The sequence below is a fragment of the Devosia naphthalenivorans genome (assembly GCF_003056355.1).
In the GTDB taxonomy this organism is placed as follows: domain Bacteria; phylum Pseudomonadota; class Alphaproteobacteria; order Rhizobiales; family Devosiaceae; genus Devosia; species Devosia naphthalenivorans.
On record NZ_PYVW01000005.1, the window covers coordinates 115,344 to 199,899 of the forward strand.

80 protein-coding genes, 1 tRNA gene and 1 pseudogene (1 of these 82 running past the window's edge) are annotated in these 84,556 nt (G+C 62.9%); 50 read left to right on the forward strand and 32 right to left on the reverse strand.

Features of this window, described 5'->3' with window-relative positions; all coding sequences use genetic code 11:
* Positions 1-683, forward strand: partial view of a carbohydrate kinase family protein gene (locus tag C8264_RS09365; protein ID WP_108460723.1) — the 3' portion only. The gene continues 202 nt to the left of window position 1, outside the view; the window shows 683 of its 885 coding nt (coding positions 203-885); its start codon lies beyond the left edge, outside the window; the stop codon is at positions 681-683.
* A 530-nt stretch (positions 684-1,213) separates the two neighbouring features.
* Here C8264_RS09365 and C8264_RS09370 read toward each other — a convergent pair.
* A complete protein-coding gene (locus C8264_RS09370) occupies positions 1,214-2,611 on the reverse strand; it encodes a M20/M25/M40 family metallo-hydrolase (protein WP_108460724.1) in 1,398 nt (465 codons plus the stop codon).
* A 123-nt stretch (positions 2,612-2,734) separates the two neighbouring features.
* Here C8264_RS09370 and C8264_RS09375 point away from each other — a divergent pair, with 123 nt between their 5' ends.
* Entirely contained in the window at positions 2,735-3,511 is a 777-nt protein-coding gene (locus C8264_RS09375) for a FadR/GntR family transcriptional regulator (RefSeq protein WP_108460725.1), read from the forward strand.
* A gap of 14 nt (positions 3,512-3,525) precedes the next feature.
* Here the strand turns inward: C8264_RS09375 and C8264_RS09380 are convergent, their stop codons facing one another.
* Positions 3,526-4,296: an SDR family NAD(P)-dependent oxidoreductase gene (locus C8264_RS09380; RefSeq protein WP_108460726.1), complete on the reverse strand. Its 771-nt coding sequence runs from the start codon at positions 4,294-4,296 to the stop codon at positions 3,526-3,528.
* 166 nt (positions 4,297-4,462) lie between these two features.
* Between C8264_RS09380 and rhaM the strand changes: the two genes are divergently transcribed.
* Together rhaM and C8264_RS09390 are read left to right on the forward strand one after the other, a co-directional pair.
* A complete protein-coding gene (gene rhaM / locus C8264_RS09385) occupies positions 4,463-4,780 on the forward strand; it encodes an L-rhamnose mutarotase (RefSeq protein WP_108460727.1) in 318 nt (105 codons plus the stop codon).
* Between the two features lie 12 nt (positions 4,781-4,792).
* On the forward strand, positions 4,793-5,539 hold the full coding sequence (locus tag C8264_RS09390; RefSeq protein ID WP_108460728.1) for an SDR family NAD(P)-dependent oxidoreductase: 747 nt from the start codon (positions 4,793-4,795) through the stop codon (positions 5,537-5,539).
* 9 nt (positions 5,540-5,548) lie between these two features.
* On the opposite strand, the gene C8264_RS09395 is transcribed toward C8264_RS09390, so the two are convergent.
* Positions 5,549-6,322: a DeoR/GlpR family DNA-binding transcription regulator gene (locus tag C8264_RS09395; protein ID WP_108460729.1), complete on the reverse strand. Its 774-nt coding sequence runs from the start codon at positions 6,320-6,322 to the stop codon at positions 5,549-5,551.
* A gap of 173 nt (positions 6,323-6,495) precedes the next feature.
* Complete coding sequence (locus C8264_RS09400; protein ID WP_108460730.1) at positions 6,496-8,004, reverse strand: catalase; 1,509 nt, start codon at positions 8,002-8,004, stop codon at positions 6,496-6,498.
* 143 nt (positions 8,005-8,147) lie between these two features.
* Between C8264_RS09400 and C8264_RS09405 the strand changes: the two genes are divergently transcribed.
* A complete protein-coding gene (locus C8264_RS09405) occupies positions 8,148-9,275 on the forward strand; it encodes a LacI family DNA-binding transcriptional regulator (RefSeq protein ID WP_162783541.1) in 1,128 nt (375 codons plus the stop codon).
* Between the two features lie 192 nt (positions 9,276-9,467).
* Positions 9,468-11,744 (forward strand): NADP-dependent malic enzyme, encoded by a 2,277-nt coding sequence (locus tag C8264_RS09410; RefSeq protein WP_108460732.1) that lies wholly within the window; start codon positions 9,468-9,470, stop codon positions 11,742-11,744.
* A 37-nt stretch (positions 11,745-11,781) separates the two neighbouring features.
* Here C8264_RS09410 and C8264_RS09415 read toward each other — a convergent pair whose 3' ends face one another.
* Entirely contained in the window at positions 11,782-12,468 is a 687-nt protein-coding gene (locus C8264_RS09415; RefSeq protein ID WP_108460733.1) for a GntR family transcriptional regulator, read from the reverse strand.
* A gap of 82 nt (positions 12,469-12,550) precedes the next feature.
* On the opposite strand from C8264_RS09415, the gene C8264_RS09420 reads away from it, so the two are divergent.
* The 8 genes and pseudogenes from C8264_RS09420 to hisD all read left to right on the forward strand — a co-directional run bounded on the left by C8264_RS09420 (position 12,551) and on the right by hisD (position 21,436).
* Positions 12,551-13,552, forward strand: a complete 1,002-nt coding sequence (locus C8264_RS09420; protein WP_108460734.1) for an Ldh family oxidoreductase — start codon at positions 12,551-12,553, stop codon at positions 13,550-13,552.
* Positions 13,552-14,790, forward strand: a complete 1,239-nt coding sequence (locus C8264_RS09425; protein WP_108460735.1) for an iron-containing alcohol dehydrogenase — start codon at positions 13,552-13,554, stop codon at positions 14,788-14,790. The genes C8264_RS09420 and C8264_RS09425 overlap by 1 nt, the downstream gene beginning before the upstream one ends.
* 13 nt (positions 14,791-14,803) lie before the next feature.
* A complete protein-coding gene (locus tag C8264_RS09430; RefSeq protein ID WP_108460736.1) occupies positions 14,804-16,270 on the forward strand; it encodes an NAD-dependent succinate-semialdehyde dehydrogenase in 1,467 nt (488 codons plus the stop codon).
* Between the two features lie 205 nt (positions 16,271-16,475).
* Positions 16,476-17,789, forward strand: coding sequence for a CaiB/BaiF CoA transferase family protein (locus C8264_RS09435; protein WP_162783542.1), 1,314 nt, complete (start codon positions 16,476-16,478; stop codon positions 17,787-17,789).
* Positions 17,773-18,084, forward strand: a pseudogene (locus tag C8264_RS09440) (oligopeptide/dipeptide ABC transporter ATP-binding protein); the annotation flags it as partial. The gene C8264_RS09435 and the pseudogene C8264_RS09440, both read left to right, overlap by 17 nt.
* A gap of 34 nt (positions 18,085-18,118) precedes the next feature.
* Positions 18,119-19,108 carry an acrylyl-CoA reductase family protein gene (locus tag C8264_RS09445; RefSeq protein WP_108460739.1) on the forward strand — a complete coding sequence of 330 codons (990 nt, stop codon included), beginning with the start codon at positions 18,119-18,121 and terminating at the stop codon, positions 19,106-19,108.
* Between the two features lie 5 nt (positions 19,109-19,113).
* Positions 19,114-20,070 carry an NAD(P)-dependent oxidoreductase gene (locus C8264_RS09450; RefSeq protein ID WP_108460740.1) on the forward strand — a complete coding sequence of 319 codons (957 nt, stop codon included), beginning with the start codon at positions 19,114-19,116 and terminating at the stop codon, positions 20,068-20,070.
* A 43-nt stretch (positions 20,071-20,113) separates the two neighbouring features.
* Complete coding sequence (gene hisD / locus C8264_RS09455) at positions 20,114-21,436, forward strand: histidinol dehydrogenase (protein ID WP_108460741.1); 1,323 nt, start codon at positions 20,114-20,116, stop codon at positions 21,434-21,436.
* 116 nt (positions 21,437-21,552) lie between these two features.
* Here the strand turns inward: hisD and C8264_RS09460 are convergent.
* The 3 genes from C8264_RS09460 to C8264_RS09470 all read right to left on the reverse strand — a co-directional run bounded on the left by C8264_RS09460 (position 21,553) and on the right by C8264_RS09470 (position 23,898).
* Positions 21,553-21,628 (reverse strand) — tRNA-Ala (locus tag C8264_RS09460).
* Between the two features lie 70 nt (positions 21,629-21,698).
* On the reverse strand, positions 21,699-22,502 hold the full coding sequence (locus C8264_RS09465; protein ID WP_108460742.1) for a siderophore-interacting protein: 804 nt from the start codon (positions 22,500-22,502) through the stop codon (positions 21,699-21,701).
* A gap of 79 nt (positions 22,503-22,581) precedes the next feature.
* Complete coding sequence (locus C8264_RS09470) at positions 22,582-23,898, reverse strand: NAD(P)H-dependent oxidoreductase (RefSeq protein ID WP_108460743.1); 1,317 nt, start codon at positions 23,896-23,898, stop codon at positions 22,582-22,584.
* A gap of 231 nt (positions 23,899-24,129) precedes the next feature.
* On the opposite strand from C8264_RS09470, the gene C8264_RS09475 reads away from it, so the two are divergent.
* The 4 genes from C8264_RS09475 to C8264_RS09490 all read left to right on the forward strand — a co-directional run bounded on the left by C8264_RS09475 (position 24,130) and on the right by C8264_RS09490 (position 27,707).
* The gene (locus C8264_RS09475; protein ID WP_162783543.1) at positions 24,130-24,420 is read left to right on the forward strand and encodes an STAS domain-containing protein; all 291 of its coding nucleotides are present in this window, start codon (positions 24,130-24,132) and stop codon (positions 24,418-24,420) included.
* On the forward strand, positions 24,417-24,785 hold the full coding sequence (locus C8264_RS09480) for a response regulator (protein ID WP_162783544.1): 369 nt from the start codon (positions 24,417-24,419) through the stop codon (positions 24,783-24,785). The genes C8264_RS09475 and C8264_RS09480 overlap by 4 nt, the downstream gene beginning before the upstream one ends.
* A gap of 34 nt (positions 24,786-24,819) precedes the next feature.
* The gene (locus tag C8264_RS09485; RefSeq protein ID WP_108460745.1) at positions 24,820-27,129 is read left to right on the forward strand and encodes a chemotaxis protein CheA; all 2,310 of its coding nucleotides are present in this window, start codon (positions 24,820-24,822) and stop codon (positions 27,127-27,129) included.
* 89 nt (positions 27,130-27,218) lie between these two features.
* Positions 27,219-27,707, forward strand: coding sequence for a chemotaxis protein CheW (locus C8264_RS09490; protein ID WP_108460746.1), 489 nt, complete (start codon positions 27,219-27,221; stop codon positions 27,705-27,707).
* A gap of 95 nt (positions 27,708-27,802) precedes the next feature.
* On the opposite strand, the gene C8264_RS09495 is transcribed toward C8264_RS09490, so the two are convergent.
* Complete coding sequence (locus C8264_RS09495; RefSeq protein ID WP_108460747.1) at positions 27,803-28,156, reverse strand: hypothetical protein; 354 nt, start codon at positions 28,154-28,156, stop codon at positions 27,803-27,805.
* A 161-nt stretch (positions 28,157-28,317) separates the two neighbouring features.
* On the opposite strand from C8264_RS09495, the gene C8264_RS09500 reads away from it, so the two are divergent.
* The 13 genes from C8264_RS09500 (at position 28,318) to C8264_RS09560 (ending at position 44,455) form a co-directional block, all read left to right on the forward strand.
* Positions 28,318-28,908 carry a chemotaxis protein CheD gene (locus C8264_RS09500; RefSeq protein ID WP_108460748.1) on the forward strand — a complete coding sequence of 197 codons (591 nt, stop codon included), beginning with the start codon at positions 28,318-28,320 and terminating at the stop codon, positions 28,906-28,908.
* Between the two features lie 190 nt (positions 28,909-29,098).
* Entirely contained in the window at positions 29,099-30,616 is a 1,518-nt protein-coding gene (locus tag C8264_RS09505) for a methyl-accepting chemotaxis protein (protein ID WP_162783545.1), read from the forward strand.
* Between the two features lie 45 nt (positions 30,617-30,661).
* On the forward strand, positions 30,662-31,507 hold the full coding sequence (locus C8264_RS09510; RefSeq protein WP_108460750.1) for a CheR family methyltransferase: 846 nt from the start codon (positions 30,662-30,664) through the stop codon (positions 31,505-31,507).
* On the forward strand, positions 31,504-32,553 hold the full coding sequence (locus C8264_RS09515) for a protein-glutamate methylesterase/protein-glutamine glutaminase (RefSeq protein ID WP_108460751.1): 1,050 nt from the start codon (positions 31,504-31,506) through the stop codon (positions 32,551-32,553). Before C8264_RS09510 ends, C8264_RS09515 begins: the two co-directional genes overlap by 4 nt.
* 117 nt (positions 32,554-32,670) lie before the next feature.
* Positions 32,671-33,060: a response regulator gene (locus tag C8264_RS09520; protein WP_056233086.1), complete on the forward strand. Its 390-nt coding sequence runs from the start codon at positions 32,671-32,673 to the stop codon at positions 33,058-33,060.
* 228 nt (positions 33,061-33,288) lie between these two features.
* Positions 33,289-35,808 carry a methyl-accepting chemotaxis protein gene (locus C8264_RS22510; RefSeq protein ID WP_108460752.1) on the forward strand — a complete coding sequence of 840 codons (2,520 nt, stop codon included), beginning with the start codon at positions 33,289-33,291 and terminating at the stop codon, positions 35,806-35,808.
* A 169-nt stretch (positions 35,809-35,977) separates the two neighbouring features.
* Positions 35,978-38,047, forward strand: coding sequence for a methyl-accepting chemotaxis protein (locus C8264_RS09530; RefSeq protein WP_245893015.1), 2,070 nt, complete (start codon positions 35,978-35,980; stop codon positions 38,045-38,047).
* An 11-nt stretch (positions 38,048-38,058) separates the two neighbouring features.
* Positions 38,059-40,104: a methyl-accepting chemotaxis protein gene (locus C8264_RS09535; protein ID WP_205245652.1), complete on the forward strand. Its 2,046-nt coding sequence runs from the start codon at positions 38,059-38,061 to the stop codon at positions 40,102-40,104.
* Positions 40,105-40,174: 70 nt separating this feature from the next.
* Positions 40,175-40,537 (forward strand): methylglyoxal synthase, encoded by a 363-nt coding sequence (locus C8264_RS09540; RefSeq protein WP_108460753.1) that lies wholly within the window; start codon positions 40,175-40,177, stop codon positions 40,535-40,537.
* Positions 40,538-40,641: 104 nt separating this feature from the next.
* Positions 40,642-41,424 carry an ABC transporter ATP-binding protein gene (locus tag C8264_RS09545; RefSeq protein ID WP_108460754.1) on the forward strand — a complete coding sequence of 261 codons (783 nt, stop codon included), beginning with the start codon at positions 40,642-40,644 and terminating at the stop codon, positions 41,422-41,424.
* The gene (locus C8264_RS09550; protein WP_108460755.1) at positions 41,424-42,128 is read left to right on the forward strand and encodes an ABC transporter ATP-binding protein; all 705 of its coding nucleotides are present in this window, start codon (positions 41,424-41,426) and stop codon (positions 42,126-42,128) included. Before C8264_RS09545 ends, C8264_RS09550 begins: the two co-directional genes overlap by 1 nt.
* 3 nt (positions 42,129-42,131) lie before the next feature.
* A complete protein-coding gene (locus tag C8264_RS09555; protein WP_108460756.1) occupies positions 42,132-43,136 on the forward strand; it encodes a branched-chain amino acid ABC transporter permease in 1,005 nt (334 codons plus the stop codon).
* Positions 43,133-44,455: a branched-chain amino acid ABC transporter permease gene (locus C8264_RS09560; protein WP_108460757.1), complete on the forward strand. Its 1,323-nt coding sequence runs from the start codon at positions 43,133-43,135 to the stop codon at positions 44,453-44,455. Before C8264_RS09555 ends, C8264_RS09560 begins: the two co-directional genes overlap by 4 nt.
* A gap of 563 nt (positions 44,456-45,018) precedes the next feature.
* On the opposite strand, the gene C8264_RS09565 is transcribed toward C8264_RS09560, so the two are convergent.
* Both C8264_RS09565 and C8264_RS09570 read right to left on the reverse strand, forming a co-directional pair.
* Positions 45,019-45,936, reverse strand: coding sequence for an oxidoreductase (locus C8264_RS09565; RefSeq protein WP_108460758.1), 918 nt, complete (start codon positions 45,934-45,936; stop codon positions 45,019-45,021).
* Between the two features lie 104 nt (positions 45,937-46,040).
* The gene (locus tag C8264_RS09570; protein WP_108460801.1) at positions 46,041-47,249 is read right to left on the reverse strand and encodes an ABC transporter substrate-binding protein; all 1,209 of its coding nucleotides are present in this window, start codon (positions 47,247-47,249) and stop codon (positions 46,041-46,043) included.
* A gap of 232 nt (positions 47,250-47,481) precedes the next feature.
* Here C8264_RS09570 and C8264_RS09575 point away from each other — a divergent pair, with 232 nt between their 5' ends.
* From C8264_RS09575 to pyc, 4 genes are all read left to right on the forward strand, one after another.
* Positions 47,482-48,516 carry a glycine betaine ABC transporter substrate-binding protein gene (locus tag C8264_RS09575; protein WP_108460759.1) on the forward strand — a complete coding sequence of 345 codons (1,035 nt, stop codon included), beginning with the start codon at positions 47,482-47,484 and terminating at the stop codon, positions 48,514-48,516.
* A 187-nt stretch (positions 48,517-48,703) separates the two neighbouring features.
* Positions 48,704-50,215, forward strand: a complete 1,512-nt coding sequence (locus tag C8264_RS09580) for a putative bifunctional diguanylate cyclase/phosphodiesterase (RefSeq protein WP_108460760.1) — start codon at positions 48,704-48,706, stop codon at positions 50,213-50,215.
* Positions 50,216-50,316: 101 nt separating this feature from the next.
* Positions 50,317-50,733 (forward strand): protein tyrosine phosphatase family protein, encoded by a 417-nt coding sequence (locus tag C8264_RS09585; protein WP_108460761.1) that lies wholly within the window; start codon positions 50,317-50,319, stop codon positions 50,731-50,733.
* Between the two features lie 102 nt (positions 50,734-50,835).
* Positions 50,836-54,276, forward strand: coding sequence for a pyruvate carboxylase (gene pyc / locus C8264_RS09590; RefSeq protein ID WP_108460762.1), 3,441 nt, complete (start codon positions 50,836-50,838; stop codon positions 54,274-54,276).
* Positions 54,277-54,408: 132 nt separating this feature from the next.
* Here pyc and C8264_RS09595 read toward each other — a convergent pair whose 3' ends face one another.
* Positions 54,409-54,660, reverse strand: coding sequence for a hypothetical protein (locus C8264_RS09595; RefSeq protein ID WP_162783546.1), 252 nt, complete (start codon positions 54,658-54,660; stop codon positions 54,409-54,411).
* Positions 54,661-54,825: 165 nt separating this feature from the next.
* Positions 54,826-55,593, reverse strand: a complete 768-nt coding sequence (gene gloB / locus C8264_RS09600; protein WP_108460764.1) for a hydroxyacylglutathione hydrolase — start codon at positions 55,591-55,593, stop codon at positions 54,826-54,828.
* A 104-nt stretch (positions 55,594-55,697) separates the two neighbouring features.
* Between gloB and C8264_RS09605 the strand changes: the two genes are divergently transcribed.
* Positions 55,698-56,429: a class I SAM-dependent methyltransferase gene (locus C8264_RS09605; protein ID WP_108460765.1), complete on the forward strand. Its 732-nt coding sequence runs from the start codon at positions 55,698-55,700 to the stop codon at positions 56,427-56,429.
* On the opposite strand, the gene C8264_RS09610 is transcribed toward C8264_RS09605, so the two are convergent.
* On the reverse strand, positions 56,426-57,142 hold the full coding sequence (locus tag C8264_RS09610) for a transglycosylase domain-containing protein (protein ID WP_108460802.1): 717 nt from the start codon (positions 57,140-57,142) through the stop codon (positions 56,426-56,428). The genes C8264_RS09605 and C8264_RS09610 overlap by 4 nt on opposite strands.
* Before the next feature lie 79 nt (positions 57,143-57,221).
* On the opposite strand from C8264_RS09610, the gene C8264_RS09615 reads away from it, so the two are divergent.
* Genes C8264_RS09615 through C8264_RS09625 form a run of 3 tightly spaced genes read left to right on the forward strand, consistent with a single transcriptional unit; the run spans position 57,222 to position 59,256 of the window.
* On the forward strand, positions 57,222-58,124 hold the full coding sequence (locus tag C8264_RS09615; protein WP_108460766.1) for a polyprenyl synthetase family protein: 903 nt from the start codon (positions 57,222-57,224) through the stop codon (positions 58,122-58,124).
* A gap of 1 nt (position 58,125) precedes the next feature.
* Positions 58,126-58,761: an MOSC domain-containing protein gene (locus C8264_RS09620; RefSeq protein WP_108460767.1), complete on the forward strand. Its 636-nt coding sequence runs from the start codon at positions 58,126-58,128 to the stop codon at positions 58,759-58,761.
* 9 nt (positions 58,762-58,770) lie between these two features.
* Positions 58,771-59,256, forward strand: coding sequence for a YbaK/EbsC family protein (locus C8264_RS09625; protein WP_108460768.1), 486 nt, complete (start codon positions 58,771-58,773; stop codon positions 59,254-59,256).
* Positions 59,257-59,388: 132 nt separating this feature from the next.
* Here the strand turns inward: C8264_RS09625 and C8264_RS22125 are convergent, their stop codons facing one another.
* A complete protein-coding gene (locus tag C8264_RS22125; protein WP_162783547.1) occupies positions 59,389-59,559 on the reverse strand; it encodes a hypothetical protein in 171 nt (56 codons plus the stop codon).
* A gap of 112 nt (positions 59,560-59,671) precedes the next feature.
* Positions 59,672-60,913 carry a flavodoxin-dependent (E)-4-hydroxy-3-methylbut-2-enyl-diphosphate synthase gene (gene ispG, locus C8264_RS09630; protein ID WP_108460769.1) on the reverse strand — a complete coding sequence of 414 codons (1,242 nt, stop codon included), beginning with the start codon at positions 60,911-60,913 and terminating at the stop codon, positions 59,672-59,674.
* A 233-nt stretch (positions 60,914-61,146) separates the two neighbouring features.
* On the opposite strand from ispG, the gene C8264_RS09635 reads away from it, so the two are divergent.
* Positions 61,147-61,500: a YkvA family protein gene (locus tag C8264_RS09635; protein WP_205245653.1), complete on the forward strand. Its 354-nt coding sequence runs from the start codon at positions 61,147-61,149 to the stop codon at positions 61,498-61,500.
* A 57-nt stretch (positions 61,501-61,557) separates the two neighbouring features.
* Here C8264_RS09635 and C8264_RS09640 read toward each other — a convergent pair whose 3' ends face one another.
* The 5 genes from C8264_RS09640 to C8264_RS09660 all read right to left on the reverse strand — a co-directional run bounded on the left by C8264_RS09640 (position 61,558) and on the right by C8264_RS09660 (position 65,992).
* Positions 61,558-62,013, reverse strand: a complete 456-nt coding sequence (locus tag C8264_RS09640) for a hypothetical protein (RefSeq protein ID WP_245893032.1) — start codon at positions 62,011-62,013, stop codon at positions 61,558-61,560.
* A 704-nt stretch (positions 62,014-62,717) separates the two neighbouring features.
* Complete coding sequence (fumC, locus tag C8264_RS09645; protein ID WP_108460770.1) at positions 62,718-64,118, reverse strand: class II fumarate hydratase; 1,401 nt, start codon at positions 64,116-64,118, stop codon at positions 62,718-62,720.
* A gap of 114 nt (positions 64,119-64,232) precedes the next feature.
* Complete coding sequence (gene rpmF, locus C8264_RS09650) at positions 64,233-64,412, reverse strand: 50S ribosomal protein L32 (RefSeq protein ID WP_108460771.1); 180 nt, start codon at positions 64,410-64,412, stop codon at positions 64,233-64,235.
* A 288-nt stretch (positions 64,413-64,700) separates the two neighbouring features.
* The gene (locus C8264_RS09655) at positions 64,701-65,111 is read right to left on the reverse strand and encodes a response regulator (protein ID WP_108460772.1); all 411 of its coding nucleotides are present in this window, start codon (positions 65,109-65,111) and stop codon (positions 64,701-64,703) included.
* On the reverse strand, positions 65,111-65,992 hold the full coding sequence (locus tag C8264_RS09660; protein ID WP_108460773.1) for a zinc-ribbon domain-containing protein: 882 nt from the start codon (positions 65,990-65,992) through the stop codon (positions 65,111-65,113). Before C8264_RS09660 ends, C8264_RS09655 begins: the two co-directional genes overlap by 1 nt.
* 226 nt (positions 65,993-66,218) lie before the next feature.
* On the opposite strand from C8264_RS09660, the gene ftsE reads away from it, so the two are divergent.
* The 4 genes from ftsE (at position 66,219) to C8264_RS09680 (ending at position 69,158) form a co-directional block, all read left to right on the forward strand.
* Positions 66,219-66,881 carry a cell division ATP-binding protein FtsE gene (gene ftsE, locus C8264_RS09665; RefSeq protein WP_108460774.1) on the forward strand — a complete coding sequence of 221 codons (663 nt, stop codon included), beginning with the start codon at positions 66,219-66,221 and terminating at the stop codon, positions 66,879-66,881.
* Complete coding sequence (locus tag C8264_RS09670) at positions 66,874-67,803, forward strand: cell division protein FtsX (RefSeq protein ID WP_108460775.1); 930 nt, start codon at positions 66,874-66,876, stop codon at positions 67,801-67,803. Before ftsE ends, C8264_RS09670 begins: the two co-directional genes overlap by 8 nt.
* 76 nt (positions 67,804-67,879) lie before the next feature.
* Positions 67,880-68,689 (forward strand): lysophospholipid acyltransferase family protein, encoded by an 810-nt coding sequence (locus tag C8264_RS09675; protein WP_108460776.1) that lies wholly within the window; start codon positions 67,880-67,882, stop codon positions 68,687-68,689.
* Between the two features lie 127 nt (positions 68,690-68,816).
* Positions 68,817-69,158, forward strand: a complete 342-nt coding sequence (locus C8264_RS09680) for a hypothetical protein (protein ID WP_108460777.1) — start codon at positions 68,817-68,819, stop codon at positions 69,156-69,158.
* A gap of 12 nt (positions 69,159-69,170) precedes the next feature.
* Here C8264_RS09680 and C8264_RS09685 read toward each other — a convergent pair whose 3' ends face one another.
* Positions 69,171-69,707: a gamma-glutamylcyclotransferase gene (locus tag C8264_RS09685; RefSeq protein WP_108460805.1), complete on the reverse strand. Its 537-nt coding sequence runs from the start codon at positions 69,705-69,707 to the stop codon at positions 69,171-69,173.
* A 138-nt stretch (positions 69,708-69,845) separates the two neighbouring features.
* Between C8264_RS09685 and C8264_RS09690 the strand changes: the two genes are divergently transcribed.
* The gene (locus C8264_RS09690) at positions 69,846-70,817 is read left to right on the forward strand and encodes a DUF2125 domain-containing protein (protein WP_162783549.1); all 972 of its coding nucleotides are present in this window, start codon (positions 69,846-69,848) and stop codon (positions 70,815-70,817) included.
* Positions 70,818-70,945: 128 nt separating this feature from the next.
* On the opposite strand, the gene C8264_RS09695 is transcribed toward C8264_RS09690, so the two are convergent.
* The 5 genes from C8264_RS09695 to argH form a co-directional block, all read right to left on the reverse strand.
* The gene (locus tag C8264_RS09695) at positions 70,946-71,917 is read right to left on the reverse strand and encodes a prephenate/arogenate dehydrogenase family protein (RefSeq protein ID WP_108460779.1); all 972 of its coding nucleotides are present in this window, start codon (positions 71,915-71,917) and stop codon (positions 70,946-70,948) included.
* A complete protein-coding gene (gene hisC / locus C8264_RS09700) occupies positions 71,914-73,002 on the reverse strand; it encodes a histidinol-phosphate transaminase (protein ID WP_108460780.1) in 1,089 nt (362 codons plus the stop codon). The genes C8264_RS09695 and hisC overlap by 4 nt, the downstream gene beginning before the upstream one ends.
* Positions 73,003-73,065: 63 nt before the next feature.
* Entirely contained in the window at positions 73,066-74,325 is a 1,260-nt protein-coding gene (gene lysA / locus C8264_RS09705; RefSeq protein ID WP_108460781.1) for a diaminopimelate decarboxylase, read from the reverse strand.
* 182 nt (positions 74,326-74,507) lie between these two features.
* Positions 74,508-75,227 carry a gamma-glutamylcyclotransferase gene (locus C8264_RS09710; protein WP_162783550.1) on the reverse strand — a complete coding sequence of 240 codons (720 nt, stop codon included), beginning with the start codon at positions 75,225-75,227 and terminating at the stop codon, positions 74,508-74,510.
* Positions 75,228-75,275: 48 nt separating this feature from the next.
* Positions 75,276-76,724 (reverse strand): argininosuccinate lyase, encoded by a 1,449-nt coding sequence (gene argH / locus C8264_RS09715; RefSeq protein ID WP_205245654.1) that lies wholly within the window; start codon positions 76,722-76,724, stop codon positions 75,276-75,278.
* Between the two features lie 22 nt (positions 76,725-76,746).
* On the opposite strand from argH, the gene C8264_RS09720 reads away from it, so the two are divergent.
* Entirely contained in the window at positions 76,747-77,409 is a 663-nt protein-coding gene (locus tag C8264_RS09720) for a TlpA family protein disulfide reductase (protein WP_245893034.1), read from the forward strand.
* 34 nt (positions 77,410-77,443) lie between these two features.
* Here the strand turns inward: C8264_RS09720 and C8264_RS09725 are convergent, their stop codons facing one another.
* The 5 genes from C8264_RS09725 to uxaC form a co-directional block, all read right to left on the reverse strand.
* Positions 77,444-77,665, reverse strand: coding sequence for a hypothetical protein (locus C8264_RS09725; protein WP_108460783.1), 222 nt, complete (start codon positions 77,663-77,665; stop codon positions 77,444-77,446).
* Positions 77,666-77,682: 17 nt separating this feature from the next.
* Positions 77,683-77,865 (reverse strand): putative motility protein, encoded by a 183-nt coding sequence (locus tag C8264_RS09730; protein WP_108460784.1) that lies wholly within the window; start codon positions 77,863-77,865, stop codon positions 77,683-77,685.
* A gap of 96 nt (positions 77,866-77,961) precedes the next feature.
* A complete protein-coding gene (locus C8264_RS09735; protein WP_108460785.1) occupies positions 77,962-78,552 on the reverse strand; it encodes a cob(I)yrinic acid a,c-diamide adenosyltransferase in 591 nt (196 codons plus the stop codon).
* A gap of 2 nt (positions 78,553-78,554) precedes the next feature.
* Positions 78,555-78,752 carry a twin transmembrane helix small protein gene (locus tag C8264_RS09740; RefSeq protein WP_108460786.1) on the reverse strand — a complete coding sequence of 66 codons (198 nt, stop codon included), beginning with the start codon at positions 78,750-78,752 and terminating at the stop codon, positions 78,555-78,557.
* Between the two features lie 145 nt (positions 78,753-78,897).
* Positions 78,898-80,304 (reverse strand): glucuronate isomerase, encoded by a 1,407-nt coding sequence (uxaC, locus tag C8264_RS09745; protein WP_108460787.1) that lies wholly within the window; start codon positions 80,302-80,304, stop codon positions 78,898-78,900.
* A 197-nt stretch (positions 80,305-80,501) separates the two neighbouring features.
* Between uxaC and C8264_RS09750 the strand changes: the two genes are divergently transcribed.
* The 4 genes from C8264_RS09750 (at position 80,502) to C8264_RS22130 (ending at position 84,216) form a co-directional block, all read left to right on the forward strand.
* Positions 80,502-80,666 carry a hypothetical protein gene (locus tag C8264_RS09750; RefSeq protein ID WP_162783551.1) on the forward strand — a complete coding sequence of 55 codons (165 nt, stop codon included), beginning with the start codon at positions 80,502-80,504 and terminating at the stop codon, positions 80,664-80,666.
* 50 nt (positions 80,667-80,716) lie between these two features.
* Positions 80,717-81,391: a response regulator transcription factor gene (locus C8264_RS09755; RefSeq protein ID WP_108460789.1), complete on the forward strand. Its 675-nt coding sequence runs from the start codon at positions 80,717-80,719 to the stop codon at positions 81,389-81,391.
* Entirely contained in the window at positions 81,381-83,846 is a 2,466-nt protein-coding gene (locus C8264_RS09760; RefSeq protein ID WP_108460808.1) for a sensor histidine kinase, read from the forward strand. Before C8264_RS09755 ends, C8264_RS09760 begins: the two co-directional genes overlap by 11 nt.
* Before the next feature lie 196 nt (positions 83,847-84,042).
* Positions 84,043-84,216, forward strand: coding sequence for a hypothetical protein (locus C8264_RS22130; RefSeq protein ID WP_162783532.1), 174 nt, complete (start codon positions 84,043-84,045; stop codon positions 84,214-84,216).
* Positions 84,217-84,556: the final 340 nt, after the last annotated feature.

Consider the following 84,556-nt stretch of genomic DNA (forward strand, 5'->3'; position numbering starts at 1 on the left):
GCTACGAGAATTATTTCCGCGGTCTGGGCGTCGTGCCGGTGCTGGCCGGTGACAAGGCTCAACCATCGGGCGTGCTGGTCACCATTGTCGATCCGGACGGGGAGCGCAGTTTCCTCACCGACCGTGGCGCCAATTTGCATCTATGCGCCGAGGACCTGCCGGAAAACCTGCTGGACGAGGTCAGCATGGTGATGGTTTCAGGCTACAGCTTTTTTGCACCCGGACCGCGGGAGGCGGTGCAGGGATTGTTCGCGCGGGCCCGGACGCGCGGCATCGCCATTGCCGTCGATCCGGCGTCGGTGGGTTTTCTCCATGAAGTGGGCCCGGCAGAGTTTCTGAAATGGACGGCGGGAGCGGACTGGATCTTTGCCAACCAGAGCGAAGCCGAAGCCCTGACGGGAGCCGCCGGCCATGAAAAGCAGATCGCAGCGCTGAGCGCGCAGTTCGGCAATGTGGTGATCAAGCGCGGTGCCGAGGGCGCCGCCCTGGGCGGTCGCGACGGCGTGCGGGTTAGCCTGCCGGCCCAGCGGGTCGAGGTGGTGGACAGCACCGGCGCCGGTGATGCGTTTGCTGCGGGGTTCATCGCCGCGCATCTGGCGGGCGAGGATGAGCGGACGGCGTTGGCAAAGGGGATCGAGGCGGGGGCAAGGGCGGTGCAGAGCCTGGGTGGGCAGCCGGGGTAAGCGAAGTGGTTCGCTGCTGGCCCCCAGGCATGACGATCGGGAGTGTGGGACCTCCTCGCCGGTCACAATCCGTGTGTGGCACCATCTCACCCACCCATCGCGCTTCCCTCGGGTCAAGCCCGAGGGCAGAATGGCGTTTTTGATTATATCTCCTCCACCCACAATCCCGTCCCTCCCCCTCCCAGGGGGAGGTCAGGTGGGGGTCCTTCGTCCGATAAATAATCTATCCATCTTCTCCCCCCTCCATCCCACACACACTATCCTTCCCATACCAACCTCACGCCCAGCGGGTCGCGCGAACCGGCTAGTGTTGTTGTCAGATGGGGCGGGGATGTCGTGATCCCTGCAGGCAAGCGGAAGTGTCGCCGGGGCTATTGACGCTCCGAGGCCAGAGTCGCGCGCGCCGCAAATCCCATCGCATGTGGCGGGGCTCTGTCTCACACACTAAACTATACCGAGGCAGGGCCTCGCCACGTGCACGCTGACCCAAACCGCCCTGCCATTGGCCGGACGGCGCTTCGGGGTGCCGTTTAGACCTGCGCCGCGAACGCTGCCAGCACGCGCACCCAGGAGCGGATGCCGCGATGGTAGCTGTCGAGATCGTATTTCTCGTTGGGAGAATGGATCTGGTCGTCGACATGGGCAAAGCCGATCAGGAGGGTATCGAGATCGAGGATGCGCTTGAAATCGCCCGCCACGGGGATGGAGCCGCCCGAGCCGGTGATCACAGCCTGCTTGCCCCATTCGCCGGAAAGCCCTTCGAGCGCCTGGCGCAGATGGGTGCCATCGCTGGGCACGGTGATGGCCGGCGAGCCGCCATGTTCGGTAAATTTTACCGAGCAATCGGCCGGAATGCGATCCTGCACATGCTTGCGGAAGGCGGCGCGGATCTTGACCGGGTCCATGCGCGAGACGAGGCGGAAGCTGATCTTGGCGCTGGCCTTGGCGGGAATGACCGTCTTGAAGCCATCGCCGGTATAGCCCCCGATGATGCCGTTGATCTCGCAGGTGGGCCGTGCCCAGATCATTTCGAGCACCGAGCGGTCCTGTTCGCCCGCCGGCACGGAAAGGCCGGCTTCGCCCAGGAATTTCGCTTCGTCGAACCCCAGGCCCTGCCATTGTGCCTTCAGTTCGGGGCTGATTTCGGCGACGTCGTCGTAAAACCCGGGCAGGGTGACGCTGCCATCGGGTGTGCGCAGGCTGGCGATGATATCGGCCAGCACCTGGTTGGGATTGCGCGCGGCATTGCCGAACATGCCCGAATGGAGGTCCTTGTTGGCGCAGGAGATTTCGATTTCCTCGCCGACCAGGCCGCGCAGCATGGTGGTGACGGATGGGGTCTGGCGGTCCCACATATCGGTGTCGCAGACCAGCGCAATGTCGGCGGCGCCCAGCTCGTCGCGATTGGCCTGCATGAACGGGGGCAGGTTCTTGCCGCCCGATTCTTCCTCGCCTTCGAGCATCAGCGAGATGCGTACCGGAAGGGAACCCGTCGCCGCCTTCCAGGCGCGGCAGGCTTCGATGAAGGTCATCATCTGGCCCTTGTCGTCCGAGGCGCCGCGCGCCACGATGATCTTGCGGCCATTGCTGTCGGTCTTGAGTTCGGGCTCGAACGGGTCGGTGTGCCACAGATTGAGCGGATCGACCGGCTGCACGTCATAGTGGGCATAAAACAGCACATGGGTGCCGTCCTGCTCCGGGCCATGCGCCACAACCACGGGATGGCCGGGCGTCGGGCGCGCCGAGGCATCAAAGCCGATGCCGTTCAACTCGGTTACGATCCAGTCCGCGGCGCGCTGGCACTCGGCGGCAAAGGCCGGGTCGGTCGAGATCGATTTGATGCGCAGCAAGTGATAGAGCCGCTCCAGGCTCGCATCGAGATTGCTGTCGACATGGGCGAGAACGGCGTCGAGTTGGGCAGCGGACATGGGCGATTCCTTTTTGCGCTACCCTTGCGCAGCGACGCCTGCGCTGTCCAGCACAAGGCTAATTCATATTGTAACACTTATTGTCGCGTGCTTAGGTCCGGCCATGGCAAGCGGGGGCAAATAATGGTGGAGCGGGACGCACAAGGCGGCACATCCGGCGATCTGATCGCCTCGATTGCGGGCCGCGTACCGCTGCGCAATCTGCATTCGCAGGTGCTCTGGCAATTGGGCGTGGCCATTGTGGGCGGGGTTTACCGCGAGGGCGAGATTTTGCCGTCCGACACCGAGTTGCTGCAGCGTTTTTCCGTATCGCGCACCGTGCTGCGCGAGGCGCTCAAGACGCTCGCCGCCAAGGGCATGATCGAGGCGCGGGCCCGGGTGGGCACCCGCGTGCTGCCGCGCAAGCGCTGGAACCTGTTCGACGCCGATGTGCTGGCCTGGCACTTCGAAACCGGGCCGGACGTGGCATTCCTGCGCAGCCTCTCGGAAATCCGCATCGGGGTCGAAGTCGAATCAGCGGCTCTTGCCGCCGAGCGGCGTACCGCTGAACAGGCGGCGGCGCTGATCGCCTGTGCCGATCGCCTAGGCGAAGCCCGCACGCCCGAAGAGTTCGCCCGCACCGATCTTGAATTTCACCGCGCCGTGGCCGAGGCTTCGGGCAATCCGTTCATGGCCTCGATCAGCGCGCTGGTGGAACTGGCGCTGACGGCGGTTTTCACCATCAGTTCGCCCATGCAGGACCAGGAGGCCATGACGGCGACGGTCCGCGCCCATGGCCGGATCGCCCAGGCCATCAAGGCGCAGGATGCCGAGGAAGCGCGCGAGGCGATGAAGGCGGTGATCGCCGAAGGGTTCGGCCGTGCCTCGGGGCGGATGGACAAAACCTCCAGCGCGTCCTGAACGGCGTGAAACCGCTAGGTGTGGGCCCAGCCGCCATCGACCACGAATTGCTGCGCGGAAATCATGGCGCTGTCCTCGGACGCCAGGAACAGCGCCATGCGCGCCACATCCTGGGGATAAAGGCGGCCGGCCAAAGCCTGGTTGGAATCGATCTGGCGTTCGCTTTCCTCATCGACCCAATGGGTCAGCTGCCGCTCGGTCATGATCCAGCCGGGCACCAGCGTATTGACCCTTATGCCCGATTTGCCCAGTTCCCGCGCCATGGAGCGGGTCAGCCCGTGCGCTGCGGCCTTGGCCGTCTCGTAGACCGGAATACGCGGGCTCATGATCATCCAGCTGATCGAGCCGGTATTGATGATCGAGCCACGCTTGGCCTTGACCATGCCGGGGGCCACCGCCTGGATGGCAAAGAAGGCATGCTTGAGATTGACCGCCATGCGGTCGTCCCAATAGGTCGGGGTGACCTCGGCCCAGTCGTGGCGGTCGTCATGGGCGGCATTGTTGACCAGCACCAGCGCGTCGCCATGGGCCTGGGCAAAGCCGGCAATGGCCGCCTGGTAAGCCTGCATGTCGGTAACGTCGCAACGGGCAAACCGCGCGGTCATGCCCTGCGCCACAAGGTCCGCCGCCAGGGCGTTGCCCGCGTCATCCGCTATATCGACAAAGCCGACCTTGGCGCCCTGGGCTGCGAATTCGCGCACCAGGAACTCGCCAATGCCGCTGGCGCCGCCGGAAATGACGACGGGTACGCCGGCAAGCGACGGATAGCGTGCATATTCAACCATGGGCAAGCGGGCTCCTCTGCGGTGCGATTCTTCTTAGCGCCTGTGAACTTAAGCAAAGCTTGCACGAAACACTATGGCGCTTCAAAGATGGAACGCTATCCCCATGAAGTGCGCTGGCGCACCGCGTCCGACTCGTTCATTTTTGCACCGCAAGCAGGAGAAGCTGATGGCTGAACGCGTGGCCTTTCGCATGCGGGTACATCCCGACAAGATCGCCGAATACAAGAAGCGGCATGACGAAATCTGGCCCGAGCTGGTCAAGGCGCTCAAGGACGCAGGCGTTTCGGATTATTCCATCTGGCACGATCCCGAAACCAACTATCTGTTCGCCACCCTGATCCGCGCGGACGATCACACCATGCCCGACCTGCCCAAGACGGATGCCAACCGTCGCTGGTGGGACTTCATGGCCGATGTGATGGACTATAATGACGATGGCACCCCAACCACGGTCGACCTCGCCGAAGTCTTCCACCTTCCCTGAGCCGGAGAGAACATGAACCAGATCGATCTTGAAGGCCGCGTTGCCGTCGTTACCGGTGGTGCACAGGGGCTCGGTTTCGCCATTGCGCAGCGCCTTGTGCGCTCGGGCGCCAAAGTCAGCCTGTGGGACATGAATGCGGAACTGCTCGCCAGTGCGCGGGCCGAGCTGGGCGACGCCGCCTCCACCATCCTTGTCGACATCACCGATTATGAATCGGTGGCAGCGGCGACGGCGCAGGTGGAGCAGGAACTGGGGAGCCTCGATATTATGGTCAACTCGGCTGGCGTCGCCGGTCGCAATGCTCCGCTCGATGAATATGATCTCGAGGAATGGCACCGGGTCATCAATATCGACCTCAACGGCGCCTTCTACGTCAATCGCGCCGTGCTGCCGGGAATGAAAGCCCGCAATTACGGGCGCATCGTCAACATTGCGTCCATTGCCGCCAAGGAGGGCAATCCCAACGCGTCTGCCTATGCCGCAGCCAAGGCGGGTGTCGTGGGCATGACCAAGGCCGTGGGCAAGGAGTGCGCCCAGTACAATATCGCCATCAATGCGATCACGCCCGCCACGGCCAAGACGCGCATCCTCGATGAACTCAAGCCCGAGTTCATCGACTATATGCTCAGCCGCATTCCACGCGGTCGGTTCCTCGAAGTCGAGGAAGCGGCCAATATGGTGGCCTGGCTGGTGTCAGCTGAAAACAGTTTCACCACTGCCTCGGTGTTCGACCTCTCAGGCGGCCGGGCAACCTACTAAGGCTTGCCGCTAGGCTGCGTCTGGCGAGGTTTCGATCAGGCGCACATCGGCATCGCGGCAGATTGTGCGGATCGATTCCAGCGAGCAACGGTCCGTCACAAAGGTATCGACCTGCGACAGATGGGCGATGCGGACCGGCGCGGTGCGCTCGAACTTGGTGGAGTCCGAGACCACGATAACATGCCGCGCATTGGCGATGATGGCCTGGGCGACCCGGACTTCGCGATAGTCGAAATCGAGCAGCGCGCCATCCTCGTCGATCGCCGAAGCCCCGATCACGGCGTAGTCGACCTTGAACTGGTTGATGAAATCAACCGTCGCATCGCCGACCACCCCACCATCGGACCCGCGCACCACGCCGCCCGCGATCACCACTTCGATGCCGGGATAGATCCGCAGCCGGTTGGCGACATTGATGTTGTTGGTGATGACCATCAGGCCGGAATGATCCACCAGCGCCTGGCTCACCGCTTCGGTCGTGGTGCCGATATTGATGAACAGCGAAGCATTGGACGGAACAATGGACGCAGTGGCCTTGCCGATAGCGGTCTTTTCCGCGGCCGCTATGCGCCGGCGAGCCTCATATTCGAGGTTCTCGACACCCGAAGGGAATATTGCGCCGCCGTGCGTGCGTTTGAGCACCCCGGCATTGCACAGATCATTGAGATCCTTGCGGACGGTCTGGGCCGTTACATCGAACAAGCTTGCCAGCGCTTCGACCAGAACATGGCCTTGCTGCTTGGCAAGCTCAACGATCTCGGCGTGACGTTCCCTTGAATTCACAGCAGCACTGGCCCGGTCGGTGCGTATAGGCTGCTATACGCCATGACAGCGCGAGTTCACAACAGCGGCTTTCGTTCAGCCAGCATGTCCCGCCAAACGAAAGCGGGTGCTACACTACCGTATGCGCTCCGCCAGCCGAAGCTGACGGAGCGGCGTTCACGGTCGGGGCAGAGTTATCCTTCACCCATGCCTTCGGCCGGCCTGGGGGCGGTGCCCGCGCGGACCTTTTCCTCGATGCGGCCGCCGACCTGGGGATCGACGCTCTTCCAGTAGTCGATGGCGCGGCTCAGCACGGGCTCACGCACACCGCCAAGCAGGCTGCCGGCGACCTGTTCCACCAACTTGGTGCGTTGATCGTCGTTGAACACCTCGCGCACGAGCTTGCCCGGCTGGCTGAAATCATCATCGTCACTGCGCAACGTATAGGCGCTGCGCACCATGGCGCCGTCTGTCTCCCAACCATCCGCAGCGGGACCGGTTTGGTCGGCCCACATGCGATCGCCGCTATTGGGGGCGTAGATCGGTGCATCGCCGCTATGGTGATAGGCCATCTGTCCGTCGAACATATAGGTGTTGACGGGTACCTTGGGCTGGTTGACCGGCAGTTGATGGAAATTGGTGCCGATGCGGTTGCGCTGGGCGTCATTGTAGGCAAAGGCGCGGCCGAGCAGCATCTTGTCGGGCGAGAGGCCGATGCCGGGCACGGTGTTGCCAGGCGAGAAGGCCGCCTGCTCGATCTGGGCAAAGAAATTGACCGGGTTGCGGTTGAGCGTCATCTTGCCGACCTTGATCAGCGGATAGTCGGCATGCGGCCACGTCTTGGTCAGATCGAACGGGTTTATCCTGTAGGTGCTGGCTTCGGCATAAGGCATGACCTGGACCCACAGGATCCAGCTCGGATGCTCACCGCGCGCGATGGCATCGAACAGGTCGCGGCGGTGGAAGTCGGCATCGGCGCCGGCCATGGCAGCCGCTTCCGCATTGGAGAAGAATTCCATGCCCTGCTCGGTATGGAAATGATACTTCACCCAGAATTTCTGGCCGTCGGCATTGATCCACATATAGGTGTGGGAGCCGTAGCCATTCATATTGCGCCATGTGCGCGGCAGGCCACGCTCACCCATCAAATAGGTTACCTGATGGGCGCTTTCGGGATTGTTGGTCCAGAAATCCCACTGCATGTGGTTGTCGCGCAGGCCGGAATCGGGAAGGCGTTTCTGGCTGCGGATGAAGTGGGGGAACTTCATCGGGTCGCGCACGAAGAAAATCGGCGTGTTGTTGCCGACGAGGTCGTAATTGCCCTCGCTGGTATAGAACTTCAGCGAGAAGCCGCGCACGTCGCGCCAGGTATCGGGACTGCCCATTTCACCGGCCACGGTCGAGAAGCGCGCCAGCATCTCGGTTGCAGTGCCCTTCTGGAACAGCGCTGCCCTGGTGTAGGCGGATACATCCTCGGTGGTCTCGAACACGCCGAATGCGCCGGCGCCCTTGGCATGCGGCTGGCGCTCGGGAACCTTCTCGCGGTTGAAATGCGCCATTTGCTCGAGGAAGTGCACATCGTGCAGCACGATAGGGCCATCGGCTCCGATGGACAGGGAATTGCGGTCGCTCGGTGCCGGTGCACCGGCGCCAGTGGTGGAAGCGGCAGAGCGGGTATCCCCGGCATTGCGATTTTCGGACATAAGCACCTCCTGACAGGATGAAAACGAAACTTTTGCTGCCAAGTTTGTACCAACTCGGAATGACTTAGGCCATCTGCGGCCGATGCGCGCACGGGAATTGTCGGCGGGGTCAGCGCCGGTTGCTTTGCTGGCAAGGAAGGCCCGTGCTACAGGCCATTGTCGGTGGCTCCTGCGGGGCAGGACGGCCAAGCGAGAATATCGGCGAGAGGCCGGAGGTGATTTTGGACCAGGGCAATCCTGCGCGAACGGGCAAGCGGCGCTCGATAACGGGGCGGCAATTGGCGCGGCTTGTCGGGGTCAGCCAATCGGCCGTTTCGCGTGCCTTTACCCCTGGGTCCAGCATCTCGGCGGAAATGCGCGAGCTGATTCTGAAGACCGCGCGCGAGCTCAACTACCACCCCAATGCCATTGCCTCGATGCTGTCGCGCAGCCGCACCAATATCGTGGGCATCGTCGTCTCGGAGATGCAGAACCCGTTCTATCCGCTGATCATCGAAAGGCTGTCGCGGGCGCTGCAACAGGTAGGATTGCAGAGCCTGATGTTCAATGTGACGCGCAGTTCCAGCTTCGAGCAGCAGCTGGCGGCGCTGCGGCAATACAATGTCGACGCGGTAATCGTGCTGTCGGCCACTGCGCTTTCGGGGCCGGCCTTGCACTGGGCGACGGAAAACCGGGCCGCCATCCTGGTCAATCGCAACCTGCCCGACAACAGCATCACCTCGGTCTGCTGCGATAATGCCAGCGGCGCCCGCGAGATCGCCGACCATCTCTATGCCATTGGGCGGCGGCGTGTAGCCTATGTTGCCGGGCTCGCGCATACATCGACCAATCTGGAACGCCAGAGCTCTTTCATCACGCGGGTGGCCGAACTGGGCATGACGCTGACCATGCAGCTGTCGGGCGGCGAATACAGCTACGAGGCCGGCTATCGTGCCGCGCGCCAAATTGCGGCCAAGGGCGACACCGACGGTATTTTCTTTGCCAATGACATCCTGGCCATTGGCGGCATGGACGCGCTGCGCGACGAAGCCGGATTGTCGGTGCCCGACGACATAGCCGTCGTCGGTTTCGACGATATCGCCATGGGCAGTTGGCCGCGCTATTCGCTGACCACCTACCGCCAGCCGGTTGACGATCTCGTCGACAGGACCGTGCGGCTGATTGCCGATGGCGACGTCGAACCCGGCAAGCCGCCCATTGCGGTCCGGCTGCCAGGAAGCCTGATCAAGCGCGCTTCCAGCATGGGCGGAGCGAGTGTGGCATTTGCCTGACCGGCGCCAGGGACCCCCTCCTATTGTCCAATGCCCCTGGTTTGGACAACAATATAGCTTTCGCGACCGCGTCTCCCCGGATCGTTGATCGGCTTGAGCAGCCAAACGGCCAATACCGAACTGCTGTTGCACAAGGGCGGGCGGCGCAAAAAAGGCCGAACTGGCTGCAAACTGACGGAGGGAGAGTGCCACATGGCCGATGACAACACGCCGAGCCTGCATGATGCGGCTTTGCATTTCCATGAATACCCGCGTCCGGGCAAGCTCGAGATCGTGGCGACCAAGCCCCTGGCCAATACGCGCGATCTGTCGCTGGCCTATTCGCCCGGCGTGGCCATTCCTTGCGAAGAGATCGCGGCCGATCCGCAGGCTGCCTACAAATACACCTCCAAGGGAAACCTGGTTGCGGTGATTTCCAATGGCACGGCCGTGCTGGGCCTGGGCAATATCGGGGCGCTGGCCTCCAAGCCGGTGATGGAAGGCAAGGCCGTCCTGTTCAAGAAGTTCGCCGGGATCGATTCCATCGATATCGAGGTCAACGAGCAGGACCCGCAGCGCTTCATCGAGATCGTGGCGCCGCTGGAGCCCAGCTTTGGCGGCATAAACCTCGAAGACATCAAGGCGCCGGAATGCTTCGAGATCGAGGAAACGCTACGCGAACGCATGAACATTCCGGTGTTTCATGACGACCAGCACGGCACGGCCATCATCGTGGCGGCCGCCGTGCTCAACGCCATGCAATTGGTCGGCAAGGATATTGCCAAGGCCAAGATCGTAACCTCGGGGGCAGGAGCGGCGGCCATCGCCTGCATGAACATGCTGATCGCGGTGGGTGCGGCGCGCGAGAATATCTGGATCGCTGATTCCAAGGGGCTGGTGACCAAGGCGCGGCACAACAATGTCGATCGCTGGCGCGGCGCCTTTGCGCAGGACACCGACAAGACGGAGCTCAGCGAGGTCATGGCCGGGGCCGACATCTATGTCGGGCTATCCAAGGCCGGTGCGCTCAAGCCCGAAATGATGAAGGACATGGCGGAAAATCCGCTGATCCTGGCGCTCTCCAATCCCACCCCGGAGATCATGCCTGAACTGGCGCGGGAAGCGCGGCCCGACGCAATGATCTGCACCGGGCGGTCGGACTATCCCAATCAGGTCAATAACGTCCTCTGCTTTCCCTTCCTGTTCCGCGGAGCGCTGGACTGCGGCGCAACCGTAATCAACGAGGAGATGAAGGCCGCGGCAGCCCACGCGATCGCCAGGCTCGCGCATGAACCGGGTCTGGAATCCTCCGCTCATGGCGTGCCAGCCATTTTCGGGCGGGATTACCTCATCCCCAATCCCTTCGACCAGCGGCTGATCCTGCGCATCGCACCGGCAGTGGCCAAGGCCGCCATGGAAAGCGGCGTGGCCGCGCGGCCCATCGCCGATTTCAACGCCTATCGTGACCAGCTCAACCGCTTCGTCTTCCGTTCGGGCTTCATCATGAAGCCGATGTTCGAGCGGGCCCAGGGCGAGGGCAAGCGCATCGCCTTTGCCGATGGCGAGGACGAGCGCGTGCTTCGCGCAACCCAGGTGATGCTGGAGGATGGCATCGGCCGCTCGATCCTGATTGGCCGGCCGTCAGTCATCGAGCAGCGTATCGAACGCTTCGGGCTGACGCTCAAGGCGGGGCGCGACTTCGACGTGGTCAACCCCGAAGACGATCCGCGCTATCGCGACTATGTCGCCGACTTTCATGATCTGGTGGGGCGCAAGGGCGTGACGCCGGACACCGCGCGCACCATCGTGCGCACCAATACGACGGTGATCGGCGCGCTCGCGGTGCGGCGCGGCGAGGCCGATGCGCTGATCTGCGGCCTGCAGGGGCGGTTCATCAAGCACGCGCGTGATATCCAGTCGGTAATCGGGCTCGCGCCCGAAGCCAGCCAGCTCTCGACCCTTTCCATGCTGGTGATGAACCGGGGCGTGTTCTCCCTCGCCGATACCTACGTCAACATCGATCCAACGGCGCCGGAGATCGTCGAAATCACGCTGCAGGCGCGCGATCACCTGCGGCGCTTCAATATCGACGCCAAGGCGGCGCTCCTCAGCTATTCCAATTTCGGTTCGCGCGATGGCCTGACGAGCGAGAAGATGCGCGTGGTCTACGAGACCCTGAAGGAGGTCGCGCCGGATCTGGTGGTGGACGGCGAAATGCAGGGCGACCTGGCAATCAACGAAAGCCTGCGCGAGCGCTATGTGCCCAATTCAGTGCTCAAGGGAGAGGCGAACCTGCTGATCTTCCCCAATCTGGAGGCGGCCAATCTGTCGATGACCCTGCTCAAGGAGCTCAACAATGCGCTGCCGGTCGGGCCCCTCCTGATGGGCACCCGCCAGCCGGCGCATATTCTCGCCCCTTCGGTCACCAGCCGCGGCATTGTCAACATGGCCGCCATCGCGGCCAGCGAGGCGATCGCCGCCAGCCAGTAAAATCGCGCAGAGGCGCTCCCCGCGAGCGCCTCTCCGCTTATGGCTCGCTGAAGCGAATCCTGGACTGCTCGATGTGATGGCGCATGGCGGCCGCGGCCGCCGCTCCGTCGCGATTCCGGATCGCGGCGATGATGTCCTCATGCTCGGCAATGGCGTCACCGGTTGCGCTCGCATGATAGAAGAGACGGAACAGGTGCACATGTGTGTGCAGGCGCGACAGGGCCTCCTGCACCAGATCGTTGCCACTTTGCGCAGCGATCAGGTCATGGAACTGTCCGTCCCGCTGGGCGAATTCGCCATAATTGTTGCGGCTGCCGGCCAGTTGGATTTCGCGCATGGTCGCGTCGGCCGCTTCGAGTTGGGCGACGGATTCATCGGTGGCGTTGAGCGCGGCCTGCTCGGCGGCGAAGGGCTCCAGCAGGAGGCGCAATTGATAGAGTTGCCGCAACCGCTCGGAGTCCATCTGGCTGGCGACGCTGTAGCCGATGAGATGGGTCTTTACGACGAGGCCTTGCGCTTCCAGCCGCGACAGCGCTTCACGAATAGGGGTCTGTGAGACACCCATTTCGCGCACCAGCTTGTCGATGGAAATGCGACTCCCCGGGGCAATCTTCAGCGACATCAATTGGGCATAGATCGCGTTGTAGACCTCGTCGCCCAAGCGGATCGGCCGGGGCAGGAACCCGCTGCCATTAGCCTGTTCAGACCCCGATTTGGCTTGCATTCACTTCTCCACTTGACGCGTCAGGAGGCTAGCATCATAGTCGGCCTCGCACAATGAGATATCGTATCGGATTTTATGTCACGTGCTGGTTCCTGTAGCTGATATACGGCGCGTCGCCCTGGATGCGCTATCGCAGATTTCGCCTCCCGACCATGCAGCGATCCAGGTCGATGTATTGGTCGAGGCCGAACTGCGCGGTGTTGCCTCGCATGGTCTGCTGCGCCTCCCCCGAATTATCCGGCGCATCCGCAACGGCGTGACCGATCCCGGCGCCGCGGGCAGCCATGAGTGGCGCAAGGCGGGCTTTCTTGCCGTCGATGGTCAGCGCGGGCTAGGTCCGGTTGTGGCTGACCGGGCCATTGCGGCACTGCGCGAGCGGGTTGCCGAAACCGGTATTGCCGTCGCTGCCATCCGCAACTCCAATCATATCGGCATGCTGGGCTATTATGCCGAGAATGCCGCCCGCCAAGGCTTCACCATGATTGCGCTCTCGACCAGCGAGGCCCTGGTCCATCCCTGGGGCGGCCGCAAGGCGATGATCGGGACCAATCCGATCGCCATTGGCGTGCCCACCGGCGGCGAGCCTTTCATGATGGATACGGCCACCAGCGTTATTTCCATGGGCGAGATTCACGATCACGCAAATCGCGGTGCGCCGATCCCCGAACACTGGGCGCTGGACGCCAATGGCAATCCCACCACCGACGCTTCCGCCGCCAAGTTTGGTGCCATCGCCCCGTTCGGGGAGGCCAAGGGCTATGCGCTGGGGCTCGGCTTCGAGCTTCTGGTCAGCAGCCTTGCCGGGGCCGCCATCGGCTCCGACGTCAAGGGTACGCTGGACGACACCAATGTCTGCAACAAGGGTGATCTGTTCATCCTTATCGATGGACCGCAGGCCAGCCTGCTCGATTATCTTGAGGACATCCGGGCGGCACAGCCCGCGGCTGGCTTCGAGCGCGTGCTGATCCCCGGGGAGCGGGGGCGGCAGGCAAAGGAGCGGCGAATGCACGAAGGCATCACGCTGCCGGATGATATCTGGAATGAAATCCGGGCTTTTGCCGGATCGACTGAGGGGAACCACTGATGGCAAATCCGGCTGAACTGTTCGGGGCTGTCCGAAGCCCCCGCAATCTGGTCTTCGGGCCGGGCCAGCGCCGGTCACTGCCCGATTTCGTATCGAGCCTGGGACGCCGCGCCCTGATCGTCACCGATGCGCGCCTATCCGGTGATACCGAATTCGACAAGCTGACGACCCAATTGCGGGAAGCGGGCATCTCAGTTCGCGTCTTCGACGGCACCATTGCCGAACTCCCGCTCGACTGCATCCAGGAGGGCGTCGATGCCGGCAAGGAGTTCAATGCCGATGTCCTGGTCGGCATTGGCGGCGGCAGCTGCATCGATGCGGCCAAGATCATTTCCCTGCTGCTCACCCATGGCGGCAAGGCGTCCGACTATTATGGCGAGTTCAAGGTTCCCGGGCCCATATTGCCGGTCATTGCCATGCCCACCACGTCGGGCACCGGTTCTGAAGTAACGCCGGTTGCGGTCCTCGGCGATGCCGAGCGAGTGGTGAAAGTGGGCATTGCTAGCCCTCATCTCATCCCCCACACCGCCATTTGCGATCCAGAACTGACCTATTCCTGTCCCCCCGCATTGACGGCGTCCTCGGGCGCCGATGCGCTGACCCACGCGATCGAGGCTTACACGACCCTGCGCCGGCCGCTGCAGGACAGCCTGGTGCATGACCATGTGTTTGTCGGCAAGAACGCGCTGAGTGACCACCACGGCCTCACGGCGATCCGGCTCATCTCAGCCAGTCTGAAACGATCCTTCGACAATGGCGGTGACCACGAGGCGCGCCAGAAACTGATGCTTGGCGCAACCACTGCCGGCCTCGCTTTCGGCACGGCGGGTACTGCCGCGGCCCATGCCGTGCAATATCCCGTCGGCGCCATGACGCATACGCCCCACGGCGTGGGCGTTGCGGTGATGCTGCCCTATGTCATGGCGTTCAACCGCCGCTTCTGCGAGGCCGAGTTCGGCCAGATCGGTGAAGCCATGGGGTTGCCGGTCGCGGGCTCGATGTCGGAGCGTGCCTTGCAGGCCATCGATGGCGTGGCAACTCTCTTTGCCGCGGTGGATATTCCCAGGACGATTGCCGATCTGGGCGTGCAGCGCGCGCAATTGCCACTGGTGGCAGAACAGGCGATGGGCAGTGCCCGACTGATCAAGAACAATCCGCGTCCGCTCGACAACCAGACCATGCTGATGCTGGTCGAGGCGGCCTTCGATGGCGATCTCGATCGCCTCCATAATTCCTAGAAAGAGACGCGTCATGACCGCGAACCAGAGTTTGGGTTTCGATCCCGCAACCATTCCGAGCGACCTCTATATCGGCGGGCAATGGCGGGCCGGCTCCACCGGCGCCAGGATCGATGTGGTCGATCCCTCCACCGGCGCCGCTATCAGTTCGGTGGCCGATGCCGGTGTCGACGATGCAATGGCCGCGGTCACAGCCGCCCATGAGGCAGGACCGGCCTGGGCCGCGCAACCGCCGCGTGTGCGCGCGGAAATCCTGCGTCGCTGCTACGAGTTGATGACCGAGCGAAAGGAAATGCTGGCGCAACTCATCAGCCTCGAAAATGGCAAGGCGCTGCCTGACGCCCGCGGCGAAGTTGCCTATGCGGCAGAGTTCTTCCGGTGGTTCTCCGAAGAGGCCGTGCGGCTCAATGGCGACATCTATACGGCGCCCAGCGGCGCCAACAAGATCATCGTTCAGCATCAGCCCATCGGTGTCGCCGTCCTGGTGACGCCGTGGAATTTCCCCGCTGCCATGGCAACCCGCAAGATCGCGCCGGCCCTGGCGGCGGGCTGCACCTGCGTGCTCAAGCCTGCCACCGAAACACCACTGACCGCCTTTGCCCTGGCCGCCATCTATGCTGAAGCGGGCGTTCCGGCCGGCGTGGTCAATGTCATCACCACCAGCAAGGCGGGGGCCACAGTCAGCGCCATGCTGCATGATCCGCGCGTGCGCAAACTCTCCTTCACCGGATCGACCGAAGTCGGACGCCGCCTGCTGCACGAAGCAGCAGACCAGGTGATTTCCTGCTCGATGGAGCTGGGCGGCAATGCCCCCTTCATCGTTTTTGACGACGCCGATCTCGATGTGGCGATCGATGGCGCCATGGTCGCCAAGATGCGCAATGGGGGAGAAGCCTGCACGGCGGCCAATCGCTTCTATGTCCAACGCGGCATCATGGATCGGTTCGCGGCAAGGCTGGCCGAGCGCATGGGCAGCCTGTCGGTCGGTATCGGCTATGAGGAGGCCACCCAGTGTGGTCCGGTCATCAACAAGGATGCCGTGGAGCGCATTGCCGGCCTTGTGAGCGACGCAGAAGCCCGTGGCGCCAAGGTGTTGGTGGGCGGCAAGGCGCTGGATCGTCCAGGCTATTACTACCCGCCCACGGTCCTGCGCGATGTCACGGCCGATGCTACGATCACCAGGGAAGAAATCTTCGGGCCGATCGCGGCCCTCACGGTATTCGACACCGAAGACGAAGTGATCGCCGCGGCCAATTCCAGCGAATATGGTCTCATCTCCTATGTCTTCACGAGCGACCTGTCCCGCGGGCTGCGCGTCTGCGAGAAGATGGAGTGCGGCATGGTGGGGCTTAATCGCGGCGTGGTTTCCGATCCCGCAGCGCCCTTTGGCGGCACCAAGCAGAGCGGCCTCGGCCGCGAGGGCGCGCATCACGGCATCCTCGAATTCTGCGAGACCAAATATATAGCCGCGAGCTGGTAGGCGAAGGCGCGCCCTGTGGATCGATAGACCACAAGGAGTTCGGGCGGTTATCGGATTGAGACGAGAATTAGCGAGAAAAAGGGTTGCGTCTGATGTTGAATACGGATGCAAAGTAAACTAGCGTCCTGATTACCAGCCGGAAAATTGACGGCGAATGACGACGGAAGACTCCCGAAGCGGAGGTGTCGACTCTAGGAGGGATTTCATGCAGACCAATTCCCGGTCGGCCCAGGCCGGCGATGCGCCGCGGGCGCTTGGCCATTTGCGCGTCGTTGATTTTTCCGACACCCTTGGCGGACAATATTGCGCGCGGCTCTTTGCCGATTTCGGCGCCGAAGTGGTGCTGGTCGAAGGGTCGGATGGCTCGTCCATCCGGCAGCTGGCACCGCGCTCCATTCAGGGCGACTCGCTGCAATTCTTCCATCTCAATACCGGCAAGCGTTCGGTCAGTGCCGACCTCAAAAGCGCCGATGGCCAGACCCGGTTCGAGGCGTTGGTCCGCGGCGCCGATGTCGTGGTCATGCCGCCCGGTTTCGATGCGGCAACCCTCGGTGCGCTTAATTCGGCCGCCATTTTGGTGGTTGTTTCCAACTTTGGCGACGACGGCCCGCTGGCCGATTGGCAGGGCCCCGAAATCGTGCTGCAGGCACTGTCCGGCATGATGTTCAGCAATGGAGGAGGCAAGGGCGAGCCGCTCTACGGCGTGGCCAACCGGGCTTCCATGGCAGCCGGCATCGCCGCCTATATCGGGGCGACCACCGCACTGTTCGCGCGGCAAGAACTGGGGCGCGGCCAGATCGTGCGGGTGGATAGCGCTGAAGCCGCCGCTGCCATGTGCTTCCCCTATGTGATGCAGCATATCTATAATGGCCACCAGCGTGCCCGGACCGACCAGGCCGTCTCGTCCGGCCAGGTGCTGTGCCGCGACGGCTGGGTCTGCATCTGGATCTACGATTTCCGCTGGAACGCGGTGCTGACGGCGCTGGGGCTAGCCGAGATCGAGCACGATCCGCGCTTCGCCAAGCCGGCGGAACGCCGCAAGAACTGGGGCGAACTCTTTGCCATCATCCAGGCCAAAATTGCCGATCGGGCTGCCGAGGATGTGGTCGAGGCCCTGCAGCAGGCCCAAGTCATTGCGGCCAAGGCCTATCGGCCATCCGAACTGCGCGAAAACGGCCATCTCAAGGCGCGTGATTATTGGGAAGAGGTAGACGGCCGCACCATTCTCGGACCGGCCCTCCGCCTCTACCAGACGCCTCGCCGCATCTCCCGTGGCGCACCAGCCATGGGCGAGGCAAACGGGCAGATTTCATGGCCAGCAAAGACCGCAGCAATGGCGAATGGCGGTGAAGTGCATGCGCCACTGTCCGGCATCCGCGTGGTCGAGCTGACCACTGCCTGGGCAGGGCCGATGTCCGGCCGGGTGCTGGCCTTCATGGGTGCAGAATCCATCCATGTTGAATCACCCAACCGGGTGAACTCCTGGCGCCTCAACCATGAAACTCTTCATTTCCCATGACATGGCCGTGGTGGAACGCATCAGCCACCAGGTGGCGGTCATGTATCTCGGCGAAATCGTGGAGCAGGGGCCTGTTGGGGCGGTCTTCAAGAATCCGCAGCATCCCTACACCAAGCGCCTGATCGCTGCGGTTCCCGTACCCGATCCGGCACGGCGCAAGCAGCTGCGCCCGGTGGATGGCGGGGAGATCAGGAGCCCGGTCCGACCGGCGGATTATGTGCCGCCGCAACGCGAATATCGCACTGTGTCCGAGGGACACGTCGTGCAAGTCTGGGGCGACGACTGGACGCTCTAGCGTCCTATTCCGCACCAAAACCCGAGGATGACAGATGAGCTTTCGCGCCCTTGTAACTGAACGCGACGATGCCGGTGCGGTATCGTCAACCGTACGGCAAATCGAAGAGTCCGCCTTGCCGCCGGGCGACGTCGTGGTCGACATTGCCTGGGCCGGCTTCAACTACAAGGATGGCCTGTGCCTGACCGGTGGTGGCGGCCTGGTCCGGAACTACCCCCACGTCGCCGGCGTCGATTTCTCGGGCACGGTACGTTCGAGCAGCGATCCGCGCTACCAGGAAGGGCAGGAGGTCCTGCTCACCGGTTGGCGCGTCGGCGAGGTGCATTGGGGCGGCTTCAGCCAGCGGGCCAGGGTCAAGGGCGACTGGCTCGTGCCGCTGCCCAAGGGCCTCTCGCTGCGCGACGCCATGGTGCTCGGCACGGCCGGCCTCACGGCAATGCTGGCGATCGACCGGCTGGAAGCGGCGGGGGCAAAGCCAGGTGACGGCGATGTATTGGTTACCGGGGGGGCGGGGGGCGTCGGCTCGCACGCCATCTTCCTGCTTGGCAAGCTGGGCTATTCGGTCACGGCCTTGTCCGGGCGTCCTGAGCTCGAAGCAGGCTTGCGCGAACTTGGCGCTTCGGCTTTCCTCGCGCGGGACGCGTTTCTCGCCGAGCCCGACAAGCCGCTCGAAAGCAGCCGCTGGGCTGCGGCTATCGACAATGTCGGCGGTGCCATCCTGGGCAAGCTGCTCAAACAGATGCGCTATGGCGGCGCTGTGGCCAGTGTCGGCAATGCCGGGGGTATTGCGCTCGAAACCAATGTGCTGCCGTTCATCCTGCGAGCCGTGACCCTGATGGGCATCGATAGCGTCATGCAGAGCGCCGAAGCGCGTATTGCCGCCTGGCAGCGGCTTGCCGGCCTCTTCGAGGCGGAACGCTACGCGCCGCAGGTCGAGGAAGTGGGGTTGGAGGCGCTGTCGGATGCGGCCAAGCGCATTCTTGCCGGCCAGGTTAGTGGACGCCTGCTGGTCCGGCCCGCCTGATACCCATGACCACCACCGTGATCGCCCATCATGCCTCCCTGTTGGCGGCTTTGCAGCCGCTCGACCAGAGGGCCCTCAATCTCGCGCTGATTGCTGTGCCGCACGAGACGCCCTGGCAGTTGCCCGTGGGCGTGCGGGCCATGCTGGTCGATCAAACCATCGCCGCCACCGCCGGACGGGACAGCGCCAGGCCCCCGGGTTGGCCAGGGAATCTGGAATGGCTGCATCTGCGGTCCACCGGCATTGACAAGGTGCCGCGTTGGTTCTTCGATGTGCCGCTGGTCACCGTATCGCGCGGTGCATCGGCAAAAAGCATCGCCGAATATGTACTGGGCACCATGTTCGATGCCGAATGGTCACTCTCAGAGCGGGTCGTGACCGATCGTGCTGGCTGGACCGGCTCCAACGCCGGAACGCTGTTCGGCAAAACGCTGGGTCTGGTGGGCTTCGGTCACATCGGCAAGGAGATCGCGCAGCGCGCCCTGGGCTTTGAAATGCAGGTCGTGGCGGCCCGGCGATCGGCAGGGACCGGCTTCGAGGACGGCGTCGAAATCGCCACGCTCGACGAGGTATTGCGCCGCAGCGACCATCTCGTTCTGGCTGCGCCCCTGACCGAAGAGACGCGCGGCCTGATCGACGCAGAGGCCTTTTCCCTCATGCGCCCGGGCGTGCATCTGGTCAATGTGGGGCGCGGGGCATTGCTGAATGAGAGCGCGTTCAAGACGGCGCTCGATAGCGGCATTGTCGGGCGAGCCAGTCTCGATGTGTTCGATCCAGAGCCGCCACCGGCGGGGCACTGGGCCTATGGCCATCCGCGCATTCGGCTGACGCCGCATATTTCGTCCAGCACGGATCTGACGGAGCAGAGCGCCGATGCCCTGCTACGCGAGAACGTCGTGCGCTTTGCGCAAGGACAGGCGCAGGCGCTGCACGCCCCGGTTTCCCTCCAGGATGGCTATTAGCCGCTGGCGGATCGCAGTTTTACTTTGAATTTGGAGGTGGCCGATGCCCATCTGGCTGAAGCGTAGCAAGGATATCGGGGAACGTGCAGAGGCGGATCGCCAGGTGCGAGCGACCGTGGAGGGCATTCTCGGCGATATCGAGAAACGCGGCGATGCGGCAGTGCGGGAGCTCAGCGCGAAGTTCGACAAATGGGACAGGCCCGATTTTCGGCTCAGCCAGCGCGAGATCGACGACTGCCTGGCCAAACTGACTGACCAGGATCTCGCCGATATCGAGTTCGCCCAAACACAGGTGCGCAATTTCGCCCAGGCGCAGCGCAATACCATGACCGACCTTGCGGTGGAGACTTTGCCCGGCGTGACGCTCGGGCACAAGCACGTACCGATCAATGCGGTGGGCTGCTACGTGCCCGGCGGCAAATACCCGTTGCTGGCCTCGGCGCACATGTCGGTGATCACCGCCAAGGTGGCCGGCTGCGCGCGTGTGATCACCTGCGCTCCCCCTTTTGGCGCCAAACCCGCGCCTGCCGTCGTAGCCGCGCAGGCGATGGCCGGCGCCGATGAGATCTATGTCCTGGGCGGCATCCAGGCCATCGCTGCCATGGCGATCGGTACCGAGAGCATCGACCCCGTAGACATGCTGGTTGGTCCGGGCAATGCCTTTGTCGCCGAAGCCAAGCGCCAGCTGTATGGCCGCGTGGGAATCGATCTTTTCGCCGGCCCCACCGAGACACTGATCATTGCCGACGAGACCGTCGACGGGGAGATGTGCGCCACCGATCTTCTGGGTCAGGCCGAGCATGGCCCGACCTCGCCGGCAATCCTGCTGACCAATTCGGAAAAGCTGGCCCGCGAGACCATGGCCGAGATCGAGCGCATTCTCGATATCCTGCCGACTAGCCAGATCGCCCGCAAAGCCTGGGACGACTTTGGCGAAGTCATCGTCTGCGACAGCTACGACGAGATGCTGGCCCAGGCCGACCGCATTGCCTCGGAACACGTGCAGGTCATGACCGATCGCGACCTTTGGTTCCGCGACAACATCACGAACTACGGCGCGCTTTTCCTGGGTCCGCGCACCAATGTGGCCTATGGCGACAAGGTGATCGGCACCAACCATACTCTCCCCACTATGAAGGCGGCGCGCTATACCGGTGGCTTGTGGGTGGGCAAATTCATGAAGACCTGTACCTGGCAGACCATCACCACTGACGCCGCCTCAGCCATGATCGGCGAATATGGCTCGCGCCTCGCCATGCTGGAAGGCTTCGTCGGCCACGCCGAGCAAGCCAACATCCGCGTGCGCCGCTACGGCGGCCGCAACGTCCCCTACGGCACCGGCGCAACGCCACCAGTCGGAGGCTGAAGCAGGCGGGCAGGGCAGGCCGAATACTGTCCTGCTCTGATTTGACGCCAACGAGTAGCGCGCCAACCCGATCGCGTTGCTTCAGCGTGACCTCAAACGGAGATGATAGATCGGAATGGTGGAGCTGAGCGGGATCGAACCGCTGACCTCGTCATTGCGAACGACGCGCTCTCCCAACTGAGCTACAGCCCCGTTCCGACACTCTTGATATGCCCAATATCGGGCGGATCGGCAAGGGGCAGATCGCTCAGGTGAAGTGGCGTCAGTGGGGTTCCTGGGCGTCGGCGACGCCGAGTAGCCAATAGCCGGCGGCTTTGACGTATTCGGGGTTGAAGCCGCGCTGTTCCGTCAGGTGCGCCCGGACGGCCTTGCTCATGGTGCTCTCGCCCGCCACGTAAGCGTAGGCCACGCCTTGGGGGAAGCTTGCGGACTTGATTGCGTCGAGGATGAGGCTGGTGGTGCCGGCCGGTTGGCCGTTGCGGTGCACGTAAGTCAGGGCAAGATCAGCCTTGGTCACGAAGCGCTGTTCCTCGGCTGCGTTTTCGACCTCGATGATCGCCAGAACCTTGCTGCCGGCGGGCAGCTCTTCGATGCGACGGCCCAGGGCGGGCAGGGCGGTTTCATCGCCTGCGAGCAGGTACCAGTCGAAAGTCGCCGGCACCATCAGCGAGCCGCGTGGGCCGCCGATCACCAGCGTGCTGCCCACCGTGGCGCCTGCGGCCCAGGAGGAGGCAGGGCCGTCACCGTGCAGGACGAAGTCGAGCTCGATCCAGCCGGCGTCGACATCCCAGTAGCGGGGCGTGTAGTCGCGCATCTGTGGGCGTTCGCCGGGCCATTGTGCACCGTTGGGGCCGATGGGCGCGAGGAATGGTTCGACCCCGTCGGCGAAAAAGAACGCCTTGATGTGGTCGGCATGGCCAGCCGAGGCAAAGCCCGTCATATCGCCCTTGAGGCGAAACCGGCGCATCATGGGTGTTACGTCGGTGACGCGCACGACCTCGAGCAGGCGCATGCGGGTTTCGTGACGGACGCGGATTGGCGCGCGGGGATCCAGAGTCTCGGACATGGCTTTATTCCTGATAGATAGGATCAGGAATTAGTGCGCAAGCTTGCCGTTTGCAAGTTAAGCCTTCGTAAGGGCGACGCTAGAGCAGGCCCAGCATCTTGTTCTGGGCCTGGCGCAGGGCGAAGAGGCGGGTCGAAACGTCCGGTTGGCTATTGGCTGCGGTCAGCAATTCGCCCTTCTTCACCGGCGCCGTGACCTTGCCGCCTTCCAGCAGGCCGACTGGAACGGCGTTCGCGGCGCGGCTATCGGTGATCGTCATGGTATAGGAGCGGTAGCAGGTCTCACCAATGGCGTCATAGGTTTCGCCGACCTTGAGGTCGCGCTTGGCGACGGCGCAGACTTCGGCCACCGGCTGGGGCAAGGGCACCATGTCCGGCTTGCCATAAAGCATGATGCGGGCGCAGGTGAGCGGTACTTCCAGGCTCGTCAGGTGATAGGGGCGGAAGAAGCTGTAATAGGGTCCATGGCCGATATGGAGGTCGTCCATCCGCTCGATGATGCGCGGGTGCTCTGCCTTGACGATAACGAAAACGCCCGGCGCCACGCCCTTGCCGATGGTGTAATCGACCACGCCCATCTTGTTGAGGATGCCGCCATCTGCCTTTGGGATCAGCACCTTGGCCATCTCGTCGCGGTCGGCCTTGGGGCCGTGCATGCCCGGCACGTCGGGGACCAGACCCGTGGCATTGGCGATGGCGCACATTTCGACGGCCGTCTTGGAACCATCGACGAACTCCACCAGCATGCGCGGGTTCATGTTGCGGCGGCTGGCTTCTTCCCGGTATTCGTCGGGAATGGCATCGTGACGCAGCGGATTGTTCTTGCCCTTGCCCGCAGCGACGATGGGCAGGCCGAGCGCCGTCACGAACTCGATGAGCTCCATGCAGGAGCTGGGTTCGTCGCCCGCGCCAACCGAGTAAACCACGCCAAGCCGGTCAGCCTGCGCCTTGAGATAGGGCCCGATGGTCACGTCGGCTTCGACGTTCATCATCACCAGGTGCTTGCCGTGTTCCATGGCGAGAAGATCGTAGTCGGCGGCCACGCCCGGCTTGCCGGTGGCGTCGATTACCACGTCGATATTGGGGGTAGTGACCAGCGTTTCCGCCGAGGTGATGGCGATCTTGCCCGCTTCAATTGCGGCGAGCGCCTGCGCCGGGCTGTCGGCAGTCCTGCCCTTGCTGTCGTCGCCATAGGCGATGGTCATGGCTTCAAGCGCGGTATGGGGGCGACGGGTAGCGATGGCGGCCATTTCGAGGCCCGGCATCAGCGACATCTGCGTCACCAGATCCGTTCCCATCTCGCCCGATCCGATGACGCCAACCCGGATCGGCTTGCCGGTCGCAGCGCGTTCGGCGAGGTCGCGGGCAAGCCCGGTCAGGGCGATCCTTGTGGTCATAGACAACTTCCAGCTCGAGTGAAGCCTTGGGTACCCCCGGCAGCTTGCCGTGCGCAAGCGAAACCATGTCCGCTGATGCCGCACCAAGGCCGATGCCGTTTAGTTCCAAGCTGATTTTCCATTGTTTATAGCTGGAGATAAGCAGCTGTGGGAGCGCGGTAACTTAGCAATTCTTAAACCGTTATCATGGAAACTGCAGGGCGGAGAGAACTCCCGGGGCAAACATTCGTCATGGTCAGCAAAGCCAAGCAAGCTATCGCTTTGCCGGCAGTCATGGATCTCGATTCCCTTGATGGAATCCGGGACGGACTGATCGATGCAATCGATGAAGGACCAGTGCTGGTCGATGCAAGCGCAGTCGAGCGCGTATCGACCAACGCGTTGATCATGTTGATCAGCGCTGGCGAGACCGCCCGAAAGAACCAGTTCGATTTTGCCATCGAACGGCCGAGCGCGACAATGCTGACCGCGATCGAGCGGCTGGGCCTTGGCGCCAGGTTCTCGGGGATGATGAGAGGATGACGATTTTGCGGGTTCTGACGGTAGACGATTCGAGGACGATCCTGGCCATGCTGCACCACACGCTCAGCAATGCCGGGTTCGAGGTGCTGCAGGCCGAGGACGGCCAGCAGGGACTCGACGTGCTGAAAAGCCAGGATGTGGATGTGGTGATCACCGACATCAACATGCCGGTGATGGACGGTATCGAGTTCATCAGGAACGTACGTGCCAGCGGCCAATATCAGAGCCTGCCCATCCTGATCCTGACCACCGAAACTTCGCAGGACAAACGCGATCAGGGCAAGGCCGCCGGCGGCACGGGCTGGATCGTCAAGCCGTTCGATCCGGAAAAGCTGATTTCAGTGATTCATCGCGTCGTCCACTGAACTAACAAAACCAGACCCAGAAGGGTTGGATCCGATGAGCGACCTGGACGATTTCAAAGCCACTTATTTCGACGAATGCTCGGAGCTTCTGACCGAGCTCGAGGAGCAGTTTGCGGCCATCGAGGCGGGCGAGCGCGATGCCGATCGGCTCAATGCCGTGTTCCGCGCCATTCACTCGATCAAGGGTGGGGCCGGGGCCTTCGGGTTCTCGGCACTGGTCGGTTTTGCCCATGCCTATGAAACCCTGCTCGATTATGTCCGGGACGGCCGCGTCGAACTCAGCGACGATGTCGTCGTGCTGTGCATCCGCGCCAACGACATCGTGGCGGATCACGTCAAGGCGGCCCAGACGGGCGACGCCCTGCCGGCCGAATATGGCCTCGACGAGAAGGCGCGCTTCGACGCCCTGGCGCGCGGGGAATCCCTTGCCGGTGAGGATGCAGGCGGCGAGACGCTGGACGAGTTCGACATCGAATTCACGCCCGTCATGGTCAATCTCGATGCGTTGAGCGAGGCGGCAGATCTCGCCAGCGATACCTTCGAAATTGCGCCGATGCAGCCCGAAGCGGGGCATTGGGAAATCAGGTTCACCCCCTACCGGGCCCTTTATGCCCGGGCGAACGACCCGCTGCTGTTGTTCCGGGAACTGGCGGCGCTCGGCGAGATGCAGGTGCGAGCCGTGATGGCCGATCTCCCGCCGCTTTCGGATTTCGAGCCGTTCGCCGTCTATTGCAGCTGGGAGATCACGCTTTTTAGCCCGACCCTCACCGAGGCCGCCATTCGCGAAGTCTTCGAGTTCGTCGACGGGGATTGCGACATCTCTGTGGTGCAGCTGGGCGCAGAGGGTGACGCCATTCCCACTCCCATGCCCGCTCCCATCGTCATCGTGGACGCCGAGACCGCCCGGCTGCGGACGCAGGAACAGGATCTGATGGCATTGGCCGATGATGAGGTCAGCGAGCTGCTCGACTTTTCTCCCGCGCCGGTGGCCGAACCCGTCACCAGGCAGGACAGCTTCGAAGAAGCCCCGGGACCAAGCTTTGCCGAACTGGCCGCGGCGATAGAGCCAAGGCCCGTGCCGGAGCGCGTTGCTCCAGTAAGCCTGAACAAGCCGGTCACCGCCGTTCCCGCTGCCGACAGCGAAGAAAACGGCGCCCGCAGCGTTGGCGTGCAGTCGATCCGGGTTGATCTCGACAAGGTGGACCGCGTCGTCAACATGGTGGGCGAACTGGTCATCACCCAATCCATGCTGACCCAGCAGATGGATGAGACCCTGCGCGCCCGCTATACCGAACTGGTGCGCGGTCTTGAAGTGCTGGCGCAGACCACGCGGGGCCTGCAGGATTCGGTCATGGCCATTCGCGCCCAGCCGGTCAAATCCGTGTTCTCCCGCATGCCGCGTCTGGTGCGCGAACTGGCCAGCAAGACGGGCAAGAAGATCAAGCTCGAAACGGTGGGCGAAAACACCGAGATCGACAAGACCGTGATCGAGCAGTTGAGCGATCCGCTCACGCATATGATCCGCAATTCTGCCGACCATGGGATCGAGACGCCCGAGAAGCGCCTGGCCCGCGGCAAGCCGGAGACCGGCACGGTGCGGCTTTCGGCCGAGCAGGCGGGCGGCAATATTCTGATTGTCGTCGAGGACGATGGCGCCGGCATCAACCGCGAACGCGTGCTGCAGCTGGCGCGCGACAAGGGGATCGTTGCGCCCGACGTCAATCCGTCGGACGAGCAGATCGACCAGTTGATCTTTGCTCCCGGTTTTTCCACCGCAGAGGCGCTGAGCGATATTTCCGGACGTGGCGTGGGCATGGACGTGGTGCTGTCCAACATCAAGAAGATCGGCGGCTCGGTGCATGTCCGCAGCTGGACCGGCAAGGGCACGCGCATGACCCTGCGCCTGCCGCTGACGCTGGCGGTGCTGGACGTGATGCTGGTGAAAGTCGGCGAGTCTCCCTACGTCGTGCCGCTGTCATCGATCGTGGAAACCATCCAGTGCTCACGCGCGAGCTTTGAGCGGGTGCCGAGCGGAGAACGCGTGCTGCAGGTGCGGGGCGAATACGTGCAGGTGATCGATCTGGCACAACGCTTCAACATGGCCGGTGAATCTCAGCACGAAGACCGGTTTGTCGTGCTTTGCGAAGCCGAGGGCAGCCACAAGGTGGCGCTGGTGGTCGATGACATCATCGGCCAGCAGCAGGTCGTCATCAAATCGCTGGAAGAGAATTTCGAACGGGTCGAAGGCATTGCCGGCGGCACGATCCTGGGTGACGGCAATGTTGCCCTGATCGTGGACGTGCAGGGGCTCAAGGCCACTATTGTCCACAAGAACGCGGCTTGAAGCGAGCCGTGAAGAGCATGGGCCGCCGCGTATTCTGGCGGCCCGGTAGTTGCGTAGTCGCCTAGAAGGGCGGCAGAAAGGCCAGACAAATGGAAGCGCTCGGTTTGCGCGACGACATGGGCGACAAGTCGGCGATTGCCGCCCAGAATTCCCTGCAGTTGATCGCGTTTTCGATCGGCGATCAGACCTATGGAGTGGAGATCACCACGGTGCGCGAAATCCGCGCCTGGAATGGTGCGACGCCCCTGCCCAACACGCGCGAATTCGTGCGCGGCGTCATCAATCTGCGCGGCACGATCGTGCCGATTTTCGATCTGCGGGCCCGCTTTGGCGATGGCCAGACCTCGCCCACCAAGAACCATGTCGTGGTGGTGATGAGCGTGGGCGACAAATGGGTCGGTATCCTGGTCGATGCGGTGTCGGATATCCTCACGGTGAGCCGCGATGACATCCACAACGTGCCTGAAGGCAATTCCATCGACACCGAACTGCTCAACGGCATCGTCACCCATGAAAGCCGCATGGTCGGACTGATCGACCTGCACGCCGTGGTCAGCGGCGCAAAAGTCGACGCCTGACAGCGGTCATTTCGAGAATCACGAAGGGCGCCCTCGAGGCGCCCTTTTTCATTTCAAGTGGAGCCTGCGATCACCCGCAGTGCCAACTCCACCGGTTAGAACAACTCGGCGTCGCCGTGGCTCTGATGGGCTGCAATGCCCGACAGGGAGGGCACCCGCAGTTCGTCGAGCGTGAGGCTCGCCCAGATTTCTTCATAGACGCTGTCGGGGGCGGTGGCGGGCAGTAGCGCAAACTGGCGCACGGCAAGCGCCATGTTGTGGCAACGCTGTTCGATGCGGTCCTGCCCCTGCAGGGCGGTGACGATCAGATGAACGGCGTGGCTAACTGACGGGTCCTTGTTCAAGCGGCCATCGGCGAGAACACCAAGAGCCTCGGTGATGCCTTCCAGCATTGAGGCGGTCTGGCGGGCCGTCTCATCGAGCTCTCTCGCGAGTTTCTGCAGTGACATTCGAAAACTTTCCTAACCCCTGACGCGACCTTAGCGCGAAAACCCTAAAACAGTTCTTGCAAACACCAGGGATGGAGGGAGCCATGGCAGAGTGGTTAGCGTTTGGTCAATGCTTGCTCTCTAGGATCAGGACAAAGCCTTACTAGGACTATGCGACTTCAATGGCATTGCCGAATTCCCTGCCGCCCGAATTCGACCGCGGCGTTGTTACCACTGTCCACCAAGGCGACTGCCATGTTTCGGACGCAAGTGACCTCACCTATTCAACGGTGCTGGGCTCCTGCGTTTCGGCCTGTGTGCGGGACCGGATGGCCAACGTGGGCGGCATGAACCACTTCCTGCTGGCCGAACAATCCGGCTCGGCTCGGGACCGCTATGGTGCTTCGGCGCGCTATGGCGCATTCGCCATGGAACAATTGATCAACAAGGTCCTGACCCGCGGCACCGGCCGCAAGGCTAATCTCGAGATCAAGATCTTTGGCGGCGGCAAGATCAACTCGGCTCTTGACGACGTGGGCGCCAAGAATATCGACTTCGTCCGGCAGTTCCTGGCCGATGAAGGCTACATTGCAGCCAGTGAAGATCTGGGCGGCAACTATGCACGTCGCGTGCTGTTCAAGCCCTATTCCGGGCGAGCCTTCGTCAAGCGCCTCGACAGCGATCTGGGCGCCAGCGTTGCGCGCGAGGAAATTGCTTTGGCCAAGCGGCGCGTCGTCGTACCAGTGCCGATGGTTGATATCGAACTGTTCTGATCGGCGCCATCATTCACTGTAGTTTTCCTGATGGGAGCGAGGCGTACCAAGATGAGACGGCTGTTTAGACGGCGGAGTTCTTGGTGATCAAAGTCTTACCTGCGGCCACCCACCTATAGATTTGATTAACCATTCTTGAGCTAGAGTGACGCCTGTCTAACTCTGCTTGATCGATTGGTTTAGCGACCTCATGCCGAATCTGCGCCTAGCGTTGATCATCTCAGCCCTATGGCTTTCGGCTTGCCTGTTGGCAGGGGGTATCGCGACGCTAGTGGGCCCCGGATCGATCTGGCTCGGCGTTGCAGTCTTGCTGCCGGTGCTGACCGTATTGCTGACCCTGGTCGGCGCTGTTTTGGCCGACCGACGCGAGAGCCAGACCCTGGCTGCAATTGCCATGGCGGCAGGTCTCAGCGACCGGTCCGATGAAGTTCTCAGCATGGGCAGCATTGTCGCCCGGCTCGGCAAACGCCTCGATCGGGCACATCATTTCAAGAGCGCCTTTGTCGCCATGCAGCAACCCGCCATCGTGGTGGACCAGAACGGGATGATCCTCGCGGCAAGCGCCGGCATCGAGCCATTGGCCAAGCGCAGCTTGGAAGGCGCAACGCTGGATGCAGTTTTTGGCGAGGGGTATCTTGCAGCCGGGGGCGGGCCGCCCGAACAGGGCATGGTCATGCTGGGCGACCAGCGCTTCGAAGTGAAGCGTCACACGATTTCGACCTATTGTGTTCTGCTCGAGTTCGTGCCGGCCGGCACCTATATCGAGGATGACGACCTGGACGCCTTTGTCGGCGCGCTGGGGAGCGGGCAAACCAGTTTCCGCTTCGCAACCGAGGCGGCTCGGCGCAATGGCGCACTACGCGCCCTGAATGGCGCCATGGCAGCCATCGACGCCGGATTGCTGCAATTGGAGCGGGTTGCTGCCGGTAATGATGAGTTGCCCGATGCGCTCGATGGACCTCTGGGGGGCGTGGCGCGCCGGCTCAATGATTTCGCGGGTGCGGTGCTCGACCAGGTCAATGAAGAGCAGGCATTGCGCCAGACGCTTGAAGCCCGCCTCAAGGCCGTTGGCGGGCTTGTGGCCGGTTTCGAGACGCGGCTTGCTGAAGTCAATGCGCTCAGCGCCGCCAACAAGGACGATGCCGATCATACCGGCCGGGCGCTCGCCCAGGGCAATGCACATCTCAAGCAGGCGCTCGCCTGGGGCCGAAACGCCCAGACCCTGGCTGGTGCCGCCGAGCTTGCGGTGCGCCGCACGCATGAGGTGGTGGGCGAAGTCGATCAGATGACCCGCGAGATCGACCAGATGGTGCAAGCCATCGAGGACGTGTCGTTCCGCACCAATCTCCTGGCACTCAATGCTGCCGTCGAGGCGGCACGCGCCGGCGAAAAGGGCGCCGGCTTTGCCGTGGTGGCCGACGAAGTGCGCCAGCTTGCGCAACTGACCAATAATTCGGCACGGGAAATCCGCGCCGTGGTCAGCCGCGGGCGGGCACAGGCGGAGGCCGGCGTAACAGAAGCCCAGCACCTGCAAAAAGTGATCGCCGATCTCGAGGGTTATTTACGCAATCTAAGCAATGAAACCGGCACTGTCGCGACGACGCTGGAAGAGGGCGAGTTGGCCATGCGGCGGCTCACCGGAAGGATGGCGTTATTTGGCGAGGCAGCGCCGCCGGCAGCAATACCGGCGCGGCGCGCCAGCGTCTAAACGGACTTCCGCTCGGCGGTTCGGGGCAATCGGGGTACGCCAGCGATGGACCAGGCAGAAATTCTACTCAGCGACCGCGAGTTCACGCGGATCAAGCGGCGCGTCTATGAGGTGGCCGGCATTTCCCTCAGCGATGCCAAGCGCACGCTGGTGGTGTCGCGGCTCAGCAAGATTGTCCGCGCCATGGAGCTGGGTAGCTTCGACGCGTATATGGACCATCTGGAACGCGGCGGATCGAGCCGCGACGGTCAGAACTTCATCAACGCGCTGACGACGAACCTGACGCGGTTCTACCGTGAAGATCACCATTTCGCGCACCTGCGAAGCTATGTCGGCGAGTTGATAGCGGCAAAGCCGCGCGGCAGCCGCTTGCGCATCTGGTCCGCCGGCTGCTCCACGGGCCAGGAGCCCTATACGATCGGCATGGATCTGCTGGCGGCGTTTCCCGAACTCAGGCGCTGGGACCTCAAAATTCTGGCGACCGACATCGACACCGCCGTCATCGCCAGGGCCGCACAGGGGATCTACCCCGAAAGCGAAGCGCAGGGACTTTCAACCGAACGCCTGCGCGCCTTCGAGCGCGGTAGCGACGGCACCCTGCGCATCCCCGACGCCGTGCGCGAACTCATATCGTTCAAGCCGCTCAACCTGATCGGGCCGTGGCCGATGAAGGGTCCGTTCGACGCCATTTTCTGCCGCAATGTGGCGATCTATTTCGACAAGCCAACGCAGGGCGAAATGTTCGGTCGCTTCAACAAGCTGCTGGCGCCCAATGGCTTTTTGTATATCGGGCACTCGGAAAATCTGGGCGCAGGCGGGGACGGGTACCGGCTGGTCGGCAAAACAATTTATCAGTCCAAAGCAATCGCCAGCAAACGAGAAGCGGCATGAGTATCAAGGTCCTGGTGGTCGACGATTCGGCGCTGATCCGCGAAGTGCTGGCCCGCACGCTGGTGCGGGATGGTGACATTGAGGTGGTGGGAACGGCCACCGATCCGATCGAAGCGCGCGAAAAGATCAAAACGCTCAATCCGGACGTGGTGACACTGGATATCGAAATGCCCAACATGAACGGGCTGCAATTCCTCGACAGATTGATGCGCCTGCGCCCGACCCCGGTGATCATGGTTTCGACGCTGACCAAGAAGGGCGCCAGCGAAACGCTGTTGGCGCTTGAACTGGGTGCGGTGGATTTCGTCGCCAAGCCGGGGGCGAACCTCGAAGGGGGGATCGAGGCTTTCGGCGCAGGGCTGCGCGACAAGATTCGCGCTGCCGCAAAATCCGACGTGCGCGGCCGGTCGGCCAGCCGGGCCGATGCGCCCAAGCAGGTGCTCAAGACGGCGGCTGGTCCAAGTGGCGCCCTGATCGCCATCGGCGCGTCGACCGGCGGGGTGGAGGCGATCCGGACTGTATTGACCCAGATGCCGCTCGACTGCCCGCCAATTGTCATCGCCCAGCACATGCCCGCCGGTTTTACTGCCCGGTTTGCGGCACGGCTGGATGAGTTGTGCCAACTTAGCGTCGTGGAAGCGGAAGACCGTATGGTGCTGCAGCCCGGTCACGCCTATGTGGCGCGCGGCGACCACCATTTGCGGATTGAGCGCTCCTCGGGTCAGCTCAAGTGCAGGCTGTCCCAGGATGAACTGGCTTCCGGGCATCGCCCCAGCGTCGATGTCTTGTTTGAATCGGTGGCGCGGGTGGCCGGTCCCCTTGCGGTGGGGGCGATCCTCACCGGCATGGGCCGCGATGGCGCGCGAGGCCTCAAGCTGATGCGCGATGCCGGTGCTTATACGGTCGGACAAAGCCAGGCTTCGGCGCTGGTTTACGGCATGCCGCGGGTCGCGTTCGAGGAAGGTGCGGTGGTCGAACAGGCGCCGATCGAGGCCATTGCGGGGCGGCTTGCCAATGCGCTGGTGCGGATCAAGTCGGCCGCCTGATGTCCGCCGCTACAGGGGAATGCAACAAGCGCGATTGAGAGATTATAAACGCTTGTCGCCTACAGTTTTTCGCAGATGGCGGTATGCCCGCCCTGACGCCAATAAGGTAATAAGACCGTGCCAAAAGCCAGTGCTGTCAGCGTTCTGATCGTTGATGACCAGCAATCAATGCGTGGTATTTGTAAGTATATCCTCACTCAACTGGGCTTCAAGGACATCATCGAGGCCAAGAGCGGCCGCGATGCTTTGGGCAAGCTTGAGAAAAGTAATGTCGATCTCATCATTTCCGATTGGAACATGGAAGACATCGACGGGCTGACCTTGCTCAAGGTGATCCGCAAGCACCCACGGACCCAGGCCATGCCCTTCATCATGGCCACCGGGCGCTCCGACAAGGAACAGGTCAAGGAAGCCATTTCCTTTGGCGTGAACAACTACATCATCAAGCCGTTCGATGCCTCGACGATGAAGAAGCGCATCGAGGCCGTAATCGGCGCGCTGAGCTAAAAGCTTCTCCAACCAGTCCCATTCGAGAGAGCCACCCGCCTGGGTGGCTCTTTTGTTTGTGCCACATTTTTGGGCACCGGGGATCACTGCGTAAGATGCAGTTAAGGCTCCTTGTGTAACGTTACCATAAGGTCCGCACGGACTTTTGGGGATGATCGCCTGTGGCTGCGCCAAGCAGCCCGCCGTCTGCAATGACGCCCAGGCGAAATAACAGGGTTGGAGTATCTGATGGGCTTTCTGCCTCAACTGAAAATTGCGGAAAAATTGCCGCTGGCCCTGGTGGGCTCGGCGCTGGTGGTGAGCGCAGGCGTGGGGATCGCCAGCTATTTCATCGGCTTGCAGACCGTGCAGAACCAGCGCGACTCCGCCATGCAGGCAGCCCTGCAGACCTCCGCCTCGGCCGTCGAAAACTACTACCGTACCGTGGAAGTCGATCTGCGCCTGTTTGCGCAGCGTTCCGACACCGCCAGCGCGGTCAAGAACATGATGCGCACCTTCGATCAGATGCGCATGGGCGTCGGGGATGGCACCAAGGCGCTGTTCCAGGCAGCCTATGTGGATGCAAATCCGAACCCCGATGCCGGCTGGGAGCTTGATGAATCCGGCGGCAAGGCCGGCGGCTACGATGCCCAGCACAAGCGCTTTCATCCGGGCCTGCGCTCCCTTCTCGTGGAGCGCGGCTATGCGGACCTGTTCCTGGTCAGTCCGCAGGGCGAGATCATCTATTCGGCGGCCAAGCGGAGCGATTTCGCCGGCAATGTGCTGACCGATCCGGCGCTCTCGGGCACCGGCCTCGCCACCGTCTTCAACGCCGTCAAGGATGCCGAGGCGGGCACCACGAGCTTTGCCGATTTCAGCGCCTACGCACCCAGGGGCAATCTGCCGACCAGCTTCATGGCCATTCCGGTGTTTGACGAAGAAACGCCCATGGGCGTGCTGGCCGTCGCTGTTGCATCGAACTCGGTCGGAATGCAGCTCTCGAACGTTTCTGGATTGGGCGAGGGCGGGGAAGCGCTCCTTGTCGGCAGCGATGGCCTGCTGCGTGTGGACTCCGATTACACCGAGGGCGACGACACGCTGGTGACGGCGCTCCATTCCTCGGTGGTCACCGACGCGGCTGCCGGAACGCCGGGCCAGGGCGTGATCACAGAATATCGTGGCACGCCCATGGTTATCGCTGCGCGCGGCGTATCCGTGCAGGGCACCGATTGGGCCATCGTTGCCGCGCAGCCCGAAAGCACCGCAATGGCGCCCATCGTGGACATGCGCAATACCATGCTGATGGTGGGCGCGGTCCTGCTGGCGCTGGCCGCACTGGGCGGCTATCTGGTATCGCGTTCCATCAGCAGGCCGCTGTCGCGCCTGACCAACACCATGCAAGATTTGGCCGATGGCGAGTTGAACCTTGAGGTCGCGGGACAAGCGCGGACCGACGAAATCGGCGCCATGGCGCGGGCGGTGGAAGTGTTCCGCGAGAACGCCGTGCGCATCGCCGAGATGACCGAGGCCGAAGCTGCGCAGATCATCCGCAACCAGGCCGAGCGCGCCGCCATGATGCAGGATCTGCAGCGGGCCTTTGGCGCCGTCGTCGATGCGGCCATCGCCGGGGATTTCAGCAAGCGCGTCGATGCCGAGTTCCCCGACGAAGAACTCAACACGCTGGCCCATTCGGTCAATTCGCTGGTCGAAACCGTGGATCGGGGCCTCGGGGAAACCGGCTCGGTCCTGGCGGCGCTTGCCGATACCGACCTGACCCGGCGCATGGAGGGCCACTATCTCGGCGCCTTCGCCAAGCTCAAGGCCGACACCAATGCGGTTGCCGACAAGCTGACCGATATCGTGGGCCAACTCAAGGATACCTCCGCCCAGCTCAAGACGGCCACCAGCGAGATCCTGGCCGGCGCCAATGATTTGAGCGAACGCACCACCAAGCAGGCCGCAACCATCGAGGAAACGTCGGCCGCAATGGAACAACTGGCCTCGACGGTGATGCAGAACGCCCAGCGCGCCCAGGATGCCAGCAAGGCGGCTGCAGGCGTCAGCCAGACTGCCGAACAGGGCGGGCAGATCATGCACCAGGCCACCGAAGCCATGGAGCGGATCACCCAGTCCTCGGGCAAGATCTCCAATATCATCGGGCTAATCGACGATATCGCCTTCCAGACCAATCTGCTGGCCCTCAACGCATCGGTCGAAGCGGCACGGGCAGGGGATGCGGGCAAGGGCTTTGCCGTCGTCGCCGTGGAGGTGCGCCGCCTCGCCCAATCGGCCGCCAGTGCCTCGGCTGACGTCAAGCTCCTGATCGAGCAGTCTGCGGGCGAGGTGAAGAACGGCTCCAAGCTGGTGCTCGATGCAGCCTCCAAGCTGGGCACCATGGTCGCTGCGGCTCGCTCGTCCAACGACGCCATGACTGGCATTGCGCGGGACAGCCGCGAGCAGGCAGGCGCCATCGAAGAGGTCAATACCGCCGTTCGCACCATGGACGAGATGACCCAGCACAATGCGGCGCTGGTCGAAGAAATCAACGCCGCCATCGAGCAGACCGAGGCCCAGGCCATCGAGCTTGACCGGATCGTCGATATCTTCGCTATCGAGCCTGGCGCCTCGACAATGGAACGGCCATTGGTCCACGCGGGGCCGCCGCCCGCCAGCGGTGCCCGCGGTCTGCAGAACAAGCTCAAGACCGCTGCGCGCACCTATCTCAGCCATGGCAATGCTGCAATCGAGCAGGACTGGAACGAATTCTAGGCACAACAGCGTGCACAAGGAGAGGGCGCCGCTGGCGCCCTTTTCTTTTGGATTGAGTAGTCGCCACGTTTGAAATCGTGGAGAACGAAGGATTAACAGCTATACGGTAAATTCTTCCCACGAATGTTGAAGAACCAGCGCCTGCCGCTGCAGTTCTGGGGGGATCTACATGCACAAACTTGGCCGCATGCTCGGCAATATCCGGATGACCACGATGATCGCCGCCTTGGTGCTGGTCTCGATCATCGGCTCGATCGCTGTTGTTTCCGGCGTCATCTACATGAATTTGCGGGACCGCTCGGTAGCCGATAGTCATGTGCAGCAGGCGACAAACCTGGGCGTCGCAGCGACCATTCTGGAGCGGCGGATTTCAGGCTCGGTGTTGCAGTGGACGCCGGAAGGCACCATGGACGCCTTCCAGAGCTGGGCCGTGCCGCCCTTCTACGATACCGAAATCATCGATTCCGTGACGCGGGTTACCCAGCAAGATGCCACCATCTATGTGCTTGATCCTGCCAGCGGCAATCTGGTGAGCAAGACCACCAGCCTTGCCGCACCCGATGGCACCCGCATTGCCGATATGGTGCTCGATGCAGGCAACCCTGCCTATGCTACGGTGATGGCGGGCGAGCAGTTCCTCGGCGTCCTGCCGGTCAATGGCATCAGCTTCTTCGGCGCCTTGCAGCCCATCGAGAAGATGAGCGGCGAAGTCATGGGCGCCATTTTCGTGGGTACGCCCATGGAGGCGGTCAATGCTCATGCCAATGAGACACTGAACCTGATCCTGCTGGTGGGCGGCGCCGTCACGGTGGTGTTCGGGCTGGTTGGTCTGCTGCTGTCGCGGTTGATGACCAAACCCATTCCCAGATTGGCCGGCGCCATGGATGCCATTGCCGAGGGCGATTACCACGCGGACGTGCCGTTCACGGAATGGGGCAACGAGGTGGGCCGCATGGCGCGCTCGGTGGAAGTGTTCCGCCAGAACGGGCTGCGTGTCAGCCAGATGACCGAAGCGGAAGCGGCCCGCATCATTGCGGACCAGGAAAACCGCAAGACGATGATGAGCGAGCTGCAAGCGGCGTTCGGCGAAGTGGTGGATGCCGCCGTAGCCGGCGATTTCACGCGGCAGGTGACGAGCGAGTTCCCCGATCCCGAACTCAATGGCCTTGCCGCAAGCGTCAATAACCTCGTGGCCAATTTCAACCGCGGCGTCACCGAAATCGCCCATGTGCTGGCGGCCCTCGCCAATACCGACCTCACCGAGCGCATGGAAGGCGATTATGAGGGCGCGTTCGCCAACCTCAAGGCCGACGTCAACGCCGTGGCCGACAAGCTGACCGATGTGGTCGGACAGTTGCGCACCACGTCCGGCGCGCTCCGCACCGCGACTGGCGAAATTCTCAGCGGCGCCAATGATCTGAGCGAACGCACCACCAAGCAGGCCGCGACCATCGAGGAAACTTCGGCCGCCATGGAACAGCTTGCCGCAACCGTGACCAGGAACGCCCAGCGCGCCAAGGATGCGAGCGCGAACGCTGTCCAGGTGACGCGCACGGCCGAGGAAGGGGGGCAGGTGATGGACGCTGCGACCCAGGCCATGGAACGTATCATCCAGTCGTCGGCCAAGATCTCCAACATCATCGGCATGATCGACGACATTGCCTTCCAGACCAATTTGCTGGCGCTGAACGCCTCCGTGGAAGCAGCGCGCGCCGGCGATGCGGGCAAGGGCTTTGCCGTCGTGGCCGTGGAAGTGCGGCGCCTGGCGCAATCGGCCGCACAGGCGTCCAGTGAAGTGAAGGTGCTGATCGAGCAGTCGGCGGGCGAGGTCAACACCGGCTCGAAACTGGTCGGCGACGCCGCAGGCAAGCTCAAGACCATGCTGGAAGAAGCCCGCGGCAATAGCGGGCTGCTGGATTCCATTGCCCAGGACAGCCACGAGCAGGCTGCCGCGATCGACGAAGTTACCGTTGCCGTGCGCACGATGGATGAGATGACCCAGCACAATGCGGCGCTGGTCGAGCAGACCAATGCCGCTATCGAGCAAACTGAAGGGCAGGCGCGGGAGCTCGACCGGATCGTCGATATCTTCCAGATCCAGCACAGTGACCACGCCGCTGAACCCAGGCGCGAGCAGCACGCCGACGCGCGCGGCCTGCAGGAAAAGCTCGCCAGGGCATCGGCCCGGCTGGGCACGCATGGCAATGCTGCGCTCGCCGCAGACTGGAACGAGTTCTAGGAGTGAGCGGCATGTTGAAGCGTACTGGAAACCGGCTGGGCAATATCAAGCTCACCACCATGATCGCCGGGCTGGTCATTTCCGCCGTCATCGTTTCGGTGGGCGTAGTGACCGTCGCGATCTATCTCAATCTCAGCGCCGCGACCCGCGAGACGGCGCTGAACCAGCAGGTCACCAACCTCAAGACCGCAGCGACCATCGTGCAGTCCAGCCTGCCCGGCGCCGAAGTGCAATGGACGGATACCGGCGATATCGCCAGCATCCGGACCTGGGCCATGCCGCGGCAGTTCATCAACCATGACATGATGGATTCTGTTGCCCGGGTCACCGGCCAGTCGGCCACCATTTTCGGCCTCGATGAAGCGAGCCAGGACTTCGTGCGCATGACCACCACGATCCTGGGTGAGGATGGCCAGCGCCTCGTGGGTACGCCGCTGGACCGTGACGGCCCTGCCTATAGCGCGGTCATCGAAGGCCAGGCCTATTGGGGTGAGGCAGATATCGCCGGCAAGGCTTACTACGCCGCTTATCAGCCGATCTTCGATCAAACCGACCAGCCTGTCGGGGTACTCTATGTGGGCATCGACAAGGCCCAGATCGAAGGCGTCGTGAATGAAGCGCTCACGCTCCTGGCCGTCGTCGGCCTCGTGACCTTGGGCGTGCTTGGTGTTGCCGGCTACATTCTGTCACGCGTGATGATGTCATCCGTGCCGCGCCTCGCACGAACCATGAAAGTGGTGGCCGAAGGAGATTACGAAGCCGACGTGCCGTTCACCGGCCGTGGCAATGAAGTCGGCGAGATGGCGCGTGCGGTGGAAGTGTTCCGCGAAAATGGCCTCAAGGTCAGCCAGATGACTGAAGACGAACGCGCGGCTTCCCAGCGCCGGCGCGTTGAGCGCAGCGACATGATGGGGACGCTCCGCGCTGCATTCGGCGAAGTGGTGGATGCCGCAGTCGCGGGGGATTTTTCGCGGCGCGTGCATGCCGAATTCCCCGATCCGGAGCTCAACGCACTCGCCCAGAGCGTCAACAATTTGATGGAAACCGTCGATCGCGGCATCGGTGAAACCGGCATGGTACTCGGTGCCCTGGCCGACACGGACCTCACAAAGCGCATGCACGGCGACTACCAGGGTGCATTCGCCCGGCTCCAGGCAGATACCAATGCGGTCAGCGAAAAGCTCACTTCGGTGGTGGTGAGCGCGCAGCAGATTTCCGGCTCGCTGAAGCAGGCGACCGGCGAAATCCTCAGCGGCATGAACGATCTCAGCGAGCGCACGACCAAGCAGGCCGCAACGATCGAGGAGACTTCGGCGGCAATGGAGCAATTGGCGGCGACCGTCTCCGACAATGCCCGTATGGCCGAAGATGCCGACGGCAAAGCCCAGAGCGTTGCGCAGAGCGCGGCGCAAAGCGGGACGACCATGACCCATGCCAACGAGGCGATGGAGCGCATCACCTCAAGCTCGGCCAAGATCTCCAACATCATCGGCATGATCGACGATATCGCCTTCCAGACCAATCTGCTGGCTCTCAATGCTTCGGTGGAAGCAGCGCGTGCCGGCGACGCCGGCAAGGGCTTCGCGGTGGTGGCCGTGGAAGTGCGGCGCCTCGCTCAATCAGCCGCGAGCGCCTCGTCCGACGTCAAGGCGCTGGTCGAGCAGAGCGCCACAGAAGTAAGGGGTGGTTCGCGCCTTGTGTCCGATGCAGCCGATCAACTCGCTGCCATGCTGGGCGCCGTCAACGAGAACGCCAGCCTGATGCAGGCCATTGCCCGCGCCAGCCGCGAGCAGGCCTCAGCCATCGACGAGGTCTTCGTCGCCGTGCGGACGCTGGACGAGATGACCCAGCACAATGCGGCGCTGGTCGAGCAAACCAATGCCGCCATTGAGCAGACCGAGGCGCAGGCCAGCCAGCTGGACCAGGTCGTGGCGGTGTTCACCACCTCCGAGGAACCGGCCCGGCCGACTTCTCAAACCGCAAGGGCCAGGCCCGCCGCCCGGACCTATCGGTCGGAAGGCAATGCGGCCATTGCGGCGGATTGGAACGAATTCTAGCCCGCAGCGCCATTGCTCCAATCCTTCAAGACGTGCTTGAAGGCGGCACGTAATCCCTAAGGAGACAGCAATGGCGCGGATCGGTCTGGTTGCCCATGACGACAAGAAGGACGACCTCTGCGCCTGGGCGGTGCAGCACAGGGCCAAGCTTTCCGAACACGAACTCTGGGGCACCGGAACCACTGGCGGGCGTATCATTGCGGCTACGGGATTGCCGGTGACGCTGCTGAAAAGCGGGCCTTTGGGCGGGGATCAGCAGCTGGGCGCGATGATCGCCGAGGGGCGGCTGGACGTGCTGATCTTCTTTATCGATCCGCTTTCAGCCCAGCCCCATGACGTGGACATCAAGGCCCTGACGCGGCTGGCGACGCTTTACGATGTCCCTTGCGCCAACAACAAATCTACGGCAGATGCCGTGCTCGCCTATATTTGACCGGCTGGTCAAGGTTGACCGTGTGCCTGCCTTGTGAGCAGATGCCGCAAAATAGCCCTGATTATGAACGGGGCATGAACGCATTAGGAAACGGGACGGGTTGATTGCCCTCTGATCTGGTTATCGACGTTCGCAACGTCAGTAAACGCTTTGGCGGATTGACCGCCGTGAACAATTGCTCGCTCTCGGTCCGGCGCGGCTCGGTGACCGGGTTGATCGGTCCGAACGGGGCCGGCAAGTCGACGCTGTTCAACATGGTCGCCGGCAATATCGTGCCCGATACCGGCTCGGTGATCTTCGACGGCGAGGATGTGACCGGCCTCAAGCCGCACCAGCTGTTCCGCACCGGCATGCTGCGCACCTTCCAGATCGCGCATGAATTCTCCAATATGACGGCACTGGAAAACCTGATGATGGTTCCGGGCGACCAGCCCGGCGAGCATCTGGTCAATGCCTGGTTCCGCCCCGGCCTTGCCCGCTCGCGCGAAACCGAAGTGCGCAAGAAGGCCCTCGACGTCATCGATTTCCTCAAGCTTGGCCATGTCCGCAACGAGCTGGCCGGCAATCTCAGCGGTGGCCAGAAGAAGCTGCTCGAGCTTGGCCGCACCATGATGGTGGATGCCAAGGTGGTGCTGCTCGACGAAGTGGCGGCGGGCGTCAACAAGACCCTGCTCAATGACCTCGCCAGCAATATCGAGCGGATGAACACCGAGCTTGGCTATACCTTCTTCGTGATCGAACACGACATGGATTTGATCGCGCGCCTCTGCGATCCGGTGATCGTTATGGCGCAGGGCGAAAAGATCGCCGAGGGCCCCATGGCCGAAATCCGCGCCAACCCCGCCATCGTCGAAGCCTATTTCGGCACGCCAGTCGAGGTAGCGTAATGCCATTGATCGAACTGAAGCACGTGGTGGGCGGCTATGGCGGCGCACCGATCCTGAATGGCGTCGACATGGCTATCGAAGCCAGCGACATCGGCGTCATCGTCGGCCCCAATGGCGCCGGCAAGTCGACCACGCTGAAAGCCATTTTCGGGCTGCTCCGGGTCACCGGCGGCACCATTGAATTCGGCGGCGAGAACATCGCCAATTCCCTGCCCGACAAGCTCGTGCCCAAGGGCCTCTCTTTCGTGCCGCAGGAAAAGAACGTCTTTACCTCGATGACCGTCGAGGAAAACCTCGAAATGGGTGCCTTTACCCGCACCGACGATTTCCGCCCAACCATGGACTGGGTCTATTCCATGTTTCCGGTGCTGGCCGAAAAGCGTCGCCAGCCGGCCGGCGAGCTTTCGGGCGGCCAGCGCCAGATGGTGGCCATGGGCCGGGCGCTGATGAGCAAGCCGAAACTGCTGATGTTGGACGAGCCCTCGGCGGGCCTGTCGCCGCGCTATGTGATCGAGATTTTCGAGACCATCGTGCGCGTCAACAAGGAAGGCGTCGGCATCCTGATGGTGGAACAGAACGCCCGCCAGGCGCTGGCCTTTGCATCCAAGGGTTTTGTGCTGGCGCAGGGCCAGAACCGCTTCACCGGCACCGGTCCAGAACTGATCGCCGATCCCGAAGTCGCTAAAAGTTTCCTCGGGGGCTAGGAAATGGACGAACTCATATTCTTCATCAATCGCGTGCTGATCTCAGGCACCGTGCTGGGCTCGATCTACGCCCTGGGTGCGGTCGGCGTCACGCTGATCTTCGGCATCCTGCGCTTTGCCCATTTCGCGCATGGCGACATGATGACCATGGGCGCTTTCGTCGCCTTCGTGCTGGCCGCGGCGATGACCGCCATGGGCATCGTCACGCCCCTGCCGGCTGGGTTCGTGGTGCTGCCGCTGGCGATGATCATCACCGCCGTTCTGGCGCTGGGGCTGGACAAGGGCTTTTATGCGCCTCTGCGCCAGCGCGGGGCCAAACCCGTGACCCTGCTGATCGCCTCCATCGGCGTCACGCTGATGATCCAGGGCCTGACGCGGCTGATCTTCGGTTCGGGAACGCGCACGTTCTTCGATACCGAATCCAAGGACATTTTCCGCATCGACATGAGCTGGGCAGGCGGTTCCCGCCCGATCTCCATTACCGAGCCTCAGGTCATCATGTTCATCGTGACCGCCCTGATCGTGGTCGCCTTGCATCTGTTTTTGACCCGCTCGCGGCTGGGCAAGGCCATGCGCGCCATGGCCGACAACGCCGCGCTGGCGCAGGTTTCGGGTATCAACACGGCGCTGGTGGTGCGGGTCACATGGGTGATCGCGGGTGCGCTCGCCTGCGTGGCCGGTACCATGCTGGCGCTCGACGTGGCGCTGATGCCGGATTTGGCGTTCAACATTGTCCTGCCGATTTTCGCGGCCGCCATTGTCGGTGGGCTGGGCCATGCCTATGGCGCCATCGTGGGCGGTTTCCTGATCGCCTTTGCCGAAACCATGGCGGTGTTCAACTGGACCGCCGTGCTGCGCCCGATCAATGGGCTCTTGCCCGAAGGCATGGCGTTGCCGGCCAATCTGGCGCTGGTGCCGACGGAATATAAGCTCACCGTCGCCTTCGTCATTCTGGTGATCACCCTGCTGGTCCGCCCGACCGGTATCTTCAAGGGAGCGTCGACATGAGTGCGGCGGCAACGACTTCCAAGGGTTGGGACAGCCCGTTGCGGCGCGGCCTGATGCTGTTTGCCGCCATGTTCCTCATCGTGGTCGTGGTGGGTGTCACGCAGGGCACCGCCTCCATGCTGCTGATCCTGGTGCAGGCAACCGCTTTTGCGCTGATCGCCCTGGGGCTCAATATCCAGTGGGGCTATGGGGGCCTGTTCAACTTCGCCATCATGGGCTTCCTGATGGTGGGCGGCGCCTCGACGGTGTTCCTGTCCTATCCGGTCAATCCGGAGTTCTGGAACAGCGATGGCCCCATGATGCTGGGCCGCGCGCTGCTGGCGTTCCTCGCTGGGCTGGTGCTGGTCCTGCTGGCGCGCCAGAGCCACCGCATCGGCCTTCGCGGCGCCTGGAAGACCACGCTGGTGGTACTGGCCTGGTTTGCCGGCTACCTCATCTATCGCAGCCAGATCGATCCGGCCGCGGCCTATATCGAATCCACTGCCGGTTTCGTCGGCGGGCTGGGCCTGCATCCGGTGCTGGGCTGGGCCTTTGGCGGGCTGGTGTCGGCCTTCATCGCCTTTTTCATCGGCAAGATCAGCCTGGGCCTGCGCACCGACTATCTCGCCATCGCCACCATCGGCATCTCGGAAATCCTGCGTGCGCTGATCAAGAACATGGACTGGCTGACGCGCGGCACCATGACCGTCTCGCCCATGCCCTGGCCCACGCCACTGCCGCAGCAGCTGCAGGCCATGGGAAGCTCGATCCCCGAAAGCTTCGTTTTGGCGCGTGTGTGGTTCCTGGTGCTGGCAGTAATCATCCTGGTTGGCGCCTTCATCATCGTGGAACGCGCCTATGGCGGACCTTGGGGCCGCATGATGCGCGCCATCCGCGACAATCACATCGCGGCCTCCTCGATGGGCAAGGACGTGACCGGGCGCCAGCTGGAACTCTTCATCTTCGGCTCGGTACTGATGGGCATTGGCGGGGCAATCCTCGCCACCTTCACCCAGATTTTCGACCCCTCCGGCTACCAGCCGATCAACCACACCTTCATGATCTGGGTGATGGTGATCGTCGGCGGCGCCGGCAATAATTGGGGCGTCGTGCTGGGCTCGTTCCTGATCTACATCGTCTGGATCATTTCCGATCCGCTGGCACAGCTGATCTTCCTCAATCTCTCCAGCGTCACCGATAGCCTCGGCTGGGGCGCCATCCCCGAAATCGAATCCCGCTCGCTCCAGATGCGCGTGTTCGTACTCGGCGTCGTGATCACCATCGCCCTGCGCTATGCGCCCAAGGGGCTGATCCCCGAAGTGGTGCGGCGCGAGGGGTAAGGGATGGGCCGGACGGTCCTGCCCATCGAGTAGACCTCATCCTGAGCCCGTCGAAGGACGAGGTCGTGGCACCGCAACCTCCACTCGCTCGACCTTGTGGTTCGACAGGCTCACCATGAGGCCTTTTGGCGTTTCCGGATTTCCACAAACGCTGAGTAGTTCTGACCCCAACGAACCGCAAAGCTCCCAGTCGACACCCTCCCCCTTGCGGGGAGGGATCAAGGGTGGGGGATGATTAGCCCAGATATGGGACCCCCAGCCTTCCCTCCCGCCCCATCCTGAAATCTCAAGATGGATCCCGGCTCAAGGCCGGGATGACACTGTGGGTGCGGAGGGTTTTGGAGGAAGTGCCGGGGCCAATCGTGCCCCAGCTCCGGCCCCTCCCTCCAAGGAGAGCGTTCCTGTCCCTCCCTTACTGGCTTCCCAATAATCACCGCGTCATTCCCGCGAAAGCGGGAACCTCCGTTGGCGATGGTTGCAAGGAAAACAGAGGTTCCCGCTTTCGCGGGAATGACACGGTGGATTGAACTGACAGGAGATGAGCAGCGCCCCTTCAGCCGCCCTCAATCCCCAAACCGCACACCCGTAAGATTCTCCGACACCTCCCAAAGCCTTCTCGCCGCCACATCGTCCTCTGCGGCCGCGGGCAATTTCACCAGTTTGGGCTTGCCGCGCCAGCCGCCGACGCCCGCGGGACCCACGAAGGACAGCGGGGCCAAGTCTGGATCGGTGGCGGCGGCGACGGTGGGGAGGGCGCCATCGGCGGGGGATTGGGCGACGAGCCTGTTGAACATATTGCCCAGCCGCGGGACGAGGCCGGTGCCCATGCCCGATGATATCAGGCTCGTAGCCGAAAGGCCGGGGTGGCTGGCGACGACACACAGGCCCCACCCGTCTGCATCGCTTGCCTGCTGCAGGGCGCGCATGAACAAAAGGTTCGCCAGCTTGGATTGTCCATAGGCGCGCCAGGGCGAATAATTGCGTTCCGATTGCAGGTTCTCGAATGCCATGCGGCCCGAGCGCGCGGCGTTACTCGATACCATCACCACCCGCGCCTCGCCAGCCCGGAGCCGGGGCAGCAAGCGCCCCGTGAGGGCGAAATGGGCGAGGTGATTGGTGCCCAATTGCAGTTCGAACCCGTCGGCGGTGGTCTGGCGCTCGGGTGGCATCATGACGCCGGCATTATTGACCAGGATATCGATCTGGGCGTGCATGGCGTCGATGCGGGCGGCAGCGGCGGCAACATCGGCGAGATCCGCCAGATCGAAGCGCTCGAACTCGATGCGGCCCCTGATCTTGCTGGCGGCGATCTCGCGCAGGGCTGCGGCGCCCTTTTCGGCGCTGCGGCCGGCCAGGATCACATGCGCGCCGGCCCCAGCAAGCATGCGCGCCGTTTCAAGCCCGATGCCGCCGGTGGCGCCGGTGACGAGGGCGGTCTTGCCGCTCAGATCGGGAATATCGGCCGGGCTGGTGATGCGCATCGACTGGACCTTCGCTTTGGAACCGGAGCGTCTGGTGAAGCTTTAAATGAAAACGGCCCGGGATCGCTCCCGGGCCGCAAAAGGATATGCCGAATGAGCCGAAACTATTCGATCAGGCCCTTATTCACCACTTCGCCGCCTTCGATGACGTAGTAGTTGATGGCGCCGGCAACGTCGCCGTTGTCGTCGAATTCGACGGTGCCCGAAGCGCCTTCATAGTTGATGTCGGTGCCGGCAGCGATCAGTTCCTTGGCCTTGCTCCATTCGCCTGGCAGGATAGTTTCGCCGGGGGCGTTGGCAACTTCACGCAGAGCAGCCGAAATGCCTTCACGGTCGGCCGAGCCGGACTTTTCGATGGCGAGGCCCAGCAGGAACACGGCATCATAGGAGTTGGTGACGTAAGTGCCGTTGGGGTCCTGTCCAGCAGCCTCGGTCAGGGCGACCAGGGCGTCGAATGCGGGGCCTTCAGCGGGAGCCGCCTGGGTCAGGATCATGCCTTCGAGGCTCGACGCGTCGCGGTTGGCGACGAGCGCATCGCCGGCCATGCCGTCGCCGCCGACGAACAGGTCGAACGAGCCTGCTTCCACAGCCTGGTTCAGGATGGTGCCGCCGCCGGCGTTCTCATAACCGTAGATCACCAGCGTGGTGGCGCCGGCAGCTTCCATCTGGCCGATTTCGGGGCGGTAGTCGGCCTTGCCGTCTTCGTGCGCGACGTTGGCCAGAACGGTGCCGCCGCCAGCGGTAAAGGCTTCCTCGAAGGCGCCTGCAAGGCCCGAACCATAGTCATTGTTCACATAGGTGAGGCCAACTTCGGTGATGTCCTGGGCCAGCAGCAGTTCGGCCGCTTTGACGCCTTGGATGGAGTCTGGAACCACATCGCGGAACACCAGGTCATTGTCTTCGAGTTCAGCCACGGCCGGAGCGGTGGAGGCTGGGGAGACCATCACGACATTGCCGGGGATGGCCGAGCCATTGGCGCCGGCAATGGTTGAGCCGGAGCAATAGCCGCCGAAGATCGCGACGACCTGCTCGGCATTGACCAGGCGGTCGGCAGCGGGGCCGGCGGTGCCGCCGTCGCAGGCGCTGTCCGCAACCACTGACGCCAGGTTCTGGCCGTCGAGCACGCCACCCTGCTCGTTGATGTTGGTGATCGCCAGATTGCCGGCTTCAACCATGCCGGGCGCGAAGCCTGCGATGGGGCCGGTCACGTCGGCCAGGAAGCCGAGCTTGACTTCCTGGGCCATGGCGGGCGCAGCGACCAGCAGGGTCGTGGCGGCGACGGCCAGGGTCAGGGTCTTGTTCAGTTTGAGCATGTTCATCCCTCTTTGAGCTCGTTTCCCGTGGGGCAGCCCTTGCCTGGGCCGGTCTTGCCAACGAGAACGAGGCGATAAAGGGGGCGCAACCCGCGCCCCGCTGGCGCGACTGTTGCACATTTGCGCACCGGGAGTCACCTTGAATTGATTGAGGGAATTGGCTCGTTCTTGCTGTTGCTTAACGGGGGTGGTTTTCGCATAGAGTGCGCATGGCCACAGGGAGAAACGGTTGATGACGGCACGGCGAGCGACGGCCTTGATGGCGTGCATGCTGCTGGCGCTGATGACCTCGCCCGCCCAGGCGCAACTGACCGTGCTGGACCAGGCGCAGGATGCGCCGGCGGTTGCGGCGGAGCCCGCGGCGCCACCCCCGCCATGCGGCAATCAGCCGATCAACATCGCCCGCATGAGCTGGCCGTCGGCGGAGCTTCTGGCAGAAATCCACGCGCGGATTCTGCGGGCCGAATACGGCTGCGACGCGCGGGTGATCCCCGGCGATCTTTCCGCCACGGGATCGTCCATGGGCTCCACCGGCCAGCCGGCCGTGGCGCCCGAAATGTGGGCGACGCGGATTGCCGAGGTGTGGAATGCTGGCGTCGAGGCGCAGCAGGTGCGCCAGGCCGCGCCCAGCTTTGCCGATGGGCAGCTGGAGGGCTGGTTCATTCCCGGCTTCGTTGCCGAGGCGCGTCCGGAACTGACAACGGCAGCAGGTTTGGCGGCGGCTTTGCCGGCCATCCAGCCGCAGGGCAAGGTGCAGTTCATTTCGTGCCCCGCCGATTGGGCCTGTTCGCTGATCAACCGCAATCTGATCCGGGCCCATGGGCTGGAGGAGCTGGTGGAGATCGTCGAGCCGGCCAACCGCTTCGAGATGGATACGCTGATCGCCGGTGCCGTCAGCCGCAAGGAGCCGGTGCTGTTCTATTATTGGCGGCCTAATGCGATCCTGGCGCAGTTCGATTTCCGCCCCCTCGACATGGGCGCCTATGACGATGAAGCCGCCAAATGCCTGGCGCAGCTGGTGTGCGAGGCGCCCAGGCCATCGGCCTTTGCCAGCGAGCCGGTGGTGGTGGCGCTGAGCGAATGGGTGTTTGCCGAAGCGCCGCTGATTGCCTCCTATTTCCAGCGGGCGAGCGTGCCGCTGGCCGAGATGGACCGGCTGCTGGCGCAATTGAACGAGCCGGGTGCGACAGTTGAAGGCGTTGCCGACCGGTTCGTCGCCGAGAAGCGGGACGTCTGGGGCGCATGGGTGGGAACGGGCGTGCCCTAGCAATTCATTGTTAAGCCTGTTGGCACGACGCAGACCCGTTGTCGCCTAACTGTCATCTACGATCGCTAGCGTCCCTGACGCTTTCAATCTGCTATGTAATTGAAAGGATTGTATATTTTTTCTCCGTTTACCGCATGTTCAGAGCTTTCTGCCAGAATGGCGCCAATTGTCTGCAGCGAAACCGAACATGCGTCGCAAGTCTCACTACAAATCAATCCTTGAAGGCTATGGCAGGATCGTGCTGGCGGTGGCCGTGCTGGTGGTCGTCGTCGTGGCCGCTCGCCTGCTTGCCTTCTTCGATCTGCTGGGCCCCAGGATAGCGGCGGCGCTTCCCGGCGGAGCCCTGCTCGTCGGGTTCCTGCTGATGGCTATCCTGCTGTATGGGCATCGCTGGCTGTCGCAGCGGCTGAAGCTGATCGCTAGCGAAGCACGCGACGCGCGGGCGCGGGCCAACCGCGACGCGCTGACGGGGGTGTTCAACCGCGCCTATCTCATCGATGTGCTCTCGAGCGAAGTCTTTCACGGCGCCGACCGGCCGGTTGGCTATATGCAGATCGACATGGACAACCTCAAGATCCTGAACGACACGGCGGGGCATGGCGCGGGCGATGCGGCGCTGGTCCATCTGGCGCAGGTCATCGAGCAGGTGGTGCCGGGTGCCACGATCGGCCGGCTGGGTGGCGACGAGTTCGGGGTCATCATTGCGGGGCACGACAACAAGGCCGCCCTGCGCCGCCTGGGCGAAGAATTGCTCCGCCGCCTCGACCGGCCGGTCGCCATCGGCGGACGCCCCGTGCGGCTTTCCGCATCGATCGGAGTGGCGCTGTCGCCGCAGGATGCGAGCGATCCGGTGGAGTTGATCTCGCGGGCGGACCTCGCGCTCTACAAGGGCAAGAAAGCCGGCCGCCACACGGTGGTGTGCTTTGATCCCGACATGCTGGGCGATGAACGCCAACGCCGGTTCGTCGAGCGCGAATTGCGGGCGGCCCTGCTGATGGATGAGTTGCAACTGCACTATCAGCCCGTGTTCGACACCCACATGGCCGTGCGCTCCCATGAGGCCCTGGTGCGCTGGCGCCATCCGGTGCGCGGGATGATTGCGCCCGGCCATTTCGTTCCGATTGCCGAGGAGAGCGACCTCATCGACAAGCTTGGCGATTGGGTGCTGCGGCGCGTGTGCATGGACCTCCACTCGTTCGGCGCGACGCCAGTTGCCCTCAACGTCTCGCCCGCGCAATTGCGGCATGCCGACTTCGCACAGCGCTTTGCCGCCGTGTTGCGGGAAACCGGGACGGACCCGCGCCGCATCATTGTCGAGATCACCGAAACCGTGCCGCTCTATGCGCGCCAGATTGAAACGGAAAACCTCGCCGCTTTGCGGGCCATGGGCGTCAGGGTGGCCATCGACGATTTCGGGGCGGGTCACGCGAGCCTGCAATATCTGCGCGGCTTTGCCTTCGACATCATCAAGATCGACCGCAGTTATATTTCCAACATCTCGGCCAACCGGGTCGACGGCATGATCGTCACCGCCATCTGCAATATCGCCCGCTCGCTCCCCGCCGAGGTGATTGCCGAGGGTATCGAGACCCCGGAGCAACTGGCGCTGCTGCGCGAAGCTGGATGCACCGGCTTTCAGGGCTTTCTGCTCGGCCGCCCCGCCGCCCTGCCGGAGCAAAGGGCTGCGGCTGCCGCATGACAGCTTGACGACAGTTATCCTTCAGTCGCAGTTGCGCAGCCCATAATGGGGTGCGTATAAGGAGCCCGGAAAACGGGCTTGCGGCAGCGGGAGTGTGTGCCTTGGATTTGAAGCGGATCAACGATCACGTCAGCGTTGCGGGACAGATTTCTCCCGAGGACGTCGCAGCGCTCAAGCAGGCCGGGTTCGTCGCCATCATCAACAATCGACCCGATGGTGAATCGCCGGACCAGCCGGTAGGCGCCGAAATCGAGGCCGCAGCCAAGGCTGCCGGGCTCGACTACCATGCCATCCCGCTCGGGCGGGAAGGCGTATCGCCCGAAATGGTTGAACGGACCAAGGCCGTGCTCGAGGGGAGCAACGGCCCGGTGTTCTGCTTCTGCCGTTCGGGAACCCGCTCGACGACCCTTTGGGCGCTGAGCCAGGCCGGCGAAATGGAAGCAGGCGAGATCATCTCGCAGGCCGCCGGCGCCGGCTATGACATGAGCCACCTCGCGGGACATCTGAACCGCGACTAGGTTTGATCGTCATGGCGGTTGGGCGGCAACCGCCCCATCGCTTTGCCTGACCTGAGCCGGACCCCGCGGGGTCCCAATCCCCTCTTGCTCGGACGTAAATCGATGCCAATCAAGAAAATTCTCGTCGCCAACCGCAGCGAAATCGCCATTCGCGTCTTTCGTGCCGCCAATGAACTGGGGCTGAAAACCGTCGCCGCCTTTGCCGAAGAGGACAAGCTGGCGCTGCATCGGTTCAAGGCCGACGAGGCCTATCTGATCGGGCAGGGCAAGGGGCCCGTGGAAGCCTATCTGCAGATCGACGAATATATCCGCATCGCGCGGATTTCCGGCGCCGATGCGATCCACCCCGGCTATGGCCTGCTGTCGGAAAGTCCAGAATTCGTCGACGCCTGCGAAGACGCCGGCATCATCTTCATCGGTCCCCGCGCCAAGACCATGCGGGACCTCGGCAACAAGGTCGCCGCCCGCAATATGGCGATTGCCAGCAACGTGCCGGTGGTGCCCGCGACCGACGCCCTGCCGGACGATCCCGAGCAGATCAGGAAAATGGCCGCGGAGATCGGCTATCCGCTGATGCTCAAGGCCTCTTGGGGCGGCGGCGGGCGCGGCATGCGCCGCATCATGGATCAAAAATCCCTGCTCTCGGAAGTGTCTGAAGGCAAGCGCGAGGCCAAGGCGGCGTTCGGCAAGGACGAGATGTACCTCGAAAAGCTGGTCGAGCGCGCCCGGCACGTCGAGGTGCAGTTGATCGGCGACGATCACGGCAACCTGGTGCATCTGTTCGAGCGCGATTGCTCGGTGCAGCGGCGCAACCAGAAAGTGGTCGAGCGGGCGCCAGCGCCTTATCTCAGCGACGCTGTACGGAAGGAGCTGACCTACGCCGCCGTGCGGCTCGGCCAGGCCGCCAATTACCGTGGCGCCGGCACCGTCGAATTCCTGATGGATGCCGATACCGACAAGTTCTACTTCATCGAGGTCAATCCGCGCATCCAGGTGGAGCATACCGTCACCGAGGAAGTGACGGGGATCGACATCGTCAAGGCGCAGATCCACCTGCTTGACGGCGCGGTGATCGGCACGCCGGAATCGGGTGTTCCACTTCAGGAAAACATACGCCTCAACGGCAATGCCATCCAGTGCCGCGTGACGACGGAAGACCCCGAACAGAACTTCATCCCCGATTATGGCCGCATCACCGCCTATCGCGGCGCCACCGGTTTCGGTGTGCGGCTCGATGGCGGCACGGCCTATTCGGGCGCGGTGATTACCCGCTTCTACGATCCGCTGCTTGAAAAAGTCACCTGCTGGGCGCCATCGGCCGAAGAAGCCATCGCCCGCATGCACCGCGCGCTGCGCGAGTTCCGTATTCGCGGCGTCTCGACCAATCTGGCGTTCCTCGAAAACATCATCACCCATCCCGATTTTGTCGAGAACCGCTATACGACGCGCTTCATCGATACGACCCCGGAGCTGTTCAACTTCAAGCCGCGCAAGGATCGCGCGACCAAGCTCCTGAGCTACATCGCCGACGTCACCGTCAACGGCCATCCTGAAGTGCGCGACCGGCCGCGTCCGCCAGCTGAAGCGGCAGCGCCGGTGCTGCCGGAATTTCCACAACTCTATGCCGTGGAAGGCAGCCGGCAGATCCTGGACCGTGACGGTCCGGCGGGTCTTGCCAAATGGATGAAGAAGCAGAGCCGGGTGCTGTTCACCGACACCACCATGCGCGACGCGCACCAGTCACTGCTCGCGACCCGCATGCGGAGCTTCGACATCACGCGCATTGCGCAGGCCTATAGCCGTGGCCTGCCGAACCTGTTCAGCCTTGAATGCTGGGGCGGGGCGACATTCGACGTCTCCATGCGCTTCCTCAACGAAGACCCGTGGGAGCGCCTCGCCAAGGTGCGCGAGGGTGCACCCAATATCCTGACCCAGATGCTGCTGCGCGGCTCCAATGGCGTCGGCTACACCAATTATCCCGACAATGTCGTCCGCTTCTTCGTGGAACAGGCCGCCAAGGGCGGCGTCGACATTTTCCGCGTTTTCGATTGCCTCAACTGGGTCGAGAACATGCGCGTCTCGCTCGACGCGGTGCTCGATGCCGGCAAGGTGGCCGAAGGCGTCATCTGCTATACCGGAGACATGCTCGACCCGGACCGGGCCAAGTATGATCTCAAATATTATGTCGGCCTGGCCCAGGAGTTGGAGAAGGCCGGCGTGCATGTGCTGGGGCTCAAGGACATGGCGGGGCTGCTCAAGCCCGCTGCGGCCAAGAAGCTGATTGCCACATTGCGCAATGAAACCAGCCTGCCGATCCACTTGCACACCCATGATACGTCCGGTGCGGCTGCGGCAACGGTGTTGGCGGCGGTCGACGCGGGCGTCGATGCGGTGGATGCGGCGATGGATGCGCTCTCGGGCACCACATCGCAGCCGACGCTGGGCTCCATCGTGGCAGCGATTGCCGGCAGCGAGCGCGATCCCCAACTGGACGCTTCGGCGATCCGCCAGATCTCGTTTTATTGGGAAGCGGTGCGCACCCAGTACCGCGCCTTCGAAAGCGATCTCAAGGGCGGCGCTTCGGAAGTGTATCTCCACGAAATGCCCGGCGGGCAGTTCACCAATCTCAAGGAACAGGCGCGCTCGCTCGGCCTCGAAACCCGCTGGCACGAGGTCGCGCAGACCTATGCCGACGTCAATCAGATGTTTGGCGATATCGTCAAAGTGACGCCCTCGTCCAAGGTAGTGGGCGACATGGCGCTGGCCATGGTTTCGGCGGGCCTCAAGCGCGCTGACGTGGAAGACCCCAACCGCGACATCGCCTTCCCCGATTCCGTGGTCGGCTTCTTTGCCGGCGATCTCGGCCAGCCGCCCGGTGGCTTCCCGGAAGCGCTGCAAAAGAAAGTGCTCAAGGGCAAGACCCCGCTCACCGAGCGGCCGGGGTCCTATCTCAAAGACGTTGACCTCGAAGCCGAGCGCAAGAAAATCGCCGACGAAGTCGGGCACGAAATCGATGACCTGCGCCTCGCCTCCTACCTGATGTATCCAAAAGTCTATTCCGATTTCGAAAAGACCCAGGACCGCTACGGCCCGACCGAAGTGCTGCCCACGCCGGTCTATTTCTATGGGCTCGAAGAAGGCCAGGAATTGCTGGTCGATATCGAAAAGGGCAAGACGCTGGTCGTCAACTATCTCGGCCGCGCCGAAACCAACGAAAAGGGCGAAGTGCGGGTGTTCTTCGACCTCAACGGGCAACCGCGCACCATCGTCGTACCCGACCGGCTCAAGGCCGGCGAGGTCAAGGTTCGCGCCAAGGCCGTGGCGGGTGACCCCAAGCAGGTCGGCGCACCCATGCCGGGCGTCATCTCCAGCCTTGCCGTCAAACAGGGCCAGCAGGTCACGGCCGGCGACGTGCTGTGTTCGATCGAAGCCATGAAGATGGAAACGGCCATCCATGCCGAGGTCACGGGCGTGGTCGCGGAACTGCTGATCAAGCCGGGCGACCAGATCGACGCCAAGGATTTGCTGGTGCGGATCGAGTAGGGGAACCTCTGGTTCCGCACTAGGGATCGTCACCCTCGGGCTTGACCCGAGGGCACTGCACTTTACTTCGGCCGGTCAAGTGAAGCCCCCTTGGGTCAAGCCCAAGGGTGACGACCGAGTTGGAAGGCCCGCCTACGCCACAATACTCGTCCGATACCCCATCGGCATGCGCTTCACAGCAATCTTGGCGCCACTTGCATAGGCCCCGATAGCACCCTCTGCCGTGTTGCGGCGCCGCGCGCGTTGTGGCGGCAAATTGCCCTGTTCGGCCAGCAACTGGCTGACAAACGACGCGGTGACTTCACTGCGCTTGAGCGAGGGACGTGGACGGGACACTTCCAGCGCCATCGGCAGCCCCGTCCGTTCTGTTCCGTTTCCGGCCATCTTTGCCTCGCCTGTCTCAAAGCGGGCCGGGTTGTCTCGAAATGAAACAGTTGATCCGGCCCTTTGCCCTATTAGGGGCAAAGCTCGTGCCAGATGCTAACGATTTGTTAACCTGATCGGCTCCCAAGTTGTGGAAAGGTTAAGCCGGGTCGAAAAAAGCTTGACCTAGAAATTGTCCTTGCCCTTGCGGATGGCGGCAAACACCTCTGCCGAATCGGCGCCTTCGAGGCCGTAAAATTTGGCCAGTTCCGGTGCGTCGGCACGCAGGAACGGGTTGGCTTTTTTGTCTCCACCCAGATTGAAAGGGATGGTCGGCTTGCCGGCAGCGCGCAGTTCGGTGACTTCCGCGGCCCGCTTCTGCAGGGCGGCGTTGTCCGGATCGACCGAAAGCGCGAACTTGGCGTTGCTCTCGGTATATTCGTGGCCGCAATAGACCAGCGTGTCATCGGGCAGGGTGCGCAGGAATTTTACGCCTTCCCACATCGGGCCGGGCGTACCCTCGAACATGCGGCCGACGCCGAGCGAGAACAGCGCATCGGCGGTGAAGAGGTGCTTGTTGGCTGCGTCATGGAAGACGATGTGGCCCAGCGTGTGGCCCGGCGCGTCGTAGACGTCGAAGACGGTCTCGCCCAGTTTCACCTGATCGCCACCGGTTACCAGCTCGTCGAGGTCGTTGATCTTGTCGGCTTCCCCGCGCGGGCCGACGACGCGGGCCCTATACTCGGCCTTGAGTTCGGGAATGGCTTCGACGTGGTCGATATGATGGTGGGTGATGAAGATATCGGTCAACGTCCAGCCGCGCCGGGTCAACGCTGCCTTGATGGCCGCAGTTTCGGGCGCGTCGATGGCAGCCGTGCGGCCGGTGGCGACATCATGCACCAGATAGCCAAAATTATCGCTCCGGGCTCCAAACACCTCAACGATCACGCTCATAAGCACCGCTCCTTTAGCAAACACATGGGTGATAGCTAGGCGGGCGGGCCGCACATCGCAACAGCCATTAGACAAGTCGTCGCGAAAGCGGCAAAGTTAGGCCTATGACTGCAGACGTCAAACGCTTGATCAGCTACTACAAATCGCCGCTGGGCCGGATTTCGCGGGCCCTGGTGCGCGAACAGGTTATTGGGCTTGCCGGTGACGTAAGCGGCAAGCGCGTGCTGGGATTGGGCTTCGCCACGCCCTATCTGCGCTTCACGCTGGAAAAGGCGGAGCGGGTGCTGGCCTTCATGCCAGCGCGGCAGGGGGCTTCGGCCTGGCCGCGCGAGGGCCCGAGCCACACCGTGCTCTGCGATCCGCTGGAAATGCCGCTCAACGACAGCTCGGTGGATGTAACCATCGCCATCCATGCGCTGGAGCATATCGCCGACGACGAGGAGCTGATGCGCGAGCTGTGGCGGATCACGGCGCCCAATGGCGAATTGATCCTCGTGGTGCCGCGGCGTAGGGGCATCTGGGCGCAGCGCGACAATACGCCGTTCGGTCAGGGCAATCCCTATTCCGGCGGGCAGCTCGAAAAGCTGCTGCGCGACCACAGTTTCGTGCCCGAGGCCTGGCGGGACGGATTGTTCCTGCCGCCGTTCCAGAGTTCGCTGGTGCTCAAATCGACGCGGTTGTTCGAACGGGCGGGACGGGTGTTCGGGCCGGCGATGAGCGGGGTGATCTGTGTGCGCGCGCGCAAGGAGGCATTTCCCGCGGTGCCACGCCGCAAACGCGAAGAACGCTTCGTGCGGGTGCCGGGCATGAACACGGCAACTGCGCGGCAAAGCTAGAGCGAAAGACGAGCTTGCTCGCCGACGCACGCGGCGCGATCGCCATATTGGCGGACGCGGTTTTCGATGGTCGCGGCAATGCGCAACATGCCGGCGGAGGGGTGCGCAGGCTGGCGCAGCATGGGATTGGGCAGGGCGGTGACGAGCAGGGTCGCGGTGCGCCAGTCGAGGTTTTGCGGTTTTATCCCGAAAGCCCGGTTTGCCCCCGCCGCCACCCCAAACTGCCCCTCCGGACCCCATTCGGCGATGTTGAGATAGATCTCCATGATGCGTTTTTTGGGCAGCACCAGATCGATATAAAGAGCCAGCGGCACCTCCAACGCCTTGCGCACCACGCTTGGCCGGTTCCACAAAAACAGGTTCCGCGCCACCTGCATGGTGATGGTCGAGGCGCCCCGGGCATCCTTGCCATCCATGTAGCGCTCCACTTCATCCCGCAGCGCGCCCACATCGACGCCCCAATGGCGGCAGAACTGGCCGTCTTCGGAGAGAATGACCGACGCCTTGAGGCGGTCGGAAATGTCGGCGATGGACCGCCACTCGCGGACCACCGGGCGACCGGTGACATAGCGCTCCAGCATGGGCACGGAGACGGGCGGAACGATGAGGTAGAGCGGCGTCAGGACCAGAGGAATGGCCACAAGGATTGCCGCGACGAGAGCGAGCGGGCGCAGGATGCGCCAAAGGCCGGTGGGTTTGCGTCGACGTGCCATGCCGCTTCCATAGCGAAGGGTTGGGCAGAGTGCCACGCCCATCTTGCCGCCGCCCATGTGAACGGCTAGCAACAAGCCCATGTATGATTTCGCCGCCGATATCGCCGATTGTGCCCGGGCCATCGAGACTGCGCTGGAGCGCCAGCTCGTCCCCGGGCGGCTTTCGGGGCCCGGTCCGGCAGCGGATAGGCTGGTCAATGCCATGCGGCACGGGAGCCTCGATGGTGGCAAGCGGCTGCGGCCGCTGCTGGTGCGGCAGGCCGCGGCGATCTTCAATGTGCCCAGCCATCAGGCGCTGATGGCCGGAATGGCCGTCGAAATGGTGCATTGCTATTCGCTGATCCATGACGATCTGCCGGCCATGGACAATGACGATTTGCGCCGGGGCCGGCCGACCGTGCACAAGGCGTTCGATGATGCGACGGCGATCCTCGCGGGCGATGCGCTGCTGACCCATGCGTTCGGGCTCCTGGCCGACCCCGAAACCCATGCTGACGCCGCGGTGCGCATCCGGCTAGTGGCGGAACTGGTGGCCGGGTCCGGCGCTGGCGGCATGGCGGGCGGGCAGATGCGCGATATCGAGGGCGAGAAGGGCGGCTTCTCGGGCGACGAAATCTCCACCATGCAGGCGATGAAAACCGGCGCCCTGATCCGCGCCAGCGTACGCCTCGGCGCGATCCTGGGGGGCGCGGATGCGCGGGCCCTGTCTGTGCTCACCGCCTATGCCGAGGCGGCGGGGCGGGCGTTCCAGCTGGCCGACGATATCCTCGATGTTACCGCCACGGCCGAGGCCATGGGCAAGGCGACCGGCAAGGATGCGGCGCTGGGCAAGCAGACGCTGGTGGCGCAACTGGGCCTCGATGGCGCGCGGGAACGGCTCAAGCAGACGGTGAACGAAGCGCTGGGCTGCCTGCGCACCTTTGGCCCCAAGGCCGACGGTTTGCGCGCCACGGCCCGCTATTTCGCCAGTCGGGAGAGCTGAAATGATGATGCTGGACAGCATCAATGCCGGTCAGGCGCGGCCAATCCCCGGCATGAAGGCGCTGACTGGGATCTTCAAGGAGCCCGTCGCCGGACCTGTTGCCGTCACCCGCCAAGGTATTGCGGAGGACGCCATTTGCGACCGTCGGCATCATGGCGGGGTGGATCAGGCGATCTATCTTTATTTCACCGATGATTATGCCTTTTGGCAGCGGGAGTTGGGATCGACGCTGGCCGCGGGCACATTTGGCGAGAACCTGACACTGTCGGGGGCGGAGAGTGCCGGTCTCGCAATTGGCGACCGGATGCTGATCGGGGATCTGGTGCTGGAAATCACCTATCATCGTACCCCCTGCATGACGCTGGCAGCGCGCATGGGCGACCGCGGTTTTGTCAAACGCTTCCATCGCGCGGGACGTCCGGGCGCCTATTGCCGGGTTATCGAGCCGGCCAGTATTGAAGCAGGCATGGCCGTCAGCCACCTGCCATTTGCTGGCGAGCGCGTCACCATGGGAGAACTGATGGCGCTTGATGGCGTGCGGGACATCGACCCCGCTTTCATGCAGCGTGCTTTGACCACCCCGATACGCGAAAAGACGCGCTTCAAATACGAAGACCTGCTGGCGCGTCTGTTCTAGGAAAAATCAATGAGCCTTCAATCCGTTCAAGTCGATCTGGCGTCCCGTGCCCCTGACCTCCATGTGGAAGTGACCGAAAATTCCACCGCTACGGTGCAATTGGCAGCCGAGGTGCACGGGGTCGAGCCGGGGCAGATCGCCAAGACGCTGTGCATCCGGGTCAATGGCGAGGAATTGCTGCTGGTGACGCGTGGCGATGCGCGGCTGGACAACCAGAAATCCAAGGCGGCGTTTGGCGGACGTCCGCGCATGCTGGGTGCCGAGGACGTGCTCCGGCTGACCAGCCACCAGGTGGGCGGCGTGTGCCCGTTCGGCCTGCCGGCGCCGCTCCCGATCTATCTGGACGCTTCGCTCAAGGTCTATGACCTGGTGATTCCGGCGGGCGGCGATACGCACGCCTCGGTGCGCCTGTCCGTGGATCGGCTGGCGGAACTATGCGGCAACAAATGGGTGGATGCCTGCCAGGAGCCGGCAGAAATTGCATCGGCGGGCTAAGCCTGTAGTGCGGTGCGTTATAGGCCTAGTGACGAAGGCAGGAGACCTCATGGTGATCTTGTCGAACCACGGGGTCGAGCGAGTGGAGGCATAGGTGCCACGACCTCGCCTTCGACATCCTGAGCTTGTGCTCTAGCTGAAGCCCTGCTTTTTGACGACGGGAACCGGTGGAGCCGATGCTGTGGCCGTCGCGTCCTGATGGGCGGGTGCCGGCAGCAGGCAGATGACCAGGCCCATGGTTATGAGTGCCGCCAACAAGACTTGCTGGCGCCGGCGCTGGCGCACGATCGGACTGATATACACGGATAGTTCCCCTGGCTGAACCCACTGGCTCAGGCAGGGAATTCATACTCCATGGGCGCCCTTCGAAAAAGCGGCAGCACCAGAGTTTTACCCGCTATTGTTAAGAGCAGGCTCACTCTGCAGCGGTCTGCTGATCGGCACCGAATTTGCGCTCGATATAGTCGGCAACCATGACCTTGAACTGGTCGGCCACATCGGCACCGCGCAGGGTCGCGACCTTCTGGCCATCGACGAAAACCGGAGCGGCTGGGGTTTCGCCCGTGCCGGGCAGCGAGATGCCGATATTGGCGTGCTTGCTTTCGCCGGGACCGTTGACGATGCAGCCCATGACGGCAACCGAAAGGGTCTCTACGCCGGGATAGCGCTCTTTCCAGTCCGGCATCGAGGCCGTCAGGTGATCCTGAATGTCTTTGGCCAAATGTTGGAACGTATCGGAAGTGGTGCGGCCACAGCCCGGGCAGGCGGCGACCACGGGCAGGAACTGGCGGAAGCCCATGGTCTGCAGCAATTCCTGCGCGACTTTGACCTCGGTGGTCCGGTCGCCACCCGGCTCGGGCGTGAGCGAAATGCGGATGGTGTCGCCAATGCCCTGTTGCAGCAGGATGCCCAGGGCCGCAGAGGAGGCGACCACGCCCTTGGTGCCCATGCCGGCTTCGGTGAGACCCAGATGAAGCGCATAGTCGCAGCGGGCGGCCAGGTCCTGGTAAACCGCGATCAGGTGCTGAACGTCCGACACCTTGGTCGAGAGAATGATCTTGTCGCGCCCCATGCCCAACTCTTCGGCGCGCTGTGCGCTAAGCAGGGCCGACTGGATGATGGCCTCGCGCTGCACCGCGGCGGCCGAGATCGGCGTTGTCGAGGCAGCATTCTCGTCCATGAGCTTTGTCAGCAGCTCTTCATCGAGCGAACCCCAGTTCACCCCGATGCGCACCGGCTTGTTGTAGCGATTGGCGATATCGATCAGCGTGGAGAACTGCGTGTCGCGTTTCGCCTTGAAGCCCACATTGCCGGGATTGATGCGGTATTTCGCCAGCGCCTCGGCGCAGGCGGGGTGATCGGTCAGGAGCTTGTGGCCGATATAATGGAAGTCGCCGACGAGCGGCACGTCATAACCCATGAAGGCCAGCCGGTCGCGAATGATCGGCACGGCGGCGGCGGCTTCGTCGCGATCAACGGTGATGCGCACGATTTCCGAGCCGGCGCGGGCCAGCTGCATGACCTGCTTCACCGTGGCGTCGATATCGGCCGTATCGGTATTGGTCATGGATTGCACGACGACCGGCGCGCCGCCGCCCACCAGTACGCCGCCGACATTCACACCAACCGATTGCCTGCGCGCCAAAGGCCCAGCCATGAAACACCTCTAAATCTATGCGCCAGAAATAGGCGTAAGAGCCTAGCTGCGCAATGTATCTCCTTGATGATAGCGCAAAGGTGTCGAACGGACGCGGGCTGGATCGTCGCGGTAGTGAACGCAAGCAAAGAGAGGGAAGAGGGCAGCACGGAGCCATACAACTGGATTATTCGTGCATGATGTGATCGCCAAAGTCTTGAACCAAAGCAGAGATGGGCCATTTAAGAGGCATGATGAAAAACCCATTCTCGCCTTTGGCCCTGCTCGGTCGCTTCACCATCGGCCGGTTCTTCCTGTTCCGTAAGGAACTCATGACACTGTGGCGCGCGTTCCGCCACCCGGCGACCCCGGTGGCGCTGAAGGCAGCGATGCTGCTGGTGCCGCTGTATCTGATCAGCCCAGTCGACCTGATCCCGGATTTCATTCCGTTCCTGGGCATCATGGATGACTTCGTGATCGTGCCGCTGCTGATGAGCTGGCTGGTGTCGATGCTGCCGCTGGAAGTGACTGGCGTCAGGGCGCATGCCTCCGCCAATACACGCCGCAATGGTGGCCCCACCATCGATGGTCGCGCTCGCCGCCTTTAGTCGGTTTCGCATTGCCAGAGTTTGAACGCCGGTCCCTGGGGGCCGGCGTTGTTGTTTTCAGTTCATGGAGACGTCGCGGCTGGCGCTGGTGATCGAGACGGTGAAGCCCGCCACCACGTCGATCAGGCTCATCACCATGAGCAGGAAGAACACCGAGCTTGATGCTGCCCCTACGAGGAGGAATTCGATCAGGAACGCGACGAAAACCACCATGGAGAGCATATGCTCCATGATCGAGGCCCGGGCGGAATTGGTGGATTTGAGCACTTCGATGAAGAGACAGATGATGCCGACGACCAGAAGGAAATCGCCGGCACTCACCGCCCAGCTGACCCCCGAAGGCATTGGCAGCGCGAACAGGCCCGCTCCCCAATTGACCGGATTGCCGCCGAACAGGGTGAACACCACGAGGTTGTAGGCCAGGAACGGCAGGATCAGCAGCGGCGGAATGAACCGCCCATTGTGCCCGCCGCGGTTGTTGCCCTGGGGCGGAATATAGACGGTTTCGGTCACGGCAAGCTCCGGGTTGAAGTCAGGGGAGCATGCCAGAGGCGGGGGCTTGGGTGAAGGGGGTGGGATATTTGCGGGCTCGGCTCATTGTGTGCGCCGGACGATACCCAATTGCGGTGTCATCCCGGCGCAGGCCGGGATCCATCTTGAGATGACGTTACAAGCCGCAAGGTGGTTCGAACGATCCACACTTGGGTAGCCCACCATCTCAGGATGGATCCCGGGTCGAGCCCGGGATGACACCGTGGGTGTGCGGAGGTGAGTGCGTTCAACGATCGCCCGACACTGCACTCTCTCACCGCGTATATGGAGAAAGGACGAGGGTAAGTGCGTTATTTCAGCTTGGGGGCCCCACAATCTGTTCCCTTTATCCCCCCATCGAAATCTTCCGCTATCCTCCCCACACCAACCTCACGCCCAGCGGGTCGCGCGAACCGGCTAGTGTTGTTGTCAGATGGGGCGGGGAATGTCGTGATCCCTGCAGGCAAGCGGAAGTGTCGCCGGGGCTATTGACGCTCCGAGGCCAGAGTCGCGCGCGCCAGAAAATCCCATCGCATGTGGCGAGGCTTTGTCTCACACACTAAAACTTACCGAGGCAGGGCCTCGCCACGTGCACGCTGATCAAAACCGCCGGGCTTGGGAGCCCGGGCGGTGCTTCGGCGTGCCTGGTTGTTGCCGAGGGAGGCGTTGTGCTGGTGGGCTGCCTGCTACGACTTCAGCTTGAGCGGGCCGACCATCTGTTCGGGCTTGACCTCGGCGTCGAACTCTTCGCCGGTGAGCAGGCCCAGATTGATGGCTTCCTCGCGCAGGGTGGTGCCGTTCTTGTGCGCGGTCTTGGCGATCTTGGCGGCGTTGTCATAGCCGATGCGGCGGTTGAGAGCGGTGACCAGCATCAGGGATTGATCCACCAACTGCTTGATGCGGGTGCGATCGGGCTCGATGCCGATGGCGCAATTGTCGTTGAACGAACGGGCCGAATCGGCCAGCAGGCGCACCGACTGCAGGAAATTGTAGGCGATGACGGGCTTGAAGACGTTGAGCTCGAAATTGCCCTGCGAGGCGGCAAAGCCGATTGCAGCGTCATTGCCCATCACGTGGGCGACCACCATGGTCATAGCTTCGGACTGGGTCGGGTTGACCTTGCCGGGCATGATGGACGAGCCGGGCTCGTTCTCGGGAATGGTGATTTCGCCCAGGCCGGAGCGGGGGCCCGAAGCCAGCCAGCGCACGTCGTTTGCGATCTTCATGAAAGCCACGGCCAGCTGCTTGAGGGCGCCCGAAGTGCCGACGAAAGCGTCGTGGCCGGCGAGCAGCGAAAACTTGTTGGGGCCGGTAACGAAGTCCTGCCCGGTAAGCGCCGCGATTTCGCCGGCGACGGTGACGGCGTAGTCAGGGTGGGCATTGAGGCCCGTGCCGACAGCCGTGCCGCCCAGGGCCAGCTCCCTAAGCTGGGGCAGGCTCGCCTTGATGGCCGCGACGGCATAATCGATCTGGGCGACCCAGCCGCTGATTTCCTGACCAAGGGTCAGGGGCGTTGCGTCCTGCAAATGGGTGCGGCCGATCTTGACCACGTCCATGAATTCCTCGGACTTGGCATGAAGCGTATTGCGCAGCACTTCGACGCGCGGAAACAGGTAGTTTTCCAGGGCTTCGACCGCCGCGATGTGCATTGCGGTGGGATAGGTGTCGTTGGACGACTGGCTCATGTTGACGTGGTCATTGGGATGCACGGGCTTCTTGGAGCCCATGGTGCCGCCGGCCATTTCAATGGCGCGGTTGGAGATGACCTCGTTGACGTTCATGTTGGATTGGGTGCCCGAGCCGGTCTGCCAGACGACGAGCGGGAAATGATCGGCCAGCTTGCCGGCAATCACTTCGTCGGCCGCGGCGACGATCAGGTCGCGGGTGGTTTCGTCCAGCAGGCCCAGTCTGTGATTGGCAAGGGCGGCGGCCTTTTTGAGGATGCCGAAGGCGTGGATGATTTCGCGCGGCATCTTTTCGCCGCCGATGTCGAAATTGGCGAGGCTCCGGGCGGTCTGCGCGCCGTAATATTTGTCGGAGGGCACATTGATGGTGCCCATGGAATCCGATTCAACGCGCATGCTCATGAGAACGATCTCCAGGATTGGCCGCACTCCCGGCGGCTTGGCAAAACGAAACGGCCGACCCGTTACCGGATCGGCCGCTACAATAGGGGCAAGGAGCGCATCGCGCTGCTTGGCTTATTTCTTGACGTCGAGAATCTGCCGGCCGCGATACATGCCGGTCTTGAGGTCGACGTGATGCGGACGACGCAGCTCGCCCGAATCCTTGTCTTCGACATAGGTGGGGGCGGCAAGAGCGTCGGCCGAGCGGCGGAAGCCGCGCTTCATCGGCGAGGTCTTTCGTTTTGGCACTGCCATGGTCGGTACTCCGAATTCAATATCGTTGCGCCGCCAGAAGCGGCCCAGAGACTTATCTCTGTTGGGGTTGATGGGCTCTATAGAGCAAGTGCGAACGCTTGGCTAGGGGGATTTGCGAGACTTCCGACTAGAGCGGTTGCGTTTGATAAACCACAGGTCAAGGGCCTGAGACCTCATGGTGAGCTTATCGAACCACGAGATCGAGCGAGTGGAGGCTGGGGTGCCACGGCCTCGTGGTTCGACAGGCTCACCATGAGGACTACTGAGGGCATTCTTCGCGCGATTGTCTTAGCTTTCGCGCGCCTGCCGGCCGAGGGAAACCACCTCCACCGGCTTGCCGGCCAGAGCGTCGTCGATCTTGCTCAAAAGCTCGGCCAGGGTGAACGGTTTGACGATGACGTCATAGATGAGGGCATCGAGCCCATGGGCGCGCTCGCGCTGGTCGGCAAAGCCGGTCATCAGGACGATGATGACACCGGGAAACTTGGCCGCGACGTGCAGCGACAGGGCAATGCCATCCATGATGGGCATCTTGATGTCGCTCAGCATCAGATCGAACCGCCCGTTCTCGGCGTCCATGGTTTCGGCGGCCAATCCGCCATCGTCTTCGGCAACGACTTCGTGCCCCTTCATGGTGAGGGCGCTGACGACGAAGGCGCGAACCGAAGGGTCGTCCTCGGCAACAAGAATGCGGGCCATCAATGATGCTCCGGTGGGGTGGTAATATCAGCCGACGCCGCGTTGACGGTCTCGATCGCGACGGGCTGGACCCGCGAGTTGGGCCGTGCGCTATCTGCTTCGTCGAAAGTGAGGCGCACCCGCCTGGCATCGCCGGGCGGCATGGCCAGCTGGGTGTCGAACGTGGCGCGTTCCCCGGCCATCAGATCGGCGATGGCGGGAGCGATGCTCCAGGCATAGATGCTTTCGGCGGCCCCATCGAGCAGGGTGACGACAATCGGCGGAACCGGGCTCGGGGCGGCGTTGAGGCCCACGATCTGCGCCGAGACCATCAACGTGTCCTTGCCATTGCGCAGGGTACGCTGGGTGGTCACATCGGTGAAATCGAGGCCGGCAATGTTGACGCCCAGGCCGACCGCTGCATAGACCCCGGCCATTTCCGGGTATTGCTCGACGATCTGCACGCGGCCAAAATAGGCCAAGCCCGCTATGGCGCAGAGCAACAGTGCCAGCCCGACACGGACGGCGCGGCGCAGGCGGGCCAGCGGCTGGCTTGCGGCAATGGCATCCTGGCGCCGCGAGAAGGCACGCTGGCGGCTACGCACGACGGCGGGATCGATTTTTGCGGCACTTGCCGATTTCTGGCGGTTTTCCTGATCGGCGATGTACCGCGCCAGTTCCGCGGCGACGGCCTGCTCCTCCGCCTTCAAGGCTTCGTCGAGCCCATCTTCGACGATCGCCTCGAACATGGCCTTGTTCTCGGCCAGGGCATCGTCCTGCTCGACGGGTGCCTGCTGCCAGGCCTGCTGGCAATGGGCGCATTGCACCTTGCGGCCAGCCGATCCGATGGCCTCGTAGGTCACCTGATACTTTGTCTGGCAATGTGGACACGCGATAATCATGGAGCCAGACGCTGGTGACGCGGAGAGCGGTTAAGGGCAGCGTTCAACCTAGCGGCAGGGTGTTAATAGTCCTCAAACCCGCGCCGGTGGCTACACTATCCACCACATTTGTGCCGCTTTCGTCCCGCCTAGGACGCGGTGTAGTCCATCAGCGGGCGGGCGCTGCTATGGTGCGGCCAATGCCTGATTCGCGCATCCGCTCAGAGCTATTGGGGAGCCAGCGTTTTTGATCGAGTTTTCCGACGTGGGGCTGCGCTACGGCAATGGTCCGGAGATCCTGCGGGACCTGACATTTTCCGTCGAGCCCGGCTCGTTCCATTTCCTCACCGGTCCTTCGGGCGCGGGCAAGACATCGCTGCTGCGGCTCCTGCTGCTCTCCCTCAAGCCGTCGCGGGGCAAGGTGACGATGTTCGGCGAGGATGTGAGCAATCTCACCCAGGACCGGCTGCTGCAGATGCGGCGGCATATCGGCATCGTCTTCCAGGAATTCCGGCTGCTCGATCACCTGACCACGTTCGAGAACGTCGCCTTGCCGCTACGGGTGCTGGGCCAGCCGGAAAGCGAATACCGGCCCAATGTCACCGAACTTCTGGAATGGGTTGGCCTGGGCGAGCGGATGAATGCGCTGCCGTCGCTGCTTTCGGGTGGCGAAAAGCAGCGTGCCGCCATTGCGCGGGCCGTGATTGCGCGCCCCAAGGTGCTGCTCGCCGACGAGCCCACCGGCAATGTCGATCCGGAACTGTCGAGCCGCCTGGTGCACCTCTTTGCCGAACTCAACCGCACGTTGGGGATGACCATCATTCTGGCGACGCACGAATTGCCATTGCTCGACAAGTTCAACTATCCACGCATGCTGCTAAGCAAGGGCGAGTTGGTGATCCATGATTGAGCGGTTGCTGACCCTGTTGCCGCGCCGCCGGGGCGCTGCCCCCATCGTTCCCGAAAAGAGCGTCGCCGGCCGTACCCTGCTCTTGATGATCACCATCATGAGCTTTCTGTCCGCCGTGACCCTGGGCGGGGTGGTGCTGGTACAGAAATCGGCCATCGCCTGGTCCGCCGATGTGGGCCGGGAGGTCACCATCCAGTTGCGGCCCGTCGAGGGCGAGGTGATGGAAAGCAATCTGCGCACGGCGGTGACGCTGGCGGAAACCACGCCCGGCGTAGCCTCGGCACGCGCGCTGACGATCGAGGAAAGCCAGGCACTGCTGGAGCCGTGGCTGGGCGCGGGGCTGGACCTGAACTCCATCGAAATTCCGCGGCTGGTGGTGGTGCAACTGGCCGATCCGGTGGATGCCGATGTCGAATCGCTGCAGCGAAACCTCGCGGCAATCAAGGGCGCGAGCCTTGATACGCATGCGGCCTGGCGGCAGCAGCTCAACACCATGGCAGGCACGATCGTCCTCTCGGGCCTATTGGTGCTGGTGCTGATCGGGGCCGCCACGGTGCTGGCGATCATCTTTGCCACGCGCGGCGCCATGGCGACCAATCGCGAAATCGTCGATGTGCTCCACTATATCGGGGCATCCAACAAGTTCATTGCCGGCGAATTCCAGGGACGGTTCCTGTCGATCGGCCTGCAGGGGGGCCTGCTGGGAGCGGTGGCGGCGCTGCTGTTTTTTGTGATGATCGGCACGGCCGCGGGCAACATGTTGTCCAGTGAGGCGGGCGCACAGGTCGGCATTCTGTTTGGCCGGTTCGCCCTGGGCATAGATGGCTTGATCGGCATCGTCGCGGTTATCCCGGTCATCGCGGCGCTGACCGCGATTACCTCGCGCATGACCGTGCGGCGGTTCCTGAGCGAAACCTCCTGAACGGCAACGGGCTCGCCAATTTCACCGGCCGCGTTTATGACGCTTGCAGAAGCCGCTCGATCCGGGAGTTAAGATCATGAAGGTCGTTCAGGCCATCCGCACGGCGTTGTTCTACCCGCTGTTTATCGGGCAGACGGCGCTGGTCGCCATTGTCATCGGAACCGTTGCGCTGATCAGCGGCCGGACCAGGCTGAGCTGGGGGTTGGCGGTGTACTGGTGCCGGTCGAGCCTGGTCCTGTTGCGGGCCATCACCGGCGTGCGCACCAAAGTGTCCGGTGCGGAAAACATTCCCCCTGGCGGCTGCATAATCGCGGCTAAGCATCAGAGCGATTGGGATGTGTTCTCAATCTTCCCCTATACCGGACGCCCCGCCTATATCGTCAAGAAAGAGCTGATGCGGATTCCGTTCTTCGGCTGGGCCGCGCGCTCGCTCGATTGCATCGAGGTGGACCGAAAACGCGGCGCCGAGGCCATTCCCCTGATGATGGCGCAGGCCCATGCGGCGGTCGAACGCGGCTGCCGCATCGTGATTTTTCCTGAAGGCACGCGCAAGGCTCCGCTGGCCAAGGCCGAGTATCGGCAGGGAATTGCCCGGCTTTATGCGGAACTCAACGTGCCGGTGGTGCCGGTGGCGCTTAACTCCGGAATGTTCTGGGGGCGCAATAGCCTCGTTATCTGGCCGGGTACGGCCGAGGCCAAATTCCTCGAACCCATCGAGGCGGGGTTGTCGCCCGACGTCTTCATGGCGCGACTCAAAAAAGCCATTGAAACCGAATCGGATGCACTGATTCTGAAGGCGCTGGAACAAACGCCTGCGCGGCCGTTTGAACCCGCATTCCAGGCAAAGGTGGACGCGCTCCGAGCTTCACGGCAGAATCCGGTATAACCACTACATATTGACGGGTATCGCGAACACCTGCATATATGTAGCTATCAGGTGGGCGGCTACTTGACGCGTTCTGCAGTTTGTTCTATTTTCGTTCCTGTTCAAGGCGCTTGGGGGCTAGCGTGATATGACCGTTACCGAAAGCAAGATCGTAGCGCATGACTTCAGCCGGCAGTCGAGCTGGCAGGGCCGGTCCGGTCGGGCATTTGGGATGGTCAGTGAAAATCTCGATCATTTCGCGATGAGCGACGTCGAGCTTTACGTCCTTGCCAAGGGCAGCCACGTGCTGTGGGTCGGGTCCACTGGCGAATTGGTGGGTGATCCGATGAGCCGCTCACGATTCCGCCTGGCGTTTGATTGCGCCGACCGGGTGTTTCGCGTGTTGAACTCCGGCGCAGCGGCCGAGCGGCTGTCCACCATCTGGGATCTGGAAGGGGCCGCGCCTCTGGCAAGCGCCCGGGCCGCGTAGAGATGTGTGCCCTCAAGCCGCTTGCTGTTCCAGCAGGGCAGCCAGGGCCATTAGCGGGCGATCGTGGATGCCAAGCTCTTGCAGGTGGCGAGCGGTGTTGAGCACATAGTCGATGTTGCGGCCGGATAGTCCAATGCCGGCGCGCACCATGGCTAATTGCTGGTCCAGCGTCAGCCCGCCGGCGAATTGTTCGTGGCGTTCATCGACCAGGAAGGCGAGGGCACTCACGGTGCGGCCATCCGCAAGGCGGACGGGCCGCATTGCATCGCGATAAACCGCAGTGACTTGCTCGCGTTCCTGCAGATAGGCGCGCACGTCGGTCCATTTGCTGTCGGCAACCTCGAACACCATGCCGCGGCACGAGCCGCCGCGCACCAGGCCAAACACCAGTCCCGGCAACTCCACCGTGCCGCGGTGATGATGCGAGACGATGGACAGGCTGCGATGAGCGCCGCGCAGCAAGCCTTGCTGGGCGGACAGATAAGGAAAGCCCGGGTTCCAGATCAGGGAACCGTAGCCGAAAACCCAATGGGTTGGTGTGTCGGTCATGTGGTCAAGCATCGCCATAAGCTGAACAGAAATCTAGGCATTAGCTAGCCCGCGCGAAAGAGCCGGGCGACCCGGATTTGCCCTATGCGCCAGATGGGCGCTTCAACCGGGCCAGCGGCGAAGGTAAGACTGCCGACCATGAAAAAGCGAATCATCATCCTGGGCAGCATTGTCCTCGCCGTCATCGTGCTGTGGAGCGCAGCCTGGCTGGTAGGCGCGAACCTGATCCGGCAGAACATCGAAGCCCAGGCCCAAGCCGACGGCGTCACGGAGCCGCGCCTGACTTGTGGAGGCCTCGGTGTCAGCGGCTTTCCGTTCCGGTACGATGTCGATTGCGAAACGGCCGAGATCGCGATGGGCGATATCGTGCTGGACGTTCCGGGCGTTCGCGCCAGCATCCGCGTTTACGCGCCGACCCATCTGCTTGCCTCCGCATTGGGGCCGCTGCAATTGACCGACAGCTTTACCGGCACCCGCAATTCGGTCGCCTGGTCGGCGCTGGAGGCGAGCGTGCGGATCAATGACTGGCGCATCGCGCGCGCCTCGATCTCGGGCAAGGATCTGGTCTGGTCGGACACGCTGATGGGCGAGACCCTGATCGCGCAGAGCCCGCTGGCCGAGGTGCATCTGTTCGATATTCCCGAGCAGCATGATCCCGAGCGCGGGGTGGCCGCACTGGCCGGCTATGCGCTGGCGGATAACGTGTCCCATCCGGGCATAACGCTGAGCAATACAAGGGCCGAGGTGCAGCTGGAGGCAACGGGACTGCCTGACGATGTGCGCAATTGGGGCGATCCGCAGATCCTGCCTTTTATCCAGCAGGCAGGTGGGGCGCTCAAGATTGTTTCGATCCATGCGACCGACGCCGATTCGGTGCTGGACGCCAATGGGGCGCTCAAGCTCGATCCCCAGGGCATGCTGGATGGGGCAATCGCGATTAAGTCCACCGGGGTTGCCGAGCGGGTGGGCACCTTGCTGGCCGAACCCTGGCGCACGCTGGTGTTCGGTAATGCGGCGGCCGATGGTTCGTATTCCAACCAGCTGATTTTCCGCGCTGGCGGGGTGTTTTCGGGCCTGGTTCCGATCGCGAGTACGCCGCCGCTGTTCTAGGCGGGGCGGGAGAGACCTCATCCTGAGCTTGTCGAAGGACGAGGTCGGGTGAGTGGAGACATGGTGGCACGACCTCGTGGTTCGACAGGCTCACCATGAGGCCTACTGTAAGCTTCGAAGTCGGCTTGTTAGGCGTCGTCGCCGCCGCCGTGTTCGCGCACGATGCTTTTGCCGGGCACCGGCGGAGCTTCATGCGGCCGGCCGAAGTCGGGCGCTGCCGTTTCCTGGCCGGCCGAGATGATCGAGCGGCGGATGGCCCGGGTGCGCGTGAACATGGCTTCGAGCGCCGGCCCATCGCCCATGCGAACGGAGCGCTGCAGGGCCGACAGATCCTCCGAGAAACGGCCCAGCATTTCGAGTACCGCGTCGCGATTGGTGAGGAAGATGTCGCGCCACATCACCGGATCGGACGCGGCAATGCGGGTGAAGTCGCGGAAGCCGGAGGCCGAAAACTTGATCACTTCAGACTGCGTTGCAGCTTCCAGATCGGCGACGGTGCCAACGATATTGTAGGCGACCAAATGGGGGATGTGGCTGGTGATGGCCAGCACCATGTCATGGTGGGCGGCGTCCATTGCCTCGACTTGGCTGCCCATGGCGCGCCAGAAGGCTGCGAGTTTGTCGGTCTGCTCGGGATCGACCTCGGGGCCGGGAGTGAGCACGCACCAGCGGCCGGCGAAGAGTTCGGGGAAGCCCGCCGAGGGGCCGGAATGTTCGGTGCCGGCCAAGGGGTGACCCGGAATGAAGCTGACGCCTTCGGGCACCAGCGGTGCGAGGGTGCGGACCACGTGGCCCTTGACGGAGCCAACGTCTGAAAGGACGGCGCCTTTTTCGAGCGCTGGAGCGATCGCGCGCATCACGCCTTCATAGGCGCCGACGGGCGTGCAGATGATGACCAGATCAGCGCCGCGCACGGCCTCGGCAGCGTCCAGGGTGTAGATATCGCCCAGATTGAGGTCACGGGCCTCGTCAAGCGTCTCGGCCTTGCGGGTGGAAATGGCAATGACATCCACCAGACCCTGACGGCGCGCTGCGAGCGCGATGGAGGAGCCGATCAGGCCGATGCCGATCAGGGCGAGCTTGCGAAAGTGGACGCTCATGCGATTTGAACCAATGCCTTGAGGATGCCGACGACGCCGCGCATGGCTTGTTCAGAGCCAATGGAAATGCGCAGGCCATGAGGGATGCCATAGGAGCCGCCGATTTCGCGCACAATCAGGCCACGCTCCAGGAGCGTCTCAAAGGCCAGGGTGGCGTGTTCGGCATCGGGGAACAGCACCATCACGAAATTGGCTTGGCTCGGCACCACGTGTATGTGGTTGGAATCGAGTTCCGCGGTGATCCAGTCGCGCCACTGCGCGTTGTGCGCCTTGAGTCTCGCGGTGAATTCCACATCGCGCGTAGCGGCGGCGCCGGCCATCTGCGCGGGGAGATTGACGTTGAAGGGGCCGCGGATGCGGTTGATGGCGTCCACCAGATGGGCGGGGCCTACCATCCAGCCGATCCGGACCGCGGCCAGTCCCATCTTGGAAAAGGTGCGGACCATGACGACGTTTTGTGCCTCGTTGACGAGGTCCAGCCCAGTCGTGAAATCGGGTGCGGTGACATATTCGGCGTAGGCGTTGTCGATTACCAGCAGGATATCGTTGCGCAGGCCGGCGTGAAGGCGCCGGATTTCGCTGTCGGGCAGGTAGGTGCCCGTCGGGTTATTGGGGTTGGCAAGCCAGAGGATTTTCGTCTTTGGCGTGACGGCGGCCAGCAGGGTATCGACGTCGGCGGTGTAGTCGTCTTCATCGACCATGACGATATCAGCGCCGGCGGCCTTGGTGATGATGGGATAAACCGAAAAGCCATAACGGCTCATGATCGCTTCATCGCCGCCGCCAAGATAGGCCTGGGCCAGCAGGTGCAGCAGATCGTCCGAGCCATTGCCGCAGACGATGCGGTCCGGATCGATGCCGTGCACTTCGCCCAGCGCGGCGCGCAAGATTTTGGACGATCCCTCGGGGTAGATGTCGAGCTTTTCGGAGGCCGCGCGGAAGGCCTCAATGGCTTTGGGGCTGGCGCCGAGGGGGGACTCATTGGACGAAAGCTTGACTGCGTTGCTACCCGGCAGGCCGGACTTGCCGGGAACATAGGCGGCAATATCGAGAATGCCGGGCTGCGGCGTGGGAAAATCGGACATGATGGTGCGCCGGGGAAAAATCGGTCGGACCTTATGCAAATCACGGTCCGAACGCAAAGGGGGTCAGATCCAGTCGGGTACGCTATCGAGCGCGATCAGCTCATCGATCGACTTGCGCGGCCGGATCACGTGGAAGCGGTCGCCATCGACCAGCACTTCGGGGATCAGAGCGCGCGAATTGTAAGTCGAAGCCATCACGGCGCCATAGGCGCCGGCGCTCATCACAGCGAGCAGATCGCCCTCAGTCACGCCGGGCATGGTGCGCGCCTTGGCGAGGTAGTCACCGGTTTCGCAAACCGGGCCGACAATATCAGCGGTGATGGGGGCGAGGTTGGAGTGGTTGACCGGAACGATATCGTGGTGCGCTTCGTAAAGGGTGGGGCGGATCAGATCATTCATCGCGGCATCAACGATCACGAAATTGGTGCCGCCTTCCTTCACATATTCGACCTTGGTGACAAGGATGCCGGCATTGCCGACGAGCAACCGGCCGGGCTCGATGACGAGGGTCACGCCGAGCTGGCCGATCTTGTCGCGGACAACGGAGGCGTAGGCGCTGGGCAGCGGCGGGGCGTCTTCGTCGACATTGTAAGGGATGCCAAGGCCGCCGCCGACGTCGACATGGTGGATGTCGTGGCCCTCGGTGCGCAACGCCTTCACCAGTTCTGCCATCAGGCCGAACGCGTTACCGAAGGGTTCGAGGTCGGTGATTTGCGAGCCAATGTGCATATCGACGCCAACGGCCTCGAGATTGGGGAGTTCGGCGATGCGCCGGTAGACTTCAAGCGCGCGGGCATAGGGAATGCCGAACTTGTTTTCGGCCTTGCCGGTGGAAATCTTGGCGTGGGTGCGGGCGTCGACGTCGGGGTTGATGCGGACCGAAACGGGCGCAGTCAGGCCCATGTCGGTCGCCACCATCGACAGGCGCTCGAGCTCAGGCTCGCTTTCCACGTTAAAGCACTTGATACCAGCTTCTAGGCCCCGGCGCATTTCGCCGATGGTCTTGGCGACGCCGGAGAAAACGATCATGTCCGGCTTGATGCCAGCGGCCAGGGCGCGTTCGAGTTCGCCCAGCGAGACCACGTCAGCGCCGGCTCCTTCGGCGGCCATCAGCTTGAGCACGGCCTGGTTGGAATTGGCCTTCATCGCATAGGCGAGCAGCGTCGGGATGCCGTCGAAGGCAGCCTTCACCACGCGCACATGGCGGCGCAGCGTTGCAGCGGAATAGACGTAGAACGGCGTGCCCACCTTGGCGGCAAGCTCATTGAGGTTGACGTCCTCGGCAAAGAGGGTGCTGTCGCGATGTTCGAAATGGTGGACCATGTATTTTCTCTGGATCGGCCCGCACCCACGATGTCACCCCGGCGAAGGCCGGGGTCCATCCTGAGATCTCGGGATTGGCAGCATCTCAGGATGGATTCCGGCCTGCGCCGGAATGACACCGTGAGGGTTGGAAGTTTGGATGAATTCCTAGTGCAGTGCGGGCAAAAACAAAAGCCTCAGTCTTAACCGTCGGGCTCATAAGCGGCTTCGATGCGGTCGGCGACAAGTGATTGCAGCTGCCAGAGGTGGGGGTCGTGGATGCCCATTTCTTCCAGGTGCCGGACGGTGGCGAAGAGATATTCGGCCATGGAGCCGCGCGAGCCGACGGCGGTGGCCAGCACTTCGGCGATGCGCTCGACGGAAAGGCCTGAAACATAGCGGCCCGAATTGCGGTCAATGCAGAAGGTGAGGGCGCGGATGGTGCGATCGCCAGTGCGGGCGTTGACCCAGCGGGGCGGGAAGGCTGATGGCAACCAGGCCATTTCGCGCTCCAGCAGCTGGGTCATGCATTCTTCGATGCGGTCGGGCGGCAGGCGGTAGAGCACGCCCTTGCAGGCGCCGCCACGATCAAGCGCCAGCATGAGCCCGGGATTTTCGTCGGAGCCGCGAAAGCGGTTGTTCCAGCCCAGGCAAAAGGCGCGGTGCCAGCCGCGGACCAGACCGGTGCGCATTTCAACGAAATCGCAGGCCGGCCTCCAGATCAGCGAGCCATAGGCAAAGATCCAGACCTCGCCCATCTCGCCTTCGCGGGCAAACAGTTCGGCGATGGTGCGCTGGTGATCTTCCGGTGTTGCCGCATGGTAGCCCTCGGGTGGGGGCGGCATCTCTTCGGCGAGGTCGAGCGGTTGCAGATATTCGACGTGGCGCTCGGTGAGGCGCATTTTCCGCGACTTCTTTGGCACCGCTTGCTCCGTTCTGGTCTTGCGCAAACGGTGACTTATTCGCGATTCCTATTCAACCCCGCCGTCGCCATGGCCGCCATGCTTCTTTTTGCCCAAAGGTTTGGGTTCATGGCTTTGGCCGGTCAACAACGTCTTCCAGCGCGCGGCCTGCATCAGCACATTGGCGGGCGCGGTGCCGCCATAGGACTGGCGGGCGGCTACCGAGGCTTCAACGGTCAGAACCTTGTGGATGCGGCTATCGATGCGCTCGTCGATGGTCTTGAAGTCCTCGATGGTGAGGCCTTCAAGGCCACAGCCCTTGCCTTCTGCGAGAGCGACGATCTGGCCGGTGATGTGGTGGGCATCGCGGAATGGAATGTTGAGCTCGCGCACCAGCCAATCGGCGATGTCGGTGGCGGTGGAGAAACCCGCCGAGGCCGAGGCGCGCATGCGTTCGCGATTGGCGGTCATGTCGCCGACCATGCCGGTCATTGCGGCGAGGGAGAGGGACAGGGAATCGAGCGCGTCGAAGGCGACTTCCTTGTCTTCCTGCATGTCCTTGGAATAGGCGAGTGGCAGGCCTTTCATGACCACGAGCAGGCTCGTCAATGCGCCAAGGATGCGGCCGATCTTGGCGCGAACCAGTTCGGCGGCGTCCGGGTTGCGCTTTTGCGGCATGATGGAGGAGCCGGTGGTGAACTTGTCCGAGAGGCGGACAAAGCCAAACTGCGCCGAGCTCCAGATCACCATTTCTTCGGCGAAACGGGAGAGGTGCATGGCGCAGATCGATGCTGCGGCTAACGTTTCGAGGATGAAGTCGCGGTCCGATACAGCGTCGAGCGAATTGGCGGTGGGGCGGTCGAAGCCCAGCTTTTCCGCCGTCATGGTGCGGTTGATCGGGTAGGGGGTGCCGGCCAGGGCGGCCGAGCCAAGGGGACTTTCATTAAGGCGCTTGCGAGCATCGAGCAGCCGGCCGGCATCGCGGGCGAGCATTTCGACATAGGCCAGCAGATGGTGCCCGAAAGTCACCGGCTGGGCGCTTTGCAGATGGGTGAAGCCGGGCATGATGGTCTCGGCCTCGGCTTCGGCGCGTTCGACCAGCGCCAGTTGCAGGGTGGTTACCTGGATGACCAGCGTGTCGATGGTGTCGCGGACATAGAGCTTGAAATCGGTCGCGACCTGGTCGTTGCGGGAGCGGGCAGTATGAAGCCTGCCCGCAGCATCGCCGATTTTTTCTCGCAGCCTGCTTTCGACATTCATGTGAATGTCTTCGAGCGCCCGCGAGAATGTGAAACTGCCGTCCTCGATTTCGGCGAGCACCTCGTTTAGACCCGCAACAATGGCGTCGCGGTCCTCATGCGTCAGAATGCCCGTGTCGGCGAGCATTGTGGCGTGGGCTATCGATCCGGCAATATCCTGGCGGAAAAGACGCTGGTCGAAGCCGATCGATGCGTTGATTTCTTCCATGATGGCGTCGGGACCGGTTGCAAACCGTCCGCCCCACATCTTGTTGCTCATCGAAATACCTCGGAGACCGTTCATGACCGATACGCAGGCGCCACGACCCGGAGCAGCACGCCACGTGCGGGCGGCGATCATCCTGGGGTTGGCGGGATTGGCGCTAGCTATAGCGGCGTGGTTCTGGCTCGGCAATGCCGGTCAGGCGCGCGAATGTCCGGTGCAGGAGGGGGCGGCGACCGCCATCGGGGATGCGGCAGTGGGCGAGTTGGCAGCGCTCAATGGCACGGGCGAGGGGCGGGGCTATTCCACCATGGCGTTCAAGGACGCCGCCGGCAAGGACATGACCATTGCCGATTTCAAGGGCAAGAAGCTGCTGGTTAACTTCTGGGCCAGCTGGTGCGTGCCGTGCCGGGAGGAAATGCCTGCGCTGGATGCCCTGGCGACGGAATATAATTCGGACGCGTTCATGGTGCTGCCGATCAATCTCGATATCGGCGCTGGCGGGCTGGAAAAGGCACAGGCGTTTCTGGATGAAAACAGCTTTGCCAATCTGCCGCTTTATGCGGACAGCACTTTTGCGGCCTTCGAGCGGCTCAAGCAGCAGGCGGTGGCGGTGGGCCTGCCGGCGACGCTGGTGCTGGACGAGAATGGGTGTGAGCTAGGCGTGCTGCAGGGGCCGGCGGAGTGGAACACAGATGATGGGCGGGCGGTGATTGAGGCGTTGTTGAGCTTGGGGGCGTAGGGCTCACCATGAGGTGTCCTGAGGGATCAACCTTTTAGATCAGCCGGTCAACCACGGCGCCGGAATCCACCACTGGTGCTTCGGCTTGGCCGGTGGGGCTTAGCATTTCTGCTTTGGCTTGCTCATCGGTGATGGCGCGCTGGAGGGCGAGGCTCAGTTCGGCGACTTTGCCCAGTTGCGCCTCGGCGGGGGTGCCGGTGCGTTCCACGATGCGATTGATCATGACTTGTGGGTTGATGCCGAGCGCATTGCTCATGCCGTCCTCCGCTTCGCTCAGGCGAGCTTGTCGATCCTGGTGCCCTGACCCGGTGGGGGCGCTGCGGGCGCCGGTTGCAGAAGGGTTTCGAGAAGCTCGGTCTGCATTTCGTGGGTTTTCTTGAACACGGCGATCTGGACGCTGCCTTGCAGCTTCGCCGAATTCATCGCCATTATTTGCATGGTCAGGTCTGTGTTCATCCGGACCTCCTTGCACAATGTCCTGCCAGGAACACTAAGGGCAAGGCGTAAACAAAGCTTTCCGCAGCCGTCGCAATTTGGCGCAAGGTGTCGCCACTATTTTTTGACGTCTCCGAAATTGCCGGGCACCCAGAGCACATCGCGCTCACCATTGCCGTTGGCCACGCGCGACAGGACGAACAGCAGGTCGGAGAGCCGGTTGAGGTAACGTACCGCTTCGGAGTTGGTGTCCGGTTCGGCGGCGGCGAGTTCCACGGTGATGCGTTCGGCGCGACGGGTCACCGTGCGGGCCATATGAAGGGACGCGGCGAGCGGGGTGCCACCGGGCAGGATGAAACTCTTGAGTGGCAGCAGGTCGGCGTTGTAATGGTCGATCTGCTTTTCGAGGAACAGGGTCTGCACTGGCCGCACACGCAATGACGGATGTTCGGCCGCGGGGTCGTCCTCGCCCGGCGTTGCCAGGTCCGAGCCGACATCGAACAAATCGTTCTGAATACGGCTGAGCAGCATGTCGATCTTGGGCATCGAGCCGGTATGCAGGCGCGCCTGCCCGATCAGGGCATTGGCTTCCTCCACCGTGCCATAGGCCTCGATGCGTATGTCGTGCTTCACGCGGCGCGGACCCCGCACGAGGCCCGTCGTGCCATCGTCGCCGGTACGGGTATAGATGACGTTGAGCTTGACCATGGCTAGGAACGCCCGCCGAACAGGAACAATGCGGCCAGCAGGAGCGCCAGGGCGATTGCCTGGCCGATGACGCGCAGGCGCATCAGGCGCTGGCTGGTATTGCCCGGGCCGCCCTTGAGCATGTTCCAAAGACCCAGGCCCAGCACGATGACGACGAAGCACAAGGCCAGGGCAATGGTGATATTGAGAAGGGTTTCCATGGAATCCTACACGGGGGAATTGGGCACTAGCCTCTTATATACGCACTGAGCCTGTGGGCCAGCGCGTCATAAATGGCGCATGCAGACAATGTAGGGCCGCCTCGTGATGCCGCTAGTGCGCCACGAAGCAGCAGGAATGGTTCTCCTAGCTCAGGCGGTACGCATCCTTGGCGGCTTGGTAGCTGAGGTGATGGGCGATTTCGCGCGCGGTGGATTTGGTGATGCGGTTTTCGCCCACCCAGCGGCCCAGGAACCCGCAGACCTCGCGGCGCCACACGTCGTGGCGGGCGGGGATAGACAGGAGGGCGCGGGTGTCGTCGTTGAAGCCGGCCAGATTGTAGAAGCCAGCGGTTTCAACGACCTGGTCGAGATAGCGGCGGATGCCCTGTGGCGAATCGTGGAACCACCAGGGCGGACCGATCATCAGCGAGGGCCAGTAGCCAGCCATGGGGGCCAGTTCGCGGGCATAGGTGGTTTCGTCGAGGACGAACATGATGAGCCGCAGATTTGGCTCGTTGCCGCAGCGCGAGAGCAGGGCGCGCAGGCCATTGACGTAATCGGTGCTGCCCGGAATATCGGCGCCCAGATCCGTGCCGCGTTCGGCAAACAGCAGCGGATCGGTATTGCGGCGCGAGCCGGCATGGATCTGCATGACCATGCCGTCTTCGACCGACAGCAAAGCCATTTCGGTCATCATCTGGGCGCGGAACAGTTCGGCATCGGCGGCGTCATGACGGCCGGCCAGGATCTTGTCGAGCAATGCCTGCTTTTCCACCAGCGGCAGATCGGCGGTGTTCGCGGTGGGCACGCCATGGTCGGTGGCGACGGCGCCGAAGCGGCGGAAATACTCGCGGCGCTTGCGGTGGGCGTTGATGAGACCATCCCAGCTGGTGATATTCTCCCCGGTGATTTCGCCGAACTTTTGCAGGTTTTCCGCGATGGCCGGGCGGCTCGGGTCGGTGACGTCGTCGGGCCGGTAGGTGGTGCGCACGCGGCCGATGGTGCCGTTGGCTTCCATGGTCTGGTGGTGCACCAGCGGATCAAGCGCGAATTCGGTGGTTGCGATGACTTCTACGCGGGCGCGGTCGAGCAGGGCATGGGGCAGCAGATCAGGCGTTGCGAGCGCTGCGTCGATTTTGTCGTAGATGGCGTCGGCAGTGCTGGAGGAAAGCTCCTCGGTAATGCCAAAGCCCCAGGCAAGGGAATGGTCGATCCAGGTCTTGGAAGGGGTGCCGGCAAACAGGTGATAATTGGCGGCGAACAGGCGCCAGGCGGCGCGGCTTTCGGCGACCGGCTTGCCATCCTTGCGGGGCACGCCGAGATCGTCATAGCTGAAGCCCCGGCTGCGCAGCATGCGGAGCACGTAATGGTCCGGGGTCAGGAACAGCGCTGCGGGGTCGGAAAAGCGCTCGTTCTTGGCGAACCAGGCTGGATCGGTATGCCCATGCGGGCAGATCAGCGGCAGGTCGGCGACTTCAGGATAGAGCTCACGCGCGATGGACTGTGCGGGCTCGGAAGCAGGGAAAAGGCGGTCAGGGTGCAGGTGGGTCATGAAGCGGTTTTGCCATGAAGCCGGAGGCAGATCAACTATCTTCCATACAAGATAAACATCGGCAGTATTTTATGTAAATTAACCGCATTTGAAGGATCGCGTTCGCCCCTGCCGGAGCCCGGACTAGGCTTGCCTTGTGGCGGGTGAGAACAGCGCAAAGCGGCTGCCCAGGGCGATGTTTCTTGGGGATTTTCCTGATGGCGAACCTTGATAGCGAGCAGCTGTTTTCTTTGGCCGAGGCGCGGCGCCGGGCCCGGGCTTTCGGGCATGTGCAGCGTGCTCAGCTGATGCTGGCGGCGGCGGGTCTTTCCGCCTGCGCCATTGTTGCTGTCGCCGCAGCCATGCTGGGCACTCTCCTTTAGACAGGACCAGCTGAAAACCTTAGTGTGGCGCCGGGGAGTTACCGGTGCCGATGCGAATTCTGCTCGTCGAAGACAATGAAGATTTGGGCGAGGCCATCGAGAAGCGCCTGCGTAGCGCCGGGCATTCGGTGGAATGGGTGCGCGATGGCAACGAGGTGGTGCCGGTTGCCGAGGGCGATGATTTCGATGCGGTAGCGCTCGACCTGATGCTGCCCAATCGCGATGGCATCGGGCTTATCGCCGAACTGCGCCGCCGCAAGTTCGGTGCGCCGATCCTGGTGATCACGGCGCGATCGGAAATCGACGACAAGGTGAGCCTGCTCGATCTAGGTGCCGACGACTATCTGGTGAAGCCGTTCGATTTGCGGGAGCTCGAGGCGCGCTTGCGGGCGCTGATCCGGCGCACGGGCGGGCAGACCAGCAGCATGCTGGCGGTTGGCAATCTGGAGATGGATCTGGCGGGGCTCAATGCAAGCGTGGCCGGAGTGTCGCTGGAATTGGGCCGGCGCGAGTTCAGGCTGCTCGAGATTTTGGTGACCAGCGCGGGCAAGGTGGTGCCCAAGGAGCGGCTGATGAACCAGTTGTTCAATTTCGACGAATCCGTTTCCGTCAATGCGCTGGAGCTGCATATCTCGCGGCTGCGCCGGAAGCTCGAGGCGGCCGATATCGAGATCGGAACCGTGCGTGGCGTCGGCTATGTGGTGCGGCGGCCTCATGCCCCTTAAATCATTTTCGATCCGGCGGCGCATCCTGGCGCTGGCGTTGGCGCTGCTGCTGGCCGCTGCGGTGGTGCTGATCGTGTTCATCCGGGATTATGCAGACCGCTCGGCGGATCGAGCATTCGACCGTCTGTTGGCCGCATCAGCCCTGACCATTGCCGGGGCCGTGCAGGTGGAGGACGACAATGTCATTGTCGAATTGCCTTTTGCCGCCTTCGGCATGTTCTCGGGCGGCGACCGGGTGTTTTATGCCGTGGAAGATCCGGTGGGGGGCGCCGTCACCGGCTACGAGGATCTGGCGGCCATGCTGCCGCAGATGCAGGCCGCGGGGCCGATCTTTACCGACCGGCTTTATCGCGACGAGTTGGTGCGGGTTGCCAGTGTTGGGCGCCTGACCTCGTCAGGTGGAGATACCAATTGGGTGACGATCCATGTGGCCGAGACGCAGAACGAGCGCGAGGCGCTGGCCGCAGAAATCCTTGGCAATTCGGTGGTGCCGGTGGTTGCGCTGACGCTGCTGGCCATTGCGCTGGTGTGGTTCGGGATCGGGCGGATGTTTTCCCCGCTTTATCAGCTGGAGCAGGATTTGCGCGGGCGGGCGCCGCATGATCTGTCCCCGCTCGATGTGCCGGTACCCGTCGAAGTCAGCCATCTGGTCAATGCGCTCAATGGCTTCATGATGCGGCTGGGCAGCGCGGTGGAGCGTGTGACCGGGCTGGTGGCGGAGGCGGCGCATGAAGTACGTACCCCGCTCGCTTCGCTGCGGGCACAGGCGGAGATCGCAATGGAGGAGCAGGACCCTGACGCCTTGCGGCGGCGGGTCGGCCGCATTCACCAGGGCGCAGTGCAGGCTAGCCAATTGGTGAGCCAATTGTTGATGGAGGCGACAATTTCGCACCGGCTGGAAAACCAGGAAACCGAAACCAGCGCCATCGGGGCACTGATCGAAAGCGTCGGTCAGCGGCTCGAAGCAGAGCAGGCCAGGCGGCTCGTCGTTGGGCTGACGGACACGGTGGCAGAAGCGCAGGTGCGGGGCGATCGCGTCGCCTTGCGCGAGATGCTGCGCAATGTGGTGGACAATGCGCTGGTCTATACGGATGGGCCAGTGGAGATCAGTGGAGCCATCGATGATGGCATGCTCACGTTGGCGGTAAGCGACAGCGGCCCGGGCATTGCCGAAAGTGAGAAGCCGCTGGTGCTGGAGCGCTTCAAGCGGGGCGCAGCGGGGCAGGCAAAGCCGGGTTCTGGCTTGGGCCTATCCATTGTAAGGCGGGTGGCCGAGGCGCATCGTGGCGCGCTGCGTCTCAAAGATCGCGTGGGAGGCGGACTCGTGGTCGAGATCGATCTGCCGCTGGTCGGGCGCAATCCGAAGGCGGAGCAATTGCGCAAGGCACTGGGGAGCCTGGCCGTCGTCATGGCAGGGCTGTTCCTGGTTCAGCCGCATGAGGCAATGGCTGCATCGACGCGTTATCCCGCTCCCGATGGCAGTACCGAAACGGTGCTGACGATCCTGGGGGTGACCGATACGCCGCTGTTCCAGCATTTCATCACGGCCTTCCAGGCAGAGCGCCGCGACGTGACGGTGATCTATGAGGAAACCGATTCTCTGCCGCTCTATGAGCGTTTTTTGGCTGGTAAGGTTTCGCCCAAGCCGGATCTGCTGGTCAGCTCAGCATCGGATTTGCAGATCAAGCTGGCCAATGATGGTTACGCCATGGCCTATGACAGCCCCTGGCTGGCCGGACTGCCCAATTGGGCGCATTGGCGCAACGAAGTTTTCGGCTTCACGTTCGAACCGGCCGTGATCATCTACAATCCGGAACGAATCAGCGAAGCGGAGGTGCCGCGCACCCATTTGACGCTGGCCGAATTGCTGGAGACCCGGAAGGATGAATTCCGTGGCGCGATTGCTACCTACGACATCGCGGTGTCGGGCGTCGGCTATCTGCTCGCAGCGCAGGACCAGGTGATCTCATCCAATTTCTGGCGTCTTGCCGCGGCGTTCGGGCGGGTCAATGCGCAGTTTTCGGGGTCCAGTCCCGCCATTCTCAACGGGGTCGCCGATGGCTCGCTTGCGCTGGGCTATAACGTGCTGGGCTCCTATGCCTTTGCGCGCAAGGCGGCCGGCGCCAATATCGAGATCGTGGTGCCCGATGATTATGTGCTGGTGCTGACGCGTTCGATGCTGATCCCGCGCGATGCGCCTTTTCCGGAATTGGGGAAGGCGTTCATAGACTTTGCGCTTTCTCCTTCGGGCCAGGCCGTCGCGGCGGGGCAGACGGCATTGGGCTCGCTGATGAGCGGCACGCAGGGCGAATGGACCAGCGAGGCGATCGCGGCGCGCGGGCGCGGCGTCATCCAGCCTATTCCGCTGGGGCCCGCGCTGCTGGTGTCGCTGGATCAGCAGCGCCGCAAGCGCTTCCTGGATACCTGGGGCGAGATCGTGTCGCACAAACCGTGAATTCATGCGTTTCGCGCATAGCGAATTTGCAGTAATTGGAAATTTGGCCACTTTGAAGCGATTTTTTGCCTAACCGATGACGCTGGCGCATGGCTGAGTTGACGTTTCAGGCCTACCGCAAGTAGCCGATAGAGCCCATTTGAACAGTCATGAAAGCGACCCGGCAATTCGGCCTGGGTCCTGGAAGGAAATGGCAATGAGCACCCTGCGCAACTCTCGTTTGTTTGCGACCCTTGGCAATTTCGTCGATGTATTCAGCAGCGCTGCTGCCGTTGCGTCGGCTGTCGAGGCGGGACGGCAGCCCAATGCCAAGGCCTTGCGGACCCTGGGGATCGACGCCGACGCTTTCCGTTCGATCGGCAAGCTCTAGTCTCCCCTGCGCAGGGCGCTGTCCCTCCAGAGCGACCTGCGTCGAGCAGCTGTCGGACGAAGAAAAGCCCGGGTGCCAGCAATGGCATCCGGGCTTTTTTCGTGCGCGATTGTCCACGGCGTCGTGCTCCCCGGAGGCACTCTCCCCACCGGCGTCATTCCCGCGAAAGCGGGAAGGTGGACTCACGTTTGAAGTGCAACACGGTTAGAGAAGCTGGAGAAGACCTCATTTGGGGTTTGGAAGTCGAGACATTTTCGCGGGGTGTTGTTGTAGAGGGCGACAATGGTTTGCAGGTGCTCGTCGGTGATGGTTGCCAGGTCGGATTTTCGCGGCAGCCTGC

What these genes read in the sequence shown, in the direction of transcription:
- C8264_RS09565 (WP_108460758.1), bottom strand. Translation starts at nt 45,936, where the DNA reads ATGCGCATCACCAGCCCGGCCGATATTCCCGATCTGAGCGGCAAGACC.
- C8264_RS09495 (WP_108460747.1), bottom strand. Translation starts at nt 28,156, where the DNA reads ATGTCACTGCAGAAACTCGCGAGAGAGCTCGATGAGACGGCCCGCCAG.
- C8264_RS09435 (WP_162783542.1), top strand. Translation starts at nt 16,476, where the DNA reads ATGCAGACCAATTCCCGGTCGGCCCAGGCCGGCGATGCGCCGCGGGCG.
- C8264_RS09580 (WP_108460760.1), top strand. Translation starts at nt 48,704, where the DNA reads ATGCGTCGCAAGTCTCACTACAAATCAATCCTTGAAGGCTATGGCAGG.
- C8264_RS09370 (WP_108460724.1), bottom strand. Translation starts at nt 2,611, where the DNA reads ATGTCCGCTGCCCAACTCGACGCCGTTCTCGCCCATGTCGACAGCAAT.
- fumC (WP_108460770.1), bottom strand. Translation starts at nt 64,118, where the DNA reads ATGAGCATGCGCGTTGAATCGGATTCCATGGGCACCATCAATGTGCCC.
- C8264_RS09605 (WP_108460765.1), top strand. Translation starts at nt 55,698, where the DNA reads ATGACTGCAGACGTCAAACGCTTGATCAGCTACTACAAATCGCCGCTG.
- hisC (WP_108460780.1), bottom strand. Translation starts at nt 73,002, where the DNA reads ATGTCCGATTTTCCCACGCCGCAGCCCGGCATTCTCGATATTGCCGCC.
- C8264_RS09550 (WP_108460755.1), top strand. Translation starts at nt 41,424, where the DNA reads ATGCCATTGATCGAACTGAAGCACGTGGTGGGCGGCTATGGCGGCGCA.
- rhaM (WP_108460727.1), top strand. Translation starts at nt 4,463, where the DNA reads ATGGCTGAACGCGTGGCCTTTCGCATGCGGGTACATCCCGACAAGATC.
- C8264_RS09570 (WP_108460801.1), bottom strand. Translation starts at nt 47,249, where the DNA reads ATGCTCAAACTGAACAAGACCCTGACCCTGGCCGTCGCCGCCACGACC.
- C8264_RS09445 (WP_108460739.1), top strand. Translation starts at nt 18,119, where the DNA reads ATGAGCTTTCGCGCCCTTGTAACTGAACGCGACGATGCCGGTGCGGTA.
- C8264_RS09510 (WP_108460750.1), top strand. Translation starts at nt 30,662, where the DNA reads ATGGACCAGGCAGAAATTCTACTCAGCGACCGCGAGTTCACGCGGATC.
- C8264_RS09415 (WP_108460733.1), bottom strand. Translation starts at nt 12,468, where the DNA reads ATGCAAGCCAAATCGGGGTCTGAACAGGCTAATGGCAGCGGGTTCCTG.
- C8264_RS09735 (WP_108460785.1), bottom strand. Translation starts at nt 78,552, where the DNA reads ATGGTCAAGCTCAACGTCATCTATACCCGTACCGGCGACGATGGCACG.
- C8264_RS09625 (WP_108460768.1), top strand. Translation starts at nt 58,771, where the DNA reads ATGAGCCTTCAATCCGTTCAAGTCGATCTGGCGTCCCGTGCCCCTGAC.
- C8264_RS09400 (WP_108460730.1), bottom strand. Translation starts at nt 8,004, where the DNA reads ATGTCCGAAAATCGCAATGCCGGGGATACCCGCTCTGCCGCTTCCACC.
- C8264_RS09380 (WP_108460726.1), bottom strand. Translation starts at nt 4,296, where the DNA reads ATGGTTGAATATGCACGCTATCCGTCGCTTGCCGGCGTACCCGTCGTC.
- C8264_RS09530 (WP_245893015.1), top strand. Translation starts at nt 35,978, where the DNA reads ATGCACAAACTTGGCCGCATGCTCGGCAATATCCGGATGACCACGATG.
- C8264_RS09515 (WP_108460751.1), top strand. Translation starts at nt 31,504, where the DNA reads ATGAGTATCAAGGTCCTGGTGGTCGACGATTCGGCGCTGATCCGCGAA.
- C8264_RS09610 (WP_108460802.1), bottom strand. Translation starts at nt 57,142, where the DNA reads ATGGCACGTCGACGCAAACCCACCGGCCTTTGGCGCATCCTGCGCCCG.
- C8264_RS09685 (WP_108460805.1), bottom strand. Translation starts at nt 69,707, where the DNA reads ATGACCGACACACCAACCCATTGGGTTTTCGGCTACGGTTCCCTGATC.
- C8264_RS09680 (WP_108460777.1), top strand. Translation starts at nt 68,817, where the DNA reads ATGACCGTTACCGAAAGCAAGATCGTAGCGCATGACTTCAGCCGGCAG.
- C8264_RS09540 (WP_108460753.1), top strand. Translation starts at nt 40,175, where the DNA reads ATGGCGCGGATCGGTCTGGTTGCCCATGACGACAAGAAGGACGACCTC.
- C8264_RS09655 (WP_108460772.1), bottom strand. Translation starts at nt 65,111, where the DNA reads ATGGCCCGCATTCTTGTTGCCGAGGACGACCCTTCGGTTCGCGCCTTC.
- C8264_RS09500 (WP_108460748.1), top strand. Translation starts at nt 28,318, where the DNA reads ATGGCATTGCCGAATTCCCTGCCGCCCGAATTCGACCGCGGCGTTGTT.
- C8264_RS09675 (WP_108460776.1), top strand. Translation starts at nt 67,880, where the DNA reads ATGAAGGTCGTTCAGGCCATCCGCACGGCGTTGTTCTACCCGCTGTTT.
- C8264_RS09560 (WP_108460757.1), top strand. Translation starts at nt 43,133, where the DNA reads ATGAGTGCGGCGGCAACGACTTCCAAGGGTTGGGACAGCCCGTTGCGG.
- gloB (WP_108460764.1), bottom strand. Translation starts at nt 55,593, where the DNA reads ATGAGCGTGATCGTTGAGGTGTTTGGAGCCCGGAGCGATAATTTTGGC.
- C8264_RS09450 (WP_108460740.1), top strand. Translation starts at nt 19,114, where the DNA reads ATGACCACCACCGTGATCGCCCATCATGCCTCCCTGTTGGCGGCTTTG.
- C8264_RS09425 (WP_108460735.1), top strand. Translation starts at nt 13,552, where the DNA reads ATGGCAAATCCGGCTGAACTGTTCGGGGCTGTCCGAAGCCCCCGCAAT.
- C8264_RS09375 (WP_108460725.1), top strand. Translation starts at nt 2,735, where the DNA reads ATGGTGGAGCGGGACGCACAAGGCGGCACATCCGGCGATCTGATCGCC.
- C8264_RS09725 (WP_108460783.1), bottom strand. Translation starts at nt 77,665, where the DNA reads ATGAGCAATGCGCTCGGCATCAACCCACAAGTCATGATCAATCGCATC.
- C8264_RS09750 (WP_162783551.1), top strand. Translation starts at nt 80,502, where the DNA reads ATGGCGAACCTTGATAGCGAGCAGCTGTTTTCTTTGGCCGAGGCGCGG.
- rpmF (WP_108460771.1), bottom strand. Translation starts at nt 64,412, where the DNA reads ATGGCAGTGCCAAAACGAAAGACCTCGCCGATGAAGCGCGGCTTCCGC.
- C8264_RS09755 (WP_108460789.1), top strand. Translation starts at nt 80,717, where the DNA reads ATGCGAATTCTGCTCGTCGAAGACAATGAAGATTTGGGCGAGGCCATC.
- C8264_RS09595 (WP_162783546.1), bottom strand. Translation starts at nt 54,660, where the DNA reads ATGGCCGGAAACGGAACAGAACGGACGGGGCTGCCGATGGCGCTGGAA.
- C8264_RS09430 (WP_108460736.1), top strand. Translation starts at nt 14,804, where the DNA reads ATGACCGCGAACCAGAGTTTGGGTTTCGATCCCGCAACCATTCCGAGC.
- C8264_RS09695 (WP_108460779.1), bottom strand. Translation starts at nt 71,917, where the DNA reads ATGAGCGTCCACTTTCGCAAGCTCGCCCTGATCGGCATCGGCCTGATC.
- C8264_RS09615 (WP_108460766.1), top strand. Translation starts at nt 57,222, where the DNA reads ATGTATGATTTCGCCGCCGATATCGCCGATTGTGCCCGGGCCATCGAG.
- C8264_RS09490 (WP_108460746.1), top strand. Translation starts at nt 27,219, where the DNA reads ATGGAAGCGCTCGGTTTGCGCGACGACATGGGCGACAAGTCGGCGATT.
- C8264_RS09480 (WP_162783544.1), top strand. Translation starts at nt 24,417, where the DNA reads ATGACGATTTTGCGGGTTCTGACGGTAGACGATTCGAGGACGATCCTG.
- C8264_RS09475 (WP_162783543.1), top strand. Translation starts at nt 24,130, where the DNA reads ATGGTCAGCAAAGCCAAGCAAGCTATCGCTTTGCCGGCAGTCATGGAT.
- C8264_RS22510 (WP_108460752.1), top strand. Translation starts at nt 33,289, where the DNA reads ATGGGCTTTCTGCCTCAACTGAAAATTGCGGAAAAATTGCCGCTGGCC.
- C8264_RS09535 (WP_205245652.1), top strand. Translation starts at nt 38,059, where the DNA reads ATGTTGAAGCGTACTGGAAACCGGCTGGGCAATATCAAGCTCACCACC.
- uxaC (WP_108460787.1), bottom strand. Translation starts at nt 80,304, where the DNA reads ATGACCCACCTGCACCCTGACCGCCTTTTCCCTGCTTCCGAGCCCGCA.
- C8264_RS09730 (WP_108460784.1), bottom strand. Translation starts at nt 77,865, where the DNA reads ATGAACACAGACCTGACCATGCAAATAATGGCGATGAATTCGGCGAAG.
- C8264_RS09505 (WP_162783545.1), top strand. Translation starts at nt 29,099, where the DNA reads ATGCCGAATCTGCGCCTAGCGTTGATCATCTCAGCCCTATGGCTTTCG.
- C8264_RS09740 (WP_108460786.1), bottom strand. Translation starts at nt 78,752, where the DNA reads ATGGAAACCCTTCTCAATATCACCATTGCCCTGGCCTTGTGCTTCGTC.
- C8264_RS09720 (WP_245893034.1), top strand. Translation starts at nt 76,747, where the DNA reads ATGACCGATACGCAGGCGCCACGACCCGGAGCAGCACGCCACGTGCGG.
- lysA (WP_108460781.1), bottom strand. Translation starts at nt 74,325, where the DNA reads ATGGTCCACCATTTCGAACATCGCGACAGCACCCTCTTTGCCGAGGAC.
- C8264_RS09620 (WP_108460767.1), top strand. Translation starts at nt 58,126, where the DNA reads ATGATGATGCTGGACAGCATCAATGCCGGTCAGGCGCGGCCAATCCCC.
- C8264_RS09660 (WP_108460773.1), bottom strand. Translation starts at nt 65,992, where the DNA reads ATGATTATCGCGTGTCCACATTGCCAGACAAAGTATCAGGTGACCTAC.
- C8264_RS09465 (WP_108460742.1), bottom strand. Translation starts at nt 22,502, where the DNA reads ATGTCCGAGACTCTGGATCCCCGCGCGCCAATCCGCGTCCGTCACGAA.
- argH (WP_205245654.1), bottom strand. Translation starts at nt 76,724, where the DNA reads ATGAGCAACAAGATGTGGGGCGGACGGTTTGCAACCGGTCCCGACGCC.
- ispG (WP_108460769.1), bottom strand. Translation starts at nt 60,913, where the DNA reads ATGGCTGGGCCTTTGGCGCGCAGGCAATCGGTTGGTGTGAATGTCGGC.
- C8264_RS09670 (WP_108460775.1), top strand. Translation starts at nt 66,874, where the DNA reads ATGATTGAGCGGTTGCTGACCCTGTTGCCGCGCCGCCGGGGCGCTGCC.
- C8264_RS09635 (WP_205245653.1), top strand. Translation starts at nt 61,147, where the DNA reads ATGAAAAACCCATTCTCGCCTTTGGCCCTGCTCGGTCGCTTCACCATC.
- C8264_RS09410 (WP_108460732.1), top strand. Translation starts at nt 9,468, where the DNA reads ATGGCCGATGACAACACGCCGAGCCTGCATGATGCGGCTTTGCATTTC.
- C8264_RS09485 (WP_108460745.1), top strand. Translation starts at nt 24,820, where the DNA reads ATGAGCGACCTGGACGATTTCAAAGCCACTTATTTCGACGAATGCTCG.
- C8264_RS22130 (WP_162783532.1), top strand. Translation starts at nt 84,043, where the DNA reads ATGAGCACCCTGCGCAACTCTCGTTTGTTTGCGACCCTTGGCAATTTC.
- pyc (WP_108460762.1), top strand. Translation starts at nt 50,836, where the DNA reads ATGCCAATCAAGAAAATTCTCGTCGCCAACCGCAGCGAAATCGCCATT.
- C8264_RS09690 (WP_162783549.1), top strand. Translation starts at nt 69,846, where the DNA reads ATGAAAAAGCGAATCATCATCCTGGGCAGCATTGTCCTCGCCGTCATC.
- C8264_RS09470 (WP_108460743.1), bottom strand. Translation starts at nt 23,898, where the DNA reads ATGACCACAAGGATCGCCCTGACCGGGCTTGCCCGCGACCTCGCCGAA.
- C8264_RS09390 (WP_108460728.1), top strand. Translation starts at nt 4,793, where the DNA reads ATGAACCAGATCGATCTTGAAGGCCGCGTTGCCGTCGTTACCGGTGGT.
- C8264_RS09575 (WP_108460759.1), top strand. Translation starts at nt 47,482, where the DNA reads ATGACGGCACGGCGAGCGACGGCCTTGATGGCGTGCATGCTGCTGGCG.
- hisD (WP_108460741.1), top strand. Translation starts at nt 20,114, where the DNA reads ATGCCCATCTGGCTGAAGCGTAGCAAGGATATCGGGGAACGTGCAGAG.
- C8264_RS09555 (WP_108460756.1), top strand. Translation starts at nt 42,132, where the DNA reads ATGGACGAACTCATATTCTTCATCAATCGCGTGCTGATCTCAGGCACC.
- C8264_RS09760 (WP_108460808.1), top strand. Translation starts at nt 81,381, where the DNA reads ATGCCCCTTAAATCATTTTCGATCCGGCGGCGCATCCTGGCGCTGGCG.